The sequence below is a fragment of the Slackia isoflavoniconvertens genome (assembly GCF_003725955.1).
Taxonomy (GTDB): Bacteria; Actinomycetota; Coriobacteriia; order Coriobacteriales; family Eggerthellaceae; genus Slackia; species Slackia isoflavoniconvertens.
This window is the reverse complement of record NZ_QIBZ01000011.1, coordinates 1-81,554: the sequence shown is the minus strand read 5'-3', so window position 1 is coordinate 81,554 and position 81,554 is coordinate 1. Positions and strand designations below refer to the sequence as shown.

Annotated in this window: 70 protein-coding genes, 1 tRNA gene and 1 pseudogene; 48 read left to right on the top strand and 24 right to left on the bottom strand. The window is 59.1% G+C overall.

Translation table 11 applies throughout. The annotated features are described in order from the left end of the window. The first annotated feature begins 131 nt into the window (after window positions 1-131). The 7 genes from DMP05_RS07010 to DMP05_RS06975 all read left to right on the top strand — a co-directional run bounded on the left by DMP05_RS07010 (window position 132) and on the right by DMP05_RS06975 (window position 7,460). Window positions 132-434 carry a hypothetical protein gene (locus DMP05_RS07010; protein ID WP_123219770.1) on the top strand — a complete coding sequence of 101 codons (303 nt, stop codon included), beginning with the start codon at window positions 132-134 and terminating at the stop codon, window positions 432-434. Window positions 435-1,098: 664 nt separating this feature from the next. Then, entirely contained in the window at window positions 1,099-1,881 is a 783-nt protein-coding gene (locus tag DMP05_RS07000; protein WP_148039710.1) for a hypothetical protein, read from the top strand. Between the two features lie 450 nt (window positions 1,882-2,331). Next, window positions 2,332-2,700, top strand: a complete 369-nt coding sequence (locus tag DMP05_RS06995) for a 3-hydroxyisobutyrate dehydrogenase (RefSeq protein WP_123219767.1) — start codon at window positions 2,332-2,334, stop codon at window positions 2,698-2,700. Window positions 2,701-3,135: 435 nt separating this feature from the next. Next, the gene (locus DMP05_RS06990; protein WP_123219766.1) at window positions 3,136-3,846 is read left to right on the top strand and encodes a DNA-3-methyladenine glycosylase family protein; all 711 of its coding nucleotides are present in this window, start codon (window positions 3,136-3,138) and stop codon (window positions 3,844-3,846) included. A gap of 286 nt (window positions 3,847-4,132) precedes the next feature. After that, on the top strand, window positions 4,133-4,918 hold the full coding sequence (locus tag DMP05_RS06985; protein WP_123219765.1) for an alpha/beta hydrolase-fold protein: 786 nt from the start codon (window positions 4,133-4,135) through the stop codon (window positions 4,916-4,918). A 205-nt stretch (window positions 4,919-5,123) separates the two neighbouring features. Then, window positions 5,124-5,534 (top strand): peptide deformylase, encoded by a 411-nt coding sequence (locus DMP05_RS06980; RefSeq protein ID WP_123219764.1) that lies wholly within the window; start codon window positions 5,124-5,126, stop codon window positions 5,532-5,534. Window positions 5,535-5,864: 330 nt separating this feature from the next. Beyond that, on the top strand, window positions 5,865-7,460 hold the full coding sequence (locus tag DMP05_RS06975; protein WP_123219775.1) for an FAD-binding oxidoreductase: 1,596 nt from the start codon (window positions 5,865-5,867) through the stop codon (window positions 7,458-7,460). 76 nt (window positions 7,461-7,536) lie between these two features. Here the strand turns inward: DMP05_RS06975 and DMP05_RS06970 are convergent, their stop codons facing one another. Beyond that, complete coding sequence (locus DMP05_RS06970; RefSeq protein WP_123219763.1) at window positions 7,537-8,505, bottom strand: C-terminal binding protein; 969 nt, start codon at window positions 8,503-8,505, stop codon at window positions 7,537-7,539. Window positions 8,506-8,876: 371 nt separating this feature from the next. Here DMP05_RS06970 and DMP05_RS06965 point away from each other — a divergent pair, with 371 nt between their 5' ends. Further along, on the top strand, window positions 8,877-9,686 hold the full coding sequence (locus DMP05_RS06965; protein WP_123219762.1) for a hypothetical protein: 810 nt from the start codon (window positions 8,877-8,879) through the stop codon (window positions 9,684-9,686). 23 nt (window positions 9,687-9,709) lie between these two features. On the opposite strand, the gene DMP05_RS06960 is transcribed toward DMP05_RS06965, so the two are convergent. After that, complete coding sequence (locus DMP05_RS06960; RefSeq protein WP_161957494.1) at window positions 9,710-11,164, bottom strand: VirD4-like conjugal transfer protein, CD1115 family; 1,455 nt, start codon at window positions 11,162-11,164, stop codon at window positions 9,710-9,712. A gap of 230 nt (window positions 11,165-11,394) precedes the next feature. Next, a complete protein-coding gene (locus tag DMP05_RS06955; RefSeq protein WP_161957493.1) occupies window positions 11,395-11,988 on the bottom strand; it encodes a ClpP family protease in 594 nt (197 codons plus the stop codon). A 518-nt stretch (window positions 11,989-12,506) separates the two neighbouring features. Here DMP05_RS06955 and DMP05_RS06950 point away from each other — a divergent pair. The 4 genes from DMP05_RS06950 (at window position 12,507) to rbr (ending at window position 18,224) form a co-directional block, all read left to right on the top strand. Then, complete coding sequence (locus DMP05_RS06950; RefSeq protein ID WP_123219759.1) at window positions 12,507-14,120, top strand: peptide chain release factor 3; 1,614 nt, start codon at window positions 12,507-12,509, stop codon at window positions 14,118-14,120. Window positions 14,121-14,639: 519 nt separating this feature from the next. Continuing rightward, window positions 14,640-16,358 (top strand): SulP family inorganic anion transporter, encoded by a 1,719-nt coding sequence (locus DMP05_RS06945; RefSeq protein ID WP_123219758.1) that lies wholly within the window; start codon window positions 14,640-14,642, stop codon window positions 16,356-16,358. A gap of 228 nt (window positions 16,359-16,586) precedes the next feature. Next, entirely contained in the window at window positions 16,587-17,411 is an 825-nt protein-coding gene (locus DMP05_RS06940; protein WP_123219757.1) for a TipAS antibiotic-recognition domain-containing protein, read from the top strand. Window positions 17,412-17,687: 276 nt separating this feature from the next. Continuing rightward, window positions 17,688-18,224, top strand: coding sequence for a rubrerythrin (rbr, locus tag DMP05_RS06935; protein WP_123219756.1), 537 nt, complete (start codon window positions 17,688-17,690; stop codon window positions 18,222-18,224). 220 nt (window positions 18,225-18,444) lie between these two features. On the opposite strand, the gene DMP05_RS06930 is transcribed toward rbr, so the two are convergent. Together DMP05_RS06930 and DMP05_RS06925 are read right to left on the bottom strand one after the other, a co-directional pair. Continuing rightward, window positions 18,445-19,125: an SDR family NAD(P)-dependent oxidoreductase gene (locus tag DMP05_RS06930; RefSeq protein WP_123219755.1), complete on the bottom strand. Its 681-nt coding sequence runs from the start codon at window positions 19,123-19,125 to the stop codon at window positions 18,445-18,447. Then, window positions 19,122-19,853: a VUT family protein gene (locus DMP05_RS06925; protein ID WP_123219754.1), complete on the bottom strand. Its 732-nt coding sequence runs from the start codon at window positions 19,851-19,853 to the stop codon at window positions 19,122-19,124. The genes DMP05_RS06930 and DMP05_RS06925 overlap by 4 nt, the downstream gene beginning before the upstream one ends. 214 nt (window positions 19,854-20,067) lie before the next feature. On the opposite strand from DMP05_RS06925, the gene DMP05_RS06920 reads away from it, so the two are divergent. The 4 genes from DMP05_RS06920 (at window position 20,068) to DMP05_RS06905 (ending at window position 26,190) form a co-directional block, all read left to right on the top strand. Then, a complete protein-coding gene (locus DMP05_RS06920) occupies window positions 20,068-21,003 on the top strand; it encodes an undecaprenyl-diphosphate phosphatase (RefSeq protein ID WP_114615851.1) in 936 nt (311 codons plus the stop codon). A gap of 180 nt (window positions 21,004-21,183) precedes the next feature. Next, entirely contained in the window at window positions 21,184-23,712 is a 2,529-nt protein-coding gene (locus tag DMP05_RS06915) for an ATP-dependent helicase (protein ID WP_123219753.1), read from the top strand. Between the two features lie 358 nt (window positions 23,713-24,070). Further along, complete coding sequence (locus DMP05_RS06910; RefSeq protein WP_244595085.1) at window positions 24,071-25,510, top strand: NAD(P)/FAD-dependent oxidoreductase; 1,440 nt, start codon at window positions 24,071-24,073, stop codon at window positions 25,508-25,510. A 152-nt stretch (window positions 25,511-25,662) separates the two neighbouring features. Next, window positions 25,663-26,190 carry a nitroreductase family protein gene (locus DMP05_RS06905; RefSeq protein ID WP_123219751.1) on the top strand — a complete coding sequence of 176 codons (528 nt, stop codon included), beginning with the start codon at window positions 25,663-25,665 and terminating at the stop codon, window positions 26,188-26,190. A gap of 196 nt (window positions 26,191-26,386) precedes the next feature. Here DMP05_RS06905 and DMP05_RS06900 read toward each other — a convergent pair whose 3' ends face one another. Then, complete coding sequence (locus DMP05_RS06900) at window positions 26,387-27,148, bottom strand: mechanosensitive ion channel family protein (RefSeq protein WP_244595084.1); 762 nt, start codon at window positions 27,146-27,148, stop codon at window positions 26,387-26,389. A gap of 426 nt (window positions 27,149-27,574) precedes the next feature. Between DMP05_RS06900 and pyrH the strand changes: the two genes are divergently transcribed. From pyrH to DMP05_RS06865, 6 genes are all read left to right on the top strand, one after another. Next, entirely contained in the window at window positions 27,575-28,312 is a 738-nt protein-coding gene (gene pyrH, locus DMP05_RS06890) for a UMP kinase (protein WP_123219749.1), read from the top strand. Between the two features lie 56 nt (window positions 28,313-28,368). Then, the gene (frr, locus tag DMP05_RS06885) at window positions 28,369-28,926 is read left to right on the top strand and encodes a ribosome recycling factor (RefSeq protein ID WP_123219748.1); all 558 of its coding nucleotides are present in this window, start codon (window positions 28,369-28,371) and stop codon (window positions 28,924-28,926) included. Between the two features lie 360 nt (window positions 28,927-29,286). Then, window positions 29,287-30,066 carry an undecaprenyl pyrophosphate synthase gene (locus tag DMP05_RS06880; RefSeq protein WP_123219747.1) on the top strand — a complete coding sequence of 260 codons (780 nt, stop codon included), beginning with the start codon at window positions 29,287-29,289 and terminating at the stop codon, window positions 30,064-30,066. A gap of 255 nt (window positions 30,067-30,321) precedes the next feature. After that, a complete protein-coding gene (locus DMP05_RS06875) occupies window positions 30,322-31,218 on the top strand; it encodes a phosphatidate cytidylyltransferase (protein ID WP_123219773.1) in 897 nt (298 codons plus the stop codon). Between the two features lie 410 nt (window positions 31,219-31,628). Then, entirely contained in the window at window positions 31,629-32,855 is a 1,227-nt protein-coding gene (gene dxr, locus DMP05_RS06870; protein WP_211326867.1) for a 1-deoxy-D-xylulose-5-phosphate reductoisomerase, read from the top strand. A gap of 861 nt (window positions 32,856-33,716) precedes the next feature. After that, window positions 33,717-34,790, top strand: coding sequence for a site-2 protease family protein (locus DMP05_RS06865; protein WP_123219745.1), 1,074 nt, complete (start codon window positions 33,717-33,719; stop codon window positions 34,788-34,790). Between the two features lie 129 nt (window positions 34,791-34,919). Here the strand turns inward: DMP05_RS06865 and DMP05_RS06860 are convergent, their stop codons facing one another. Next, the gene (locus DMP05_RS06860; RefSeq protein ID WP_123219744.1) at window positions 34,920-35,855 is read right to left on the bottom strand and encodes an FAD:protein FMN transferase; all 936 of its coding nucleotides are present in this window, start codon (window positions 35,853-35,855) and stop codon (window positions 34,920-34,922) included. 704 nt (window positions 35,856-36,559) lie between these two features. Here DMP05_RS06860 and ispG point away from each other — a divergent pair. The 15 genes from ispG (at window position 36,560) to DMP05_RS06785 (ending at window position 54,043) form a co-directional block, all read left to right on the top strand. Further along, window positions 36,560-37,618, top strand: a complete 1,059-nt coding sequence (gene ispG / locus DMP05_RS06855; protein WP_260162791.1) for a flavodoxin-dependent (E)-4-hydroxy-3-methylbut-2-enyl-diphosphate synthase — start codon at window positions 36,560-36,562, stop codon at window positions 37,616-37,618. A gap of 174 nt (window positions 37,619-37,792) precedes the next feature. Further along, complete coding sequence (locus tag DMP05_RS06850) at window positions 37,793-39,511, top strand: proline--tRNA ligase (protein WP_123219743.1); 1,719 nt, start codon at window positions 37,793-37,795, stop codon at window positions 39,509-39,511. A 648-nt stretch (window positions 39,512-40,159) separates the two neighbouring features. Further along, window positions 40,160-41,149, top strand: coding sequence for a bile acid:sodium symporter family protein (locus tag DMP05_RS06845; RefSeq protein WP_123219742.1), 990 nt, complete (start codon window positions 40,160-40,162; stop codon window positions 41,147-41,149). A gap of 266 nt (window positions 41,150-41,415) precedes the next feature. Continuing rightward, window positions 41,416-42,330 carry an NrfD/PsrC family molybdoenzyme membrane anchor subunit gene (gene nrfD, locus DMP05_RS06840; RefSeq protein WP_161957492.1) on the top strand — a complete coding sequence of 305 codons (915 nt, stop codon included), beginning with the start codon at window positions 41,416-41,418 and terminating at the stop codon, window positions 42,328-42,330. A 32-nt stretch (window positions 42,331-42,362) separates the two neighbouring features. Continuing rightward, window positions 42,363-43,331, top strand: a complete 969-nt coding sequence (locus tag DMP05_RS06835) for a slipin family protein (RefSeq protein WP_123219740.1) — start codon at window positions 42,363-42,365, stop codon at window positions 43,329-43,331. Continuing rightward, window positions 43,328-43,744, top strand: a complete 417-nt coding sequence (locus tag DMP05_RS06830) for a GntR family transcriptional regulator (RefSeq protein WP_123219739.1) — start codon at window positions 43,328-43,330, stop codon at window positions 43,742-43,744. Before DMP05_RS06835 ends, DMP05_RS06830 begins: the two co-directional genes overlap by 4 nt. 628 nt (window positions 43,745-44,372) lie before the next feature. After that, complete coding sequence (locus DMP05_RS06825) at window positions 44,373-46,928, top strand: molybdopterin-dependent oxidoreductase (protein ID WP_123219738.1); 2,556 nt, start codon at window positions 44,373-44,375, stop codon at window positions 46,926-46,928. A 3-nt stretch (window positions 46,929-46,931) separates the two neighbouring features. Further along, window positions 46,932-47,552, top strand: coding sequence for a 4Fe-4S dicluster domain-containing protein (locus tag DMP05_RS06820; protein WP_114615878.1), 621 nt, complete (start codon window positions 46,932-46,934; stop codon window positions 47,550-47,552). 12 nt (window positions 47,553-47,564) lie between these two features. Continuing rightward, window positions 47,565-48,794, top strand: coding sequence for an NrfD/PsrC family molybdoenzyme membrane anchor subunit (gene nrfD / locus DMP05_RS06815; RefSeq protein ID WP_123219737.1), 1,230 nt, complete (start codon window positions 47,565-47,567; stop codon window positions 48,792-48,794). A gap of 78 nt (window positions 48,795-48,872) precedes the next feature. Next, window positions 48,873-49,235 carry a hypothetical protein gene (locus DMP05_RS06810; protein WP_123219736.1) on the top strand — a complete coding sequence of 121 codons (363 nt, stop codon included), beginning with the start codon at window positions 48,873-48,875 and terminating at the stop codon, window positions 49,233-49,235. 1 nt (window position 49,236) lies between these two features. Further along, on the top strand, window positions 49,237-49,662 hold the full coding sequence (locus DMP05_RS06805; protein WP_123219735.1) for a DUF4405 domain-containing protein: 426 nt from the start codon (window positions 49,237-49,239) through the stop codon (window positions 49,660-49,662). 87 nt (window positions 49,663-49,749) lie between these two features. Further along, on the top strand, window positions 49,750-50,382 hold the full coding sequence (locus tag DMP05_RS06800) for a TorD/DmsD family molecular chaperone (protein ID WP_123219734.1): 633 nt from the start codon (window positions 49,750-49,752) through the stop codon (window positions 50,380-50,382). Window positions 50,383-50,587: 205 nt separating this feature from the next. After that, a complete protein-coding gene (secD, locus tag DMP05_RS06795; protein ID WP_123219733.1) occupies window positions 50,588-53,275 on the top strand; it encodes a protein translocase subunit SecD in 2,688 nt (895 codons plus the stop codon). 291 nt (window positions 53,276-53,566) lie between these two features. Continuing rightward, window positions 53,567-53,896, top strand: coding sequence for a DUF1292 domain-containing protein (locus tag DMP05_RS06790; protein ID WP_123219732.1), 330 nt, complete (start codon window positions 53,567-53,569; stop codon window positions 53,894-53,896). Between the two features lie 70 nt (window positions 53,897-53,966). Then, window positions 53,967-54,043, top strand: a tRNA-Glu gene (locus DMP05_RS06785). A gap of 1,092 nt (window positions 54,044-55,135) precedes the next feature. Here the strand turns inward: DMP05_RS06785 and DMP05_RS06780 are convergent. The 8 genes from DMP05_RS06780 to DMP05_RS06740 form a co-directional block, all read right to left on the bottom strand. Continuing rightward, on the bottom strand, window positions 55,136-55,852 hold the full coding sequence (locus DMP05_RS06780; protein ID WP_123219731.1) for a DegV family protein: 717 nt from the start codon (window positions 55,850-55,852) through the stop codon (window positions 55,136-55,138). A gap of 283 nt (window positions 55,853-56,135) precedes the next feature. Continuing rightward, on the bottom strand, window positions 56,136-58,637 hold the full coding sequence (locus tag DMP05_RS06775; protein ID WP_123219730.1) for an excinuclease ABC subunit UvrA: 2,502 nt from the start codon (window positions 58,635-58,637) through the stop codon (window positions 56,136-56,138). A 461-nt stretch (window positions 58,638-59,098) separates the two neighbouring features. Beyond that, the gene (locus tag DMP05_RS06770; protein WP_123219729.1) at window positions 59,099-60,130 is read right to left on the bottom strand and encodes a helix-turn-helix transcriptional regulator; all 1,032 of its coding nucleotides are present in this window, start codon (window positions 60,128-60,130) and stop codon (window positions 59,099-59,101) included. A 139-nt stretch (window positions 60,131-60,269) separates the two neighbouring features. Then, window positions 60,270-60,839 (bottom strand): hypothetical protein, encoded by a 570-nt coding sequence (locus tag DMP05_RS06765; protein ID WP_148039707.1) that lies wholly within the window; start codon window positions 60,837-60,839, stop codon window positions 60,270-60,272. Window positions 60,840-60,863: 24 nt separating this feature from the next. Next, window positions 60,864-61,100, bottom strand: coding sequence for a helix-turn-helix transcriptional regulator (locus DMP05_RS06760; protein WP_123219727.1), 237 nt, complete (start codon window positions 61,098-61,100; stop codon window positions 60,864-60,866). 452 nt (window positions 61,101-61,552) lie between these two features. Further along, window positions 61,553-62,224, bottom strand: a complete 672-nt coding sequence (locus tag DMP05_RS06750; RefSeq protein ID WP_244595083.1) for a class I SAM-dependent methyltransferase — start codon at window positions 62,222-62,224, stop codon at window positions 61,553-61,555. Window positions 62,225-62,329: 105 nt separating this feature from the next. Next, entirely contained in the window at window positions 62,330-63,370 is a 1,041-nt protein-coding gene (locus DMP05_RS06745; RefSeq protein ID WP_123219725.1) for a YeiH family protein, read from the bottom strand. A 1,014-nt stretch (window positions 63,371-64,384) separates the two neighbouring features. Then, complete coding sequence (locus tag DMP05_RS06740; protein WP_161957491.1) at window positions 64,385-65,362, bottom strand: DUF559 domain-containing protein; 978 nt, start codon at window positions 65,360-65,362, stop codon at window positions 64,385-64,387. A 422-nt stretch (window positions 65,363-65,784) separates the two neighbouring features. Between DMP05_RS06740 and DMP05_RS10160 the strand changes: the two are divergent. After that, a pseudogene (locus tag DMP05_RS10160) lies at window positions 65,785-66,411 on the top strand (flavodoxin family protein). A 267-nt stretch (window positions 66,412-66,678) separates the two neighbouring features. Here DMP05_RS10160 and DMP05_RS06730 read toward each other — a convergent pair. The 6 genes from DMP05_RS06730 to DMP05_RS06700 all read right to left on the bottom strand — a co-directional run bounded on the left by DMP05_RS06730 (window position 66,679) and on the right by DMP05_RS06700 (window position 74,702). Then, window positions 66,679-68,139: an MATE family efflux transporter gene (locus DMP05_RS06730; protein ID WP_123219723.1), complete on the bottom strand. Its 1,461-nt coding sequence runs from the start codon at window positions 68,137-68,139 to the stop codon at window positions 66,679-66,681. A gap of 183 nt (window positions 68,140-68,322) precedes the next feature. Further along, a complete protein-coding gene (locus tag DMP05_RS06725; RefSeq protein WP_123219722.1) occupies window positions 68,323-69,684 on the bottom strand; it encodes a uracil-xanthine permease family protein in 1,362 nt (453 codons plus the stop codon). Window positions 69,685-69,785: 101 nt separating this feature from the next. Then, window positions 69,786-70,127: an arsenate reductase family protein gene (locus DMP05_RS06720; RefSeq protein WP_114615905.1), complete on the bottom strand. Its 342-nt coding sequence runs from the start codon at window positions 70,125-70,127 to the stop codon at window positions 69,786-69,788. A gap of 438 nt (window positions 70,128-70,565) precedes the next feature. Beyond that, window positions 70,566-71,957 carry a cation:proton antiporter gene (locus DMP05_RS06715; RefSeq protein WP_123219721.1) on the bottom strand — a complete coding sequence of 464 codons (1,392 nt, stop codon included), beginning with the start codon at window positions 71,955-71,957 and terminating at the stop codon, window positions 70,566-70,568. A 551-nt stretch (window positions 71,958-72,508) separates the two neighbouring features. After that, window positions 72,509-73,570 (bottom strand): tyrosine-type recombinase/integrase, encoded by a 1,062-nt coding sequence (locus tag DMP05_RS06705; protein WP_123219719.1) that lies wholly within the window; start codon window positions 73,568-73,570, stop codon window positions 72,509-72,511. A gap of 136 nt (window positions 73,571-73,706) precedes the next feature. Beyond that, the gene (locus DMP05_RS06700) at window positions 73,707-74,702 is read right to left on the bottom strand and encodes a virulence RhuM family protein (RefSeq protein ID WP_123219718.1); all 996 of its coding nucleotides are present in this window, start codon (window positions 74,700-74,702) and stop codon (window positions 73,707-73,709) included. Between the two features lie 368 nt (window positions 74,703-75,070). Here DMP05_RS06700 and DMP05_RS06695 point away from each other — a divergent pair, with 368 nt between their 5' ends. Together DMP05_RS06695 and DMP05_RS06690 are read left to right on the top strand one after the other, a co-directional pair. Continuing rightward, on the top strand, window positions 75,071-75,331 hold the full coding sequence (locus tag DMP05_RS06695; RefSeq protein ID WP_148039706.1) for a hypothetical protein: 261 nt from the start codon (window positions 75,071-75,073) through the stop codon (window positions 75,329-75,331). Next, a complete protein-coding gene (locus DMP05_RS06690; RefSeq protein WP_123219716.1) occupies window positions 75,328-75,567 on the top strand; it encodes a hypothetical protein in 240 nt (79 codons plus the stop codon). The genes DMP05_RS06695 and DMP05_RS06690 overlap by 4 nt, the downstream gene beginning before the upstream one ends. A gap of 114 nt (window positions 75,568-75,681) precedes the next feature. Here the strand turns inward: DMP05_RS06690 and DMP05_RS06685 are convergent, their stop codons facing one another. Further along, complete coding sequence (locus DMP05_RS06685) at window positions 75,682-76,092, bottom strand: hypothetical protein (protein WP_148039705.1); 411 nt, start codon at window positions 76,090-76,092, stop codon at window positions 75,682-75,684. 97 nt (window positions 76,093-76,189) lie between these two features. Continuing rightward, window positions 76,190-76,819: a LexA family protein gene (locus tag DMP05_RS06680; protein WP_123219714.1), complete on the bottom strand. Its 630-nt coding sequence runs from the start codon at window positions 76,817-76,819 to the stop codon at window positions 76,190-76,192. 129 nt (window positions 76,820-76,948) lie between these two features. Between DMP05_RS06680 and DMP05_RS10275 the strand changes: the two genes are divergently transcribed. After that, window positions 76,949-77,146: a helix-turn-helix domain-containing protein gene (locus DMP05_RS10275; RefSeq protein WP_123219713.1), complete on the top strand. Its 198-nt coding sequence runs from the start codon at window positions 76,949-76,951 to the stop codon at window positions 77,144-77,146. Between the two features lie 156 nt (window positions 77,147-77,302). On the opposite strand, the gene DMP05_RS06670 is transcribed toward DMP05_RS10275, so the two are convergent. Continuing rightward, a complete protein-coding gene (locus DMP05_RS06670) occupies window positions 77,303-77,944 on the bottom strand; it encodes a hypothetical protein (RefSeq protein ID WP_123219712.1) in 642 nt (213 codons plus the stop codon). Between the two features lie 220 nt (window positions 77,945-78,164). Here DMP05_RS06670 and DMP05_RS09750 point away from each other — a divergent pair, with 220 nt between their 5' ends. The 7 genes from DMP05_RS09750 to DMP05_RS06640 all read left to right on the top strand — a co-directional run bounded on the left by DMP05_RS09750 (window position 78,165) and on the right by DMP05_RS06640 (window position 81,508). Then, window positions 78,165-78,467, top strand: a complete 303-nt coding sequence (locus DMP05_RS09750) for a helix-turn-helix domain-containing protein (protein WP_148039703.1) — start codon at window positions 78,165-78,167, stop codon at window positions 78,465-78,467. 528 nt (window positions 78,468-78,995) lie between these two features. Further along, complete coding sequence (locus tag DMP05_RS09835) at window positions 78,996-79,196, top strand: helix-turn-helix transcriptional regulator (RefSeq protein WP_161957490.1); 201 nt, start codon at window positions 78,996-78,998, stop codon at window positions 79,194-79,196. Continuing rightward, on the top strand, window positions 79,171-79,404 hold the full coding sequence (locus DMP05_RS06655) for a hypothetical protein (protein WP_148039702.1): 234 nt from the start codon (window positions 79,171-79,173) through the stop codon (window positions 79,402-79,404). The genes DMP05_RS09835 and DMP05_RS06655 overlap by 26 nt, the downstream gene beginning before the upstream one ends. A gap of 9 nt (window positions 79,405-79,413) precedes the next feature. Beyond that, complete coding sequence (locus DMP05_RS06650) at window positions 79,414-80,130, top strand: conserved phage C-terminal domain-containing protein (protein WP_123219708.1); 717 nt, start codon at window positions 79,414-79,416, stop codon at window positions 80,128-80,130. Beyond that, on the top strand, window positions 80,105-80,785 hold the full coding sequence (locus tag DMP05_RS06645; RefSeq protein ID WP_123219707.1) for an ATP-binding protein: 681 nt from the start codon (window positions 80,105-80,107) through the stop codon (window positions 80,783-80,785). The genes DMP05_RS06650 and DMP05_RS06645 overlap by 26 nt, the downstream gene beginning before the upstream one ends. A gap of 7 nt (window positions 80,786-80,792) precedes the next feature. Next, the gene (locus DMP05_RS09830; protein ID WP_161957489.1) at window positions 80,793-80,945 is read left to right on the top strand and encodes a hypothetical protein; all 153 of its coding nucleotides are present in this window, start codon (window positions 80,793-80,795) and stop codon (window positions 80,943-80,945) included. Then, window positions 80,945-81,508, top strand: a complete 564-nt coding sequence (locus DMP05_RS06640; RefSeq protein ID WP_123219706.1) for a hypothetical protein — start codon at window positions 80,945-80,947, stop codon at window positions 81,506-81,508. The genes DMP05_RS09830 and DMP05_RS06640 overlap by 1 nt, the downstream gene beginning before the upstream one ends. Window positions 81,509-81,554 lie beyond the last annotated feature (46 nt).

Here is an 81,554-nt window from a genome sequence, read left to right as displayed (position 1 = left end):
TACGGCGAGGGCCGCGCCCCCGGTCCCCGGGGCGCGGCCCTCTTGCTTAAACTGCTCAATTTTTCGTGCTCACGGTGCTCATTTCCCAGTGATCACTCGGACCACTTCTTAGTGAACATCAACAGCATTGCATGATTTCCCGCGATGCCGACGGATTGAAGGCGGCGGCGAGTGCGATTTCCGCTCTTCAGGAACGCGTTGGGGAAGCGGTTTATGCGCCTGTGGCCTCGTTTGGGTCTGAATCTGAGCCTGCTTCTGAGCTTATGTCTGCGTCGGGGCTCGCGCCTTCATCTTCGCCGTGTTCCGATGCCGCGTCGATTGCTGCCACTATGAGAATTCGTCTACAGCTCGAAACCGCAAGCGCGACGGTTGCGGCCATGCTCGCGCGCAAAGAAAGCTGCGGCTCACACTATCGCAGCGACGCCGTCCAATAGCCGGCAATACGATTCATTGTCCAACGGTGCCGCTTAGTGATGTGGGGTTGTTGCCCGGCACCCGACACCGTAACGCCGCTGCCCGGAGCGCGATGATGATGGCTGGTGGTGCGGCGCTGCCGAGTCGCGGATTCGCGGGAGCGAGGCGGCATCTGCGCGTGATTCCGTGGGGGTCGACAACGCTCGGGTTTGGTTTCTGCGTGAATCCTGCAGCTTTCGAGCATGTTTTTCGCAGTGTTTGGAAATGGCTTTCGTGCTATTCGGGCATGAAAAACGTCGCTTTCAAATATGAAAATCGCGGCTTTCGAGTATGGATTCCGCGGCTTTCGGGCACGAATCTTGCGGCCTTCAGGCAAGAATTCGGCAAGGTTTTCGCGTTAGAGTCTTCCGTATGACTATTTGCCTTGCACATATGAGCGCGCTCCAGTACTGGAGGGCCGTGCGCTGCGGGCTTCGCCCGAAGCCTCGCGCGGCTCGCGTTGCGCTGCCCGCAAAAACGAATCGGAGTGAAATCGCGTCTTTGCTCGACGAGCCATGGACGAGCGAGGTGTTTTCGTCGTCCCGGCAACCGATTCACCTTGCGATTTCGGCGCGAAATGGCAAAAGGAACAGACCTGGGGTTGTGTGCCACGATATTTGCGATGCATGTTTCGCGGGAAAAGCGATGCGCATCGACGAAAAGACGTTCGTGCTGTCGCCAGAGGCACTGTTTCTCCAGCTTGCTCGCTCCTTATCGGTAGAAGCTCTTGCGCTTGTTGCGTGTGAACTGTGCGGATTGTATTCAATGGAGCCCGATGGCTCTGATTTCGTCTCTGCGAAACCCGTTTCAAGCGTTGTGTCTCTTTTGTCGTTTGCGTCTTCGGCCGTATCGTATCCTGGAAATGCGAAAGCGAAAAAAGCGCTCGGTTTTTCGATCGATAAATCGGCATCGCCCGCCGAGTCGGAGCTTGTCGCTCTGCTCTGCGCCAAACAAACGTTGGGTGGTTACGGCTTGCCGCTGCCGATGATGAACTATCGGGTTGATGTGGTTGGCGAAGGTCGCAAGTGCACGCCTCGAAAGTTCTTCGTGCTCGACCTGTTTTGGCAGAGCGCCTGCCTCGATGTCGAATACGATAGCGATGCGTTCCATGCTTCCGCGGCTGGCATTTCGAGCGATGCCGAGCGACGCAACGCGTTGCAAGCGATGGGCTTCTCAGTAATCACGGTGACCAATGGTCAGGTTTCTTCGGCGGATTTGCTTGACGATGCCGCATGCGCTATTGCACGGGCTTTAGGAATTCGTTTTCGCCATTCGTGCAAGACCTGGAATAAGAGGCGTTTTGCCTTTAGACGCAACTTGCGCGCTGCGCGGAAGCTCGTGCAGCATGGTGCGCCCGCATGCAGTGCAGCGATTTCGGGACCTTCTGGCGCAAAATGCCAGGAGGGGGCCTCATTGCATGGGAAATAAGGAAGAAAAGCTCGATTCTGAGCTTCCATGGCCGGCTGCTTAAATCTTTGACCTGGGCTTTCTTGATCAGCTTGTCGTAGTTGCAATTGAGCGCGAAGGGAAAACGGGCCCCATTCTGGCGTTTCCTGCCATATAGGGTTCGAATCGCTGCAGTGAGGCCCCATTGAGGCATTTTCTGGCATGGGCATTCATTCGGCTCATGTGGTATGGGGCATGTACCCCCGTCCCGTGCTGCTAGGTGGACGCGCGATTTGTTTCATGCGGTATGCATATGGGAATGCGCATGGCCCATGTGGTATGGAAGCATATGGGAATACGCATGAACTATATGGGAATACGTATGAGCGGTGCGACTATCTCCATGGCGGAATGGGCTACCCCTCGTCGTGGGGCCAGCATGCAAGTACTATCATGCAAAGCGTAATGACGGCTGAAGAAAGGGGCTATCCTATGGAAAAGGAATTGTTCGATTACGTGGCCGAGCGCGCCGAAGTGCTCGCGACCAACGATGCAAGCACGCAGGTCACCAAAGACGCAGCAGCCGCATGGGAGGCTGCCGTTGCGGCGGATGCGAGCGATGAAGCCGTTGCGGCCGCTACCGACAAGCTGCTTGACGTGCTCGAGGGTCGTCCCACGACTATCGACGGCGTGATTGCGTTTGCCGAAGGCCCTGCCAAACAGCTCATGGGCGAGGAGGTCGCTGCGGCAATGCTCGCCGAGCAGCTCAAGCGCAAGGAGGCCGGCGCGAAGTATTGCAACTGTCCGTCGTGCACCGCGGCAAGCGAGCTGCTTGCGAAGTTCGGTCGCATCGAGCTGTAGCTCCCTTGCGGCCCAAGGCAGCCGCCAGCAAGGCTCGGCGGTAATCGCTTGACGCGTTGCCTTAAGATGCGGGCAAGTCCAGGGGCGTCGATTGGGCGCCCCCTGATGGTCGTTCGTCCTTGCCTTGAAGGGGGTTTGGGGCGTTCCGCCGGAGGCGCTCCTCATTTCGGGCAACCAATAGGAAACTGCCGGCTCCGTTCACTTGGGTCGCACGGAATCGCTTAGAGCGAGGCTTTCGACGGCATTGGCGCCGGAGCTTCAATTGCGGTTTTCGCCGTGCGTTCCGATAAGAGGACTCAACAAGGTCCTCAATGGGCGCTCCGATAAAAGACTCGATAAGTGGCCCGATGGAGACCCGAAAGGCGCCAGATAGAAGCACGATGGCGGCTTCGCGCTTTCGATTCCGTATTCCGCAAGTCACAAGGAGGTGCTCCGTTGACGCGCTATTTCGAATATGCCACCGACGCCATTAAATACCTCAAGGCGAAAGACAAAAAGCTCGGCGCTGCGATCGATGCGGTGGGCGTTGTGCGCCGGGAAATGGACGAGGACGATTTGTTCTCGGCAATCGTGCATCAGATTATCGGCCAGCAAATTTCGACTGCAGCTCAGGCGACCATCTGGAATCGCATGCGGGAACGCTTGGGCGAGGTGACGCCCTCTGCGGTGTGCGCTGCTACCGAAGAGGGGCTGCAGGCGTGCGGCATCACGTTTACGAAGGCACGGTACATAAAAAGTTGCGCCGAAAAGGTCGCTTCGGGGCAATTCGATTTGGATGCGGTGCGCGAGATGGACGACGCCGAAGCCATCGTGGCGCTTTCCTCGCTCGAAGGCGTTGGGGTTTGGACCGCCGAAATGCTGCTGCTCTTTTGCTTGGGCCGCCCCGATATTCTGAGCTACGGCGATTTGGCAATCCGCCGCGGCATGCGCATGGTATACCACCACCGCAAGGTAACGCGCGAGATGTTCGAGCGGTATCGACGCCGATATAGTCCTTATGGCAGCGTGGCGAGCCTTTATTTGTGGGCGATATCGAGCATGAACGTGCCTGGCTACGATCGAGATTATGCGCCGAAAAAGGCGAGGGTGACGAAGAAGGGGAAGTTGGGCGGCGGCGCAGTCGGGGCGAAGGGGCAAAAAGGGTAAGAAAAAAGTCTTCGCTGGCCCACGTGATTCGCCTCGTTTGCCAGCGTTCGCGCGAACGCGTCGTTTGGCGGCGTCGCGCGAACGCCGTTTATGGTCAAACGTAGCGTGGCGAATGCCGCGCCTGCTGAGGCGATATGGCGAATGCCGTGCCTGCTGAGGCGGCCTGGGCCGTTGCGCGCCAGCCAATATGGCATAGAGAATGCCTCGCGTTCACCAAAGTGGTGTGGCGAGCGTTCTGTGCTGGCCCTAGGGAGCGCTCGTGAGGTTGAACCTCGAATGGGCTATTATGCAGGGTATGAAAACGACGTTGAACATAGCGGGCGAGCGCGTAACGGTTACGGCCTTTGGCGATGAGACCTGCGCGGGTTTTGGCGACGCGAGCGTCGCGCCCAACGCTGTCGAATCGCGCGTGTCGTTTGTGTACATGCATGAAATCCAAGACGAAAGCGATGCCGTGTTAAAGCGGTGCGCGGAATTGGGATGCCCGCCGTTTGTGCTGGTCGCGATTCATGTCCCCCAATGGAACGACATGCTCACACCATGGGAATGTCCGGGAGTTTTCGCCGATGACGCGCCGTTTGCGGGGCATGCGAAGCGCCAGCTTGAAGCGCTTTCGGAAATCGTGCAGAAGACGGAAGCGCGGCTTGGAGTGCGCCCCGCCCATCGTTGTATCGCCGGCTATTCGCTTGCGGGGCTGTTCGCCACGTGGGCGCCGTTTCAAACCGACCTGTTTGATGCAGTTGCGAGCGCGTCGGGCTCGATGTGGTACCCAAACTTCGCGGAATACGTCGAGGCCGGCGAGTTCGAGCGTCCGCTGCGGTGTGCATACTTCTCGCTTGGGTCGAAGGAGGCGCGCACGCCGAGCCGCCTTTTGCGCGGCGTGGCCGACGGCACGCAGCGCGTTGTCGATGCCTTTGAGACGAAAGGCATCCAAACTGCTTTCGAAAGCAATCCGGGCAACCATTTCAAAGAGCCCGATGTGCGCATGGCGAAGGCGATTTGTTGGGCGGTTTCGAATTGTGGCGAGGATTCGCCATCGAATTCGAAGGCGTGCGAGTTGAGACGCGAGTAGTTGGCGGAAACTCCGAACGATTCGCGGAGTGCTTGCGATATTGTTCTTTCCGCTGCGAGTGCTCGGCTTGTCGCCGATTTCCGATTAACGTTGACGATTGCCGATTGATGCCGCTGATTGTCGACCGCTCATCGCTGCTGCTATCGTTTTCCCTGATGAATCGCGCTTCCGTATTTCTGCATGCGACCACTTGAAAGGATTCTCTATGATTCGCCCTATCGTAAAGTCCCCTGTGCTGCTCTCAATGCCGAGCGTCGATGCCACGCCCGCCGATGTTGCCGTGGGCCAAGATTTGCTCGACACGCTTGCGGCGCATGCGCACGAATGCGTGGGGCTCGCGGCGAATATGATTGGCGTGCGCAAGCGCGTCATTGTAGCCGCGTGCGCGGGCGGCGCGGTGCTCATGTACAATCCCGAAATCGTGGAAGCGTCGGGCGAGTATCAAACCGAGGAAAGCTGCCTGTCGCTCGAGGGCTCGCGTCTGTGTACGCGCTACAGGCGCATTAAAGTCGCTTATCTCGACGCGTCGTTCACGCCGTGCAGAAAGTCGTTCTCGGGTTTTGACGCACAGATCGTCCAGCACGAAATCGACCACTGCAACGGCGTCGTGATTTAAAGGTGGCGTCTTCCTTGTGAACCGCTTCGAGGCGCCCTGGAAAGCACGCGTCGGAACGAAGCTGTTACGGGGTTGGCGAGAATGGTTGACGAACATGAGGCGTCGGCGCAGGAGATAGATGTCGGGTGTCATCGGCGCAAGCGCGGGTGGCGAGTGCCATCGGCGTAGACAATGGCCAGCGGTATTGTCGCTGAGCGCCGCAGGGCGCCGTCGGGCGATGTCAAGGCCGCCTTGCTCGGCGCTTTGTTCGCGGCCATTCCGCATCGTGCGTTAATGCGCTATGGTAAACATTCCTGCAAAAAGCTGAAGAAAGCTCCGAAAGGGGAACCTATGGCAGAAATCGTGTCCTGCACCGATGAGTTTGAAGAGTACCTGCGCGACGAATCGCGCAGTGCGGGTTCTGCGGAAAGTATCGTGTTCCCTGAATCGGAAGCCGATGTGCGCGATGCGTTGCACGCCCTGCATGCCACAGGTGTGCCTGTCACCGTGCAGGGCGCGCGTTCCGGCTTGGCGGCTGGCGCGGTTCCCCATGGTGGTTGCGTGCTGAACACGTCGCGCATGAACCGCGTGCTCGGCATGCGCCGCGGCTCCGACGGCCGCTTCTTTGTGCGCGTGCAACCGGGCCTTTCGCTTATGGAGCTGCGCGACATGCTACAGAAGGCGAGTTTCGACACGGCGGGCTGGAACGATGAAAGCCTCGCCGCGCTGGCTCAGTTCAAAGCCGCGCCCGCGCAGTTTTTCGCGCCCGATCCGACCGAGGCATCGGCAGCGCTTGGCGGCATCGTGGCATGCAACGCGTCGGGCTCGCGCAGCTATGCCTATGGGGCGGCGCGCCCGCACGTTGAAGCGATGCGCGTGGCGCTCGCCGACGGCGATGTTCTTGCCCTGCGCCGCGGCGAGGTGTTCGCGACCGGCCGCGAGCTTCGCCTTGTGACCGAGGGCGGTCGCGAGCTGGTGTTGAACCTTCCCACGTACGATATGCCGAAGGCGAAAAATGCGTCGGGCTATTTTGCGTGCGACGACATGGACGCAATTGACCTGTTCATTGGCGCATGTGGCACGCTTGGCGTGATTTGCGAGCTTGAGCTGGCGCTTTTGCCTGTGCCTGTCGAGGTATGGGGCGCGAGCTGCTTTTTCCCGGGCGAGGCCGAGGCGGTCGATTTCACGATCGCCGTGCGCGGCGAGCTCGAACATGCGACGGCCATCGAGTACTTTGACGGCGCTGCGCTCGACGTTCTGCGCGCGCAAAAGGCGAACAATCCGGCATTCGCCGAGCTTCCCGAACTCGCCGACGATGCGCGAACATGCGTGTTCGTCGAGCTGAGCTGCGACGATGAGGAAACCGCCGAGGCCGAGCTCATGATGCTGTGCGAGCAGCTGGAAGCGTGCGGCGGTGATGCCGAGGAGGCGTGGGTCGCGACGACCGAAGCCGAACGCGCGGGCCAGCGCTTCTTCCGCCATGCGGTTCCCGAAAGCGTGAACATGCTTATCGACCAGCGTCGTCGCACCGACCCTTCCATCACGAAACTCGGTAGCGACATGTCGGTGCCTGACGATCGCTTGCGCGATGTAATCGCGATGTATCGCCGCACGCTCGCCGAAGGCGGTTTTGAGAGTGCAACGTGGGGCCACATTGGAAGCAACCACGTGCATGTGAACATTTTGCCACGCTCCGCCGAGGAATACGCGCGCGGCACCGAGCTGTTCGCGCGGTGGGCCGCCGAGGTGTCGGCCATGGGTGGCGCGGTGTCGGCCGAGCATGGCGTGGGTAAGCTCAAGGCCCACTTCCTCGAAGAAATGTACGGTGCTAACCATATTGCGGAAAGCGCGTGCATGAAGGCGCAAATTGACCCGAAAGGCCAGCTCGGTCGCGGGAATCTGTTTAGCGAAGAGGTGCTTGACGCCGCATTGGCGGAACTGGCCTAGGCGCCCGTTCGAAAACTAAGCAGATACGTCTGTCTGCTCAGTTTGTGCTGCGGTGCTCGCCTCTCCGGTTCTTCTCTTAGAAACGCAGCGCTTCGGGGTTCAGGCAATCTATCGGACGCACGCCGCTCACGACGTCGATCGCGGCTTGCATGGCACGACGGCGAAGCTCTTCGCCCGATTCTTCCGACCAGTATGCCGCGTGCGGCGTGAGCACGGTGTGCGGTGCCGAAAGCAGCGGATGGTCGCGTTCGACCGGCTCGTTTTCGAATACGTCAATGCCCGCGCCCCACAGCTTACCGGCTTTGAGTGCTTCGGCGAGCGCTACCGTGTCGACAACGGCTCCGCGGGCGGTGTTCACCACGATGGCATTAGGCTTCATCAGGGAAATCGCGTGCGCGTCGAGCATGTGGCGCGTGTCGGGCGTAAGCGCGGTGTGGAAGCTTACCACGTCGGCGCGGCGGAGCAGCTCCTCGTATTCCACGATGTCGTAGCCCTCGGGCGTGCGGCGCCCTGGCACGAGCGAGCGCGACGTGCAAATCACGCGGAAGCCGAGCCCTGCGGCCTTGCGGGCGGTCGCGCGTCCGATTTCGCCCATGCCCACCACGCCAAACGTGCGGCCGTGCACCTGGCCCAGCGGGCGGTGGCGGGCGTAATCCCAAATGCCCGCGCGCATGTCTGCGTCGATTTCGTTCATGCGTCGCAGCACGCACAAGGCAAGGGTAATAGCGTGATCGGAGACCACTTCCGTGCCATAGCCGGGCACCACGCACACGGCGGTTTTGTTTTTCGTGGCGGCAGGCACGTCAATCGTGTCGTAGCCAATGCCCGTGCGGCTTACGACCTGCAAGTTTGGCAGCGCCGCAAAAACTTCGGGCGTGAATGTGCCGTACGAGGTCACAATGGCATCGGCGTCGGCAGCGTTGCGAATGATATCCTGCGGCTTGGGCCCTTGAAACGCGGCAATCTCGACGTCCGCGGCGCGTGCCATGGCGAACTCAAAATCGTTGTTCTCGAAATCGGAGTCGGTGATAACGATTTTCGGCATGGCGGCAACCTTTCGAACGGGGAAGTTTCTCGACCGATTGTACAGCGCGCTTCACATCACTCCGCGAAATGCGTCGCGATGGGACCTAAGCGGCTGCTTTTCGCGCGTGTGCATTTGTTGCGTTTCGCAAAAAATGCCACGAAGTGCGTAGCCTATTGCGCGAGCAGCGTGCAGCCGTTTTTGAGGCTTCGTAAAACCCCAGGTCACACGTTCTCGAAAGCTCGGCTTGCTTGACAGCTTTCGGGAAACCTACGCACTTCGCGATTATGTTTGCGGCGGCATTCGTCGAAAAAACGAAGGGTGTTCGATGCCGCTTGTCGAGAAGCGAATGGCGTACAATGGCACCCATAAAAAATCGCGATAGGAATGCCATGGACCAGAACTTCTACAACCTTCTTTATAACGGCTACACGGGCGAGTTTCAGCTGATAGGCGCGCTGTATCGCAATGGTCTTGACGCGCTGCGCCCACCGGCCGATATGGGCGTCGATGTGGTGACGGTGAACTTGAAGGCCCAGCTTCAAGACCCATCCGTGCAGCCCGAAACGCTCATGTTTCAGGTGAAAACCGCCGTGGTTACCGTCCAGGAAGCGGGGGAGGGCGTGCGCGGTTATACGACGGTGTACTTCATGCTGAAGGAAAGCGAAGTCGACATGCTGTGCGCAGCGCGAACCCGCGCGCTCGTGTGCTACGTCTATGACAACCGCAACAGCATGCTGACCGATGCCTACGAGGCGCCGTTTATAAGTTTCTGGATCGATGGCGAGCATCTGCGCCAGCTGCGTGAATCGGGTGCTTTCACCCAGACCGACAACGGCAAGCTCGCGATTACCTGTCAGCTGCGCGAGCCTGCCGACAAAACGGGCCACTGGTACGCGTCGGTTATCGACCAAACGGGTAGAACGGTTGACAACGGATATTTGGGAAGTCTCGAGGCCGATGGCAACATGAAGGACTCTTTCGACGGGGCCGATCATTACAGCATTCGCGGGTATTTGGAGCACGTCAGAAAGACGTCCAGCGATGCGACCTGCGATAACCGTGCGTTTGCGAAGGATGCTTCTGAGAAAAAACTCGAAACCACTAGCGCGAAAGCCGCTGGCACGAAGCCTGTCTCCGCGAAGCCTGCTGCCGCGGGGCAAACCGATGAGGGCGCGGCGGAAGTTGAGCTCCCCTGGTAGAGAGGTGGATTGCTGCCCTGCACCTATGCCGCGGGGCAGGGGCTGAACGGTTCGTCGGGCTCGTCGAAGTCGAAGAACTCCTCGAACTCCCACTCGTCGGGCGTGCTGAAAACCGCTTCCGTCCCGGCGCGCTCAAGGCATGCAACAAGCTCGGGGTAGCGCGGGTGGTCTTCGAGTCGATAGGCCTGCTCCATGCGGCCGCGCTGCCCGCGCACGAACACCCACCACATGCCGGCCGGGGTTTCGAGCAGCGCGCTCGCCGGCTTGTTGGCGCGCGTGGCGAAGTACTGCGCGGTTCGCTCGTCTTGGAAGGCGAGCACGAGCTGCGCGTCGCAGTTGCCGATGATCGAGTTCGCGGCGGGCGTTCCGTAGCGCGCTTCAAGCTGGCTTATGGTTTGGCAAATGATCGTGCAGCTGATCTCGCGGCTGCGTATGACCGCCAGCACGTCGTCGATGTGCGGCAGGTTCAGGTTCGCGAAATCGTCGAGCACGAATCGCACGGGCACGGGCAGGCGATGATCGGGGTAATCGTGGTCGGCTGAATCGCAAAGCGCGCAAAACGCCTGGCGAATGAACATGCTCGTGAGCCTATCGAGGCTGCGATCCATGTCGTTGATGGTGACGAACAGCGCCCGCTTTTCGCGGCCGAACGAGCGAAAGTCCACTTGGCGCGCGCGGCGGTACGCGTTTGTGGCCTCGGGAAAACCGAACGGCATGAGGTTCGCCGCAAGAATGCCAAGAATGCTCGAGTGCATCTTCTCGGCGCCGCAGGTAACCCTCGTGCGGCGATAGAGCGCAGGCGCAAATGCGCTCGGATCGTCGGCATCGAGCTGGGCGAACATTCTGTCAACGCGGCCGGAGCAGGCGGCTTCGAACACCTGCATCACCGATCCCATGTGCCATTCGGTGCTGGGGAGTGCTTCGAGCACGTAGGTGATATAGGCGCACAGGTAATTCGCGGCGGCTTGCGGCCAAAATGGGTCGCTTTCGTGGTCTTCGATAGGGCAAATTGCCGATGCGATGGCGATGATGTCTTGCTGAAGGGGTTCGCCGTCAACGAAGCGTACATTGGCGAGTGGGTTGTAGCCCACGGTGCCGCCCATGGTTGAGAAGTCGAGCTGGTCGACTACGTATCCCGCCTCGGCCAGGTAGGGTCCGACTTCGCGATACAAGCTGCCTTTGCAGTCGAGCACAATGTAGGAGCCCGATGCCTGCAGCAGGTTGGGCTTGACATGGTGGCGGGTTTTGCCGCCGCCCGAGCAGCCCAGCACGAGCACGTTGTTGTTCAAACCGCTTTGCCAGGTATCGGTTTCGATCTCGGTATGGGCGGTGAGCAGAGTTCTCCCGCGGTATGCGAGGCGTGGGTCGCGCGTGTCGACTTCGCGCATGAGGCCCGATTCCACGGCGGCGTCGGTCCAGGCGTCGTGCCCGGTTTCGGCTGCGTTTTCAACGAGGGTTTCAAATTCGGCAATTTTCATAAGGTCCTCCGTAAAGGCTGTTGGCGAATGAGGGATACGACGGGCGTGTTCGCCCATGAGGAGTGCGGGAAACGCGGCCAGCGCAGCCGTTGGCGCAGCGTACGGGGGAAGAAGCGTATTCCCGGGCTCGCGTTCTGCCGCGCCATGCCGCGTCGTGCTTTTCGGGCATGCGCCGCGCGCATTGCGGCCGTTGCTGCGGTGCGCATTGCGGCCGCAATGGCGCGTCGCTTCTACAGTTCGCGAATCACGCGGTCGGCCAAATGCGCGGCAACGGCTTCTTCGGCTTCGAAATACGTGTCGCGGGCAGTGAGCTCGAACACGCGCTCGAGCGGCATGCCGGTATGCTCGGCGATGACCTGGGCAGTTATATCGCGAATGCGCATCAAATCGTCGGCGCGCGCCTTCACCGAAAGGGCGCTTCCGCCCACGCCTGCGCCGCCGATGAGCGGGTCGTGAATCATGACGCGGCTGTGCGGCAGCATGTCTCGCGTGTCGCCGGCGATAAACAGCAGTGCGGCCATGCTGGCGGCAAGCCCCAGGCATACGGTGCGCACGGGGCAGCTGATGGCGCTCATCACGTCGTAGAGCGCCAACCCCGATTGCACCTCGCCGCCGGGGCTGTTGATGAACAGCGTGATGGGTGTGGCGGGGTCGGCTTTCTGCAGGTGGCGTAGGCCGCGGATGATATCTGCGACCGACTCCGCGTCGACGGGCCCGCACAATTCGAGCTCGCGGCAGGCGAGCATCTCGTCGCGCATGTCGAACCGTTCGAGGCCAAGTGCGGTTTCTTGTGTAATTTGGGGCGAGTAGACAGATGTGCTCATGCCATTCCTTTCGAAGGGCGCAAATGCGCAGGCGGATAGTCGTGGCCGGTTCGGCTTAAAGCGCACGAAGACGCCAAGGGCCGACCCTGCCATACATGTCCTCGTATTCGGTTGTAGGAAGAAAAGGAACGAGCATGTAACACGCCGCGACGCCGTACGCCGCTTACAAGCAAGGCCCGCCGTTGCAGACCCCATGTCGTTCAGAATGCGAAAAGCCTGTAACACGCTTTGGGAAGCAAGGGCCGCCGTTGCCGCCCCCAGTGCTTTCGCGATAAAAAGCGGATTGCTCCGCTGTCGGGTGCATTTCGACTATAGCACGCAGCTCTTCGGTCTTGCAAGAAAAAATCGGACAGCTGTTCGAAATAGTATTCCCATCAGGAGTTTTATGTAAGGAGTCTCCGCTTTATAAAGTGTTTTCGAGACGCGTGCTATAATTTACCAGTTTGCATGCATTCGCCCGCATCGCCAGCCGCTTTTCGGCGCATTTCGCAGCGGGCGCACCCATAGAAAGGACCCCCGTGGCACCACTTGCCGACCAAATCGCCTCGCGCCGCACGTTTGCGATTATTTCGCACCCTGACGCAGGCAAAACCACGCTCACCGAAAAACTGCTGCTCTATACCGGCAGCATTCAGACCGCCGGCTCGGTCAAAGGCAAATCGTCTTCCAAACATGCCGTGTCCGACTGGATGGACATCGAAAAGGAGCGCGGCATTTCGGTCACGTCGTCGGTGCTGCAGTTCACCTATGACGGCTGCTGCGTGAACATCCTTGACACCCCTGGCCACCAGGACTTTTCTGAAGACACATATCGAACGCTCATGGCTGCCGACGCCGCCGTCATGGTCATCGACGCCGCCAAGGGCGTCGAGGCGCAAACCAAAAAGCTTTTCAAGGTCTGCACGCTGCGACATATCCCTATTTTCACGTTCGTGAACAAGCTTGACCGCGAGGCGCGCGACCCGTTTGACCTCATGGAGGAAATCGAGTCGGTGCTCGGCATTGGCACGTATCCCATGAACTGGCCCATCGGTTGCGGCCAGAACTTCCGCGGCGTGTTCAATCGTCGGGCTCGCCGTGTGATCGCATTTGAGGGCGACGGCCACGCGAACGCCACGAAGAAGGTTGCCGAAATCGAGGCCGAGCTCGGTGCGCCCGAGCTGGGCGAGCTCATCGGCGAGGCGAACCACGAGAACTTGATGGATGACATCGAGCTGCTCGATGGCGCGGGCGATGAGCTCGACTACGCCGCTGTGAGCTGCGGAAAGCTTTCGCCGGTGTTCTTCGGTTCGGCGCTCACGAACTTCGGCGTCGAGCCCTTCCTGAAAGAATTCCTGCGCCTGGCGCCGAGCCCGCTGCCGTACACCGACACGCTTACCGGCGAGCAGGTTGACCCGCAGCGCGACGATTTCAGCGGCTTCGTGTTCAAAATCCAGGCGAACATGGACAAAAACCACCGCGATCGCATCGCGTTCGTGCGCATTTGCTCGGGCAAATTCGAGCGCGGCATGGAGGCTTTCCATATGCAGGGCGGCAAGAAGCTCAAGCTCGCCACGGGCACGTCGCTTATGGCCGACGACCGTGCGATTGTCGACGAGGCGTACGCGGGCGACATCGTGGGCTTGTTCGACCCGGGCATTTTCAGCATCGGCGACACGGTGTGCACGGGTAAAACGCATGTGCAGTTCCCTGAAATTCCCACGTTCGCGCCCGAAATGTTCAGTCGCATCACGCAAGTGAACACGCTGAAGCGCAAGCAGTTCGTGAAAGGCATGGAAGAGCTCGCCCAGGAGGGTGCCATCCAGATTTTCCGTGAGCCGGGTTTCGGCATGGAAAGCGTCATCGTCGGCGTTGTGGGCGTGCTGCAGCTCGAGGTGCTTGAGCAGCGCTTGAAGAGCGAATACGGCGTTGAGGTGCGCCGCACGGGTCTTCCGTACACCGACGTACGCTGGATTAAAACCGACCCGAAGACGTTCGAGTTCTCGAGTCTGAACGTCACGCGTGACACGCTCAAGGTTGAAGACATGCGTGGGCGCCGTCTGCTGTTGTTCACGAGCCCGTGGAACGTGAACTGGGCGGTCGATAAGAATCCCGACATCGAGCTTTCCGAAGTGGGCAACTGGGAAGCGTAAGGCTTACGGCGCGCTTCGGGTGCGCCTTGGTCGCGCCGCATTTTAACGGCTTGCCGCCTTGCCTCACTTCTCGCTTGCGGGCAAGTTGTGCCGTGGCATTGGCGATTTTGTGTGGCGTGAGCAGCCACGTTGCTGGGCCGTTACAATACGAATCCTCCCATACGCGCCTTTTGGCGATAACTGAAGAATTCGAATTCCACCCGGGGTTGCCTGGGTGGAATTTTTCTATCCCAAATGCGGGATGGGTGATGCGCGTGCGAAATGTCCAGTTGGGCGCCCCTTAGGAAGGAAATCCTTTGCGGGGCGCATTATGCTGGGCGCTTTCGCCTGGACGCTGCCCGATCGGGGGCGCCCTCGAATTTGGGCACCGATCTGGGCGAAGCGGCCTCGCTGGCTGCGCTACCGCCTGGCCAGGCGGTCTTTTGCTTGGGCTGCTTAGGCTATCTTGGCGGTGCAGCTTTTGCCTTTGGGCGGCGCGCGCGACGCAATCGATATACGACGAAGAGGAATTGAGAACCTTTGCAGCGCGACAAAATTAAACCGATTCTGTTCAGCATCATTAAGCACTCGAGCAAAGAGGAGCTTAAGGAGCAGCTTCCCCACGACATCGTATCGGGTATCGTGGTCGCCATTGTGGCGCTGCCGCTTTCGATCGCGCTGGCGATTGCTTCGGGCGTCGGCCCTGAACAGGGCTTGTACACGGCCATCGTCGCAGGATTCCTTATCGCGTTCCTCGGCGGCTCGCGCGTGCAAATCTCTGGACCCACGGCGGCGTTCGCGACCATCGTGGCCGGCATTGTCGCGACCGACGGCATCGACGGCCTGGTGGCGGCGACGCTTATCGCCGGCGTGCTGCTCGTGGTTATGGGCTTGCTCAAGCTGGGCACCATCATCCGCTTTGTTCCGTATACCATCACCACGGGCTTCACGGCGGGTATTGCGGTGACCATCGTCATTGGCCAGCTGAAAGATTTCTTCGGGCTCACGTACCCCGCCGGCACGGCGACGGTCGAGACGGCCGACAAGGTTTCGGCGCTCGCGGCGAACTTCGGCACCTTCAATTGGCAGGCACTCCTGGTGGGTGCGGTGTGTCTCGCGGTGCTGTTTTTGTGGCCGCGCCTGGGCGCGTTGGGCGCCAAAGTTCCCAGCTCGCTTGTTGCCGTCATCGTGGGCATGGTTATGGTGCCCCTGTTCGGCATGAACGTGAACACCATCGGCGATTTGTATACCATCAACGCCGGCCTACCCGAGCTGCATGTGCCGCAGCTTTCGATCGAATTGCTGCGCGATCAGCTGCCAAACGGCATCACCATCGCTATTTTGGCCGCCATCGAGTCGCTCCTGTCGTGCGTCGTCGCCGACTCCATGATCAGCTCGCACCACCGCTGCAATATGGAGCTCGTGGCTCAGGGCGTAGGCAACATGGGATCGGTGCTGTTCGGCGGCATTCCCGCGACGGGCGCCATCGCACGCACGGCCGCCAATGTGAAGAGCGGCGGACGCACACCGGTCGCCGGTATGGTGCACGCGCTCGTTCTGCTCGTGGTGCTCGTGTTCCTTATGCCATATGCGGCCCTCATTCCCATGCCGACCATCGCGGCCATTTTGCTGCAGGTCGCTTACAACATGAGTGGTTGGCGCAATTTCGCGCATCTGTGCCACACGGCTTCGAAGGGCGCGATCGCCACGCTTTTGCTCACGTTCATGCTTACCATTGTGTTTGACCTGGTGACGGCCATCGCGGTGGGCATGCTCATTACCGTGGTGCTGTTCATGAAGATGGTTTCCGAGGAAACCGAGGTTAAAGGTTGGCAGTATTACTGCGACGCCGATTCCGAGGTCACGCATTTGCGCGAGCTGCCCAAGAGCGTACGCGTGTACGAGATCAATGGCCCCATGTTCTTCGGCATGACCGACCGCATTACCGACATTTCGGTAAAGGAGTTCACGAAATACCTGATCATCCGCATGCGCGGTGTGCCGTCGCTCGACTCGTCGGGCATGAATGCGCTCGAGAATCTCTACGATTACTGCGAGGAAAACGGCGTGAAGCTCATCTTCAGCCACGCCAACGAGCAGCCCATGAAAACCATGCGACGCGCTGGCTTCGTCGACCTGGTTGGCGAGGAGCACTTCCGTCCGAACATCGATGACGCCATCGCTCACGCGCGTGAGCTGCTCGAAGCCGAAGAGGCTGCGAAGGGCGTTAAGGGGGCGAAAGTCGAAAAGGCTGCGTAGCGCGAAAGCCGTTAAAGCCGCACGTCGAAAAGGGTGCATTAAACCATAGAAGGGGTCGTTGTGGCCCCTTCTTGCATTGCGGGAGGTGCCTTACAGCGCAAAATGCCCGAGTTGCCTCGTGTTTTGCGCAACCAGATGTTGCTTGGAATGGCGCTTCGCACACGATAAAGTTTCAGTAGGGAAAGTCGATGGACGGCATTTTGAACGGTATTTTTTGGGAGGCTGTGAATGAAATTCGGAGAAACGCTTATTGATTTGCGCAAACGCAATGGGCTCACGCAGGAGGAGCTTGCGGCGAAATTGTACGTGACTCGTCAGGCGGTGTCTCGGTGGGAGCGGGGCGAAGTAACGCCTGGCATTGATATGCTGAAGCTTATCGCGAATGTGCTGAACGAGCCCGTTGCGCACCTCCTTGATTGGCCTGAGCATTACTGCGAAAGCTGCGGAATGATGCTTGCGCCCGAAGAATACGGCACTGACGCCCATGGCTCTGCCGACTCGCATTATTGCAAATGGTGCTATCAACAGGGCGAATATACCTATGAAACAACAATGGACGCCATGATTGAAGACTGCGCACCGCGCTTGGCGGAAAGCACAGGAATGACGCGCGACGAGGCCGTGTCTCTTATGGGCGCGGTGCTGCCGCATCTGAAGCGTTGGAGTGCGGTGCATTCGAACGAGATGCGCTATGGCGTCGAGGCTCGCGAGCGCTACGGTGATGCGACGGTCGATGCATCAAACGAAAAACTGCTCGACATGAGCGACGAGGAGTGGAAGACGAAAGAGAAGCTTGAAGTTGCGATTATCGAGCAGTTGAAGAAGGCGATGTTGACGGGCGATGCGTCGAGCCCCGAAGCGGCGAAATTGGCGCGCATGCACGCCGACTGGATTCGCATGCAATGGGCGAAGGGCGCTTACTCGCCGCAAGCGCACGTCTGTCTTGCTCGAGGATATTTGGCTGACGATCGATTCGTCGAGTACTACGACTCCCGTGCGGGGAAAGGTGCGACGGAATTCCTCGTAGAGGCGATAGAGGCCGCGCTCGGCTAAGCCGGCGTTGGCCTCGGGCGCGGCCAACGCAATGCTGGCTCGAGGCGGTGTCGGTCCTTCGGCTATGCGCCCCGAAACTTTTGTCGGACCACTTCGCGGATATGCATGCAGAAGATCAGCAAGGCTCAATCAGAGATGGCGTTTTTGTTCCTGTTTTATTCCGATTTGGAAACAATCGCTGAAATCCTACCAATTAGTATTGAGACGGTATATCATTTACGGCATAAGCCACGGGCGAAGGGCCCACGGCTGGAAATCCAAAAAGGGGGATTCGAAATGTCCAAATACGCTGGAACCCAAACTGAGAAAAACCTGCAGGCCGCGTTCGCTGGCGAGTCGCAGGCGACCAATAAATACACGTATTTCGCGTCGGTTGCGAAGAAGGAAGGCTACGAGCAGATCGCCGAAATCTTCCGCAAGACTTCGGCAAACGAGCAGTACCACGCCAAAATGTGGTTCCGCGAGCTCGAAGGCATCGGCACCACGGAGGAAAACCTTGCCGCTGCGGCCGATGGCGAGAACTTCGAGTGGACTGACATGTACGACGAGTTCGCCAAGACGGCTGAAGAAGAGGGCTTTCACGAGCTCGCCGAAAAGTTCCGTCAGGTTGCCGCCATTGAAAAGCACCACGAAGAGCGTTATCGCGCGTTGCTGCACAACGTCGAAACCGCCGCTGTGTTTGAAAAGAGCGAGGTCAAGGTATGGGAATGCCGTAATTGCGGTCACATTGTCGTAGGTACGAAGGCTCCCGATGTGTGCCCCGTTTGCAACCATCCGCAGGCATACTTCGAAATTTCGGCTGAAAACTTCTAAGTCGAAATCGATCTCGAAAGCAAATATCGATCATTGCAAGAAAGCCGCCCAAGGGCGGCTTTCTTGATGGAATTTGGCTATCGAGGCGCATTCGCATGGTCCGAAAAGGGGGCTTATGGCAAGTCCACTTTAGTGCGTTAGCGCAGCTCGGGTTCCATCTTCCATGAAAGAGGCCTTAGGGCCGACCTCGTCTTGCGCGTCGGAATGTGCGCCATAAAACCTAGTCTTCGGGCCACACGAATTCGGCGGCGCCCGCCTCGCCTCCATCGATAAGAAGGTTTTGGCCGGTCATGAAGCGGTTCGTCACGCCAACGAAATAGACCCACTCGGCGATTTCGTCGGGTTCGGCCCAACGGCGCAGCGGCGTAAGCTGCATGATGCGCTCCCACATGGCGGCATCGTCCATCACGGGGCGATTGAGCTCGGTAAGCACACCGCCTGGGTCGACGCTGTTGCAAATTCCCTGCGGCGCCAGGCGGTTCGCGACGTTTTTCGTGTACGAAAGAATGCCGCCCTTGCTCGCCGCATACTCGGGAAATTCGGAACCCGTGTGTCCGCTCGCCGAGCCGACATTGACAACCGAACGAATCCACGGCGCGGGCTTCGCGGCGGGAAAGTCGCCCACGAACGCATATGTCTCGGTGATATTGATGGTGCCCTGCAGGTTAACGGCGATGTCGTCTGCGCCCTGGACGCCAGCATTGTTCACGATGACGTCGGGCTCGAGGCCAGCGGGAAACGCCGCGTGGTCGCGCACGTCGATGACGAAATGCTCGTATTCCGCGTGAGCGATTGATGTCGGCGCGATATCGAAGCCGTATACATGCCATCCGCGCTGCAAAAACAGCTCGGCGCATGCGCGGCCAATGCCCGCCGAAGTGCCCGTTATGAGTGCCTTCATTGATTGGCTTTCTGTGCGGCGATGCGGTTGATGTATGCTGCGCCCACGTTCTCGCGCTCCCAGCCACGCACGACTTTGTAGCCCACGGGGCTCAGCAGAATCTCACACAGCAGCTCAGCCACGGCGCCCGTGAACGAGCAGGTAAGCACCTGAATCCACGTCCAGCCGAAGAAGACGTGCGACACGACAATGGCGAAAATCAGGTTGTCGACGAACTGCGCGATACCCGTGGAAATGTAGGAACGTTTCGCGAACGCTCCGAAAGTGTTCGACGTGGAAAGGCGGCCGATGGCCACGTTGAGCAGGGAATTCGCGGTCGATGAGCACAGCATCGCAAGCGAGCTGCCTAACACGACGTACCACGTGCCGCCGATGGTGGCGTTCAGGGCGTCGTTGACTTCGATCATGCCGGTGTCGTAGTACGCGCCCCACATACCGGGGGTGAGGCTCATGAGCCAGAAGAACAGGCACACCGCCAGGTTCACGCCCAACGCGAGAATCGAGATTTTGATGGATGCCTTTGCGCCGAAGCGCTTGCAAATCATGTCCATGCAAAGGAAGGAAACCCAGCTCACGGCAAAGCCGCAGTCGAGCGCGAGCCATGGCGTGCTCAAAAGTTCCTTATTTGCCATGAGGTTCATGAGGATGACGCTCACGATGAAAATCGTGACGGTGGGAGCGGGAATGCTCCGCAGCAAGACCTTGTAGTCTTCGAAAAAATTGCGCATTGCGACTTTCTCCTTTGGTTTTAGGTTTTACAAGCAGGATTTCGGACCCGAACTGCTTGGGTGGCGCTTCTTGCTTTTGCGCACCGTCTGCCATAATAACGCTCTGGTTCTGTTTTTCCAAGGCAATGCGCGTGCTTTGCATGAGGAATGTGCGCTCGTCATATAGAATTCAACGGTTGCATAAATACACATGAATGCGAAAGGTTTAGCGCCCATGCTTATCGAAGCTTTAAAAGCACTGCTCATTGGTCTGGTCGAGGGTATTACCGAATGGTTGCCTATTTCTTCGACGGGCCACATGATTCTTGTTGACGAGTTCGTGAAACTGCAAGTTTCCGATTCGTTCCTTGCGCTGTTCCTGGTGGTTATCCAAATTGGCGCCATCATGGCCGTTATCATTCTGTATTTCCATAAGCTCAACCCCTTCTCGCCGAGCAAAACGGTCGACGAGCGTCGCAGCACGTGGCGCCTTTGGGGCATGGTCGTCATTGGATGCCTGCCTGCAGCTGTGTTCGGTTTTGCGCTCGACGATTTCATGAACGAGCATTTCTATAACAAGGTCACTGTCGCGGCCATGCTTATTTTGTACGGCATCGTGTTCATCGTGCTCGAGCGACGTAATCGTCGCCGTTTCAAGGAAGCGCTCGCAGAAGTGGAAGCGCCGCGCGGCCGTCATGCGCGCGTGAGTGAGGCCGATGCCGAAGCTGCAGCCGAGGCGTCGCTGTTCAAGGTAACAAACGTCGATGACATCGATTGGAAAACCGCGCTGAAGATTGGCTTTTTCCAGTGTCTAGCCATGGTTCCTGGCACGTCGCGCTCGGGCGCGACCATCATCGGCGGCATGCTCACGGGCTGCTCGCGCACGGCTGCGACCGAGTTCACGTTCTTCCTGGCCATTCCCGTGATGCTCGGCTGGGGCGTGGTGAAGGTGGCGAAGTTCGTGTTGGCAGGCGTCGCCATGACCCAGACCGAAATCGTCGTGCTCGTGGTGGGCATCGTGACCGCTTTCGTGATGTCGGTCATTTCTATTAAGTTCCTCATGGGCTATATCAAGAAGAACGACTTCACGGCATTCGGCATTTACCGCATCATCGTGGGTGCGTTGGTTTTGGGCTACTTCGCGTTCGAGACTATGGGAATGTTGCCGTAGAAAACTCGCGGGAAACGGACCTGTCCGCCCCATGCCCCAGTGCATGGTTTCATGCTCAAACAGTCCTGAGCTCGCACAAACAGCACATGAGGTGCTGTTTGGCTCGTGCGGAACTGCGCGGAAAACCACGCACCGAGGCATGGGGCTTCGTTTATATTTGCTTGCGTCGAAGGTGGATATATGACTAGCATCGATATCGATTCCTTGAACCCCGCGCAGCGCGAGGCTGTGCTGTGCACCGAGGGCCCGCTGCTCGTGCTTGCGGGTGCCGGTTCGGGCAAAACGCGCGTGCTCACGTATCGCATCGCGCATATGCTCGCCGACAATGGCGTGCAGCCCTGGGAGATTCTGGCTATCACGTTCACCAACAAGGCGGCCGCCGAGATGCGCGAGCGTTTGAGTAGGCTCGTGGGCCCGGGCGCACGTGGCATGTGGGTGTCTACCTTCCATAGCATGTGCGTGCGCATTCTGCGCGTCGATTGCGAGAAGCTCGGTTTCGACAAGGGCTTCACCATCTACGACGATGACGATTCGAAGCGCCTCGTGAAAGATATCTACAGCGAGCTCGATTTGGATCCGAAGCGCTGGCCTATCAATAACATTCGCAATCGCATTTCTTCTGCGAAAAACGAACTTATGACTCCGGGCGAATTCGCGAAAAGCGCCACGGGCGACCCCGGCGCGAAGGTCGCGGCGCGCGTGTATGAGAAGCTGCAGCAGCGCTTGAAAGCAGCCAACGCATTCGACTTCGACGATTTGCTGCTCTACACGCATTTGCTGCTCAAAAACCATGCCGACGTGCTCGAGGCGTACCAGAATCGCTTCCGCTATCTGCTCGTGGACGAGTATCAGGACACAAACAAAGCTCAGTACGAAATTACGAAGCTGCTCGCCGCGAAAAACCAGAACATCATGGTTGTAGGCGACGACGACCAGTCGATTTATAGCTGGCGTGGCGCCGACATTCGCAATATTCTGGAGTTCGAGAGCGACTACCCGAATTGCAAAACGGTGAAGCTCGAGGAAAACTACCGCTCAACGGGCAACATCCTGAACGCGGCAAATGCCGTGGTGCGCCATAACCAGCATCGCAAAGACAAAACGCTGCGCACTTCCCAGCCCGATGGCGACAAGGTTTACGTGTACGTGGCATCGGACGAGCGCGACGAGGGCCGTTGGATTGCTGGCGAAATTGACAAGCGTCGATCAGAAGGCTTCTCGTATGACGAGATGGCTGTGTTCTACCGCACGAACGCTCAGTCGCGTTCGCTCGAAGATATGATGCTGCGCGCTGGCGTACCCTACAAGATTGTCGGCGGCACGCGATTCTTCGATCGCGCTGAAATTCGCGATGTTATGGCATACCTCACGTTGCTCGTGAATCCTAACGACGATATTGCGGCCAAGCGCGTCATCAACACGCCGCGCCGAGGCATCGGCAAAACCACCATCGATTATATCGACCAGGCCGCAGCCATGACGAACATGCCGTTCATGCTGGCGGCTGAGTTGTGCGTCGCCGACGAGAACCTGCAGATGCGCGCACGCACGGCACTCGGCGGCTTCGTCTCGCTTGTCGAGGAGTGCCGCAGCTATGGCGGCGATTTGCGCAAAGTGATTGAGGCAGTTATCCAGAAATCGGGGCTCATTGCCGCACTCGAAAACGAGAATACCGATGAGGCGCGCGGTCGCGTTGAGAACATCAAGGAATTCTTGTCAGTTGTCGAGGAATATGTGCAGTCGCACCAGAATTCCGAGGAAGAAGAGCCAAAGCTGCCTGAAGGCGAGAACCTCGCAGGCGTGCGCCAGCTTTCGCCCGATTCGCTGGCCGACTTTATCGAGTGGGTTCGCCTGCGCACCGATTTGGATTCCATGGCCGAAGACGATTCCGCCGTCACGCTTATGACGGTGCACGCGTCGAAAGGCTTGGAATTCGACGTGGTGTTCGTTGCGGGCATGGAAGAAACGCTGTTCCCACACTCGAATTCGTTGCAAGACGAATCGGGCTTGGAGGAAGAGCGCCGTCTTGCCTATGTCGCCATTACGCGTGCGCGCAAGAAGCTGTATTTGACGTGCGCCCAGTCGCGTACGATTTTCGGCGATACGGTTGCGAACCCGATTTCTCGCTTCATTGGAGAGATTCCGGGTGAGCTTCGCCAGACCATCGGTCTTGGTTCCATGGGCTTCTCGGGCACGGGTTGGGAAAAGCGCGGCAGCCGTCGCGGCATTTCGGGCTCGGGCGTGGAAGCGGGTGGCGGTCGCGTGTTCGGCCAGTCGAGCGCGAACGTGTCGGCGCGTCGCAATTCTTCAACGGGTGGGCGCACGTTCGGGACCGGCAAGCCTGGCGGCGGACAGTCGTTTTCTGACTTTACGGCAAGTCATGGCGGCGCCGCTCGCAAAAGCTCGCACGCGCCGCATTCGACGCGCGCGGCAGGGTCGCTCGGCGCGAGCCGAGCGCGCGGCGGCAAGGTTCCCACATATATGCCCGAAGGCGGTTGGGGCGGATCTGCCGCAGCCAGGGCGGCATCGGCCGGCAAGAAAGAGGCGGCGCACAATACGTTCGCGGCTGGCGATACGGTCGACCATAAAACGTTCGGTCGCGGCAAGGTGCTCAAGGTCGACGGCGACTCGCTCGTGATCAAATTCGCGCGCACGGGTCAGACGAAGACCTTGTTGAAAGACTACGCGCCCATCGTGAAAATCAACTAAGCCGCCATGCTTGAGTGTGCTTGTGGAAAAGGGTCCTTCGGGACCCTTTCTTTATGCCATGAAATAGACCGCAAAATGAATCTCAGGTTAAAGAAACGAAGCTATACAGCGTAAAATAGCGATAAACTATACGTTGCAGCCTGGGATTTTGCAAAATGGTTCTCATATTGTGCCTCGAAGGAAGAACCGTCCTTTTGCATGATGCATTGATAGGAAAGAAAACGACTATCGCTTGCGTGATTCGCTCTTGTGCGCCGCTTGCATGGGTCGAAGGCCCTTTGCGGGCCGTCTGAATTCGTGCGCTACAATGAAATGCGTCGCGTTTCCGACACCAGGGGATGCCAAGGGGGTTTCTGTTTTGGGTAGTTCTTGCAATTCAAATATGACCGTCGATGTCGTTATCGTGGGTGCCGGTCCCGCGGGTATTTTCACGGCGTTGGCGCTTCTGAAAGATGCCCCTTCCACGACCATTGCGCTCGTGGAGAAGGGCCTTCCCATCGAGCGGCGCAATTGTCCTAAGGCGAAAGTGGGCCATTGCGTCGGATGCGAGCCATGTCGCATTACGACGGGCTTTTCGGGCGCGGGCGCGTTTTCCGATGGAAAACTGTCGCTCTCGCACGAGGTTGGCGGCGACCTGCCGGAACTTATTGGGGAAGACGTGGCGCAGGCGGCTATCAAGCGGGTCGACGACGTGTACTTGTCTTTTGGCGCCGACGAACATGTCGAGGGCATCGACAATCCTGGTGAAGTCAAAGACATTCGTCGCCGCGCGATTCAGGCGGGTTTGAAGCTCGTCGATTGTCCCATTCGCCACCTTGGAACCGAAAAGGCGCAAGAGATTTACGGTCGCATCGAAGACCACCTACGCGATGCCGGTGTGAAGCTGTTGTTCGAAACGGAATGCACCGACGTGATTATCGAAGGCGACGCCGCGACCGACTCGGCTGCATGCAAAGGCGTTCGCGTGCGCACGCGTGCGGGCGAGGAGTTCTCAATTATCGCCGAGAAAACCGTTGTGGCGACGGGCCGTCGCGGTGCCGATTGGCTCGAGCGCCTCTGCGGCGAGCACGACATCGAGCACGCGCCCGGCCCGGTCGACATTGGCGTGCGCATCGAGATGCGCAACGAAATCATGGAGCGCGTGAACAATGTGCTCTACGAAAGCAAGCTCATCGGATACCCGAATCCGTTCCGCAACAAGGTGCGCACCTTCTGTCAGAATCCTGGCGGCTTCGTGAGCCAAGAAAACTACGATGGCGGCCTGGCGGTGGTGAACGGGCATTCCTATAAGGAACGCAAGTCCGAGAACACCAACCTCGCGATTCTGTGCACGCACAACTTCCTCGAGCCGTTTAATCAGCCCATCGCGTATGCGAAGAAAATCGGCGAACTGTGCAACGCGCTGGGCGCGGGCCATATTCTGGTGCAGCGTTTCGGTGACATCCTGGACGGCAAGCGTACGTGGCAAAAGGAATTGTCGCGTTCCAATGTTCGCCCCACGCTACCCGATGCCGTCGCGGGCGACGTGACCGCTGCGCTGCCGTATCGCACGATGACGTCGATCATCAACTTCATGCTCGCCGTCGACGAGGCGATTCCTGGCTTCGCGTCGGCTGAGACTCTGTTGTACGCGCCCGAGCTCAAGTTCTACAGCAATCGCGTGAAGATGGATGCGAACTTCGACACCAATATCGCGAACTTGCACTGCCTGGGCGATTCGAGCGGCTGGACGCGCGGCCTGATGATGGCGTCGGTCATGGGCTGCTTGATGGGTGAACGCCTGGCGAGTGGGGCGTAGCGTTCATTTGTGGAAGGCGCCCAGGGCGGCGTGCGGAAAACTACGAACGATTGCAGAAAGCCGCACGGAAAAGACGCGCCGGCGCGTTACACTTGCAGTAACGAGAGCTGCCCGTTGTGTTCGGTGGGCCTCCTGAAGAGAAGGGACGTGCCATGTCTTTTGCCGATTTGACCCTTGAGCGCTACTCCTGCCGCAAATACGAGAAACGCGCTGTCGAGTCCGAGAAACTCGATGCCATTCTTGAGGCTGGGCGCCTTGCCCCCACGGCGTGCAACAACCACCCCGTGCGCGTTTTGCCGTGCACCACGCCCGAGCTGCTCGAGAAGGCTGCCGCGTGTCAGCCGCGCTTCGCGCGCGACGGCTCGATTTTTGGGGCGCCCGTGGTGTTGCTGGTGTGCGGCGTGGACGAAGACGCGTGGGTGCGTCCGTACGACCAAATGAATGCGGCCCCTATTGACACCGCGATCGTGTGCGACCAGATGATGATGCAAGCGACCGAGCTTGGCCTGGGCACGTGCTGGGTGTGCCACTTCAAGCCCGAAATCGCACGCGAGCAGTTCGACCTGCCCGAAGGCGTGTATCCGTACCACATGCTCACCGTGGGCTATGCGGCCGATACCATCGCCTCGCCCGAACGCCGCGCCGAGCGCACCATCGCTCGCGAGGATTTCCTGCTGTAGCAGCGGAAATCGACACAGAAAAGGGGGAATAACGGCTTCACGCCGGGTGCCCTTGTCGAAGGCCCCATGGGTTTATGCCCGTGGGGCCTTGCTGTGCGGTATATGGTATCTGCTTATGTGACTCGAGAAGTGCAGCGAGCCTGGGTGGGTGGATAGACGCGGCCGCTGATGCTGCGTTTGGCTGGGCGTTGTCGCGCTACCTCGTGAGCGGCGCGATTGCGCGCACCACGGCGTCGGCCGCGCGTTCCGTGGCGGCGGAATCTTCCACGCGCATCACGATGGAGCCGCGGAAGCCGTATTCGGTGATTTCCGAGAAAAACACCTTCGGGTCCTGCGTCACGGGGGAGACGCTTTCCGCTGCGGCCTTCGCGCGTTCGGCGATTTCTGCCGCAATTTCATCGAGCTTGCTCGCGTCGCCCGTCGCACAGAACGGCACCTTGAATTGCTCCGCCGGCGGAAGCTGTACGAGCGACGTTTTCGAAATGACCGAATTGGGGACGATCACGGTTTCGCCGAGCTTCGTGATGATGGTGGTGTGGCGCAGCCCCATGTCGGTCACAACGCCCGTTTCCGAGCCGATTTCGATGTTGTCGCCCGGGCGCACGACGCCCATGAGCGTCATCTGAATGCCGCCGATAAGGTTTGACAGCGTGTCCTGCAGGCCAAGCGAAAGCGCAACGCCGCCAACGCCCAGGGCTGTGACCAGCGCATTTGGGTTAATGCCGAAGCACGATTGCAAAATAATCGATCCACCGATCACCCATACCACGCCGCGGCCGATGTTGATGATGAGGCTTGATGCCGGCAGCGGGTTTTCCGGATGGTCGAGCAGCGCATGCAGTGCGCGTTTTACCACTTTCGATGCCACAGCGGTGGCGCACGCTAAAATAACCGCCCAAATAAGGTTGCGCATCGTGTCCGATGCGATGAACGACAAAACTGAATCTTCAATACCCACGTGAGCCTCCTAGTGCCGACGCAATGCGTTCGTTCGGCGGATATTGTCGCATCGCATTCGCGCTCGGTGACGCATCGTTACGGTATGCGCACAATGTTCGCGTGACATTCAGGAACGCGTGGTTTGGGCGTTTTCGAGACGTGCTCGGCGGTGGCATGCTCAGGTGCCGTGCTACCGCATGGGCTTATCGGAATGCGCCGCATCGCCCGTCAATCCGCAACTGGCCAATGCGCGATTCTTTCTATGCAGGCGATGTTTGGACTGGCGTTTGACGCAAGCGTTGCATTGGAAGCTCTGAGTGCCCTTGCAGTGTTCATGCGCCCGAATGCTTCATTGCGGGATTTTTCGGAAAACGTCCGCGCTCGTTCGTGCTTTGCTTTCGTTACAGTACAATGGTGATAACTGCGATTTTTGAAAGGGGCACTCATGCCAGAAGAAGCTACCAAGCCCGCCGAGGGATATAAGTACCATCGCGTTTTGCTGAAGCTTTCGGGCGAGGCGCTCATGGGCGATAACGGCTATGGCATCGATCCGAAGGTCATCGACGACTTGGCCGAGCAAATCAAGCACATTGTTGACGACGGCGTGCAGGTGGCCATCACGGTGGGCGGCGGCAACATCTTCCGCGGTGTCGCCGGCAGCGCCAACGGCATGGATCGCGCGCAGGCCGACTACATCGGCATGCTCGCCACGGTCATGAACGCGCTCGCTTTGCAGGACGGCCTCGAGCGCCACGGCGTTTCCTCCCGTGTGCAGTCGGCCATCGAAATGCACCAGGTCGCCGAAACCTACATTCGCCTGCGTGCCATTCGCCATATGGAAAAGGGCCGCGTCGTCATTTTCGCCGCGGGCACGGGCAACCCGTACTTCACGACCGATACCACGGCGGCTCTTCGTGCGTGCGAAATCAACGCCGACTGCATGATGAAGGCCACCAAGGTCGACGGCATCTACGACAGCGATCCGGCGAAGAACCCCGACGCCGTGAAGTTCGACAAGATCAGCTACCTCGAGGTGCTTACCAAGGAGCTGCAGGTCATGGACGCGGCCGCCATTTCGCTGTGCAAAGACAACGAAATGCCGCTGCTCGTATTCGATATGACCGCGCCGGGCAACATCAGCCGCATTCTGAAGGGCGAGCCCGTCGGCACCATGGTGTATTAAACCTTCGAAGGCAAATGCGACGGCGCCAGTGCGCCGCAAACGAGAAAGGCAAGAATATGACTGCTGAAATCATGGATGCGGCGAAAGCCGGCATGGAGAAGGCCTTGTCCAACCTGAATGAGGCGTTCGCGAACGTGCGCACGGGCCGCGCGAACCCCATGGTGCTCGACAAGATTCGCGTCGACTACTACGGCGTTCCTACCCCCATCAATCAGATGGCCGCGGTGAAGTCGCCCGATGCCCATATGCTCGTCGTTGAGCCGTGGGACAAGTCGGTGCTGCGCGGCATCGAGGCCGCCATTCTGGCGAGCGACTTGGGCATTACGCCCTCTAACGACGGCTCTGTCATTCGCCTGCCGTTCCCTGCGCTTACCGAGGAGCGCCGCAAGGAAATGGTGAAGCAGTGCCGCGGTTATGCCGAGGAAGCTCGCGTTGCCGTGCGCAATCAGCGCCGCGATGCCAACACCAAGATTGAGCGTGCCAAGAAAGACGCCGAGCTGCCCGAGGATGAGGCCCGTCGTGCCGAAGAACAGGTGCAGAAGCTCACCGACAAATACATCGCCGAAGTCGATGCTATGCTGAAGAAAAAAGAAGCAGACGTCATGGAGATCTAGGAGTTGGGCCGTTCTTCCGAACGGCCCAATGGCTCGACGCTGCGCTGGGCTCTGACGGCACGTTTCGGGTTCAAGCTGCGGTTCTCGTACCAAAGTACGCTTGGGCCAAGCTGAGCTTGGCGCGCCCGCTCGGGCGCGTAGTTTGGAATCCGATATGCCATTTAGGCATATCGGATCGCCCGAATCGTACTCGCCAGAGTCCATGCTCGCTGCGGCGTTTTCGGTTGCGGTATGAGTGGCTCTTGCTGCTTGGCGCATTGACGAGCTTCTTTTCTTTCGAAATTTTAACGGCCAGGGGCCCGTGTTGGTGGCTTCTGGCTGTTGGAGTACCCTAGTGGGGCCTATTTCGAAGGAGCTGACATGTTCCATAAACCTATAGATGAAATGTTCCCGAACCCGCCCGCCGGGCTCGATGCGCATGCTTTGCGCGAAGACGCCGTGCCGCAGCATGTCGCCGTCATCATGGACGGCAATGGCCGCTGGGCGAAAAAGCGCGCGCTCAATCGTCTGAAGGGCCACAAAGCCGGCATTGCGGCGGTTCGTGAGCTCATTCGCGCGGCGAGCGACGCGGGCGTTCGCTTCCTTACCATTTATTCTTTCTCGACGGAAAACTGGAAACGTCCCGAAGAAGAAGTCGTGGGCTTGATGGACCTGTTCGCCAAAACCATGCTCGCTGAGGTTGACGGCCTGCATGCCGAAAACGTGCGTGTGCGCACGATAGGCGACGTCTCCATGTTGCCGCAGGAGACGCGTGACGCGTTTGCCGAGGCGTGGGAGAAAACGCGCAACAACACGGGCATGACACTTCTCGTAGCCGTGAATTACGGCTCTCGTCAGGAAATGCTGCGTGCCACGCAACGCTGCATTGACGTTGCCGTTGCGCGCGCCATGGCCGGCGATGCCCCGCACGAGCTTACCGAGGAGGAATTCGGGCGCGGCCTTTATACCGCCGATTGTCCCGATCCTGACCTGGTAATTCGTACGTCGGGCGAGATGCGCCTGTCGAATTTCCTGCTGTGGCAGGTGGCGTATTCGGAGTTTTACGTGACCGATACCTTGTGGCCAGACTTCGATCGCTATGAATTTTTGCGTGCGCTTTTGAGCTTCCAGGAGCGCAATCGAAGGTTTGGGGCGGTGTAGGCTATGTCAACCGATACCGATAGCGAAAAACTTGAGGATGGGCTTTCGGGGCAGCCGATGCGCGAAGGCGTCGCCGATGCCCAGCCCGACGATGAATCGCACGGGCCTGTGACTGGGGCGGAGAATCGCGATGCTGCGGCCGAGTCTCGCAACGGCGATGCCGCAGCTCAGGCGGAAGGGCACGGCGCGGCGGCTCAGTCGCACGACCATGAGGCCACCAATTTCGGAAAAGCCCAGTCCGCCTATGAGCACGTTATGCAATCTGCCGTAGCGAAAAAAGATGCCGCGAAGGCATTCGCGTATGGCAAAACGCCCGACAAGTTCAAGCATCCGACCGACTTGCAGGTGCGATTCCGCACGGGCGCCGTGTACGTGGTGCTTTCGGTGACGCTTGCGCTCGTGAGCAATCTGACATGCGTCATTATGCTGTGCGTGCTCGCGGGCATTTGCGCGGGTGAACTGTTCTTCATGCTGCGAAGCGATGCGAAGCTGCCCAATGAGCTTCTTGGCACGCTGGCTGCGGTGGCATATCCCGTCAGCATGTGGAAGCTGGGGCTTTCCGGCTCGCTTCTGGTGACGGGCGCGTTGCTTGTGGCGCTGCTTGTGTGGTACGTCTTCTTCATGCGCGCACGCGTGGGCGACGTGGGCGTATCGTTTTTCGGCGCGGCATACACGGGCCTGCTGCTTTCGAGCCTTATTTTGGTACGCATGTCGCTGCCTGGCATTTGGGGTGGCGTGCTCGTATGCGGCGTTTTCTGTAGCGTGTGGGCGAACGACTCGTTCGCGTATTTGGTGGGAAGCAAATTCGGCAAGCATAAGCTCGCGCCGCGCATCTCACCGAAGAAGAGCTGGGAAGGCTTCATTGGCGGCCTGGTTGGTTCCATGGCCATTTGGTGTCTCATCACGCTGATCCCTGGCGTGAACATGGCGATTCCTCAGGCGCTCGTGTTTGGCTTGATTTGCGGTCTTTCTGGCGTGCTGGGTGATTTGGCCGAAAGTCGCATCAAGCGCAATTCAGGCGTGAAAGATTCGGGTACCATCATGCCTGGTCACGGCGGCTTGCTCGACCGCTGCGACTCGCTGTTTATGGCATCGGTTACTGCGGCCGTGATGCTTATCGGTGGCGGCTGCGTGCCGTACGTGTTTGGATAGGAATGTTGGATAATTGCGCCGTTCTTTGAGCGGCGCAATTTGTTGAGGGCTGTTTTCGGCGGCGCGTGTTGGGCCGGGCGGCGTCTCGCGCATCGAGCGCGAGTGCGATTCGCTTTGGTGCTTTCGGCTTGCTTCTGACTGGGTCGGTTTTGCTTGGCCTGGATTGGCCCCGATTAACTTGGTTATGATCGTTCTCGAATGGGCTGGCCCGGGTGGCGCGTAGAATGTAGATGCGATTCGTTTTGGGCTGCTTTCGGCGGCGCGTGTTGGGCCGGGCGGGATTTTCCGCGGCGTCTGAATCGAGCTTCTGGAGCTCTGCTCATTGGCTTTTGGCGCGGAAGCGCTTTGCTTTCGCTTCTGATAAGGGGTGGTTTGAAATGGCTTATACGGCTCATGCGAATGAAGGCGGCATGCCTCGTAAAATTGTTGTTTTGGGATCGACGGGCTCTATCGGCACGCAAACACTCGACGTGGCCCGTCGCCACCCCGACAAGCTGGAGGTAATCGCCCTCGCGGCCAACTCCAGCGTCGATGCCGTGCTTGCTCAAGCGCATGAGTTCCGCGTGCGCAATATCGCGTTCGGCAATGCGGAGCTTGCGCGTGACGCGCGCCTCGCGAGCGCGCATGGCGGCGTGAAGGTCGGCTTTGGCCCTGAGGCGGTTGCTGCGCTCGCGAGCATCGAAGAGGCCGACGTTGTGGTGAACGCTCTGGTGGGCGCCGCCGGTCTGCGTGCGAGCTATGAGGCGCTCGCCGCTGGCAAGGTGCTTGCGCTTGCGAATAAAGAAAGCCTGGTCGTAGGCGGAGACCTTATTATGCCCATGGCAGCCAAGGTCGACGCAGCGCGCCGTGCGGCGGGCGTGGCCCCCGCGACGGGTCCGGCGGGTGCTCTTATGCCCATCGATTCCGAGCATGGCGCAATTTACCAATGCCTTCTCGGCGAGCGTACTGAAGAGGTGTCATGCCTGTGGGTCACCGCGAGCGGTGGTCCGTTCCGCGGCCGCACGCGCGACGAACTGCGCGATATGACGGCGGCTCAGGCGCTCAAGCATCCCACGTGGAACATGGGCGCGAAAATCACGATCGACTCATCGACGCTCATGAACAAAGGCCTTGAAGTGATTGAGGCGCATCACCTGTTCGATATGCCGTACGACCGCATTAAGGTTGTCGTGCAACCGCAGAGTGCCATCCATTCCATGGTGGAGTATTCCGACGGTAGCGTGAAGGCCCATCTGGGCACCACCGATATGCGCATTCCCATCCAGTTCGCGCTGAGCTATCCCGACCGTTGGGATGCGCCGGTGGAGCCGCTCGATTTCACGCAGCTCGGCAAACTTGAGTTCTATCCGGTTGATGAGGGCACGTTCCGTTGCTTTAAGCTGGCCAAATATGCGGGCGATACGGGCGGCACGCTGCCATGCGTTATGAACGCCGCGAATGAGATCGCGGTGGCGGCGTTCTTGCGCGATGCGTGCGGATACTTGGACATTGACGGTTGCGTCGGCGCCATAATGGAGGCGCATGAGGCGGGGCAGGGCGGCGGCCTGCAGAGGGTCGAAAGTCTCGACCAGCTCGCCGAGATCGACGCTTGGGCGCGTGAAGCTTCCGCGGCATGGCTTGCCGCGAGGGCGAAATAAGGCTGGTTGGTCGCGAAGGGAAATGGCGCCGGCTTTTGCCGAAATGCTTGACGGGGTTTGCCTGTCGAAAGCGGCCTTGGACAACTTGTTAGGGCGCCCGAGCAACTTTCGACGATCGTTGCCTGGGCGGGGGCTGCCTGTTGTAAGGCAGCCGAGACTCGGGTGGCTTGCCATCGCGCCCTAAACTTTTTTCGAGGCGCCGTCGCTGGGTCTTCTTTGTCGGGCGCGGGTCCCATTTGGGGTGCTGCCATCGAATGCCCGGTGGGTAAAGACGTTTGGTTTTGGACGCTGGCGCAGGCTGGCATCCATTTTTTTATGGAATGCCCATTCGACTTGAGAAAATCGTGTCCCCAAATACGGAAAAATGGCAGAGATTTGCGGTTGTGAACGGTCGTTGGGCTCTATTTCCGTCGAGTCGACCGATTCTGGTAGCATAACCCCAGGTCAGAATTCTCGCTTTCGCTCACGTTCGCAAAACCATCGTTCACAACCGCAAATCTCTGCCATTTTTCTGTGAAAAGGGACAGGGCCGAAGGACTGCTTTAGAATCCGCCCATCGTGCCATCGTGCCATCGTGCCATCGTGCCATCGTGCCATCGTGCCATCGCGCCTGGCGTTCTTCTGTTCGTTTCGCGACAGCGTGGCAACGCATTGCTTGCACGCGTCTGGACTTGGCATAATCGCATACGGAAATAGTAAATACAGAAAAGGTTGTGGAGTGTGCGAGGCGCTTCGGCCGTGGTACGAGTGGCGTGCTTCTGTCAAGCGGCGGAATCGGTGCGGACTCAGGGTTGATGCGAAGGGTCACGCGGCCAGCTCGTCGGCGCCTCGCCCGGACACATCCCGAACGAAAGGCCATAGATGGACGTCGTCTTGATGGTTCTCTACATCGTCATAGTGCTTTCGGTGCTCGTCTTCATTCATGAAGGCGGCCACTTCCTCGCGGCGCGCGCTTTCGGCGTGCGTGTGACCGAGTTCATGCTGGGCTTGCCGGGTCCGAACATTGGCTTCACCTGGCGCGGCACGAAGTTCGGCGTCACGGCGGTTCCCCTTGGCGGCTACGCGAAAGTGTGCGGCATGGAGCCGGGCCCTGAAGACCCGCATCTCGAAGACGCGCTCGCATTCGCCTATGCCAACGGCACGGTGTACGCCGACGATGTCGCCGAGAAGATGGGCATCACGCTCGACGAGGCGATTGAGGCGCTCTACGTGCTTGAGGAATGGGGCTGCCTTGTTGGTCCGAAGAAAACCGACGAGCACAACGTATTCCGCACGCGCGCCTTCAAGGATAAGCGCAAAGGGGTCGACCTGGTCGAGGGGTCGCCCCGTCCGTTCGACGACGCGCATGAGCTCTACCTGGCAGAACGTGCGCAAACCTATCGTGCGCAGCCGTTTTGGAAGCGCTGCGTCATTCTGCTCGCGGGCATTTTCATGAATCTGCTGTTCGCGATTGTGGCGTTTGTGCTCATCTATTCGGTGTTCGGCATCGATATGGTGAACGAGGCGGGCGAAGTGGTTCGTCATGTGAATGTCGATGTGGGAACCGCCATTAGCGCCGGGTTCAACTACATCGGCATGGTTGCCGTGGCCGTGGCGGGGCTGTTCAACCCGCAAACCGCGGCTGACGTCGTGTCGAATTCGACGAGCGTCATGGGTATGGCGGTGCTTTCGAAACAGTATGCCGATGCGGGCCCGTTGGAGTTCCTGTTCTTCATGTCGATGATTTCGGTGTCGCTCGGCATTATGAATTTGCTGCCTATTCCGCCGCTCGATGGCGGCCGTTTCGTGATCGAGATTTTCCAGAAGCTTACGAAACGCCAGGTGGGGTATAAGGCTATGAATATCATGACCATGACGGGCATGGCGCTGTTCATAGGGTTCTTCATACTCATGCTCAACCAAGACATTCAGCGGTTTATCTTTGAGAATTGGTAGGGCGACCGAATTATCTTTGGGAATCGGCAGGACGGCCGAATTCGAAGTGCGCATTTCCGGCCTGAATAAAGAAGCAAAACAACGGATCCGCGATTGTGCGAGTCCGTTGTTCCTTATTGCGCGAAACCGTTATTTCTCGCTGTTGAGCAGGCGGAACGGAACGCGATTGCCTATGCCTGGCGTGGCGAATACGCGGCCCTGCGCATCGACGAGCACGATGTCGATTTCGGGGTGCTGTGCGGCGAATCGCAGCGCGCCCTCGACGCCCATCAAAATGAGCGAAGTCGAATAGCCGTCGCCTTCGAGCGACGTGCGCGAGACGACCGTGGCGCTTACCACGTCGCTTTCAGCGGGGAACCCCGTGCGGGGGTCGATAATGTGGTGGTACGCCTTGCCGTTGCTTGTGAACGCGCGTTCGTACACGCCGCTCGTGACTACTGAACCCGATGCCACGCCCACCGCCGCGAACGTTGCCGTCACGGGAATGCCGTGCGAGGCGATCGGCTGGCGCAGGCCCACCTGCCATGGCGTACCGTCGGGGCGTCCGCCCATGACGGCCACGTTGCCGCCCAGGTTCACGATGGCGTGTTCGACGCCGTGGCGCGCAAGCACGTCGAGCACGCCATCGGCGATGTATCCCTTCGCGATGCCGCCGAGCTCGAGGCATGCATCGGGGTCATCGAGCTGCACAGTTGAGTCGGTGACGTGCACGCCTCGCCAGTTTACGTGCTCAAGGGCGGCGTGCACGTCGCCCTTGGCGGGAATGGTGCCATTCTTGAAATTCCACAGGCGCGTGACCGACCCCATCGTGATATCGAACAGGCCGTTTGATGCTTCGCAGTAGGCGAGCGACGTTTTGATGAACTGGGCCAATTCGGAGTCGACATCGACCGGTGCGCCATGGGCGTTGTTGATGCGGAAGAGTTGCGATTGCTCATCGAAGCGTGAGAACAGCTTTTCGTAGCGAAGGCATGCGTCCTTCACGGCCGCCATAGTGTCGGGGTCGAGCGCGGGCGCCGTGATGGTGTTCACCGTATCGAACAGGAAGAATTCTTCGGTTTGCATAGGCGTGTTCCTTCCTGTTTGTGGGCGCGAGCTCTTTTCGCGCTGTGATTCGCACGCAATCCACTATACCCACACGGCACGCGCGTGCGGCGGGCATTTGCGAAAAATGGATGACAAGATGGATGGCCACAAATGGAATTGACCAACTTGCCTATGAATTATGCTGCGCTTGTCGCCCGATATGCTTTGATGCGCTGGAATTTCATGCTCGCTAGGTGCGGCTTTCGGCTAGCACGATGAAGATGTTTTGCCGATAGGGCGCGGCGTTGCGGAATGTGTGGGCTTCACGTGCTTCGGCTTAGGCTGGCGTCTTGTTCATGTGGGGTTTCGCATTGGCGTTTGGCGTTGATAAACGAGGGCTTATCGACCGCAGCATTAGCGTCACGCAGAATCCCTCCGCTTGCCTCGCCGTCGTATCCTCTCTTGCATGGCGAAACTGCGCTGTTGGGCTTTGCTGGTTCCTGTTGGGCTCTTTTGGGCGTAAAATTAGGCGGTTATGCCCGACCAAAAGGGGAAATATGCAAGCTTGTGAAACGAATATGCCCAGCGTTGATGCGCAGGTCAATGCGGCATCGACCGATGCCGCTCTGGCGTCTGGCGCATCGCCCGCCCGCCTGAGCGCTGCGGCTGCCACGTCGGCTGCCGCTGGTGTCAACGCTGCCGTTGCGTCCGGGGCCGCAGTCTCGCCTCGCGACGTCGCCTCGCTGCGTCCGAATCAGCGCACGCGTCGCGTGAACGTGGGTGGAGTTCCCATGGGCGGCGGCGCCCCGTGCGTCGTGCAGTCGATGCTCAACGCTCCCGCCGACGACGTGGAGGCGAACCTGCGTCAGATTCGCGCGCTTGAGGCGGCCGGCTGCGAAGTGGTGCGCATGGCCATTCCGCGTCGCGCTTATCTTGACCAATTTGCCGAGGTGTGCGCGAAAAGCCCCTTGCCGGTGGTCGCCGACGTGCATGTCGATGCAGGTATCGCCATCGAAGCTGCTCGCCGCGGCGCGGCGAAGCTGCGCATCAACCCGGGCAATATCGGTGGTTGGGAAAAGACCGACGAAGTCATCGAAGCCGCTCGCGCCGCCCATATTCCCATTCGTGTCGGCGTAAACGCCGGCTCGCTTGACGACGCGTTGAAGGCACGCGCCGACCTCACGCTTCCCGAGAAGCTTGCCGCATCTGCCGTCGAATACGTGCGCCACTTCGAGCAGCGCGACTTCGGCGATGTCGTGGTTTCAGCCAAGGCGCACGACGTGCAGGCGACCATCGCCACCTACCGCGCGCTCGCGCAGGAAATTCCGCAGGTGCCGCTGCATATCGGCATCACCGAAGCAGGCACGCTCATGCAGGGTGTCATTAAATCGGCTTGCGGCCTGGGTATCCTTCTGAACGAGGGCATCGGCGACACCATGCGCATTTCGCTCACCGACGAACCTACTGAAGAGGTGCGCGCGTGCTGGATGCTGCTCGCTGCGCTCGATCTGCGCCGCCGCGGCCCCGAAATCATCAGCTGCCCCACATGCGGTCGCTGCCAGGTGAATCTCATCGACCTCGCGAAGAAGGTTGACGGGCGCCTTGCGAACCGCGTCGAGCCGGTGAAGGTCGCCGTTATGGGCTGCGTTGTGAACGGTCCGGGCGAAGCCGCCGACGCCGACCTTGGCGTGGCGTGCGGTGCCGGCTCGGGCGTCGTGTTCAAACGCGGCGAGGTCTTGCGAAAAGTGCCCGAGGCCGATATCGTAGACGCGCTGATGGAAGAGCTCGAAAAACTGGTATAGCCGTCTGTGCGCCAGCGTTCGATGCATCGACTTCTCGCTGCTTCGCCCGCGGTGTTGCGGCGCCGGTTCGATCGCATCGCTTTCCGCGCTGCAGCTGGGCGGGGCGCACTCCATCGAAACCGCAACCACGCGTTCAATTTCCGCATTGGAACCAACATAGAAAAGGAACCATCCATGGCAAACATTCGCAAACAGCCCGTTTTGCGCATGAGCGACATCTACGCTCCCACGTTGAAGGAAGACCCTTCTGACGCCGACATCGAATCGGCGAAGCTGCTCGTTCGCGCGGGCATGATTCGCAAGGAAGCCGCCGGCCTGTACACTTTCTTGCCGCTCGGCATGCGCGTTATTAGCAAAATCGAGACCATCGTGCGCGAGGAAATGGATTCCCACGGCGGCCAGGAAATTCTTATGCCGTTCGTGCAGCCCGCTGAGCTGTGGCATCGTTCGGGCCGCTGGGACGTTTACGGCCCCGAGCTTTTGCGCGTGACCGACCGCCACGACAACGAGTTCTGCCTTGGTCCCACGCACGAGGAAATCGTGACCGATCTCGTGAACAACGAGCTTCGCAGCTATAAAGACCTGCCGAAGAACCTCTACCAAATTCAGGTGAAGTTCCGCGACGAGCGCCGCCCGCGCTTTGCGCTTATGCGCGGCCGCGAGTTCATTATGAAGGACGCCTACAGTTTCGACGCCGATGAAGCCGGCTTGGATGCCAGCTACGCTCGCATGCGCGAGGCCTATATCAACATGTTCGACCGCATGGGCTTCGATTACCGTGTGGTCGTGGCCGACTCGGGCCAAATCGGCGGCAACGCTTCCGAGGAGTACATGGTGCTCGCCGATGCGGGCGAGGCTGAAATCGCAAGCTGCACCTGCGGTTATGCGGCCGACACCGAAGCCGCCCAGGCCACGCCGCATCCCGTGGCGTACGCGGCCGACGCGCTTACGAAGCTCGAGACTCCGGGCGTGCACACCATCGAGGAGCTTGCTGCATTTTTGGGTACCACCGAAAACGCCTGCGTGAAGGCGCTTTCCTGCAAAGCCGCCGACGGCACGCTGTGGGTGCTGTTCGTCCCCGGCGACTACGAGGTGAACGAGGTGGCCGTCGAGCACCTGCTCGGCGAGTTCACGCCGCTTTCCGACGCCGAAATGAAGGACGCGGGCCTCGTGAAGGGCTCCATGGGTCCGGTCGGCCTGCCCGAGGGCGTAAAAATCGCCGCCGACGAAAGCTTGCGCAGCATCGAGCGCTGGCTTGTGGGCGCAAATGTCGACGGCTTCCACTTTGCGGGCGCCAAACAGGGCGAAGACTTTACGGTGGATGCTTGGGAGCACCTGTGCATGGTAAAGGAAGGCGACGCCTGCCCGAAGTGCGGCAAGCCCCTTTCCATCGCACGCGGCATCGAAGCCGGTCAGATTTTCAAGCTTGGCACGAAGTACTCCGAGGCCATGGGTGTCACGTTCATGGACGAAGACGGCGTCGAGAAGCCGTTCGTCATGGGCTGCTATGGCGTGGGCGTGTCGCGCTGCATGGCGGCCGCCGTTGAGCAGAGCCACGACGAGAACGGCATTGTGTGGCCCGTGGGCATCGCTCCGGCGCATGTGTGCGTGATTCCGCTTTCCGGCAAGCCCGACGAGGTGACCGAGGCAGCCGCAAAAATCGCCGACGAGCTCGCTTGCGCCGGTTGGGAAGTGGTGCTTGACGACCGCGACGAGCGCGCGGGCGTCAAGTTCGCCGACGCCGACCTTATCGGCTGGCCTGTGCAGGTTGTCGTGGGCAAGCGTGGCCTGAAAGAGGGCTCTGTGGAAGTGAAGCCTCGCGCCACCGGCGAAAAGCAGTCGGTCGCCATCGACGGCGTGCTCGAGGCCGTGGAGGCTGCGCTAAACGTCTAGTGCGCTTCATCTAGCTTGATACGTAAGAGAGCCGGCTTGTGGCAAAGCGCCGCAAGCCGGCTTTTTGGTTTACGGTAATGGCTGCAAGCCGGATTGCCGATTTGGCTTGGAGGGCGGCAGAGCCAGCTTGTGGGCGTTGTGGCAGGGCGGCCTTTGCCGTTCGATGTTTTATCGCGTAGCCCCCTCGTTTTGGCGTCGCTGTGAGCCGGCCTTTTTGGGCGGGCATCGCGCTTTAGACGGGTCTGGCATCGCTTCGTGCGCTGAGCTTTCCATGTTCGGCGTGGCCAGTGGTGGACTTTCATGCTCGGCGTGGTCCCGCGCGGTCTTTTTGCTTGCGGTTTGCTCGTTCGTTTCCGTATCATGCAGGCCCCTTCATATGACCGTCTCATTTCCGCCATATTTCTTGGACGTTTCACCTGGGTTTCTTTGATTATCAAAGCTTTTTTCAAAAATGCCGAAAAATACTCTTGCGCTTTAGTGTGCGATAGTTATACTAACCCATCACATGCATAGGGCATGTATGCCGCAAGCGTGCATTGCCGAGCACTGGTAATTCGCACTACGATCGACCTTTCCGCCACGACCCGAGCGTTTCACCCCTGCTGGGAATGCGCTGCGCGGCGAAGCGTTTCGGAAAGGAAGTCGAAAATGAAAACGCTTGAGAAAGTAAGTGATTTCGCAGGGAAGTACATGGCAATCATCGCTTTGGCGGTAGCGATTATTGCCCTGATCATTCCAGGCCCCGTTCATTCCGCACTACCCACGAGTTGGGTTAATACGCTCCTCGGCATCGTGATGTTCGGCATGGGCATGACGCTCAAGCTTTCCGACTTCAAGGTCGTTTTCACCAAGCCCAAGGCCGTTATCGTTGGCATCTGCTCGCAGTTCATCGTTATGCCGCTGCTTGCGTTTTTGCTCGTGACCATTTTCCAGCTGCCCACCGAGCTTGCCGTCGGCGTCATCCTCGTTGGCTGCTGTCCGGGCGGAACGTCTTCTAACGTGATGACGTATCTGTCCAAGGGTGACGTCGCGCTTTCCGTTGGCATGACGGCATGCACCACCATCATGGCGCCTGTTGTGACTCCGGCTCTCGTGCTTCTGCTCGCCGGCCAGTCCATTGACGTGAGCTATGTGAGCATGCTTATGTCGATCGTTCAGGTCGTGCTCGTTCCTATCGTGCTTGGCTTCATCATCAACGCCATCGCCCCGAAGGTTTCCGAGGTGTTCGGCAAGGTTCTTCCGCTTATCTCGGTCGTTGCTATTTCGCTCATCATCATGGCCGTTGTTTCCGCGAATGCCGCTAAGCTCATGACGAGCGGCCTGCTCATCATTGCGGTGGTTATGCTGCACAACGTGCTTGGCTATGCATTCGGCTACGGCGTGGGCCGCGTGCTTGGCCTGAGCAAGGCTCAGATGCGCACGCTTTCCATCGAGGTTGGTATGCAGAACTCCGGCCTCGCAACTTCACTGGCTCTGACGCACTTCGCCACCATGCCGCTCGCCGCTGTGCCTGGCACCGTGTTCAGCGTGTGGCACAACATCTCGGGCGCTGTGTACGCGAACATTCTTGCTCGCACCGCCGAGAAGAAGGAAGCTGCTCCGGCCGCTGCCAACGCCAAGGCTGCCGCAAACGCGTAGGCCGTGAGCACGTAAGTTGCGAATCGGTTGCGCGTAGTAACTTCATACAGCGTGGATCGCTAACGAAAAGCCGACTCGAAAGGGTCGGCTTTTTTGCGGTTGCCGTGCACTTGTTCGAAATGCATCTCGAACGCGCCGGGCATTCGGGGCTCTTTTTTGAACATCGTTTTCGAAGCGGCACTCCTGCTATACTTGACGCAACGAATTGCGACAATGTGGCAACGTGCGGGAGCGTCACGTCGTTGGCGAGTGGAGAAGGGAAGCGCATGGGCATATTCGATTCGCTCATCGTGGCGTACCTGTTTCTGGGTAGCACGGGTGGTGGGGCGCTTGCGGTGCTCTCGTTGCTCGAGGTGCTGAACTCTCCGCGCCTTGCTGCCCGTCGTTGGCTTTTGCCGGCGGAATTCTTCGTGCGGGCATGGGCTGCATGCGCAATCGTGCTGGGGCTTTCTGTCGTGTGCTTGCTCGCCGACCTCGGCCGAATCGACCGCGCGTTTTTTCTGTTTGCGGCTTCGACTCCCTCGGCAATCGCGGTAGGCGCATGGTCGCTTGCCGTTGCGTGCGCGCTTTCGACGGTGTTCGCATGCGCAAATATGCTAGAGATGTGGGACCTACGCGAGAAGTTGGCCGTACCTGGCGGCGTTCTCGGCGTGCTTATCGGAGTCGTTGTGGTGGCATACACGGGCATACTGCTTGCTGGTCTTCCGTCGGTCGATGCGTGGCAGACGCCGCTCATACCCGCCTTGTTCGTCCTTTCGGGCATTTCGTGTGGCGTTGCTCTGTGCTTGGGCGCGTGGGCGTTTGTGGAATGCCGAGCTCCGCTTATGGGTTCGTTTATCGCCTTGTCGCGTGTGGACAGCGCCGCAGTGGCGGTTGAAGCTGCGTGCCTGGTGGCTTACGTTGCCTGGCTGTTTGCTTCGCCGACTACGTCTCAGGCCGCTTTCGCGCTCGTCGCGGGCGATTTGCGGTGGCCGTTCTGGATAGGCCTTGTGGTGTGCGGCCTGGGCATTCCGCTTGTGCTCGAGCATTTGCTCACATTCGACAACAGGCGCAGCCAGCTTTTATGGGTGGCGCTGTTTGTGCTCATTGGGGGCGTGACGCTGCGATATTCGATTGTGGGAATTTCCGCGTTCGACATAACGCAAACAGCCAATTTGGCGGACACGCTGGCTCTGCCATAGGAAAGAAACCGCAATCGCGAAAGGGGAATGCGATGCCGCTGAAAAATAGGGAAAAGCTCGATCGTCGGGCGTATGCGGACATGCCCTACGATGCACGCGACAAAGACGCCGAAATGCGCGCGGCCACGTCGTATGTGCCTCGTAAGTCGTCGCGCAATGGAGCCACGGTATTTAATATCACGGTGTTTTTACTCGTGTTCGGTGTGGTGCTGCTTGCGGCGCGCGCCGTGGCCGGGGGCGTGGGCATTCTTGAAATATCGCTCGCATTCGTTTGCGCGCTGCTTGCCGTCTCATCGGTACATATCGCGCTTTCGTGGGAGCGCGTAGTGGTGCTGCGCATGGGCAAACTTTCGCGTGTGGCGGGCCCTGGGCTGTATTTCACCATTCCCATTCTGGAGCACGGCACCATTCGCGTTGACCAGCGTACCATCGCCACGCCATTTTATGCCGAGAAAACTCTGACGGCCGACCTTGTGCCCGTCACGGTTGATGCTGTGTTGTTCTGGATGGTGTGGGATGCCGAAAAGGCTTGCGTCGAAGTCGAGGACTACTATGCGGCGGTGTCGTTTCTGGCGCAAACAGCCATGCGTGAGGCCGTGGGTCGCTCGACAGTGGCCGAGGTGGCGCTGCGTCGCGACCAACTCGACCAAGAAATCAAGGAAGAGGTAGAGCGCGAGGCCGCCGCGTGGGGCATCGGCGTAATATCGGTGAAGGTGCGCGACATTGTGATTCCCGACGATTTGCAGCACGTGATGTCTCTCGAGGCACAGGCCGACCGTGAGAAGAATGCGCGCATGACAGTGGCCTCGGCCGAGGCTGACATGGCCGACATGCTGGCTGAGGCGGCGAGCGCCTACGGCGATCCGTCGGCGGCGTTCCGTCTGCGCACCATGCTTCAGCAATACGAAACGGTGAAGGCGTCGAAGGGGACAGTGGTTACGGTGCCCAGCGCGCTTTCCGACAGCCTGGCCGATGCTATCGACAAAGAAGGGCAGCGATGAGCGAAACGCGAGCGAACAACCCCATGGCGGGTTTCCAGGTGGATCATTCCAGCGGCTTGCCTGTGTGGATTCAGGTAAAAAACCGCATCGCGTATCTCATTGGCGCAGGGAAATATCTTCCGGGTGACAAGCTGCCTACGGTGCGCGCGCTGGCTGTCGATTTGGACAGCAGCTACAACACCATCAACCGCGCTTATATGGACCTGGAACGCGAAGGCTACATCTCAACGCGCCGTGGTAAGGGCACATTCGTGTTGGAGCAAAAGGAAATCGGTGCGGCGCGCGCATACGACACGCCGGTCGAGCTACTCGTCGACGACATGATTCGCGGCTGCATTGAGGCGGGCTTGACCGACGAAGACATCGTGGCCCTGGTGGACGAGCGCCTGCTGCGCCGCCGCGATGGACGGTAAAGCGTTTCAAATGCCGTAATTGGCTCGATGACAGGCTCGCGTTTGACAGTTCAGGCAACGCCGTTAGCCTAGAGGAAACGTTATCGTCTATCGACGGTGGCGTTTTTTCGTCTTGGGTGTTCCATGCGTGCCTTGGCGAGGCCGACGATGGCGGTAATTAGCGAGATAAGAGCGGTCAGTAACTTTAATATCTCAATGTCATCGGATATGGGTACTGCCTCCCTTCTTTGGGAGGCGTTGTTCGGCGCAAAAGTCGCCGTCGAGTTGGTTCCTAACATACGACGCTCTTATTGAAATACGAATATATGTTCGATAATATTATCTTAAAGATAGAATAATCAATTTGATTGATTGTCGCAATATATTGTGACAATATGACAACTAAGGATTTGGCCAATTCTTATCAGGAGCGTTTTGTGTCGGGGGACGTGAAACGCAAGGGGCGGCTCGCGAGGGCCGCAAGGGATATCCGATAAGAACGAGCATGTCGTAAGGGGAATAAAGGGGAACGCATCGCGCGAATGCGGTGTCACGATGCGTCGCCATTGCGAATAGGCGACGCCGGCCTTTCGAAATCTTCGTGCTTCATGCAAGGGGATATCCTGACACGATCTTTGGAGGAGGAGAGATGTCAGGAGCACACGGCCCAAAAGGGCTCACGCGCCGCAATTTTCTCAAAACCACCGGCGCAGCAGGCGTAGCCGCATGCTTGAGCGCCGTGGGTACCAACTTGGCTGTCGCTGAAGAGCTCGATGACGATGAGCGTGCTGGCGACGAAGAGCGTATTTGCAGCGTCATGTGCCGTTCGAATTGCATGGGTTCGTGCCGTTGGCTCGCTCATGTGCGCGACGGCAAGGTGGTAAAGCTCGAGCCGGGCAATTACCCGAACGACGGTTACCGCGGCGGCTGCTTGAAGGGCGCGTCGTACATGGAGCGTATCTATAGTCCCACGCGCATTCAACAACCCATGCGCCGCGTGCCGGGCAGCGAGCGCGGTGCTGGAGAATGGGAGGCCATCAGCTGGGAAGAGGCCATCGAAGAGGCTGCCAAGCATATCAAGGATGCGGCCGACGCGTATGGGCCGAAGTCGGTTGTGTTTGATGCAAGCTCAGGCCAATATGGTTACATGAATGGCGTTTATAACCAATTTGCAAGATTGTCGGGCGTTATGGGCGCTACGAAAACCGCCGTATGTTACGACTACGCAGCAGGCTATGGAATCAACCGTGTGCTGGGCACGGGAGACTGGGCTTATTGCAACGAGCCCAATTCGGTGCTGGATTCTTCCATGGTAGTGGTATGGGGCACCAACCCTGTGTTCACCGCTCCGCAAAACTGGCGCTGGATTCAGTGGGCGAAGGAAAATGGCACGAAGGTTATCTGTATCGATCCCATCAAGTCGGCCACGGCGCATCGTTCCGACGAGTGGATTCAGGTAAATCCCGGCTACGATGGCTATATGGCCTTGGCCATGTCGAATTACCTTATCCAGAACGAACTGCAGAATCTCGACTTTATCAAAGAGAAGTCCACCGGCGCGTTTCTGGTTCGCGAAGATACCAAGGCTCACCTGCGTGCGAGCAATTGGCCGGCAGAAAGCGCCGCTACCTACGTCGCCACGGTTTCCGCCGTGAAAGAGAAGTATGCCGCTCAGGGCGCCGCGGTGTTGGCCGCCGCGGTTGCTGCCATTCCCAATAAGTACTACGTATGGGACTTGGACGCCAATGCGCCGAAGCTCGTTGAGGAAGCCACCAACCCTGCGCTGGAAGGCACGTTCACCACGCCTGACGGCGTGAAGGTGACCACAGCATACACCCTGCTCAAAGAGCAGCTTTCGCAATACACCATCGAAGAGGCCTCGAAGAAGACGGGCGTACCCGCCGAGCGTATCGAAGAGCTGGCTCGTTCGTTCGCCACCGAGCGTGCCGTGTCGGTGAACATCACCTACGGCCTGGACCACTACGTGAACGGCTACCTGAACACGTGGGCTGTGGCTATTTTGTTGGCGCTTACTGGTCAGTTGGGCCGCGACGGCGCTGGCTTCACGGGCGTGTTCACGCAAACTTACACGCCGGCGCTCACGTCATACTGGTTCGCTACGCCCGAGTTCAAGGAATATAACTCGCAAGTCCCCGCTGCTCGTTTGGCTGAAATGTTTGGCACTCAGAAGCTCGAGGGCAAAGACTACCCATCCAAGGTGTTGGTGTCGTATTGCAGCAATCTTATGAGCAATATGACCGGCCAAAACGAGTGGATCAACAAGGTGCTGCCCAACATGGACTACTGGATCGTGCTCGACATGGAGATGAACGATTCCGCCAGCCACGCCGACCTGGTTCTTCCTGTAGCCAGTTGGTACGAGAAAGAAGACCTGCGTACGGCGTATAACAATCCATACATGACCATCAGCGAAAAAGCCATCGACCCCCTGTACGAAACCAAAAGCGACAACGAGATTATCGGCATGCTGGGCCGCGCGTTGGGCTACGAGAAATCGTTCCCTGAAGACACATGGGACAACATGTCGTATTGGTACAAGTTGCTGTTCTCCGACAAAATCTCGCAGGCGGCCGGATACACCGAGGAGCGCTTGCGCGAAGAGAAGGTTATCAATTATACCGGCCAGGAAGAGGGCTCACCGTGGATTCGCGGCAAGAGCGCCCCGTGGCCGACGGAATCGGGGCGTGTGCAGCTGTACTACGAGAAGGTTGCGCCACGTTTGAACTACGGGCAAGACCTTTCGTCCCGTGATGCCGACGAGCATATCGTTTATTTCCGCGAACCGGACGAGTGTGGTTCGGAAAATCCGTTGGCCGAGAAATACCCGTTGGTGTATCTGCAGGAGCATTCGCGTTTCCGTATCCATACGCAGTGGTTTGAGGTGCCCGTGCTGCGCGAACTCGACCCCGAACCGCAGGGCAAAGTCAACAGCGTCGACGCCGAGGCGCGTGGCGTGAAGGACGGCGACTATATCGAGGTTTTCAACGATCGCGGCCATGCTGTGGTTAAAGCGCTCATCGACGAATCGATTGCCCCTGGCATTATTTCAATCCCGAAGGGCTGGCAGCGTTCGCAATTTAAAGCCGGGTGCTACCAAGAGCTCACCAACCCGAAAACCGACAAATATGCCGACTCTATCGCGCCGTACGACACGCGAGTTGATTTCAAGAAGTGGGAGGCCTAAGCGATGCATTACGGATTTGCTATCGATACCAAGCGCTGCATCGGTTGCCATACGTGTGCGGTTGGATGTCGCATGGAAAACCATCTGCCCAAGGGAATTTGGTGGAACCGCATTCTCACTAAAGGCGGCGAAGACATGGACACGCCCGAGGGTATTTTCCCTGATGTGACCATGTCATATGTGCCGGTTGCATGTCAGCATTGCGAAAACCCCGCGTGCGTGAAAGCGTGCCCGGTGGGTGCCACCTATAAAGACCCAGAGACGGGCGCGGTTCGTCAAGATTACGACAAGTGCATTGGTTGCCGTATGTGCGTTGCCGCTTGTCCTTACACGGGAGTGCGTTCATTCAATTGGGCGGAACCCGAATACACAATCGATTTTGAGTGTGGGGGACAGAACGTGCCTGCCCATCAGAAACATACGGTAGAGAAATGCACGATGTGCTGGCACCGCCTCGCCAAAGACGAAGAGCCCATGTGCATTCGTATGTGTCCGGAACGCGCTCGATACTGGGGCGATCTCGATGACCCCAATTCGGAAATATCCAAGGTGATTCGCGAGCGCGAGTACATGCAGCTTCTGCCTGAAAAGGGCACGAAGCCGTCCGTCTACTACCTGGTGTAAGGGAGGCCAACTATGACTGAAAATGTTTCTGCGGCTTCCACTGCCGCTGAACCCAAGCATGAGACCTGGGGCGGCAAGGGCCTGAACGCCGCCATTATCGTGGCGGCCGTGCTCACCGTCGCCGGCATCGCGTGCTGGGCCATGCAGCTTTCGGGCGGCATGGTGCAGACCGGCATGCGCAACCTCGACTCCTGGGGCCTCTACATCACGAACTTCATGTTCTTCGTCGGTCTGTCGGCCGGCGGCCTGATCATCTCGTCGGTGCCGAACGCCTTCGGCATGAAGGGCTTCGGCGGCATCTCCAAGGTCGCCATCTGGACGAGCGTGTGCTGCACCTGCGCGGCGATCGGCTTCGTCGTGGTCGACCTCGGCGGCCCGGCCCGCCTGTGGGAGCTGTTCGTGTACTCGAACTTCTCCAGCCCCCTGATGTGGGACATCCTGGTGCTCGGCACCTACCTCGTCCTGTCGGTAATCTACCTGTGGGCGTACCTGCGCGCCGAGGCCGGCCGCATGTCGCACACCGCGATCCGCGCCATCAGCGTGGTCGCGCTCATCGTGGCCATCCTCGTGCATAACGTCACCGCGTGGATCTTCAGCCTCGCCCCGGCGCACGAGTTCTGGCACACCGCGCTCATGGGCCCGTGGTTCGTGGCCTCCGCGCTCGACTGCGGCACCGCGCTCGTGCTCATCGTGTGCCTGGCGCTGCGCCGCGCGGGCTACCTCGCCCTCGACCAGAGGCATGTGGCCAACCTCGCCAAGATGCTGGCCGTGTTCGTGCTCGTCGACCTGTACTTCTACGCCTGCGACCTGCTCACGAGCGGGTACTTCGGCGGCGAGGGCACCGAAGTCGTGGCGATGCTCACCTCCGGCGCGCTTTCGCCCGTCTTCTGGACGCAGGTCGCGCTCATGGCCGTCTCGGTCGCCATCCTCGTCGTGCCGAAGCTGCGCACGACCCCCGGCGTCGTCGTGGCGTCCGTTCTCGCGATCCTCGGCGTGTTCTGCAAGCGCCTGCAGATTCTCGTGGGCGGCTTCCAGATTCCGAACCTGGATATGCCAGGCGTTACCACGCAGTATGCCATTACCAACTGGCAGGCCGGGTTTACCGGAGCCTATCAGGGCATGGTCTATGCTCCGCAGCCGATCGAATTCGGCGTCACGCTCGGCGTGCTCGCCATGTGCATTCTGTTCTTGCTGCTGGGCCTGAAGTACCTGCCCTTGAAGCCCGCCGAGAACGTCGACTAGCGCCCCTCTTTTCTTCCGAGCCGGACGCGGCCCCCCCAAACCTGCCGCGTCCGGCTCCTTTTCTATGAAAGGCTCGCCATGGTGAAAAAGCTGATATGCGTCATCGCCGCGTTCGCGCTGGCGGCGGCATGCGTTTTCCTCGCGGCGAGCGTTTCTTCGGTAAGTGTTGGCGCGCCGCAGCACATCGACGCCGCATCGCCGTGTCCTGCGACGGGCTGCGCGAGCGGGGAGTGCCACGACTACGTGAACGTTCCCGGCCCCGACGGCGTGCACGAGATGGTCTGCCCCGAGTCGACTTGCTCCTCAGTCGAGTGCCACGCATGGGACACCTTGGTCAGCGGCGGTTATCGCAGCGCGTCTGATGCCAGCTTGAATTTATGGGTGCTCGGTCCCGTAGTGTTTTTCGGCGGACTCATTTTGGTGCTGAAGAAGGTGGGGTAGTATGCCGAAGAAAGCGACGCTCGCACTCGATATTGCGGCGGCTGTGCTTGCCACGGTTGCGGTATTGCCCCAAATCACAGGAATTGCTGCGCATGAGTGGCTGGGATTGGTCGCACTCGCGGCTTTTCTTCTGCATCTCGCTGCAAGCTTGAATGCATTGTCCAGCCTGTTAAAAGCCGCCCGGTTTGGGTCGGCACTTGCGGTGGCGCGCATCGTTCTCGATGCAGCGCTGTTCATTGCGATTGCGGTTTGCATAGTATCTGGCGTGCTTATCAGTGCGACGGTCTTACCCATGTTCGGGCTGTTCGCGCCGGGCTATTTCATATGGAATCCGTTGCATGCGGCTTCGGCCAAGATTCTTTTGGCTTTGGTGCTCGTGCATGTGGCAAGCCACGCTGGCAAGCTCGTTGCCCTGGTGAAGAAATAGTCTGCGATTAAAGTCAAGCCGGGCCTTTGCGGCAACGCAGAGCCCGAGCGTTCCAAAGCTTAGCTGAATATGAAAGGCGAGGGAGCTATGAGTTCTGAAAACGAGATGTGGCCAGTGCGTGCGACGGCATGGGAGCTTGCCGCATTCAGCTTTCGCCATCCAACGCACGAGCTCGCACGGGCTATAACGAGTGGTGAGTGGTTTGATGCCGCGTGCGAGATAGGCGATGCGTTGGGCGTTATATTGCCCGAGGATTTCGGCAAGGGGTTGCCCTCGCCATCCTCATCAATTGAGGAAGTCGATGAAGATGGGTTCTTCCATCGTCTTCGCGCCGAGGCGACGCGCTTGTTCATGGGCCCCGGCGAGCCTGCCTGCAGCCCATATGAAGGTGTATGGCGCGCAAAAGCCGAGGGCGTGAAGCCTCTGCTGTTTGTGAATCCTCACTCCGTGGAAGTCGAGCGTTTCGTGAAAGACCATGGGTTTACGCGTCCCGAAGGTACCAACGAACCGCTTGACCATGTGGCTACCGAATGCGAACTTTTGCAAGCATTCGCCATGAGGGCGATGACAGATTCAGGGTCGTCCGAGGCGTATGTGCAATTTCTTGAAGAGCATTTACGTGTATGGATTGATGATTTTTGCGCTGAGTGCCAAAACGTAACGAGCGAGCCGTTCTATAAGGCTGCGGCCATCTATCTCGAAACGATTGCCAAATGCTAACTATATAAGTAGGTTTCGCTTTCGGGATGTAATGGCGAGTTCTGCAATTCGGGCGGAATAGGCTATTGCGCGCCCAAACGTATGCTGGTCTTCTCTCGTGAAAGTTTCCCGTGTCTGTTCTCGGTGTGGCATAATATCGAAAGTTATAGAAAGAATGGTCTTCGTGTGCCTGCGCGCGAAGGCGACACGTCACGGAAAGAGCCGTATGAAGTCCGAAAAAGCCGAGGCAGCAAGCCTCAAGCCTGCTCGCGACCGCAAGAAGAAAACGTCGCAGCATGTGAATCGCCGCAATGTGTGGCTGATCGTCGCCACCGTGCTTTTGGTTCTGGGGTCGGTGTTCGCGTTTATGCCGCCTCAGGAGAAGATCAACCAAGGTCTCGACATTCAGGGCGGCCTGTCGGTTGTGCTCACTGCGAAAAGCACTTCGGGCGATGCCGTTTCCAGCGAAGACATGGAAAAGTCGCGCTCCATCATTGAGAGCCGCGTTAACGCGCTCGGTGCGAGCGAGGCATCGGTTTCGCTGCAGGGCAACGACCAAATTCTCGTGCAGATTCCCGGCCTTTCCGACACCGAGGCTGCGCTCGACACCATCGGCCGTACCGGCAAGCTTGAGTTCGCGCGCCTCGATAGTTTCACCGACGAAACGGTGAAGACCAAAATCGATAACGGCCAGTATGTCACGCAGGAAACCGTGACCGACGCGGCTGGCAACAAATTCCCCACGGGCAAGCAGAGCTACGACCTCGAAGTTGCCGAGGGCACCTACACGCCGCTCGTGACCGGTTCCGACATTACGCGCGTGACGGTTGATAAGGAAAGCGAGGCGTCGGCGAACTATGCGGTCGACATCACGCTGAATTCCGAGGGCGCCAAAGCGTTTGAAGAAGCGACCCGCGACCTTGCGGCCGACCATGGCAAAATCGTCATCATCCTCGACGGCAAGGTGCAAAGCGCTCCTGCCGTGCAGGGTGTGATTTCCGGCGGCAACGTGTCCATCACAGGCAACTACACCATGGACGAAGCCAAGGCGCTGCAAACCGTGCTCGAGTCGGGTTCGCTGCCGGTGAGCTTCGAGTACGCGCAGAGCCAAACCGTTGGCCCGACGCTTGGCCAAGATGCGCTTGCTTCTGGCGTGCTCGTTGCCGCAATCGGCCTGGCACTCGTTATGCTCTACCTGCTCGTCTTCTATCATGGCTTGGGCCTTATCACCGCTGCCGCCATGGCCGTGTTCGCATGTCTGTACCTGGGCATTTTGGCGCTGCTTTCGCATTTCGGCTTGTTCAGCCTGTCCATGGCAGGTATCGCGGGCGTCGTGCTCACCATTGGTATGGCCGCCGACTCGTCGATTCTTACGCTCGAGCGTTTCCGTGAAGAAATTCGCATGGGCCGCAGTGTGCGCGCCGCGTCCATCACGGGCGTGCGCCACGGTATTCTGACCTCCATCGACGCCGACCTGGTAACGCTTGTTTCCGCGCTCACGCTATTCTTCCTGGCCAGCGCATCGGTCAAGGGCTTCGGCCTTACGCTCGCGCTTGGCATTCTGTGCGACATTGCGATGATGCTGCTGTTCAAGGCACCGATTATTCGCCTGCTCGCGCCGCGCTGCATCGCGAAGCATCCCGGCTTCTGGGGCGTGCGCGACTGCGAAAACGCTGCGCCGTATTTCCAGGGCGAGAAACGGGCCGAAAGCCGCAAAGACGTGCACGGCCGCTTCATCAAGCTTGATATCAACGTGCTGGGCTTGAAGAAGTACTTCCTGAGCGCCGCGGCTGTCGCCATGGTGCTTGTCGCTGTGATTATTGGCGTGCGCGGCCTGCAGTTCGGCATTGAGTTCGTCGGTGGCACGTCGGTCACGTTCCATGGTACCGGCGACACCACCATCGAACAGGTGCGCGACGCGTTCGACGACGCGGGCGTGAGCGATCCGGTGCTGCAAACCACGAATGCCGATGGCGATACGGGCATTCTTGCTCGCATGACCACCACCTCGGCCGAAGATGCGACGCACATCGCCAACCAGGTGGCCGACGAGTTCGGCTGGAGCACCGACAGCTTCGAGGTGACTACCATCGGTCCCGACTGGGGCGCTTCGGTCGTGCAAAGCTCGCTGCTCGCGTTCCTCGTTTCGCTGATTTTGATTATCGCGTACATCTCGATTCGCTTCCGCGATTACAAGATGGGCGTGTCGGCGGTTATCGCGCTTTTGCACGACCTCGTGCTCGTGTTTGGCGTGTACGCCCTGGTCGGCCGCGAAGTTACGCCGAATACCATCGCCGCGTTGCTTACGATTCTGGGCTATTCGCTCTACGATACCGTGGTTGTGTTCCACCGCATCAACGAGAACATGAAGGACGATTCGGTGAAGTGCACGTTCGCCACCATGGCGAATCACTCGGTCAACGAGGTGCTCATTCGTTCGCTGAACACGTCCATCACCTCGCTCATTCCGGTTGTGGCCATGCTTCTGTTCGGCGGCGAGACGCTGAAGGACTTCGCGTTGGCCATGACGGTCGGCCTGATTTCGGGTGCCTATTCGTCCTATGCCATTGCAACGCCGATTTACGTTATTTGGAAGACGCGCGAGACGCGCTATGCTAAGTTGCAACGCAAATACGGCGACACGGTGGTGCGCTGGTTCCTGAACCGTCTGCCGCGGCCCGTGAAGGCCGTTGGGGCCGAGGGCTCTGCTGCTTCGGCCGCCCCGGTTGCTGCGAATGCGACCGCTTCGATGGCTCCGAGCGCTTCTGTTGAGGCTTCTGCGGAAGGTTCGAGCGAGAACGCGACCGTCGTGGCCGCCGCGCAGCCCGTGCAGGAGACGAATCGGGCGGCAAATCATGCGACACATCGCCAGAAATCGAATCGCTCGAAGTCGGCCAATCGCAAGAAAAAATAGCCGCGTCGACGCTTAATGGCCCTATTGGCGCTTAAGATTTCCGAAAAGCCCGCATATGCATGCGGGCTTTTTTGTACGGCAATTTTGGCACGCGAGCATGCGGGCGCTGCGGCTAGAAGCCATGGGTGATTGTTGTGCTCTGATTTCATCGCGTGTCTGGTTTTGCACGCGCTCATTTCGTGATGAATTGCGGGCTTGCGCGGAACGGCTCGCGCGCTGCCGTGCGAGATGCGATAATGGACGCGATATGCGTAAGGCGGTACGGCCGCTTCAGACTAGAGAGGATGCGCAATGGCAGAAATCCGCGAGGGCTCCGCGCCCAACTTCGCCCCGCCCGTCGAAGAGGGCATGGTGTTCGAGTTCGAGGACGAGAAGGGCGAAATCTCGCAGCTTGAGTTCCTGGGCCTCATTTTGCATGATGAGCAGCGCTTCGGTTTCTTCTTCCCGGTCGATGAAGATGATCCGGCGGGCTCTTCGGGCGAAGTTTTGATTCTTGAAGTGACCGACCTCGACGAAGAGGGCCAACCCTGTGAGTTCGAGCTTCTTGACGACGAGGAAATCGCCGCCCAGATTTATGACGAATTCCGTGAGGCCACAAAAGACCTCTACGATTTCGAGTAAATTTAAAATTCTCCTTGCATTTCCGAGAGAATCCTGTATTCTATTCAAGCTGCTTAATTGAAGCACGCATGGCCTGGTCGTCTAGCGGTTTAGGACGCCGCCCTCTCAAGGCGGAGATCGGGGGTTCGAATCCCCTCCAGGCTACCATCGAATACTGCAGGTCAGGCGATTGCCTGGCCTGTTTTGGTTTTTTGTCAGGTTGTGGGGATTCGAACCGATGAGGTGGAATTCCGTCAAGAAAACTGCCCGGTGGGCAGTTTTTAGGAATTCGCCCGAAGGCTTTAGCCTGAGGGGTCTGGTCGCGCGAAGCGCGGACAGGAATCCCCTCCAGGCTACCATCGAATGTTACAGGCCAGGCGATTGCCTGGCCTGTTTTTGTTGAAAGCCCGTTCTAACGAACGGGCTTTTGTTTGAAACTGCCCGAAGCTGCGTAGTCGGAGCTCTTTTGGGTGCTGCATTTCGTTGAGAGGCTATCGGTCTACTCGCTTTGCTCGCGGGCAAATCCGCCCTTTTGTTCTGGCTCGTCTCCGTCGTTCGATGAGTGCTTCCATCTTCATCTCTCCTGTCATAAAAAGCCGAAATGGGGCCTCATTGCAGCCTTATTTTGGGGAAGAATTGTCGGTTTTGACGCTGCATAAAAAACACTCGTTCTTAAAAGGCCAGGTCAAACGAATCAAGGCACGCTTTACGTACCTCAATAGCCTCCTCTGGGGCGTTTCGTTGCGGCGCTGAGAGGCCCCATTGTGGCGTATTCTGACAATATGAGCCGCAATCGCTGCAATGAGGCCCCATTGTACGGTTTTCTGCCATCGGCCGATAGTTGCCGATTGTTGTCCGGCGCAATTCGCCGATGAGTTTCGGCGGCGGGCATTCAACGCATCGCCCGCTTTCCAATTGGCTCGATAGCTCTTCCGCTCGATTGGGCCGGAATCGCGCACTCCTTCGTATTCGTTGCTGTCGGCGCGGGCTGATGCTTTCCGGCCTCCTGTGCCATTCAATGTTGGCTTTCTATCTTGTGGGGTGTCTTGGTCGTTTTCTTCTTGGTTGCATTTGCTTTGGGGCGAAATAAAAAGCCCGTCAAGGTAGAAAACCGCAACTAGGGGGCAAACCTATTCCGAGCCTTAGCCGTCCCGGACGCCTCTAGTCTGTCCAGGAATTGTTCAGGGCTGTTTTGTGCGCAGCCGGCGCCTCCGTCAACTGTCGACAGAAAAATCGCGCCGCATTTATGCGGCGCGATCACTAGCATACGATGATTTCTGGGTCGCTGCCGTGGAACTTGTTCGGAATGGGAGCGTTGCATTCATACGCTATGCCCATGGCTGGGCCGACGTGCACGCCAATGACAGGGCTCGCCGGCACAACGCGGGGCATGAACCCGATAAGCGGTGCCACTTTCTCTTCGGCCCATTGCATAGCCGGCGCTTTGCTGCCAATGTAATGGACGACGAGATTCTTAAGGCCGCTCGGCGCCGTATCTTCGCCGAGCACCTGGAGCATTTTTGCAAGGGCTTTTTTCTGCGTGCGGCACTTCGAGAAGGTGCTCGCTTCGCCATCGTTTACGGTGAGCACGGGCGTGAGGCTTATCATGTTGCCGATGAGCGCGGCGGCTTTTCCGATGCGGCCGCCCTTCTGCAAGAACAGCAGCGATTCGGGGGCGAACACGAATCGCGTGGAATGCAGGCTTGTGTTCGCCGCCTGAATGCAGTCGTCGAGGCTGGCGCCCGTTTTTGCGATGCTTTCGACAACTTCGCGAACCTTGCCCAGCGGCGGCTGGCTCGAGGTGGGAATGTTGTCGGCCATTTCATAGATATCTTTATAGAAGGCATCGAGGTCGGTTTCCGATTCGACGAGCTCTTCGCCATCCCTATTGATGATGAGCGAGGCAGCTTCGATGCCGAGCTCGGCGCGAATGTCCTGGGGAATGGACGAGGTTGAGTCGGTGATGATTCGAACCAATTTGTGACCTCCAAGTGCTCGTTATCGCGGTGAAAGGGCTTTTAGCGGAAGATTCGATGTGGTTTCCGCTTTGGTCCGATCGTATTCGCTCGCGGTTGATGGTGCGAGCGCGCCAGTGTGGCGCCGCGCTAGAAAGTATTTGTTTCAGCTGCGATGGCGCGAAGCTGTTCTTTTCCCACGATTCTAGCATGCCTGCCGCGAAGAAACGCGCAATGCGGAAGGGTTGAAGAAGATTCTGCGTATTGCCAAGCTTTGCCAAAGGCGTCGTCGTGACGGTTGCGCCCTAGATTTCCAAATAGCCCCCTGTGATGCTTTCCCGGTTTGCGGCGATTTCCTCGGGCGTGCCGCACGCCACGATGCGTCCACCCGCTTTGCCGCCCTGCGGACCCATGTCGATCACGTAATCGGCGTTCGCGATGAAATCGAGGTCGTGCTCGACCACCACCACGGTAGCGCCCTGTTCAACGAGTCGCTGAAATACGCCGAGGAGCGTTTCCACATCGCGCGGGTGCAGGCCAATAGTGGGCTCGTCGAACACGAACACGGCATCGGCCTGCCCGCGGCCCATCTCGCTTGCAAGTTTCAAACGCTGCGCCTCGCCGCCCGAAAGCGCGGGCGTGGCTTCGCCGAGCGTGAGATACCCCAAGCCCAGGTCATGCAGGGTTTGCAACTTTTTGTGCGCCTTCTTGACGTCGGCCACATGCGGAAGGGCTTCGTCGACGGAAAGCGCGAGCAGGTGCGGCAAACTGAGCGCCTGGTCATCGGGCGCGCCTTTTTCAGGTCGGCGAATTTTCTCGGCAGCGGTGTCGTAGCGCGATCCGCGGCAGTCGGGGCAGGCGATGTCGACGTCGGGCAGGAATTGCACGTCGAGTGAGATTTGGCCTGTGCCGTCGCATGTCGCGCAGCGAAGGCTTCCCGTGTTGTATGAGAAATCGCCCATCTTCAGCCCGGCTGCTTTCGCGGAATCGGTGCGCGCGTATGCGCGGCGCATATCGTCGAGCGCGCCGCAATACGTGGCGACCGTCGAGCGCACGTTGATGCCGATGGGGGTGGCGTCGATGAGGTTCGCGCGGCGAATGCCCTCGGCCTCAATTGCGGTGACATGCTCGGGAAGCGTTTGGCCTGCCGCCGCCGCGGTAAGCGCGGGAATGAGCGTCTCGAGCACGAGCGTCGTTTTGCCTGAGCCCGATACACCCGTCACGGCAATGAGCCGGCCTTTGGGAATATCGATCGCGAAGGGCTTCACGGTGTGAAGCCCGCTTGACTCAAGATGGATGCGGCCCAGGTCAAACATCTGTTCCGCAGGCGTTTTCGGCCGGGCTGCGACGCGCGCGGCTTCCGAAAGATAGGGGCCGATAATTGATTCGGAATCGTTTGCAACTTCTTCAACCGAGCCTTGCGCTACCAAGGCGCCGCCGCGGGCGCCTGCTTCGGGGCCCATCTCAACAAGATAGTCGGCCGCGCGAAGGATGCGCGTGTCGTGATCGACCATCACCACCGAGTTGCCGTCGGCGATGAGGTCGCGCATAACGCCCAAAAGCCCGTCGATGTTGGCGGGGTGCAAACCGATAGAAGGCTCGTCCATCACGTACAGCACGCCCGTAGTTCGATTTCGCACCGAGCGCGCGAGTTGCACGCGCTGGCGCTCTCCGGTGGAGAGAGTCGCGCCTGCTCGGTCGAGGGACAAATATCCCAAGCCGAGTTCGAGCAAGCGTCGAGCCGTGCTTTCGAACGATTCGCAAATCGATTTCGCCATGGGGCGCATTTCTTCGGGAAGGCTTGCAGGCACGCCTGCGACCCATGCCACCGCTTCCTCGAGCGTCATTTCCGTTGCTTGTGCCAGATTGATGCCGCGAACGATCGGCTGCCGCGCGGCCAGGGATAGGCGCGTGCCAGCGCAGTCGGGGCAGGGGCCTTCCGTCAAATACTTCGCCACACGGCGCAGGCCCTTCTCGTCTTTCGCCTTGGCGAGGGAGTTTTCCACGGTGCGCACGGCATTGTAGTAGGTGAAGTCGAGTTCGGCGAAGTTCTCGCCCTTCTTCGCCTTGTAGAGGATGTGCTTCTTCTCGGCCGGCCCGTTGAAGACGATGTCGCGTTCGGCGTCTGTGAGCTCGCGAAACGGCACGTTCGTGCGCACGCCCATGGCGCCGCACACCTGCTTCATGAGGTCCCACATGAGTGTGCCCCATACCACCACGGCGCCCTCGTCGATGGTTTTGCTTTCGTCGGGCACGAGCGCGGCGCGATTCACGGTGCGTGCGATGCCGGTTCCGCTGCAGGTTGGACAGGCGCCTTCACTGTTGAACGCGAGCGATTCGGCGCCGGGGCCGAAGAATTCGCTGCCGCAATGTGGGCACGAAATGGGCAGCTCGGCAGCTACGTTAAGGCTTGGGGGCACATGTTTGCCGCAGTGCGGGCACATGTGGCTGCCGACACGTGAGAACAGAAGGCGCAGGCTATTCAAAAGTTCGCTTGAAGTGCCGAATGTGGAACGCACGCCCGGCACCGCCGGGCGCTGGTGCAACGCGAGCGCAGCGGGCACGTAGCGAACGTCGTCGACTGAGGCCTTGCTAGCTTGCGCGATACGTCGGCGCGTATAGGTGGAAAGCGCCTCGAGGTAGCGCCTCGAGCCTTCGGCATAGAGCACGCCGAGCGCGAGCGAGCTTTTGCCTGAACCCGATACGCCCGCGATGCCCACGAGCTCGCCGAGCGGAATATCCATGTTCACGTTCTTCAGATTGTGCACACGGGCGCCGCGCACTTCAATGTGGTCGATGTTCTGCATGATTTCCTTTGCCTTAGGGCTCGTGTCGTTTTCTCTTATTGATTATGCCACGACGACGGCGTGTGGCGGGGAAGGGGCTGCGTGGGTCGGAATGCGCTTTCGCGAAAAGCCGTGCTGATTTGAATGGAATGCGAGGTGTTAGGGGCGGGATTTAAACGAAAATCGGGTAAAGAGCGACCTGGATGGTGCGAAAGCCATGCCGTTCTAGGCGGGGTGCGAAATGCCAGAGGTGCGATTTGGGCGAAGGCCAAGCGCAAATCGACCTGGGTGGCTTGGAGCGCAACGGTTCCAGTGGTGACGGGATCCAGGCCGAGGAGTGCTTATAGGTGCCGATTCTAGCGAGGCGGCGTCGATTCGCTTGCGCGGAATAGCATGAAAGGCAGGAAATGCGGTGGTGCGATCTTGGCGCTGATTGGCGATTCGGCTGCTTGAATTCCGTGAGGCCGCGGCATTCCCGCTCGCTATTGCAGCAGGTATTTCGTGAGTTCCGCGCGGCTTGCGATGCCGAGCTTCGCGTATGCCATCGACAGGCGGTTTTTCACGGTGCCGGTTGAAATGTCCAGATGATTGGCGATTTCGGTGTTCGACCACCCGCGGCTTGCGAGCATGGCGATGCTGAATTCGGTGGTGGTGAGGTCGCTCGTCACGTGCGCGCCCGTCTCGGGGTTATGCAGGCGCCGCCATCCCTCGCTGAAGCGATAGGTGATATCGATCACGCGCGCGTAGTGCTCGGGATAGTCTTCCTTCAGGCATGTTTCGAGCACGCCCTGTAAAAGTCCATGGTGCTCGCCGATTTCTTCAATCAGGTTGTCGGCCAAGGCAATGTCCCACGCGCCCATAAAATGGCGTCGTGCGGCTTCGGCGTCTCTCAGGTTCACCTGCCCCATGGCTGCGACAAGGTGCAGAAACTGCTCCGCGATGGGATATCGCCCCTGTTTCGTCATGAGCGCGGCTTCGGCCATGCCCACACAGCGGCCGTATTCGCCAAAAAGGTACGCGTGGTGGGCGAGCGCGTAAATCCCGAAAAGGCGCAGGTCTTCGGGTAGTGCGGCGATGTGCTTCGCGAATGTGCCCGGTGGATAGGGGGCGGGCAGGTGCAGGAGCACGCTCGAGGCGGCGTCGAAGAGCATGTATGAAGCATGCAGCGCCGGTGTCGTCTTGATTGATTCATCGTTGCGCATTGCTGTGATGTTCGCGAGGCATTCTCTCGTTTCCCAAATTTTTCCCAGGGTAAGATCTGCGTATGCGCAAATGAAATTCGCCGAGATGCGTAAAGCGGGATTGGAGTGGTCCAAGAATGGCGCCGCGTTGGCGTGCGCTTTTTCGGGCTGTCCTCGGAAGTAATGCGCTTCCGCTCGGGCGATGCGGCCTAGTTCGACATCGTGCGCGGCGATATGCGCTACGGCTTCATCGAGCTTGCCTGGTTCGGCGACAGCGGACATGAGCGGCATAGGAAGCCGTGTTTCGATAAAACTGTATGTACGCTCGGGCATAGGGCCTCCTTTGGCCGAATGCGGAAAAGAGGAGGTTTGAGCAACCTCCTCAATAATAACGCGGCGCGCCGCGGTGAGCGTTTTTGTTTCGGTTATTATCGCGTTAATGTTCGTCGGCGGCGTCGAGTTCTACTTTGCGTTAGCGTTCGTCGGTTGCGTCAAGCTCCGCTTCGATTTTGGCGCGGCGATGTTTCGCCTCGTAGAACGCCAGACACAGCGCACCGAACGTGGCGGCGAAAATCGTAACGCCGAAAACCACGCCTGTCGCCAGGTTTGCCGCCCAGAAAATGTCTTCGAACGGTACGATTTGCGCTTCGGCAATGCAGCGCATGGCGGCAATGGCAAGCGCGCTTGCGGCACCCGAGATGCCGGCGATGAGCAGAAAGTAACCAGCGGGAAGGTTCTCGGTTTGGCCAAAACGGTTGGTGTCGACGTAGCCCTTTCGCGTTTGCAGCACGGCGCATATAAGCATTACGATGAAAAGCCACGCGTACATGGCGGCGTCAACGGGGCTCGCGAACAGGTGGAACGCGTTGTTGGCACCATTGTGCACCCACGCAACCTGTTGGGCGATGATTTCATATGCGAGCAGTGCCAGCATGCCGAACGAGAGCAGTATAAAGCCGAACTCGTAGATTTTGGCGTTCTCGGCTTCCAGACGCTCGTCTTTCGGACCTGCATATTCGCGCCATTTTTGCACGATTTTCATGTTCTGCATTTTCATGGTTCGCTCCTAAAAGAAGAAGGGGTTGGTGTTGGTGTCACCGTCGTCTTCCCAAAACAGATCGTTCAGGGTGACGTGCAGCGTTTTGCAGATAGCCACGCATAAATTGAGCGTGGGATTGTAGCCGCCCGCCTCGATAAGGCCGATGGTTTGGCGCGTAACGCCCACGGCTTCGGCGAGGTCGGTTTGCGAAAGGCCGGCTGCCGCACGTGCCGCCTTCATGCGTAGGTTTTTCTTGCCCGGCATGGGTTTCCTTTCATTTTATGGACATATATCCGTTGCAACATGACAGAAATATATGGCATATGGGACGAAATGTCAACTATAGATTGCATTATGAAAGAAAGAGCTGCTATGAGTTCGAAAGTGCGCTTTCAGAATGGCGCTTGGCGGTTGATCGTCGCTCAAATGACATTTGGCCAGCGCCCGCGGCACGACCGATTCCTGCCCGCAGTGCGTTCGAATCGTTGCCTGCGCCGTGTTTACATCGCGCCCGTTCGCATTCGGCCGTTGTCGGCTGGGAACGGCTCAAGCGCAAGCGCGGCACGCCCGCCATCTCCAACCCGGGTTTGGCCCTACTCAAGTGGCGTCTGCGTCATGGTTGGGCCCTATCAACCTGCGCGGCCATCGGCTTCGTCGTGGTCGACCTCGCGCGGCTCGTTCGCATTGCGTTTGCTCACGTACGCTTGTCCTAATTGCTACGATTCGGGGGCGTACTTCCAAATCGAGAAGTGCTGCGGATGGGCATATACGGTAATCGCTCTGCCCGTTGCCGTGCGGTACTCCTGAAATTCGCCCTGGCGAACGAGGCTCCACCCAGTGCGTCCGATATAGGAATACGTTTCGCCGTTGTCGGACATATGGACAAGCGTAATCGGGCGGCGCACCTCGTTTTCGATTTTCATGATGAACTGCATGAGCACGTTGGTATCGAAGGGGTTGAAAAGGTACAGGTGTGTGTAGGGGGCAAGTGGAGTTTCGAGTGCGCTTCCGCAGAGTACGTCGACGTTGGTGAAGCGCCGCGACCAGTTGCGCGCGTATTCGGCGATATCGGGGTCGAGCTCGATGCCCGTGGCGTGGCCGGAAAGCTTCGATTGGATGAAAAACGACAGCGCGCGACCTGTGCCGCATCCTACGTCAAGAAGGTGGGATTCTTCAGAAAAATCCAGTTCAGAAAAAAGGTTTTCCAAAACGAAGTACGGCGTGGGCGTGGGGTCGTGGGCGCCCTGCTTCGCGAAGCGTGTCGTACCGGGTTCGGCCAGCGAGCAACCGCACAGCGCGCAATCGCGGCGCTCATCGGCGGCGAAGAGTTGGTCTTTATTGGAAACGTTCAGAGGCGCTGACATGCGCCGTGCGTGGTTTGCGTTCATGCTTGCTCGATTCTATTCGTCCAGCTCGATGCGCAAACCGCTTTTGGTCGCTTTGATGACGTTTTCGCCGAGCTCTTCCTGCATCTTGAGCAGCGGGCTCCCGTGCTACCAAAGCCCCAGCATATGCTGGGCGCCAAGGCTCATCGACGCGATGGCAATCCAGCAGGCGGCACCGAGCACGATGGGGTTCGCGCCCGATTTCACCAACCCAACGACGTCGGTATTCAGGCCTATGGCGGCCATTGCCATAACGATGAAGAACTTGCTTGCGAGCTTAAGGGGCTCGAAAACGGCCATGTCAACGCCGGTTGCGCTTGCCACGGTGGCGACAATCGATGCGCACAGGAACAATACGATGAACGTTGGCAGCGCGCGCTTCAGACTAAAGCCATTTTGTGTGGGTTGCCCGTTTGTACCTGCGGTTTTCTTTTCGCGCGAAGCAACCCAAAGTGCCAGCACGAACGTGATGGGGATAATTGCCAAGGTTCGCGTGAGCTTCACGATGGTGGCGTAATCGAGCGCATGAGCGCCTTCGTGCATGCCGTCCCATACGGCCGCCGCGGCGGTGACAGACGAGGTGTCATTCACGGCGGTGCCTGCGAACAGGCCGAACCCGTCGTTGGTCATGCCGATTGCGTCGCCGAGCGTCGGAAAAATGAGCGCGGCCAAAACGTTGAATAGAAACACGACCGAGATGGCATGGGCGACCTCTTGGTCGTTGGCTTTGATGACGGGAGCGGTGGCGGCAATTGCCGAGCCGCCGCAAATGGACGATCCCACGCCGATAAGCGTTGCGGTGCGATTGGGCACATGCAGCGCACGGCACAAGATGAATGCCGTGAGCAACGATGCCGTGATGGTCGATACGATAACGGGCAGCGAGGTTGCGCCGACTTGGGCTATTTGGGTGAGCGGCAAGCCGAATCCGAGCAAAACCACGGCGGTCTGCAGAATCTTCTTCGATGTGAATTTGATTCCCGCCGCAGCGCTGCCTTTGTCTTTCCAGAATACGCCGATAATCATGCCGGAGAGAATGGCGAATACTGCGCCGCCGACGATAGGAACGGCGGTTCCCAAAAACCAGCAGACAGCGGCGAGCGCGGCGCTTGTGGCAATGCCGGGCGCAAGGGTGCGAATAGTGCTCATGGAGTTCTTTCTAGATTGGAGGACGGACGGTGAAGTTCGGCCGTGATGGGGGACTAACTATACGCCAATTCGCGTTTGCGCGTCGTGCGGGGCGCTTTCTGCCGCATGCGCATGTCGCGTTCTGCATGCCTTCTTCATGTTCTGGACAAATCGGGTGCCGTCCTTTGCTGACAGCGGCCGTTTCGAATGCGGTGTGGCCTCTTTCGGGCTCATGAGCCCTTTGTTTTCTGTAGCCCGAATGAAGGTAGAAGGTAAAAAGGAAGGAGCCCCTCGGGGCTCCTTCCTGCTTGAGTTGCTTTTGCCACGCGCGTTTCGATTTCGTGCGGCTGTATTTTGCATCGCCATGTGCTCCGTGGCCGCAAACATAGCCGTTGTAGCGCGGCTTCTTGGCCAAGGTTGCCTCTCTGGCAGACATACGCCAAACGGCGCCCGATTTCGGTGCGCGCTTTTTGCGTTTTGCAGACATCGCTCCCACCTCCTCTCGCCAACGGGTTGCGTGCCCAAGAGTCCGAATAATAGCAGTTTTGCTGAACATGCGCGGAACGAAGCGATGTGCTGAGCGAGACAAGGTGCGGAACGGGGCAAGGTGCTAAACGATGTGGAGCGCTAAACGAGATACGGCGATGAATCTCATGGCTGGGTTTATCGGTGCTGTATGCGGCTTGTTTACTATTATCCCAGTTCGATAGCTCGTAAGCTATCGATTTCACTCGAGTGTCCCGCGATGCTTCTGCATTATTGACGAAAGATCGCCATTGGCGCCCGATTTGCAACTGTCGAAAAAGGGGTCGAAAAGCCCCTAGCGTAAAGCGAATGCCCGAAAAGTGACAAAAGTTGCGAATTCGGGGCATTCAAGCTCAAGGCCTCATTTGCGTGACCTACAAAACCCCAAGTCGCAGTTAATCGATGTGATTTTCGCGAGCAGAGATTGGGGTTTTCGGCTCCCATTTTCCTAGAAATGGAGCGTTTTGCGCCCCCGAACTCGCAACTTTTGTCACTTTTAGCCGTTTTGGTTTACGCCAGGTCGTCGTCGGCAAGCCAACTTAGGCTTGTTTTGGTCCGCTCGAGCTGTTGCCCGGCTCGTTCCGACAGGGCATGTTGCTTTCTGTGGACCCCATCGCAATGAAGGAGTTCCATTCGCAAGAGCTTTTGCTTTGCGTAGAACGTTGCGGGCTTCGCGATGCGCACGCGCTTTTTCGCGGCGGCGGCAATGTGCGCCGCGATTTTATCCATCTCGGTTTTTGAATTCAGTTGGGCCGAGGTGAGGGTTATGACCCGGAAACCCGAAGCCGTAAAGGCATTTTTGCGTCGTGCGTCATTCGATATTCGCGCTTCTTGATTATGAAAAGCTTTGCTGTCGTATTCAACGATAATCTTGGCTTTCGGCCATGCGATATCGGGCTCAAGTCGATCGATCCCCGCCATTTTGCGAGCCTTGGGGCTCAGCGTGATTTTACGATTGAGCCGGGCGCCCGAAAGAGAATATCCTCCTCGTTGTTGGGGAAGGGTAAACAGGAGGATGGTCGCGGTTTCCATGGGCGAACGCGAGCGATCGTGGGCATATTTTGTCGCCTTGGCCGCTTTCGCGACTCCGGTGAGCCCTTTTGCGCGCTGGCAAAAGGCGGCGATTTTCGCGACGCTTGTGAGCGGCGCGCGCTTGACGAGGGGATTTTCGAGCGATTCGTTGATGGTAAAGAGTCCGCAAAACTCGCAGATGATGCAAACGAGCTCGGTGAACGACAACAGGGGCGCAATTTGGATGATGGTGAGTTCGGGAGAAGTGATGCGCTGTTCGGGAGATATTGAACAGACGGAACCGAACGGCAGCTCTTGATATGCGACGTGTCGCACTGCGGGTTCGTTTGTGCGCTTGTGCTTTATGGAGGTGAGGCCATGCAAAGGGCGCGACAGGACGCTCGTGTTGACGAGCCAATCGAAATCGGAAACTGCGAAGCTTGGCGGCGCGATGGTCGTGCGGCTCGGCTTGGGCACAATGAAGCCGGGCGTGCCAACGTGGCGCCAATATTCGAACGCCGAGATATGGGACAGAAGACTCGTCATGCGGCCTCCGTTTCGCAAAAAGGTGTCTGCATTGTAGCGCCTGTCGGGGTCGGTGGCGAGAGCTTGCGGGGGATTGGCGTGATTTCGGGGGGCTTGCCCGTTGACCGGCTTGACCGATGGCCAGGTTGCTCAATGGCCGACTTACATCGCACGGGGCCTGGTCGCGTTCATGGTTGTTTTTGGGCACCCGCAGTGTTCGGGCTGTTTGCTGTACGAGACATTTGGAAACTCAGAGCGAAGATTGCTCCGGAAAACGAAAGTGCCTTCGAGTGCGATGCTGGTGTTAAGATGAGTAAATTTGAAGCGCCGATTGACGTAATCGGTCGGCGCGGCTCGTTGAATAAGGGGGAATCATGGAGGTTCTTATGGTCAATGGCAGCCCGAAGTCGAAGGGCAATACGGCGGCAGCGCTTGCCGAAGTTGGCGCCGCGCTTGAAGGCCACGGCATCGAATGGGAGGTGTTTCAGCTGGGCGCTGCTCCCGTGCGTGATTGCATTGGTTGCGGCAAGTGCGCCGAACTCGATTGCGCGTGCGTATTCGATGACGATATGGTCAATGGGCTAATCAAAGCTGCCCAGTAGGCCGATGGCTTCATATTCGGCACACCGGTGTATTACGCGCATCCCACCGGCCGTATTCTGTCAGTGCTCGACCGCGCGTTCTATGCAGGGGGTGCGGCATTCGAGCATAAGCCGGGTGCGGCTATCGCCGTGGCTCGTCGTGGAGGCATCACGGCATCGTTCGACGTGCTCAACAAATATTTCACTATCAAACAGATGCCTGTTGTGGCGTCGACCTATTGGAATGGCGTGCACGGACGCGTGCCAGGCGAAGCTGCGCTCGATGAGGAAGGCATGCGCACGATGCGCAATATCGGCCACAACATGGCATGGATGCTGAAGTGCATCGAGCTCGGCCGCGAAAACGGCATCGAGCCGCCCGTTGCCGAAACGGGCGCCATGACGAACTTCATTCGCTAGGAGCTTGCGGGCGATTTTGCGGGTATACGCGTGAGGCGGTACTGGGCGCCTCACGCGCGAGGTGAATTGAGTGAGTCGGCCTGGCGGTAACAGCGACGAACGATTTAACGTGCCCGATGAGACGTCCATGAATCTGTCGCACTAGATGCCGATTGTCCCGGTAGCTATGGCTGGCTTTCGCAAGGTATTTTGAGCGCGGCCATGGCGCCCTTCGGCATTCCTTCTGGCATTCGACGGTTGCGCTTCGCATTTTGCGCAGCTTTCGTTCTATATCTCTGCAATTTTATGGTGTTTGGCGGCTTGCGCCTGCGCCTGGCGAACGCCGGCATAGGCGCGATGCCTCGCGAAGAAGAACAGCGCAATCATGGTAGTGCCGGTGACGATCCAGGTGATGGGATAGATGTTCATGAGCGAGGTATAGTCGTTCATCGACGGGAACACCCAGAAAATGAACGCGATGCGCAGCAGGCACGACCCCACGATAACCACGATGGTAGGCAGCACCGACCAGCCCATGCCGCGCATGGCGCCCGCGGTTACCTCGTAGGTCGACGTCATGCATTCGAGCAGCTCAACGTGCCACATGCGAATGGTGCCGTAGCCAAGTGCGCCGGCCTCGGTCGTGAACGCTCCGAGCGAAATATTGCCCAGGCCGACGAAGATTGCGCTCAAGGTAAGGGCGCTCAGCACCGCAGCCGCCATGCAAATGCGCACGATGGAGTCGCATCGCTTGAGGTTGCCCGCGGCGAAGTTCTGCCCGATAAACGTCACGGCCGCTTGCGAGAACGCGCTCACGAAGAAGTACGTGTAGTACTCGTAGTTCATAGTGGCCGCTGAGCCTGCGGTGGAATCGGCGCCAAAGCTGTTGATTGCCGCTTGGATAATGACGTTGGAAAACGAAAAGACCATCGACTGAAGGCCTGATGGCAGGCCGATATACAAAACCATCTTGAGCGCTTTGCGATCGACGGCCAGGCGGCGCGGTTCAAGGCGGAACGCGTCTTCCTCATGCAGCAGCATCCGAATGACGATGGCCGCGGAAAGCGCGTTCGAGATGTCGGTCGCAATCGCGATGCCAATGACGCCGGCATTGAAAACGGTGACCGCGATTACGTTGAGTACCACGTTGAGCAGCATGGCGGCAGCGAGCGCGTACAGCGGGCGTCGGGTGTCGCCTTTCGCGCGCAGCACAGCCGAGCCGAAATTGTACGCGAGGAAGAATACGCTGCCCGCGAAATAGATGCGCAAGTACCACGCGGCCTCTTCGGTTGCCTCGGCGGGCATGCCGATGGCGTCGAGGATAGGTCCGGTAATGAGCATTCCAACGACGGTAAGCAGGGCGCCGCATACAAGCGTGAGCACGGCGGTCGTTTGCACCGCGTTCTTCACGAGGTCCATGCGCCCGTGACCGATTCGAATGGCGATTGCGACGTTCGCGCCGACTGACAGGCCTACGAAAAGCCCGATGAGCAGGGAAATAACCGGTGCAACGCCGCCGACGGCCGCCAGGGCGCCGCTATTGATGAATCGTCCGGCAACAACGGCATCGGCGGAATTGAACAGCTGCGAGATGATTGACGAAAGCGCCAGCGGAACGGCGAATATGATGAGCTTGCCCAAAAGGGGGCCGTGCAGCATGTCGATGCTGTTCGTCCTTTTCGGCTGTGCGGGGGTTTTGGTTGCTTCGAGTTCGGGCGAGGCGGAGGCGGTGTTGTCTGTGGTGCTCATTGACGCTGGCGTCGCTTTCCGCGCTTGAGGCGCTTTGTTTCGAGTGTGTTTCAGGTGCTCAAAGGGTATAACACTTTTGCCTGGTCAAGGGGCAGCGAATACACGAAGCGCACACGCAACGCCCGCAGGTCGCACAAACGTTGCGCCACGATGTCGCTTAAGATTTCGAAAAATGCGTGCCGTCTATTGAAGCGTGAGCGCGTGCTCCTCTTCCGCAATGTCGCTTTCGTCGAATTCGTAGTCTTTGCCAGGTAGAATCGCATTCAGAATGATGCCGGCGAGCGAGCCGATGGCCAGGCCCGAGAGCGAAATCACGATGCCGGAAACCTCGAAGGTGATTGCGCCGGCTGCGCTGTAGGCGATGCCGATAGACAGCACGAGCACGATGGCGGCTACGAGCACGTTGCGGCTTTTCTGGAAGTCGACGTGGTTTTCGACGAGATTGCGCACGCCGACGGCCGAAATCATGCCGTAGAGCACGAGCGACACGCCGCCAATCACACACGAAGGCATGGCGCCAATCACGGCGGCGAATTTCGGGCTGAATGAAAGCACGATTGCGCAGCACGCCGCGATTCGCACAACGCGCGCATCGAACACGCGGGTTAGCGCGAGCACGCCGGTGTTTTCGCCGTAGGTGGTATTGGCGGGTGCGCCGAACAGCGAGGCCAAAATGGTGGCGAGGCCGTCGCCGAGCAGTGTGCGGTGCAGGCCCGGGTTGGCGATGAAGTTGCGCTCGCACGTGGAGCTAATCGCCGAGATGTCGCCGATGTGCTCGATCATCGTGGCGAAGGCGAGCGGCATGATGGTGATGATCGCGGTAATGGCGAGGCCTGCGTCGAAGCCAGGGCCAAACAGCGAGAACACGGTGTTGTCCCAGCTGAAGGGCAGGCCGACCCATGCGGCTTCGGCTACGCCCGAGAAATCGACCTCGCCCATTGCGGCCGCGGCGGCGTAGCTTACCACCACGCCAATAAGGATGGGGATGATCTTCACCATGCCGCGTCCCCAAATATTGCAGACCACAATGGTCGCGATAGCGATAATCGCCACAATCCAGTTGGTGGAGCAGTTCGCAATGGCCGAACTCGCCAGGATAAGGCCGATGCAAATAACAATGGGACCCGTAACTACGGGCGGGAAGAAGCGCATGACGCGCGCGGGGCCGAATGCGCGGAAGAGCGCCGAAAGCACCAGGTAAAGCAGGCCGGCGCATGCGACGCCGAGGCATGCGTAGGGTAGAAGTTCGGCCTCGCCGTTGGGAGCGATGGCAGCGTAGCCCGCGATGAACGCGAACGACGAGCCCAAAAACGCTGGCACCTTGCCCTTGGCCAGAATATGGAAGAGCAGCGTGCCCAGGCCGGCGAACAGCAGCGTGTCGCTTACCGAAAGGCCCGTGAGCACCGGCACCAAAATGGTGGCGCCGAACATCGCGAACATGTGTTGGATGCCCAGCACAAACATGCGCGGCTTGCCAAGGGTGGTCGCGTCGTAAACGGCGGGTGGGGTTTCGGACTCCGAAGTGGCGCGGGCGGTATCGCTCATGGTTTGCCTTTCTGGAAGATTTCAAATCGTCTTATGATAAGGCTTCGAGGGGCTGCTCGTTCATTGAAATACGGTTTTTCGCGCGTCAATTCGGCCTAGGGCTATTCCCAGCCCTTCCATACATCGGGCTGATAGCCGACCGTGGCTTGGCGTCCGTTGCGCACGATGGGTTCGCGCAGTATTTGCTGGTTTTCGAGCACTTTGTCGAATTTCTGGTCGGCACCGAGATACTGCACGAGTGCAACCGTGTCGGCGTCTTTGGCCGACGGGTCGATGAGTGCGTCAATGCCGCCAGCGGCGCGGGCAACGCTTTCGAGCTCGCCTTTGCTCAGACCTTTTTCCTTCAGGTCGACGAACTGGAACTTCACGCGGCGTTCCTTGAAGTAACGCTGCGCCTTTTTGGTGTCGAAACTTTTCTTGGTGCCGAAGATTTGGATGTTCATGTTCGAGCCTTTTCGGTCGAGCAGGTGCTTCTCCTGCGGATATGACAAAAAACAATGCCGCCAGTATAACTTTTCGTCGTCGTTTGTGGCGCGAATGGGGCGTTTGGCCTAAGTCCAATACGATGCCAACATACTTTTCACGGTTTGGGCGAAATTGGCCAGGAAGGGGTGGGCCAGGTTGTTGCGGACTAGCCGGCCCACCTAAAAAGAATCGATTATGCAACAAAAGACCAGGTGGAAGGGAAAGTCGCGCTCGAATATCCCTTCTGGCTTATGGCAAGCAGGCCGATGGCGGTGAAGAGCGCGAAGCCAGGCGCAAAACAGAAGGAAAAAGCTCGTGGGCTAAAGGGCGACGAACTCTTCAGGCGCGGCTTTCATGGACACGTTTCTTTGAGAAAGCTTGAACCCAATTCCTGTCGGACCTCGGCTACTTCTGCGCTATTTCTTTTCCAAGTGCTTTGCTTCGTGCTCTTCCGCATGACCCTCTTCGTGTTCTTTCATGACGACATGAACCACGTCGGGGCGCTGCTTGGCCATGTACACGTGGCGGTAGTCGGTGTGCGCATGCTCGCGATGCTCGTGCATGTGCTGCGACACGATTTCTCCCGCGTGGTGCGGGTCGTGGGCGATTTCGCGCACTGCATCGATGGGATGGCGGTCGGCGACTCCGTAAACCGCGCCTGCGAACAGCGGCATGATGAACACCGTCACGGCGCCTGCGGCGACCATGATGGAGGCCGAGCTTGCGTCGATGGACCCGTTCTTCACGCACAGCGAGGTGACCGCAACGATGATCGGCAGGGCCGTGGTGCAGTAGAGCGCGACCGAAATACGTTCGTGCATCGTGTATTTCGTACGCGTTTTGGGCATTGAAAGCGAGATGATGATGGGAACCGTGCGCACAGCGAGCAGCAGCGCGACGAAGCGCGCGAGCATGGCCGGATCGGCCGCGATCGCCGAAATATCGATTTTCGCGCCCGACACAATGAAGAACAGCGGAATGAGGAAGCCGAAGCCAATGGCGTCGAGCTTAGTCTCGAGTGACACGTTGCCTTCGGGCGTGATGTATCGGAGTACGAAGCCAGCCGCGAACGCGCCGAGCACGATGTCGATGTCGAACAGCGCCGAAAACGCCACGAGGGCGACCAGAATCATGATGGTGCCGCGCACCGATGTTTGCGAGGTGGTGTTGGCTTTTGCCTCGAGGAATTTGTAGAGGCGTGTGCCGTTTTTGCGGGCCATAGCGGGCACGAGGGCGGTGACGACGCACAGGATCATGAATGCGGCGAGAATCGCTGCATTCTGCCAGTTCGTGCGCGTGGAGAGCAGCACCGCCATGGCGAGCACCGGGCCGACTTCTCCCCAGGTGCCGTATGCGATGACCGCGCGGCCGACTTTCGTATTCATGAGCTCGCGCTCGCGCAAAATGGGCATGAGCGTTCCGAGCGCCGTGGTCACAAGCACGATGGCCATGGGAACCACTCCGATGCCGCCGATGGCCAAATTCGGATGCAAGAACACGAGCGCCAGCGCGAATGCGAAGGTGACAAGCCACGTACGCAGGCCCTTTTTGCCTTCGGTGCCCGTGAGCATTTTCGGGTTGATTTCGTAGCCTGCGAGCAAGAACAAAAACGCGAGGCCCAAATCGGAAAGCAGCGTAATAGGCTCGGTGAGCCAAATATGGTTCATGCAGTTCGGGCCGAGGATTGCGCCGAAAGCCAGAAGAAGAACGGTTTCGGGAATGGGCTTTTTCGGAATTGCCTGCGCGATAACGGGTGCCACAAATGCGACAACCGCAATAATTGCGAGCGAGATGAAATCGTGTGCCATAAGATGCTTCCTGTTGTTGGACCCTATCGTCCCTTGTCAAACATGATAAGCATAGGCGTTTTTGAAGCGTCTTGGGCAAAAAGCGTGAAACGTCGCTAAAACGATGCCTTTTGCGCCAGCGATTGAATTGGACAGGGGAAGGTAGTTGGGAAGGATGGGCCGACCTCGCCATGGCTTTTGCTCGAAGCTCGGGCCAAACGTGCCGTCACCGCATCGTGCTGCATAGCGACAGTCGTTCTGAGGCGGGGTTTGCCTATCGCCTGCGTGCCCAGCGTAAAGTGAAGTCGTGGAATGTGACAAAAGTTGCGAATTCGGGGGCGTTCATGAGGCTGCGAATCAATTTTGCGCCAGCGAACGGTTTGTTTTGAACGGTAAATGGCTTGTTTCGCTTGCAAGAATCGCTCTAAGCGCCACCGAATAAGCGATTTCCAGCGAATTTGGCGCCTTAATGCCCCCGAATTCGCAACTTTTGTCACTTTTTAAGGGTTTCGCTTACGCGAATATTAAAACATACCCATCTGACCTGGGGTTTCGCGTTTTCATATCCCAATTTATCCCAAGTGTCCTCTTTTTTCGGCATACGCGGCTGCGAAGTCCTCGGCAAGCTGCTCGGTCGACGGGCGCAGATAATGGTTCCCCGTCACGCCCGGCAGCTTGTGCCCCATGAGCAGTTCGAGCGTGGCATATCCGACGCCCCATTCGAACTGAGCGAAAGTTCGCCACGAGTTGCGCAGGTTCGCGAACGGTATCCCGCCGAGCCTTATCCACATCCTCCTCGCTGCGATTTTGCCCATCGGCTTCGCGCCCATCATGCACAGCCACTCGAAGCCGTCGGCCGCTCGCTGGTCGCGCACGCGGAAGAGCGCGTCGCAGTACGGCTCGGGCACGATGGCCTCGCGCACGCTCTGCCCGTTCTTCGTGCGCCAGGCTATTTCCCCATTCAGGTTTCCAACCTGCTTGTCGATTGACGCGGCGGCGAAGCGCACGCCGCCCGCCTGAATCTCGCGCACGTCCTCGACGCGCACGCCGAGCGATTCGCCAGTGCGGCAGCCGCCGAAAGCCGCCAGGATGTACGCCGCCTCGTACGGCATCCCCTCGATTCGCGCGAGCATCGCCTCGGCCTGCTCAAGCGTGTACACGTCTTTCGAGCGGCGCGGCGTTTTGCGCGGCATCTCGTATTCGCGGCGGAAAGGGTTGGACGGGATTTGTTCCAGGTTCACCGCGAAGTCGAGCGTACGGCGCATCACTATCATCGAGTTGTACGCATTGCCGTATGCCAGCCCGTCGAGCCATTCCTGGACGTCCAGCGGCTTCACCTGGTCGATGGGCACGCCGCCCCACCGCGGCGCGCAATAGTTCTTCCAGGCGCGCTGGTAGTTCTTCGGCGTGCCGCTCTCGCTGCCGTCGTACTTGCGTTCGAGCCACGGCAGGTAGCGGGCTTCGTAAAGCTGGCCGACGGTCGGCGCGGCGCGCTGGTCGCACCTGGTTGCTTGTATCTTCGCCAGCTCGTTGCAGGCCTCGCGGTAGGTGCCGTATACGGTCCTGCTCCTGCGCTTGCGCCCGATCGGCGTGTTCTCCACCCAGCGCAGCACGTACTTCTTGCCGCGCGTCATTTCGGTTACGGAACCCCAGGCGCGCCGCCTCGCTTTTCGTGGCATAATATAACCGCCTTCCGTTATTCGGTTGGTATATTGCGAGCCTCGCGCCAGGGACTGCACTCCCGTATGGCGCGGGGCTTATTTTGCTTGTCTAGCTTTTCAGCTTCTTTACTGCCTTTTCGAAATCGTTCTCGTACGTCGCATCCTGCAATTTCCGGTATTCATCGAATCGCTCGTGCGCGATTTTGTCGGCCGTCTTCTTGTTGCGGTCGCCCAGCCCTTTCAGCACTTCGCGTCCATTGAATGTCAGGAACCCGTCGAGCAGCGCGACGCATTCCTCCATGCTCGTGAGCTGTTGGCGCTCGGCGCGCATCTCAGCGGTGTCGAGGAACATCGTGACGAGACGGTTGAGGTCGCTAATCTCCTTCTCGGTTAGATAGTTCTTCGCTACGGTCACGTCGCTGGAATGGATCGGGCCGTCGGGCGAGCCTTTCCATGACGTCAACCCCATATGGGGAAGCGCCGGGTCTGACCTCCGCTGCACGATGCCGGCAGCCGTGTCGCCGGTTACTGCATAATGGAGCTTGTTCTGAACCGTCGCATAGAACCTCCGCGCTATGTCGCTGTTGCGGTCGTAGTCGAACGTGCATTCCTGGAAGATGTCTGTAATCTTCTGGTACACGCGTCGCTCGCTCGCGCGGATGTCGCGGATGCGCACGAGCAGCTCGTCGAAGTAGTCCTTGCCGAACGGCGCGCCGTTCTTCAGCATGTCGTCATTAAGCACGAAGCCCTTTGTAATGTATTCCTTCAGCGTTGCGGTCGCCCACTGGCGAAACTTCGTTGCTCGCTTCGAGCTGACCCGATAGCCCATCGCAATGATGGCGTCGAGGTTGTAGAAGCCCACGCGGTAGTTCTTCCCATCGGAGGCAGTTGTCAAAATTTCTTTGACAACTGCCTCCTTGGCCAATTCTCCTTCTTTGAATATGTTGCCCATGTGGTAGCTGATTGTCTGCTTCGTCGTGCCAAACAGCTCCGCTATCTCCTTTTGGGGCATCCAAAGCGTTTCGTCCATGTACCTGACTTGCACGGGCACGTTTGCGCCGTCAGACTGGTAGAGGATTATCTCAGCCTTTTGCTCGTCTCCCATCTTTCCTCCTAAAAACGCGAAAACCGCCTTTCGGCGGTATCGCGGATTGCGACGGACGTACCGTATCGCAACCTGATCACGCCGATAATTCTAGTGTGACAGACGCCTGTCCGTCAATTTCCTTGCGAGGCGAATCCTATATAATGGCCGACAGCGAAGCGAGTTCGCGACTGCGGCTCGGCTGGGTTCCCGAATGGGAGCAGCGGGCGCCGCCCGCGAGAATCCCTTGTCGGCCGCCGCTTCGCAAACCACGGAGCGGGGCGCGAACGGAGAGATACCTAAGCTACCCGCTCCCTTTGTATTCACGCGCCTCTTTCCCCGCGGTGTATAATCGCTCGTATATCTGCGAAACAGAATGCGAGGCTATCTTGGAAATCTATCCCTTTCTCGATGACAACCCGGTTTACCTCGGCGAAGAGCTCCGTTCAATCGAGCGCGGCGACACCGTTCGCGTGGTGGAAATCGGCCGCAGGCTCGAAGCGTGCAGCAACGGGCAGGTCCCGACTGCCAGGCTCGAAACAGTGAAGCAGAATGGCCTGCCGCCGTTCGAAGCACGAATCACGAAGTGCGAATACGGCTACGTCCTGCGCGATTACATGGCAATCAAACAGAATGCGAGGCAAGCATGAAAATCTATGACGAGCGCACCGGCGGCGAGATTCGACTTCTCGACGGACTGCGATCGCGCGAGCGCGGCGACATGGTGCAGGTGGTCGGCCTTGGCGAGAAGGTCAAGTTCGGCCGGGTCGTGCCGCTCGTCCAGCTGCAACAGGTGGGCAACCCCATGTCGCTTTTCGACGGTTCAACGGTTACCGACGAAGCCGGCCGCCACATCCTCGCCGGCTACGACAAAGATGCCCTCTAACCGATGGACATTTGGCGAAACAAAAAGGCCGAAGGATTTAAACGACCGCCCTTGCGGACGCCGCTACCTTCGGCTCGATTGCTTTTGATTGTAGCAAACCGAGCCTAGATGTGCCTATTCTTTATCGGGTTCAATTTTTCCTATCACCCATAACACCGTACGGCCAGTCGTCCAAGGCGGTCTAGATACTGCCACCTTTATCTTATCGCCAGGTCGAAGCTTGTGCTTTTTTGCGTCGTAGTCGTAAATCATTCCATAAAGTGCCCCCGTATTGTCAACCACCGCGAATTGGCCACTGCTACTCCATTCAAGGCCGTGTCCATCCTTAATGTCTCTGACGCGTACGATGCTTAGGGCTATTGTGTCCGCTGCAATCTCGGATAGAAAACCGGCGAGATACGTTTCGCATCGAATCCGGCAGGCGTTTTCGACGTTGTAATCGAGGAATATATTGCCCTTGGGGTCGAAACTGCCAATCTTGCCGTACTCGGTTGTGTAAAGCCACGTTCTTTTGATCTCGAGCACGTCGTAGTCGTATTGGCTGCGATGAGCCTCGTCATGGATTTCGCGTACCGAATCGTTGCCAAACAAGAGTCGGAAAAGTCCCACTTGTACTCATCTCCTAAAACTCCCAATCGAACGGCAGCACGTAGTAGACGACGCGGCCTATCACCGTGATGGTCTGCGTCTCTGGCTCGTTGTAGTTGTATGTCTTCGTCTCGTAGGTCGGGTCAGTGCTGTCTGGCACGAGCTGGAATCCGTTGTTCAGCTTGCGCACGCGCTTGATGGTGGCGTCGTAGCCGTTCACACACACGGCGTACGGCGCCCCGTCGCGTTCCACGGTTTTGCACGGGTCGATGAGGGCGTAGCTTCCGTTGGGTAGCACTCGGTTCATGCTGTTGCCCTCCACCTTCAAAAGGAAGGCGTTGGGGTGCAGCTCGTACACCTTGGCGGGAATGGGCTGCGTGTTTTCGACCGGCGTCATCTCGATGGGCGTGCCGGCGGCAATGGCTCCGTACAGGGGAACGTCCACCATGTTGTTCGATGGAATGGCCACGTTATCCATTCCCAAAAGGTACGTCAGCGTTACGCCTAACGCCTCGCTAATCTTCAGCAATACGCTCGATTTAACGTCATTGCTGCCGCTCTCGTAACGGGCAATCTGTTGCTGCGTTGTGCCTATCTGCTTTGCAAGCTCGGCTTGCGTCAACCCTTTCGCCACGCGTGCTTCGGCAATCTTGTAGTTAAACACTGGCACCTCCTTACTCGGTTGAGTTGTATTTTCCCACACAAAAATGTTGTTTACAAACACGGAAATGTTGTTATAATAGCAAACATCAACACACGGAAATGATGTTAGGAGGCTAAGTTGAGAACCAAAATGCGACTGGCCCGAATATCGAAGGGCCTCACGGCGAAGCAAGCGGCGCATCTTATCGGGGTGCATGAGAATGCCATCCTTCGATGGGAGAGCGGAGAAGCTGAACCACTTGGCTCGAATCTGGTGAAGATGGCGAAGCTGTACGACGTGTCGCCATATGAACTGCTCGAAGAATCACCGGAGCACGTCAACGCTTAGCAACGCGCTGCATTGAATTCCTGCCGCCGCCGGTGGGCGCCCATCCCGAGGCGCTTTCGCGTGAACCTCCGGCGCCGCATGGCCGGGTGCAGACGGCCACGGGGCGGGCGCCGACCGGCGGCGGCATCGAAACGGAAGGAAAGGAGGATGCCGATGCTACATCCCAAGCCATTCCGAGCGGTGCTCGCGGATTTCGGTGACGTATTCGGGGCTGATGTGTATGGGGAACCGGTCGCTTGCGGTTCTAGGGGACCAGAAAATGCCCTTTTCCGCCAAAGCGGCGGCCGCGTTAAGGCGAGGCATATCGGCCACCGTCACGATGCATTCCCCGTTATCCAGCGCCTCGGCCACGAGCTTCTTGCTGGATTCGGGCATGCACGAGAACGTTCGCGCAAGCTTGTCGAGCTTGGCGGCGCGCTTGCTCGTCAGGGCATCGTAGTCGGCCTGCAGGTCGGCGAGCGCCTGGCCGGATTCGGCGCGGAGCTCTTCGACGGCTTGGCCGTAGGCGGCCTGCGCGGCGGCGAGCCGCTTGGCGCACGAAGCCTTCGCCGACTCGATTTCGGCTTCAAGGCGCTCGCGCTCGGCCTGCAGCTCCTTTCTGGCTCGGCGCTTGGCGACGGCGTTGCCGATGCAGGCGCCGAGGCACAAGGCGGCAACCGCCAAGGCCGCGGCGGGAGCCGGGTATTCGGCCGCCATGCACGAGCCTTCGCCGAGCAAGGCGAAAAGGGTCGCGCCGCTGAAGCCGAAGAAAGCGGCTATGCCGAGCGCGTTCTGCTTGAGGTATTGGATGGCTTTCACGGCTGCTCCCTGGAAGGTCGGTGGTTTCGATGAGGCAAATCATAGCATGCGCCGCGTACGCGGGCGCGGGGCTGGTAATCGGCTGGCTCGCAAGCGGGGCATGGCGAAGGCGTTAGGGGGTTTCGATGGATCCGGATTTGGCGTTCGCGCTGTTCCTGCTGTGCGTGTTCCTGTTCGGAATAGGTTTCGGCGGGATGCTGGGCGGGAAGTGAGGCGAGCCATGGATGACGCGGCGTTCCCGGCGGGAGAGACCCGCCGTGAGTTCGACAGGGGCGTCGTCGTGGTGCACGCGGCGCGCGACGTGCCGGCGGCGTCAATGGCGGAAAGGAGGACGGAGATGGAAGGGCAATCGCAGACGTACTACACAATCCCGCAGCTTGCCGAATTCTGCGGCGTGCCGAAGTCGGCGCTCTACGCGGCGGCGCGCAGGGGAGACCTCAAGACGGCGATGCCGAAGGGGTGCGAGCGGTTGACGCTCGTGAAGATGGAATGGTTCGAGGAATGGATCGGAGTAGGCGAATGATTCCAGGAAAAAATAACGCGCCCAAGGTTGGTAGCCAGGCTGGCGCGGCCTTTGAAAGAAAACGCCGCCCGGCGGCCAACCGGGCGGCGGCAGTGCTGGCCCCGCAGGCGCGAGCCTGCGGGCATCGCGGGCAGAGGGCGGTTGCTGACCCGCCGTTTTCCACGAAGGGCTTTTTGCCATGCTGCGCACGGCGCTAGCCCGCATCGCCATTCCTCGCCGGGGCGCGATTAGCACCTCCAGATTGCCTGGGCCGTGCGGCCTTCGGCCTATGACGCTTGCCGGGCGCCCGACGCTGGAGTTCCGTCTCCCCGTGGCGATGCGACGCCGCCCGGGGTTCAGCACCCCCGGCTTTGTCCATCCGGCTTATGCGGAGCCACCCGCAAGGCCCAGACGACTCACATGGGCCTCGTGCTCAAAACGTTGGCCAAAAAGACCACCTCCAACGAATCAGAGTGTGTTTTGGGCGCGTTCGATGTTAGTGCATGGTACTTCCCGTTTGTAAACGGAATGGAAACGGAAAGGTGTCGGATGTCGTTGAAAAAGCGAAGGGCCTACGCGCTGATGACGCAGGAGCAACTGGCCGAGGCGGCGGGCATATCGTCTCGCACCGTTAAGAAGATGGAAGCCAAGGGAGTGGGCGGTTCGCCTGCGCGGCAGGTTGCGAAGGTTGCCCGGTGCCTCGGGTGCACTGTGGAGGATTTGATTGGAGAAGAAGATGAAAAAAAATAACGCGCCCAAGGTTGGTAGCCAGGCGGGCGCGGCTCAAAAAAGCACCGAAGATTCTACCACGTTCGCCGACGATGCGCGATTCGCCGCGCGGGCGCTCGGCGCGGGCGAGCTGTTCGAGGGCGCATCGACGCCCCGCCGGCTTTTGGGCTCGCTCGGAATAGCCATGGCGGGCGTCGGCTGGGTGCTCCTGCTGGGCATCGTCCTTTAGAGGTCCGGCATGGGATTTTACCTGCAAGACGACATGTGGGAAGGCGCGTCGGTGCTCCCGCGCAAGCAGCGCGACGAGGTAGTCGGCGCTCTCGCGCAGCTCTATTTCGACGGCACGGAAGCGCCGCTCAAGGGGGCCGCGCTGGCCGTCTTCCTCACATGCAAGGAGCGCGTCCTTATCGCGAAATCGCGCTCCGAGGCGTCGTCGCGGCCGAAGCCGCGGGCGAATCGAAAGCGGAACAAAACGAAATCAAACGCGAATCAAAACGATATCGAAAGCGAATCAAAATCGAGCCTTCCTATTAAAGAGGGAGAAAGAGATAGAGAAGAAGACACTGACGTGTCTTCTATCCCCCCAAACCCCCCGGAGGGGGACTCGCGGGAATTCCGCGCGCTCGGCTTCGTCGACCCCGACGACCTGCCGAGCGACGAGCCGGGCGAGTTCGAGCGGTTCGCCGCCGAGTGCATCGACGCCTTCAACGCCGTCACCGGCAAGGACTACCGCTCCTCGGGCGGAAAGGACTGGCTCGACCTTCGCCGCATCTACGACTCGGGCCGCACCGTCGCCGACGTGCGCAAGGTCGTCGCGGCGAAGCAGGAGCAATGGGCGGATTCCGACATGGCGAAGTTCATACGGCCGTCGACGCTGTTCGGCGCGAAGTTCGAGGAGTACCTCAACGAGGGCGAGGGGGTGGCATCCGATGAATCGGATTGGGACTTCGATTGACGATATCACCGAGCGCATCGCGGCAATCCGCGCCTCGATAACGCCCGAGCGCCAGGCCGAAATCGACGCCGCGATCGCCGCCGAGCGCGCCCTCGAAGCGCGCCGCAAGGTGATCGCGGTGGGGATGCCGAGCATCTTCGAGCGCACTCCGTTCGACGTCGCGCCGGCTCGCGCCCGCCGATGGGCCGAGAGCGCCTGGGACGGCTCGCCGCGCAACCTCGTCGTGATGGGCGATTCGGGCGCGGGGAAGACCGAGGTCGCATGCGCCATCCTGGCCGAATCGGTGGCGCATCTTCCGAACGCGTTATGTCGATTCGCCACCTTTGGCGACGTGCTGCGCAGCATCCGCTCCACCTATGACGACGTGTTGCGAAGCGAGTGGCAGGCCATTGGGCAATGGGCGGGCTTCCGAATTCTGTGCATCGATGACCTGGGCAAGGAGAAGCCGACCGCCGACGCGCTCGAGAAGATGTTCACGGTGCTCGACGCGCGCTACCGCTCGGGCAAGCCGACGCTTTTCACGACGCAGTACCAATCCCCGAAGGAATTGGGGCATCGGCTCATGGAGAGCGGCGGCGACAAGCCCACGGCGCAGGCGATCGTGCGCCGCGTGTTCGGCGGCGGGGAGTACCAGGCGGAAGTAGTGCGATGTTAGGAGCGAAATGAGGATTTGGGTAGTGAGCACGGGCAGCGGCCCCGTCGCGGCGTACGACAGCTTTTCGGCGGCGCGCAAGTACGCCGCGTCGCTGAAGGCGGCGGGAATCTCGATGGTGACGGTCAAGTCCGTGAACCTCCACAGCGTCGGGGCGATTTGATGGCGACCGCCAGGCGGAACAAGCGCACGGGAGCCTGGGAGGTCCGCTGCTACGCGGGCATCGACCGGGCCACCGGAAAGAAGCGAAACCTTTCGCGGACCCTGCCGCCCGACGCCTCGGGGGACGAGGTCGCGGCGGCCAAGGCCGACCTCGACAGGATCGCGGCGTTCTGCCGCAGCGGCGGAGTTTCGTGGACGGTGGGCGGGCTGCTGCGCTACGACCTCGAAAGACTCCCCGCTTTGGGGTTGAGCCCGACGACGGTCGACGGCTACGCGAGCTACCTGCGCTGCTACATCGAGCCGTACGTCGGGTCGATGCCGGTGGCGGACGCGCGGCCGTACGTCTTCAGCTCGCTTCTGCGGCGCATCGCGACGCGGGGCGGCAAGGACGGCAACCCGGTCTCGCCCGCGACCGCGCGCAAGGTGCTCGCGTGGCTCTCGGGCGCGTTCGGGCGCCTGGCCTCCGAGGGCGTGATAGCGCAATGTGTTTCGTCAAGAGGATTTGAGCAAAAAGAGCATCGGAAATTGAGCAGCCTGAGCATCGGAAGTGCGCACGCTTTCTGAGCGGCTAGCCCTCCTGCATGAGGGCATGGCGGACGCGGTAGGACTC

Bases quoted from the DNA above. Each gene is read 5' to 3' on its own strand.
- DMP05_RS07010 (WP_123219770.1), top strand. From the start codon at position 132: ATGATTTCCCGCGATGCCGACGGATTGAAGGCGGCGGCGAGTGCGATT.
- DMP05_RS07000 (WP_148039710.1), top strand. From the start codon at position 1,099: ATGCGCATCGACGAAAAGACGTTCGTGCTGTCGCCAGAGGCACTGTTT.
- DMP05_RS06995 (WP_123219767.1), top strand. From the start codon at position 2,332: ATGGAAAAGGAATTGTTCGATTACGTGGCCGAGCGCGCCGAAGTGCTC.
- DMP05_RS06985 (WP_123219765.1), top strand. From the start codon at position 4,133: ATGCAGGGTATGAAAACGACGTTGAACATAGCGGGCGAGCGCGTAACG.
- DMP05_RS06980 (WP_123219764.1), top strand. From the start codon at position 5,124: ATGATTCGCCCTATCGTAAAGTCCCCTGTGCTGCTCTCAATGCCGAGC.
- DMP05_RS06975 (WP_123219775.1), top strand. From the start codon at position 5,865: ATGGCAGAAATCGTGTCCTGCACCGATGAGTTTGAAGAGTACCTGCGC.
- DMP05_RS06970 (WP_123219763.1), bottom strand. From the start codon at position 8,505: ATGCCGAAAATCGTTATCACCGACTCCGATTTCGAGAACAACGATTTT.
- DMP05_RS06965 (WP_123219762.1), top strand. From the start codon at position 8,877: ATGGACCAGAACTTCTACAACCTTCTTTATAACGGCTACACGGGCGAG.
- DMP05_RS06960 (WP_161957494.1), bottom strand. From the start codon at position 11,164: ATGAAAATTGCCGAATTTGAAACCCTCGTTGAAAACGCAGCCGAAACC.
- DMP05_RS06955 (WP_161957493.1), bottom strand. From the start codon at position 11,988: ATGAGCACATCTGTCTACTCGCCCCAAATTACACAAGAAACCGCACTT.
- DMP05_RS06940 (WP_123219757.1), top strand. From the start codon at position 16,587: ATGAAATTCGGAGAAACGCTTATTGATTTGCGCAAACGCAATGGGCTC.
- rbr (WP_123219756.1), top strand. From the start codon at position 17,688: ATGTCCAAATACGCTGGAACCCAAACTGAGAAAAACCTGCAGGCCGCG.
- DMP05_RS06930 (WP_123219755.1), bottom strand. From the start codon at position 19,125: ATGAAGGCACTCATAACGGGCACTTCGGCGGGCATTGGCCGCGCATGC.
- DMP05_RS06925 (WP_123219754.1), bottom strand. From the start codon at position 19,853: ATGCGCAATTTTTTCGAAGACTACAAGGTCTTGCTGCGGAGCATTCCC.
- DMP05_RS06920 (WP_114615851.1), top strand. From the start codon at position 20,068: ATGCTTATCGAAGCTTTAAAAGCACTGCTCATTGGTCTGGTCGAGGGT.
- DMP05_RS06915 (WP_123219753.1), top strand. From the start codon at position 21,184: ATGACTAGCATCGATATCGATTCCTTGAACCCCGCGCAGCGCGAGGCT.
- DMP05_RS06905 (WP_123219751.1), top strand. From the start codon at position 25,663: ATGTCTTTTGCCGATTTGACCCTTGAGCGCTACTCCTGCCGCAAATAC.
- pyrH (WP_123219749.1), top strand. From the start codon at position 27,575: ATGCCAGAAGAAGCTACCAAGCCCGCCGAGGGATATAAGTACCATCGC.
- frr (WP_123219748.1), top strand. From the start codon at position 28,369: ATGACTGCTGAAATCATGGATGCGGCGAAAGCCGGCATGGAGAAGGCC.
- DMP05_RS06880 (WP_123219747.1), top strand. From the start codon at position 29,287: ATGTTCCATAAACCTATAGATGAAATGTTCCCGAACCCGCCCGCCGGG.
- DMP05_RS06875 (WP_123219773.1), top strand. From the start codon at position 30,322: ATGCAATCTGCCGTAGCGAAAAAAGATGCCGCGAAGGCATTCGCGTAT.
- dxr (WP_211326867.1), top strand. From the start codon at position 31,629: ATGCCTCGTAAAATTGTTGTTTTGGGATCGACGGGCTCTATCGGCACG.
- DMP05_RS06865 (WP_123219745.1), top strand. From the start codon at position 33,717: ATGGACGTCGTCTTGATGGTTCTCTACATCGTCATAGTGCTTTCGGTG.
- DMP05_RS06860 (WP_123219744.1), bottom strand. From the start codon at position 35,855: ATGCAAACCGAAGAATTCTTCCTGTTCGATACGGTGAACACCATCACG.
- DMP05_RS06850 (WP_123219743.1), top strand. From the start codon at position 37,793: ATGGCAAACATTCGCAAACAGCCCGTTTTGCGCATGAGCGACATCTAC.
- DMP05_RS06845 (WP_123219742.1), top strand. From the start codon at position 40,160: ATGAAAACGCTTGAGAAAGTAAGTGATTTCGCAGGGAAGTACATGGCA.
- nrfD (WP_161957492.1), top strand. From the start codon at position 41,416: ATGGGCATATTCGATTCGCTCATCGTGGCGTACCTGTTTCTGGGTAGC.
- DMP05_RS06835 (WP_123219740.1), top strand. From the start codon at position 42,363: ATGCCGCTGAAAAATAGGGAAAAGCTCGATCGTCGGGCGTATGCGGAC.
- DMP05_RS06830 (WP_123219739.1), top strand. From the start codon at position 43,328: ATGAGCGAAACGCGAGCGAACAACCCCATGGCGGGTTTCCAGGTGGAT.
- DMP05_RS06825 (WP_123219738.1), top strand. From the start codon at position 44,373: ATGTCAGGAGCACACGGCCCAAAAGGGCTCACGCGCCGCAATTTTCTC.
- DMP05_RS06820 (WP_114615878.1), top strand. From the start codon at position 46,932: ATGCATTACGGATTTGCTATCGATACCAAGCGCTGCATCGGTTGCCAT.
- nrfD (WP_123219737.1), top strand. From the start codon at position 47,565: ATGACTGAAAATGTTTCTGCGGCTTCCACTGCCGCTGAACCCAAGCAT.
- DMP05_RS06810 (WP_123219736.1), top strand. From the start codon at position 48,873: ATGGTGAAAAAGCTGATATGCGTCATCGCCGCGTTCGCGCTGGCGGCG.
- DMP05_RS06805 (WP_123219735.1), top strand. From the start codon at position 49,237: ATGCCGAAGAAAGCGACGCTCGCACTCGATATTGCGGCGGCTGTGCTT.
- DMP05_RS06800 (WP_123219734.1), top strand. From the start codon at position 49,750: ATGAGTTCTGAAAACGAGATGTGGCCAGTGCGTGCGACGGCATGGGAG.
- secD (WP_123219733.1), top strand. From the start codon at position 50,588: ATGAAGTCCGAAAAAGCCGAGGCAGCAAGCCTCAAGCCTGCTCGCGAC.
- DMP05_RS06790 (WP_123219732.1), top strand. From the start codon at position 53,567: ATGGCAGAAATCCGCGAGGGCTCCGCGCCCAACTTCGCCCCGCCCGTC.
- DMP05_RS06775 (WP_123219730.1), bottom strand. From the start codon at position 58,637: ATGCAGAACATCGACCACATTGAAGTGCGCGGCGCCCGTGTGCACAAT.
- DMP05_RS06770 (WP_123219729.1), bottom strand. From the start codon at position 60,130: ATGCCCGAGCGTACATACAGTTTTATCGAAACACGGCTTCCTATGCCG.
- DMP05_RS06765 (WP_148039707.1), bottom strand. From the start codon at position 60,839: ATGAAAATCGTGCAAAAATGGCGCGAATATGCAGGTCCGAAAGACGAG.
- DMP05_RS06760 (WP_123219727.1), bottom strand. From the start codon at position 61,100: ATGCCGGGCAAGAAAAACCTACGCATGAAGGCGGCACGTGCGGCAGCC.
- DMP05_RS06750 (WP_244595083.1), bottom strand. From the start codon at position 62,224: ATGAACGCAAACCACGCACGGCGCATGTCAGCGCCTCTGAACGTTTCC.
- DMP05_RS06745 (WP_123219725.1), bottom strand. From the start codon at position 63,370: ATGAGCACTATTCGCACCCTTGCGCCCGGCATTGCCACAAGCGCCGCG.
- DMP05_RS06730 (WP_123219723.1), bottom strand. From the start codon at position 68,139: ATGAGCACCACAGACAACACCGCCTCCGCCTCGCCCGAACTCGAAGCA.
- DMP05_RS06725 (WP_123219722.1), bottom strand. From the start codon at position 69,684: ATGAGCGATACCGCCCGCGCCACTTCGGAGTCCGAAACCCCACCCGCC.
- DMP05_RS06720 (WP_114615905.1), bottom strand. From the start codon at position 70,127: ATGAACATCCAAATCTTCGGCACCAAGAAAAGTTTCGACACCAAAAAG.
- DMP05_RS06715 (WP_123219721.1), bottom strand. From the start codon at position 71,957: ATGGCACACGATTTCATCTCGCTCGCAATTATTGCGGTTGTCGCATTT.
- DMP05_RS06705 (WP_123219719.1), bottom strand. From the start codon at position 73,570: ATGACGCGCGGCAAGAAGTACGTGCTGCGCTGGGTGGAGAACACGCCG.
- DMP05_RS06700 (WP_123219718.1), bottom strand. From the start codon at position 74,702: ATGGGAGACGAGCAAAAGGCTGAGATAATCCTCTACCAGTCTGACGGC.
- DMP05_RS06690 (WP_123219716.1), top strand. From the start codon at position 75,328: ATGAAAATCTATGACGAGCGCACCGGCGGCGAGATTCGACTTCTCGAC.
- DMP05_RS10275 (WP_123219713.1), top strand. From the start codon at position 76,949: ATGCGACTGGCCCGAATATCGAAGGGCCTCACGGCGAAGCAAGCGGCG.
- DMP05_RS09750 (WP_148039703.1), top strand. From the start codon at position 78,165: ATGGATGACGCGGCGTTCCCGGCGGGAGAGACCCGCCGTGAGTTCGAC.
- DMP05_RS09835 (WP_161957490.1), top strand. From the start codon at position 78,996: ATGTCGTTGAAAAAGCGAAGGGCCTACGCGCTGATGACGCAGGAGCAA.
- DMP05_RS06650 (WP_123219708.1), top strand. From the start codon at position 79,414: ATGGGATTTTACCTGCAAGACGACATGTGGGAAGGCGCGTCGGTGCTC.
- DMP05_RS06645 (WP_123219707.1), top strand. From the start codon at position 80,105: ATGAATCGGATTGGGACTTCGATTGACGATATCACCGAGCGCATCGCG.
- DMP05_RS09830 (WP_161957489.1), top strand. From the start codon at position 80,793: ATGAGGATTTGGGTAGTGAGCACGGGCAGCGGCCCCGTCGCGGCGTAC.
- DMP05_RS06640 (WP_123219706.1), top strand. From the start codon at position 80,945: ATGGCGACCGCCAGGCGGAACAAGCGCACGGGAGCCTGGGAGGTCCGC.